The sequence below is a fragment of the Pseudomonas sp. 37 R 15 genome (assembly GCF_900004865.1).
Lineage (GTDB): Bacteria > Pseudomonadota > Gammaproteobacteria > Pseudomonadales > Pseudomonadaceae > Aquipseudomonas > Aquipseudomonas fluorescens_AM.
On sequence record NZ_CVTV01000020.1, the window covers coordinates 228,119 to 343,461 of the forward strand.

A 115,343-nucleotide genomic window follows, 5' to 3' on the forward strand; every position below is an offset into this window, starting at 1 on the left:
CTGAGGAGGCCAGGGCGAAAATGATCGACCTGCTGGCGCGGGCGGTGGGCGCGATCATGTTGTCGCGGGCTTGTCCGGATGATTCGGCGTTGGCGGATGAGATTTTGGAGGCGTGTAGGGCGCGGATGGGTGGGGCATTGTCGATTGAGTTGTAAAGGGCCATGTAGGCCATGCCCACACGCCTCTGGATTAAATCTTTCTGACCTTGCGCGCCATATCGTTAGAACGTGTTTTGAGCTTGCCCATCGGCTGACTAGCCGATCTACCAGGCAGGATGAAATCAAGTTTGCGAATGTTGGTGGCGCTCATCCCGAGTCATCGTCGCTCCAACGCCTTTCATCGGATGATGTCTCCAGGCTAGTATCGAGAAGATCAGCAACCGTATGACAAGGAAGGTCGTAATGGATCTACACAACGAGTTCGAAAAAAGTAAATTTTTTCATAGCGCTCGGATCGACCGTCGCTCCGCAGACGCATTAGTTGGCTTGGCCGCTGGCTTGACGGCTGATGGAGTGGTGACCACTGGCGAAGCTCTATTTTTAAAACAGTGGCTGGACACCAATTTGGTTCATCTTGATGATCCAGTGATAAATCTTCTGTACTCCCGCTTATCCAGCATGCTTCAAGACAACGTCTTGGACCCTGACGAATCCCAAGAGCTGCTTAGTCTTTTGCAAAGCTTCTCTGGCCTGCCTTTACAACTTCCTAAGGGTGTTGAACCGGGTTTTGTCGCGCCTAACGATTTGCCTTTCAATGCACCCGCGCCTGATCTGATCTGGGACGGCAAGATGTTCGTTTTCACCGGGATCATGGCTTACGGGCCCCGCAAGGATTGCCAAGCGTTGATAGAAGAGCGTGGGGCGCTGATTGCTGGAGGGGTGAGTAAGAAAGTGCATTATCTGGTCGTTGGCAGCATCGGTAACGAGCAATGGCGTCACAGCAGTTATGGCACCAAAATCATGAAGGCGGTAGAGCTTCGCGAAGCGGGGGCGCCGATAGCCATTGTTGGTGAGCGTCATTGGCAGCAAATGCTGTTTGGCTGAGGCGCCGTTGCTCCCGGGCGACGCTGGTAGCGAGATTGAACGCGCCTGATTGAATGCCGCAACGACGTTCATGCCCTTGTTGCTCAATTAGTCTTGAGATTGCGATCACGAGCAAGCTCGGCTCTTACAGAGTGAGGTATCGCAGGCGTTCGTTGCTGTATTGGATGACGCCTTTGTAGCCTTCGACAGCTCCTGCAAAAACCATACGCAACATCGAGAAAGGCCCACCTTACGGTGAGCCTTTCTCGATGTTGCGTATGGTGCGGTACCAGGAGTCGAACCGTATAAAAAATAATAATTATATTAATAAGTTGCGCTCATCTTCAGCTCTCATCTGCCCCTGTTTATATCCCTAAGAGCTTGGTGCTCACCTTACGTTTTACGTTTAAGCCCTCGGCGAAGCTGCGTGGCCAGTTATCCTTTGCCTAGAGAGCGAGAGCTCCTATGCGATTGGCCACCGAGTAAACACAACATCCAGCTATTGCTGTCAATTTAAAATAAGCAAGCCAGAGACCTAGGGCTTCAACCGACAAAGATAGAGACAGTTTGCTCAAACACTCAAAATCGTAGCCCGATACCTAGCCAACGAAAGCTTTCAGGGCTATCTTGGGGGAATTGCGCCAAACGCTACGCCAGTTTCACATGTTTAATTATAAAAAATCGGTTAAAGGGAATGAGCATGCGATTCGATGGAAGCTTAGAGGAGCTCAAGAAAAAACTTGAACCACTCGCCTCAGCCGGGGAGTGGCGAGAAATAAATAATAACCAACACCAATTTAAAACAAAAAGCAAAGGGATATTAAATTGGTACCCGTCAACTGGTGGGATTTTATTTCAAGGTAAAGCTCATTTTGCTCGAAAGCTTAGAGCATCCGTAGAGCCGCTATTGAATACTGAAGCTCATAATGAAGCTGATGGCAGAGAAGTGTCGGGGAGTGCTGAAGAAATAGTTGCGGAGCTATCTGTAGAGGATACCTCGGAAAATACATACTTTATAGACGATACATATTCTGATTCCGAACTTGTAATAGGGCTCGTTGGGACAATCGGAACAGATCTCCCCGAAGTGTCAAAATTAATAACTGATCGCTTGAAAATATTCAAATACGAAACTAGAAATATAAAAATATCTGCTGACATAATTGCAAATATCGGGAACCCTTCGCAAAGTGCACATGAGTTTGAGAGAATAAGCTCTTACATGGAAGAGGGTAATAGGCTACGCAAAGAAAGTCGAGATAATTCGATATTGGCTTTAGGGGCTGCGGCACAAATAAATAAGTCCAGGGGGAAACAAGAACCACTTCGGCGGAACGCCTTTATTATAAATTCATTGAAAAGCCCCGCCGAAGTACAAAAACTCAGAAAAATATATTCAGATGGTTTTTTTCTCATTGGCGTACACGCTGATCACACACGAAGGTATGAGTTTTTAACAAAAGACAAATCAATGACAAAAGAGCAAGCCTCTAGACTAATAGAAAGAGACGCAGACGAAAGAGAAGAGTACGGTCAACACACTCGCGATACCTACCATCTTTCAGACTTTTTCATTGATTATAATGGCAATTCGGATTCTCTAAAAAAACAAATATGGAGAATTCTAGATTTGCTTTTTGGCAAGCCATATATAACGCCAACATTTGATGAGTATGCTATGTTTATGGCTTTCTCAGCTTCTTTAAGGTCTGCAGATCTTTCCCGGCAAGTTGGTGCCGTACTTACAAAAAATCGCTGTATAATCTCGACGGGGGCCAATGACGTGCCTAAAGCCCATGGGGGGCTGTATTGGCCAGACAAAGATGAAGCGACTCAAGAAATCACTGATGTCGCCGATGGCCGAGACTACATGAAAGGAGAAGATTCGAATGCGATCCAAAAGCGGTTAATAATTGAGGGCATAATAGAAGCGGTGCCTGAGAAGTATCGAGAGGAGCTGACGCCGCTTATCAAAAATAGTAAAATTAAAGACATTACTGAATATGGACGTGTTGTTCATGCTGAAATGGAGGCGCTACTTTCCAGTGCGAGATCTGGTGTTAGTACTGCAGAAAGCGATTTGTACTGCACAACATTTCCCTGCCATAATTGCGCTAAGCATATAGTTGCGGCAGGAATTAAGCGAGTTGTATATGTCGAGCCTTACCCAAAAAGCAAGGCCTTAGAGTTTCATTCAGACTCAATTTCGCTAGACAAAAGCAGTAAAAATGTCGTTTTCGAACCATTTATTGGCGTTGGACCTAGAAGCTTTTTTAACCTATTCTCCACAAATCTCGGTAGCGGGTATCCAGTCGCCCGCAAAACTGAGCATGGCCAAACGATTGACTGGAAAGAGACTGATGCTAAATTGCGCACCCAGATGTTGCCTTGTTCGTACATGGAACGTGAAACCATAGCTGCAGCTCTGCTATCAAGGTACATAGAGGAAAACTAATATGAGTAGCAAAAAGCAAGATTTTATCAATTACCTCAATGAATCTCGCCGGGTCGTAGAGCAATGGCCAACCTGGAAGCAAGAGTCTTTGAAGGCTGCGCAGGGAAGCCCACGCTCGCCATCTCCTCCTCGAGAACGCGAAAAAAGCTGATTCCAATTAAATTTAGGCCAAATCTGATATCGGTTTGGCATAGCCTTGAGCATAAATTATCAGCGTATATCCCCTAGCGTTACACTGCATGGGATGTACTGATATTAGTATCGGCAAATAGTGCCTGCGCCTCAGCACGTCCTAGCCGTCGCTTGACGTGCTCCTCTCAAGATCGAGGTCAAACATCGACATGCTGCGGCACCGGAGCTGCCTTGGTCTCAGGGCAGTAATGGTAAAGATCAGAAACTGATTAGCCATTACGCTAGGCATTATAATCAACCGGCTATATGGCCATGCTCAGAGCAGTATATGCGCTTAATACTATAAGGTTAATGGTATCCGAGCATCACGTGACTAGACGGAGCACTGGTTTTTTTCCAAGGAGAAAAGGGGACTGATTTATTTTTTTCTCTCTGTCCCGTCCTGAATAAGGTTTACACTTTCTGATCTATTTTTCAGGAGGACGTAATGGAATCAGCTAAAAGGCGGAGTCAGCGCGACTACACGCTAACCTTTAAATTGTCGGTCGTCGATCAGGTCGAAAAAGGCGAGCTGAGTTATAAAGAGGCTCTGTACGAAACCCTGGAATACTCATAGTCGCCCGTGGCAATTGGGCCTTCACTTAAAAATTAGCAGGGACGACATGAGAGAATTATTACATTCACGTAAAAATAAACCTCTATTGGATGTCTATGTATTTTCTTATTTCAAACTGAACAAGGTCATCTTGGGAGTTTACATAGTCAGCGAATTCGCTATTGAATTTAACCTCTCCAAGCTCACTTATTGAAATATTGCCTGTCTGCTTGTCACGCTCCAATTTATTCACTAAAGACCCACTAATGCCCATCTTGACGAATTCGGCATTTGTTTTTTTGTTGGTTCCGTAAATATGTAGATTGTACTCATTCTCAGTAATCAGCCTCAAGTCATGAAGGGCTTTCACGTATTCATTGAGTCTATAAGAGACAAAGTCACTTTCTATCTTGATTTTCACTAGCGCCAAGTTTACCAATTCTTTGTCTGTTTTTTTTGATAGATCTATGTATACATTGCTGCCATGTACGCCGTCTGCCCTGTGTTTGGCTATCTCGCCATAGGAACTTCCAATGAAAAACTCTTTTCCACTATCGATAAGTTTAATGCTGTGGAAATACTTCACTGTGTCTGATAAGTGATCTTTAAGATTTAGGCGATGGAGATTTCTTGTGAATAGTTTGTAGAAATCTCTAGCTTTTGGGTGCTGAAGGCGAAGAAACGTGGCATCTGAAATCTGATTTTCAAGAGCCTTGATAAAATATAAATACACTTTGTCAATTACGTCGGATGTTATCCATTCCTCACTTGAGGAAATTGTACCTAGGCGCCTTTCAAGTAGGCCAAACACTCTCTCAGGATTATAGCACACAGAAGAAATGCCTGACTCCATAAGCGTGTGCTTTACTTTGCTAGACTCGTCCCCATCACTGTGTATCAAAAAGTCCTCTTTGCTCTGGATATATTCAAATTGATTAACTTTCCTCTCTAGAGTCTCTATACCATCTTGATCTATATTTTCGCGTGCTATGTCTAAGTCTTTAATGACTTGGCTCAAGTCGAAATTCAGCAGTAGAGGGTTTTCTATGTTGTCTTTAAATATTCCATTTTTTAGAAGTCTTATTTTATTTTCCATCTTTCCACCCTTCCGATTAAACTGGTCAGAGTTTACGAAATGTATAGGTGGAAGAAGTTTGTCGAGAGATTTTCTGCTGTCATCGAACACATCGTTAAGTCTATTTACCCTGCCAATCAAGTTGGTTAATGATTTTCCATCCAGATCGTAAGTGTTTAGAATAAATAGGTTGTCGATCGGCAGGTTAACCCCCTCTAGAATTACTGAATTCGCAATCAGGTATTTTAGCTCTTTGGTTTGTGAAAACTTGTGCTCCAAATATTCTTTTACTAAATCCGGGAGCTTTCCATGCAAATAAATCATCCCCTTTTTTATATGCTCTACGCAATAGAAGTCACTATGAACGTTGTTTGAAATGGTCTGAGATAAAACGCCGAGCACACTTGAGCCAATATATGGTAGCTCCTTGCTTATAAGCATGGAAAGCTCTTCAACTTTCTTCGGCGCTCGGAGGTATAGGAAGTTCTTCTCTTTCTTGTTTTTTATTATGTAGTCTACGAAACTCGACTCATTCCCTAAGCGATAAAACTCATTCATGAATCTATTGTAGGCGTGCTGTTCTCCATTTGATTTATATTCATAGATTTCTGGTTCTTTAATATTGCTTGCTATGCGCCGTTCAAAAAAATCCTGATTTTCATCAGTTTTAAGATTTTCTGTTTCAGATACCAAGGGTGATAAATAATAGTTTGTCGACTCCGGATTTCTAAGCCTATTCCTACGTATTAACCTTGTTAGCAGAATACTTCTTCCATCCATTTCAAATAAGTTGTGGGCTTCATCAATTATCAGCAGTTCAAAAGATATATCTTTGTTTTTTAATAGCCTGAGAGCACGCTCTTGAGTGAATATGGAAATAAAATTTCCTGCCCCATCATACATTTCATCATGAAATATAATGTGGCGGAGCGGGAAATTAGCTTTGATTAACTTGTAAGTTTGTATAAGGAGTGATTTGGTTGGTACGATGATTGCGGTTCTATTGGGATTCCTTGCTTTTATTATATCTATAATTAATGTGCTTTTTCCAAAAGAGGTTGGCGCGATGTAACAGTTCTCCTTGCTACCGCTGTTAATTATTTGCTCTCGATATTTTTTCTGCTCGTAGGTTTCAGTTATGTGTTTGTTTAGAAATTTTTCCAACTGGTACTCTAAAGTGAAGTTTGTGCTTGTTGAATTCTCGGTTAATTTATTTTTTGATATGTACTGCGCTACCGGGTAGATCCCAAAGTTTGAGCTTGCATCTAGTAGTGGTTGATAATAATTGTTATTAATCGCGCACTTCAAGGTAATATAGTATGCAATCTCAAAGTACGGGGATCTTCTCTTGTCGCCACTGTATTCGTTAAAAAATACAATTGCACAGCTTAGGATGAACTCCAGCTCTCTATTGTCAAGCTGGATGTTTAGAGAGGTCTTCCTCATAACTTCTGAAAATAATTTATTGCTCTTCAGCCAAGTCAGGCTAATTGCCATTTTACTTCTCCAGGTATTCAACAAAGCTATTTAGGCTAGATTTTGTCAAGCACATAGCTTTAATCGTTTTTCCGTCAAAGCTTAATACGAAGCTGTTATCATTTAAGATTTCAGCGCTCGCTGTTGAGTCCCACACGCCATTTAGGAATATCGTTGAACATGTGATTATATTGAATTCGGTTATCTTGTTAAAAGTTCCTTGGTCAAACATATCCTGAAGATTTTTAATTTTCTTTCTGATTGATTTTTCCGTTCCTACATCTATATGGGAAGCATGGTTGTAGGCATTTTTCCATGGGTTGTTTTTACCTTTCTCGCTTTTCCCAGAAACGTACTTTTCTAAATCGGAGTAGGCATGTTTAAGCTTGTCTTTGTGACTGATTATTTTACTGGATATAGAGCCGGATTTACTTTCAAGTAGATAGGTTTCAGAGTCTTTAGAGAAAAAACCATCAAACCCTTTTTTTATTGATCCTTCTTCTAGATTAAAGAATAGGAATTCCTGTTTGTAACCAATCATTCTTAAGTATAAATGAGCAAAAAGCTCCGCGGCTGCTCCCATTCGAGTATTGGTATCTTTATCTTCCAGAAATTTTCTCAGCCTTATTTTAACTAGGTATAGCTCGCTGTCAGAGCTGCCCTCACATATCGATACTAAAAAACCATCAAGATATTTAGTTATTTTGGTATCCAACGATTCTATATTGATGACATGTAGTTCGTGTGTGGGAGATATTAGCTTTATTTCAACTGGAAGCATTTTTATAGCCCAGGTTTTTTCGCTTGGTAATAGGGGGGACGCTGCCATGGCCAGACCTCTCCAACAAATCGGTGGATCTGCTTGGTCCTGCCTAACGTATTTAGAGTGAGATTGTGCATCTGGAAAGAGATGTGCTTGCCCGGCTTCCGGGCGAGCAGTCGCACCGAAAGTTCACCGTGATAGCCTTGGCTTAGCGGCCGCTTGAGCCGAGCGAGAAAAAATGCGCCCGGAAAAATCCAGTTCGGCATGCCCCAGATCTGGGCGATGATAGGGGTGAAGTCCATTTTTCAACCTCTCCAGAAATCCTTATCCATCCGCATCTTACCGAAATTTCGAGCAATGGCACGATAGTATTGCGCGATGCTGAGAAGGTGTGTGGTCGCGTTGAGATTTAGCCCCCGTCTACCGACCAATGCCATTATCAAACTCCTCTCGAAGCGAAACCTTTAAAACCATCCCCACGTCATCCCACCAAGAATGTTGAGTGTTATCAGGGATCAAGGCCCCTGCGACCTGTGAGGGGTGTCCACTAACGCGGGACTGGCGGCTCCTTACGACCGGGAGCTTGGGCATCTCATGATCTGGCCTCCTGAACACTTCCAAAGAAGTGGGCGTGTGGAGCCTGCACTGGCTGACGAGACCGGCGCCGCGAGATCCTGAGTCGGGTGAAGGCAGTGATGCGATGACCGGGGCATACCTGACTGTCAGTCAGGTGCAGTCCATTCCGTGGGCTGCGGCACCATCATCTGCATTGCTGTTGCTAGTGGCTTCGGTGTTTGTCACGCCAATTGTCACGAGGGGGAATGCCGCAAAGCCCTGTACGAGTTGGGCTGCAGCAGCGGTTGGAGCGCCCGTCTCTTTCCAGAAGAAAGAGACGGGCGCAGGTTGGCGCAAGGAAATGGCCAGGCGGATAGGTTGCTGCAGCGCAGCTATGAAAGGGGGAGGAGTTGCCGCAGTGGGCACACATAAAAGTAGGCATCCATCACGTCGTTGTGACCGTGCGAGCCGCCGGACGCTAATCGCACTTTGGGAGAACCACCAGCGTATGGCGTAGCCTTAAAACTACCTGGGTTGCTATCAACGAAAGCGCATTGCCCGATCTTTTCTGCGCCTGTGATCACTCAACCCCGCAGTTTCAGCTCCCTTACCCGTTTGATTACAAACTGTTCGAACAGAGGATGCTCTGTCACCACATCGTAATTTTCATATTTTTTGAATGCTCGGATGACGGCTCCGCAGATTTCTGCCTCGTCGAGCGCTTTGTTTTTGCCGTAAGCGGCAGCAAGAATGCCGTTCATGTTCTGCAAGTATCCTTGCATGTCAGTGTCATTCAGGATTTGGTTGAAAATCTCCCGCCATGGCCTTGTGTCTACTTCCTGTATGTCGCGGCCAATGAAGGTCCAGCTCATGTAAAGCTGGCCGTCTATTTCAAAGCTTTCGAAACGACAGTCTGTCTGAAAGGTTTCACTGCTGACTTCGGCGTTTCGTTCTGGAGGATAGGGTGCCGTCTGGGATCTTCGCGTGCTGAGAACTCTGGATGCGCTATTAACGTGTACGCAAATCACTGGCTGAGCAAGCGGGCGTAATATTTTATTGAATGTTGCTTCTTTGGATGCCCCGGCATGGGTAAGGACTGAGCGGAAATATTGTTCCACACTGGATGCGGCTTTGAATGCTTCACGCAACCAGTCAGATGGCATCAACAGCTCTGCGGCGAAGCGATTGGCTTCGGTCTCCATTTGGCTATAGGCAGCGTCAACTTCCCGGTTCTCCAGATGGGAGACGATTGTACCTGTATGCCATGGGATCACTACATGCCCGATTTCATGGGCCAGCGTGAATTTTCGACGGGTAACAGGAGAGCTTGAATTGATCAGGATGCGAGGCTTGGTAGCAGCACCAATACCAATTGTGATTCCGTCCACGCCGAACGGCAGTTCAAGGTATTCAAGCTCCCCATAGGCAGAGGCTAGCTGTTCTAGATCGTAAGGCGGTGTCAGCTCGCGGATGGCCAGGACGCGACTAGCCATTTTCTCTTCCGGGGTCACTAGATCTTGCCCACGCTGCGTAGCCAAGCTTCCACTTTGGTAGCTTCAGCGACTGATCGCGCGCGCGCAGCAATCGCAAATTTGTCTTGATCGAGTTGGTCCTTGAGAGAGGTGCCGTACTTGTGGGCAGTCAATACAAAAGGTAAGACAGACGGGTTCGTTGACCATAGCTGGTACTCTTCCCACTTCATGCCCAGATACTCATGCAGCTGCATGTCGGCACCTTGACGGCCCTCGTGCCAGTCTTCGACGAATTGGTCGATCTCTTCTTCCAGTACATCGCCTTTAAGGCAAAGCTCTACAAAATTCATATGAACCTCTCAGTTCGGTTTGATCCTTCGTCCGCGGACGGCAGGTTTCAAAGCTAGCCCGGTTTCAGGGCAGACCGAACCCAGGTGAAAGCCACGTCGGTCGAAGACTTCAAACTCGCCGTGTAGCGAATCCCATGAGTAGTATCGTTGCTCTACGGCATCAAAGTAATACTTACGGCCACCCTCTACATACGCGACTCTGAAACCGCTGACAATAGAAGGATCGGGCCTCGGTTTGCCGCCCATCCAACGTTCCTTTAATTCTGAAAACTGGTCTTGGCATCTTCGCCGAGAAGGGACGGGACTATACCGTAACTGGATTGGCATGGGCGGCGGGCTGAAGCGAGGATTCGTTTCAAGAAATCGCAAGCTGTCTGTGAGGGGGACAGGGATCTCCATAACGAAAAAACCCGCCATTAGGCGGGTTTTTCGGGGGTTCCAGAGATTTTGAAAGCCTTCTCTGGAACCTTGTATGGTGCCGGCACCAGGAGTCGAACCCGGGACCTACTGATTACAAGTCAGTTGCTCTACCAACTGAGCTATACCGGCGTGTTAGGGCGACGATTATAGCGACTGAAAAGGTTCTGTAAACCCCTGAATTCTGACTATTTTTGCAAACCCGTGGTTTTTTGCGATCGCCGGGTTTTTTCCACATGTTCACCGCTCGAAAGCCCGTACAGATAACGCATCAAAGAAGGTCATAAAATTGACTATTTACCGTTCATCCAAAATTCGATCGCCAGTAGCACCAAAATAATGACACTTGCCACCCTGTTGTCACAGAATGCCCCATACAAGGGCGCCTAATAATAAGACCTGCGGTAAGTACCCGCGCTTGCCGAGCTTCACGTCTTAAGTTGCGTCGTGAGGAGCAGGCTATGGGTCTTGGCAGGGAAATCCTGGCGTTATTCGGCAAGGACGTCACCCATGATGCCGATGGCATCAATGCGCGAATGCGCTTTTTCGGCAGTATTCCTGAATCATCTCATCAATCTCTCCAGCCTGTGGAGCCCCCTATTTTGCGTCCAAAAATAGTGGCGCTGGTGTCTATCAATGGTGGTGTCGGTCGCAGCACGCTGGTGACGGCGTTGAGCAGCGGTTTGCAGCGCCATGGGGCGTCGGTGGTGGCGCTGGATCTGGACCCGCAGAATGCCTTGCATCACCACTTTGGCGTCAGTTGTACATTGCCGGGTATCGGGCGCACCAGCCTGGAGCATGGACAATGGGGCCCGCTGCAGCAGTCGGGTTTTGCCGGGTGTCGTGTGATTACCTTCGGTGATATCGATGTCCAGCAGCAGGAGAATCTGGAGCGTTGGCTCAAGCAGGAGCCCGATTGGCTGGCGCGACGTCTTGGGTCATTGGGCTTGAGCGAGCGGCAGACGGTGATTATCGATACGCCGGCCGGCAATAACGTGTATTGCCACCAGGCGCTGAACGTTGCCGATGTGGTGTTGGTCGTCGTGCAGCCGGACGCGGCGTGCCTTGGCACGCTGGATCATCTGGACGCGCTGCTCGCGCCGCATCTTGAAGGCCAGTGCCCACCTGCCGTGCACGTGGTGGTTAACCAGGTGGATGAAAGCAATGCGTTCAGCCTGGACATGGTCGAGGCGTTCAAACATCGGCTGGGCAAAGAGCCGCTTGAAGTTCATCGCGACATGGCGATCAACGAGGCGTTGGCCTTTGCGGCAGACCCGTTGGATAACGTGACGAAGCGTCTCGCCAGTGACGATATCAATGCGCTGTGCCTGCTGCTGAAGGGGCCGAAAAAACCGCGTGAAAGCGCGGTGTATACGGTTTGGCTCAGATGCTTATGCACAATCCGTTAGTAACAGGCGTCACATAACAGCCATTGTGTGGAGGCGTTCTCAACACGCTGCAACTGCCTGTTTTGTGTGCGTTTTATTGTGTGAACAAAAAATGACCAGTGCTGCTTTTGGTCTGTAGCGCTGATGGTTACAGCCTCCGTAAAGAATTCATCAACAGAGTTATCCACAGGGCACTGTAGGAATTTTCGCCCCTTAATCGCGCTGGGCCAGCACCATCAAGTTGCGTGGCGTGAGGGTCGGTTCACAGAAGCTGCCCAACTCGATGTTGTAGCCCTGCTCCATCAGGAACAGTGCCCGATCCAACACCAGCCACAATTCCAGCGGGCGACGAAACAGGCCTCTGACCAACTCCAGGTTTCGTACTTCGGCCAGTCGACGCCAGCCATGGGCTTCCAGGGCGAGCCAATCCTGTTCACCTGTGGCTAAGCCCTTGAGGCTTGCCAGCTCCCGGCAATATTCAGCGAAGGATTTATCCAGCCATTTGGCGGGCAGGGAGGGCGTGGGCAGGTAGTCGTCGCATCCGCGCAGTTGCCGTTGCAGGCGGTCGAAGCCCAGGCGCCGAGCCATGGACGTATCGCGTTGCTGGCGTACGCGTTTGCCCGCGGTGACGGTTTCGCTCAGCGGCAGGCCCAGGTCATCGATTGACAGGTGCAGGGGGGAGCCGCGCCCGGTCGCGGACAGCGCTGTGTAGCGGTCGGCGTTGATACGGTTATAGCAGCACGGCGCCAGCGCCAGTTGTTTGCAGCCGGCAGCGCTGGCCACTTGCAGCATGCGCACGTGGAGGTCGCCGCAGGCGTGCAGGGCGACTGGGGTGTGCTCGGAGCTGATTGCTACGTCTGCCATCACGTCCTGCAGGCGATGGGTGACGGGCAAGCCGTGGTGATCGCTCAAGGCTTTGCCTGAGGCAATCAGGGCCGGGTCATATTCCAGGCAGGTCAGCTGTTGGCCGGGTTGCAGCAGACGGCGGCCGAGGTGGCCTTTGCCGGCGCACCAGTCCAGCCAGTGGTGGGGCGTTGCGTCAAAATTCAGGGCGGCGCCGAAGGCTTCGATCTGTTGCCATTTACGGCCCGGAACGTCGACATTCAGGCGATGGCGAGCGGATGCAAGCGCGTGTGTCGGCAACTTACCCACAGTGCCCAGGCGCAGCGCCTGTGCCGCCAGTTGTGGAAAAGGCGCGGGCGCCGGCAGGTCGTGGGGGGCATTGTGACAGGCTTCGGCGTCGTCCAGCGAGCGCTGACGTAGCCACTGCGATAACGCGCAATACTCGGTTTCCCAGGGTAATTGCAGATGGGTAAAGGGCCGTGGTCGCCACAGCCCTTGGTGCTCGATCAGAAACGCATCCAGTGCCTGGAAGCGTGCCTCAACGTCCTTGGCACGCATCGACGCGCAGCCATTTCTCCAGCAGTTTGAAACCGCGCACCAGCACATAGGCCATCAACAGGTAGAACAGCCCGGCCGCGAAGAAGATCTCCACCGGCAGGTAGGTACGGGCGATGATGGTCCGCGCCATGCCGGTCAGTTCCAGCAAGGTCACGGTACTGGCCAGGGCGCTGGCCTTGAGCATCAGGATCACTTCGTTGCTATAGGCCGGCAGGCCGATACGCGAGGCGCGGGGCAGGATGATGTAGAACAGTGTCTTGGGCCTGGACATACCCAGGGCGCGAGCGGCTTCGATCTCGCCCGGGGGAATGGCCTGGATCGCACCGCGCAGGATTTCAGCGATATAGGCGGCGGTGTGCAGGGTCATGGTGGCCGTGGCGCACCAGAACGGATCGCGCAGGTAGGGCCACATGAAGCTGTTGCGCACGGCGTCGAACTGCGCCAGGCCGTAATAGACCAGGAACAACTGCACCAGCAATGGCGTGCCACGGAAGAAGAAAATGTAGCCATAGGGCAGGGCGCTCACGTACCAGCGGCGCGACGAGCGAGCGATACCGAGCGGGATCGCCAGTAACAGACCGGCAATCACGGCGATTGCCACCAACTCCAGGGTCAGGGTTGCGCCCTGGGCCAATTTGGGCAGCCACTTGATGATTACGGCCCAGTTCAGGCCCAGGTCGAAATGCGACAGCCAGCTGTAATCACCGTTCATTGGGCGCTCCTTGCAAAGCCGCGGGCGGCGCGTTTTTCCAGGAAGTGCATGCTGGTCATGGCCAGTACGGTCAGACCCAGGTACATGAATGCGGCGACCATGAAGAAGGTGAACGGCTGCTTGGTCACGGTTACGCCGATCTGCGCGTGGCGCATGATTTCTTCCAGGCCGATCACTGACACCAGCGCCGTGTCCTTCATCAGGATCATGAACAGGTTGCCCAGGCCGGGCAGGGCGATGCGCCACATCTGCGGCATGATCAGTCGCGTGAAAATCCGGAATCTCGACAGCCCCAATGCCACACCGGCTTCGCGGTGGCCCTTGGGAATGGCGAGGATCGCGCCGCGGAACACTTCCGTGGCGTAGGCGCCAAAGCACAGGCCCAGGGCGATGACCCCGGCGGCAAAGGCACTCAGGGAAAGGTCGGGGTTACCAAAGAACTCCCCGAGGGCACGCATCAGGTTGACGGTGCCGAAATAAATCAGCAGCACCCACAGCAATTCGGGAATGCCGCGAACGATGGTCGAATAGGCACCGCCCAGCCACTGCAACGGCTTGTACGGTGAAGTCTTGGCCAGGGCACCGGCCAGACCCAGCACCAGCCCCAGGCACAGGGCCGTGAGCGCCAGTTTGACGGTCATCAGCGCGCCGGCGGCAAGCGCCGGGCCGAATCCGTAGAGATCGAAATTCATGGTGTTTTCATATCGCGGCAGGCATTGCTGAAAGCCGACGCGCTCAGGTGAGCGCGCCGGGCAGGCCGTTCAGATCATTCGATGCTGAACGGGAAGTACTTGTCGTTGATCTTCTTGTAGGTGCCGTCTGCCTTGATCTCTGCCAGGGCTTTGTTCAGGCGCTCGCGCAGCGGGTCGCCCTTGCGGACGGCGATGCCGATCTTGTCGCTCTCTACAACCGGGTCGCCCTTGAACTCATAGGCCGAACCGTCTTTGCTCTTGAGCCACTCGTACTGCACGTACTTGTCGGCCAGGATGCCGTCGAGGCGGCCGGACGTCAGGTCGAGGTAGGCGTTTTCCTGGGTGTCATACAGCTTGGCCTCGGTGTCCGGCAGCTTGTCTTCCAGGTAGGTGCCAGCCAGGGTTGCACGTTGTGCACCGATCACCTTGCCTTTGAGGTAGGCGGCGTCGGGCTTGAAGTCGGCGGTGGCTTTTGGCGCGATGAACTGCAGCTTGTTGGAGTAGTACGGGTCGGTAAAGTCGACAGCCTGCTTGCGTTCATCGGTGATGGACAGCGAGGACACCAGGAAGTCGAACTTCTTGGCGTTCAGGGCCGGGATGATGCCGTCCCAGTCGGACACATACACTTCGCACTTCTCGACTTTCATCTTGGCGCACAGGGCGTCGCCGATGTCCTTGTCGAAACCGACGACATTGCCGCTGGCGTCTTTATTGTTGAAGGGCGGGTAGGCCGCTTCGATCCCCATCTTCAAGGTTTCTGCCATGGCCGTGGCGCTGAACGCCATCGAGACGGCCGCGGCCAGAAGGAATTTTTTATAGGTCTGCATGCATGTTGCTCCGTTAGCGGTTGCTGGACATGAATTGTTTGCAGCGCGCCGAAAGCGGGTTGTCGAACACCTGCTGTGGCGATCCTTGCTCTTCGACCAGGCCCTGGTGCAGGAACACCACTTCGCTGGACACTTGGCGGGCGAAGCCCATTTCGTGGGTGACCAGCAGCATGGTGCGGCCTTCTTCGGCCAGCGCGCGGATCACATTAAGTACTTCCTGGACCATTTCCGGGTCAAGCGCCGACGTCGGCTCATCGAACAGAATGACTTTAGGCTGCATTGCCAGCGTACGCGCAATGGCGGCGCGTTGTTGCTGGCCACCGGACAGTTGCGCCGGGTAGGCGTGGCGCTTGTCAGCGATGCCGACCTTGGCCAGCAGGGCCTCGGCCACTTCTATCGCTTCGGCCTTGCTCTGGCCGAGTACACGGCGGGGCGCCTCGATGATGTTGTCGAGGATGCTCATGTGCGGCCACAGGTTAAAGTTTTGAAACACAAAACCGATTTCGCTGCGCAGGCGGTTGATCTGCTTGCCGTCGGCGGCAAACAATTCACCGTTTTTAGCGGCCTTGAGCTTGAGTTCTTCACCGGCCACCAGGATCTGCCCCTGGTGCGGGTTTTCGAGCAGGTTGATGCAGCGCAGGAAGGTGGACTTGCCGGAGCCGGAGGAACCCAGGATCGAGATCACATCGCCGTCGCGAGCGGTCAGCGAGATACCTTTGAGTACCTCCAGCTCACCATAGCGTTTATGCAAGTTGCGGATTTCAAGCGCGGGCGTGGCCTCGGCCATGTGCGGTCCTCATTGTGTTCGTTGCGATCTTCGCTGTTGGGCCGCCTTCCTGGCGAGGCGCCAAGCTAGCATAGCGTTTGGATGACAGCCAACAGCGCTGCGGACGGTTAACGGGTGGTCTGCGGCAGGGTGTCGCATCGGCGCAGCGGCGTGTCGCGCCATCTACAACCGAACAGACGTTTGAACCCGGAGCATCTACAGGCTTCGCGTAAAAAAGGGCGCGATGGTGCCAGCTTTGGGCAGGTGTTGGAAGGGTTAACCGGGCAAACGGCGCGTATCAGCGCTTTTATGGAGCGTCACGCACTTTTTGTGTGTGATTTTGGTGCACCTGTTCGTTCGCAGGGTGAGTCGCTCGGTAACGCTATAGCGGAATGCCATTGTTCTCAAAGACTTGCGATCACTGCTGAACTTTCCTACAGCCCGCGTCAACTGTGCCTCTGTTACATTTTGGCGCAAATCTTGCGTAAAAAATAAAGAACGCCCTGTTGGTTTCTTTTCACGAGAAACACCGCAGGCCCGGCGAACCGTTTTCGCAATTCCTCGCAAAGGTGTGTCAATGAGTAGTACGCAAAGCTCCAATGACCTCGAACAGGGGCTCAAACCGCGGCATGTCACCATGCTGTCGATTGCCGGCGTGATCGGTGCCGGTTTGTTTGTCGGCTCCGGCCACGCGATTGCCGCCGCCGGCCCGGCAGTACTGCTGGCCTATGCGGCTGCCGGTACGCTGGTGGTACTGGTGATGCGCATGCTGGCCGAGATGGCCGTTGCGTCGCCTGATACGGGTTCGTTCTCGACTTACGCCGACCGAGCAATCGGCCACTGGGCCGGTTTCACCATCGGCTGGTTGTACTGGTGGTTCTGGGTGCTGGTGATTCCGCTGGAAGCCAATGCGGCGGCGACCATCCTGCATGCCTGGTTCCCCGACGTGGCGATCTGGGCCTTTACCTTGATCATTACCTTGCTGCTGACCGCGACCAATCTGTTCAGTGTGAAGAACTACGGTGAGTTCGAGTTCTGGTTTGCACTGATCAAGGTCGTGGCAATCGTAGGCTTTGTCATTCTCGGCCTGGCGGCGATTTTCGGCTTTCTGCCTACCAGCCAGGTCAGCGGCGTATCGCATCTGTTCGACACCCAAGGCTTTATGCCGAACGGCATGGGCGCGGTGCTGGCAGCGATCCTGACCACCATGTTCTCGTTCATGGGCACTGAGATCGTCACCATTGCCGCCGCGGAGTCGAAGAATCCTGGCCAGCAAATCACCAAGGCTACCAACTCGGTGATCTGGCGGATTGGTTTGTTCTATCTCTTGTCGATCTTCATCGTCGTGTCCCTGGTGCCGTGGAATGATCCGACACTGGCTGCAGTGGGTTCCTACCAGACCGTGCTCGAGCGCATGGGCATCCCGAATGCCAAGCTGATCGTCGACCTGGTGGTATTGGTTGCCGTGACCAGCTGCCTTAACTCGGCGCTGTACACCGCCTCGCGCATGCTGTTCTCCCTGGGCCGTCGTGGTGATGCCCCGGCTGTGGCCAAGCGCACCAATAAAAGCGGTACGCCTTACTGGGCGGTGCTGCTGTCCACCGGCGCTGCGTTCCTGGCGGTATTTGCCAACTATGTGGCACCGGCGGCGGTCTTTGAATTCCTGCTGGCCAGTTCCGGCGCGATTGCCTTGCTGGTGTACCTGGTGATCGCAGTGTCACAACTGCGCATGCGTCAGAAGCGTACGGCGGCGGGTGAGAAGATTGTCTTCAAGATGTGGCTGTTTCCGGGCCTGACCTACGCGGTGATGGTGTTTATCGTCGGTACATTGACCATCATGCTGTTCCAGGAAGCCCATCGGGTCGAAATTATCGCAACGGGCATTCTGAGCTTGCTGGTGGTGTTGGCGGGGCTGTTTGTTGCCAGTCGTCGCAAGGCTCAGAGAGGTGGCGCTGCCGTACTGAACTGACGAAATGCAGATCAAAATGTGGGAGGGGGCTCGCCCCCGATAGCGGTGGGTCAGTTAACAAACAAGTGACTGACGCACTGCCATCGGGGGCAAGCCCCCTCCCACATTGTGTATGTGTCAGTCTGTTGGGTTCGTCAGGGCCTGGGACTATGCCACGGAGTCCGCCTGGAACTGCGGCGATTCGATCCACGCCATGTACGGTCCGGGAAGCCCATCGGGTCGAAATCATCGCGACCGGCATTCGAGCATGCTGGTGGCGCTGCCATACTGAACTGACGAAATGCAGATCAAAATGTGGGAGGGGGCTTGCCCCCGATAGCGGTGGGTCAGTTAACAAATAAGTGACTGACGCACTGCCATCGGGGGCAAGCCCCCTCCCACATTGTGTATGTGTCAGTCTGTTGAGTTCGTCAGGGCCTGGGACGCTGCCACGTAGTCCGCCTGGAACTGCGGCGATTCGATCCACGCCAATGCGGCGGCCTCGTCATCGCTGTCAGTGGCCCATTGCCGATATTCAATCAGCGCGGCCAGGATAAAGTCGGTCGCTTCCTCTTCGCCTTCCTGTTCCAGCACCAACGCCAGCAGCGGGTGCGCCAGGAATACCGCACACAGCGCCTGCTGGCTGGTTTCGCCCGCCGTGCGCATCTCCACGAACAGCTCGGTCAAGTCAACTGACTCAAGGTCGATACGGCTGTCGTCGCCGGCGAACGCATCCGGCTTGGTGGCGACGGCACGTTGGGTGCGGTTTTGCTTGGCCTTGGTTTTTGCCCGCTGGGCACGTTTTTGCTGCTTGTTTGGCGAGGCCATGGGCGTAACGTCCTTGGGGTTGGGGCAGGTATTGAAGCGCAGGTTGGGGGAAATCCCAAGCAGGTTTGGTCGCTCATCCAGCTCGACCACCAGGCAATAGATGAATAGGCTTGGCCTTCGCAACCTGCCAGAGCGTCTTCATGACCCGCGACACCCTTGAGCACAACCAGATTCCCCTCTACTTTGTCGCCACCCTGCTGGCCGCGCTCTGTGGTGCATTCGCGCCGTCTTTTGCTCAGGGCCTCAGCGTACTGGTCACGCCCGCCATCGCGGTATTGATGTATGCGATGTTCCTGCAAATCCCTTTTCTCGACCTGCGCCGTGGCTGGGGCAGCCCGCGCTTTATACTGGCGTTGCTGTTGGCCAATTTCATCCTGGTGCCCTTGCTGGTATGGGCGCTGACCCGTGGCCTGCTGGAGTACCCCGCGTTGTTGGTGGGCGCGTTGCTGGTATTGCTGACGCCGTGTATCGATTACGTGGTGGTGTTTACCCACATCGGCAAAGGTGATTCGCGGTTGATGCTGGCGGCCACGCCGTTACTGTTACTGGTGCAATTGGCCCTGCTGCCGGTGTACCTGGGTTCGATGCTGGGAGCGCACTCGGAGGTGGTGATCGCGGTCGCGCCGTTTATCGAAGCGTTCTTGTTGTTGATCGCGCTGCCGATGTTGCTGGCCGCGTTGACGGCCTTTTACGCGCGACGATCAATGCTGATCAACCGGTGGAACAGCGCCTGGGCCTGGTTGCCGGTGCCGGCGATGGCCCTCGTGCTGTTTGTGGTGATCGGATCGCAGATCACATCGGTGATTCGGGACATCCGCCTGCTTCTGCCGGTGCTGCCCATCTACGCAGGCTTCGTGCTGCTGGCGCCGCTGATGGGGATGTTGGCTGCGCGGGTGTTCGCGCTGCCGGCGGCAACGGCGCGTGCGGTAACGTTCAGCGCATCCACCCGCAATTCCCTGGTGGTGTTGCCCCTGGCGCTGGCATTGCCTGAAGGCGTGCGCGGGCTGGCCGCGACGGCGGTCATCCTGCAAACATTGGTCGAACTGGTGGCGCAGTTGATCTACATCCGCCTGATCCCGGCCCTGGTATGGCCCGCCAGTCGCTAATGCATGAATGTGCAGGTTCGTTCAGACGCTGTTCAGGGGGGCAGTCGGCACCATAAGCCCGCGCTTCCCACCTGACAGGTCACCCGATGGATCATCGCAACCGCTTTCGCCTGGAGTCGCTGGGCATCTTTCTGATCGCCTTACTGCTGTTCACTTTGGGTATCTGGGATCAGCAGCCTCAGGGCTTCGACGGGCGCTGGGCATTGTTCCTGCAGGAAATGTTTCGCCACGGCGCGAGTCTTTTCCCTACCACTTACGGCCAGCCATACGCGGATTATCCCGGCACCGCGACGTTCTTCAGTTTTGTCTTCGCCCGGCTGTTTGACGCGCCGAACCACTTGGCGAATGTGCTGCCCACCGCGCTCGCTTCGGCGGGGGGAGTCGCCCTGATCTATCGCCTGCTGGCACCATCCAGCCGGCCTTGGGCATTACTGACGGTGCTGCTGACACTGCTCACCACCCAACTGCTCGAAAAGTCGCGCTCGGTGTGCCTGGACCAGATGGTCGCGCTGCTGTGCGTCGGCAGTTTCTACCTGCTGCACAGTGGTGAACAGCTGGGCTCGCGGTTCAGGCAACTTGCGGTTTTCCCCTTGTTTGTCCTGGCCTTCGCGATTCGTGGGCCGCTGGGGTTGATCGAGGTGTGTGGCGTCACATGTGTGTACTGGGCGTTGGGCCGGCCGGGGGAGCGGGTCAGGCAGGTGTTGGTTCACGGCGTGGTCGGGTTGGTGTTGCTGGCGGCGTGCTGGTGGATGCTGATGAAGCTCGCCCGAATCAGCGGGGGTGATGCTTTTGCCGATGAGGTGTTCAAGATGCAGGTCGGCGGGCGCCTGGATGAGTCCGGCGAGCCGTTTTATTTCTACTTCCAGCTGAGTTTGTACCGGTACTTCCCGGTGGTGCCGTTGGCCCTGGCGACGTTGATCGCGCTACGTCATCGCTGGGCGCAGCGCTGGGTCAATGATGATGTGCAGTTGCTGATACGCCTCGGCGCGTGCGGCTTGATGATTTTGCTCGGCCTGTCAGTACCGCACTTCAAGCGTGCCTATTACATCCTGCCCATGGTGCCGATGTTTGCCGCTGTGGCGGCCTATGGGCTGCTTCAGGCGCAAGGCTGGCTCGTTGGCGTGCGCCGCTGCTACGAAGGGCTCGTCGTGGCGCTGCCGGCGCTGGGCGTGGTGGTGCTGTTTGCGTGTCGGTATGCCTGGCACAAGCACGGCTATTGGCCTGATGTTTCGATGCCGTTATTGATCAGCGTGCTCGTACTGATGCAAGCGGCGGCGCTGGTGGCGTGGCGTCGGGCCGGGCGGTTGGTGTGGCTGAGCATGCTCGCCCTGGCGGCGCAGTGGTTGCTGCTGGTCACCGTAATCGAGCCGGCCAAGGATCTTCAGTTCGATACCCGGCAGTTTGTCAGCCAGGTGGAGGCGTTGCGGGACGCGCAGCCGGGCCCTCTGGTATTTGTCGACCTGGGCCGGGACACCTGGGCGGTGCGCTACATGATGAACCTGGACCACGATGAACAGCCGTTTTTCGTCGGGCGTGACGAACTGGAAAAGCTCGCCACATTGCCCCGGCCATCCTGGGTGATTGTGCCGCGCAAGGACACGGCGCTGTTGAAGGGCTCGCCGGTCGAGCCGTTGGCACCGAGCTTTCAGGGGCGGTTGAATGACAATGCGTTGATGGTGTTTTTGCTCAACTGAGATGGCTCTTTGGAAAGCACTTATTTACAACGAAACCCCTCCGGCATCGTAACCGTGTAATTACGCTGCACCCGATCCTGGAAATTCAGATTGCGCAGCCCCTGTTCCACCAAAAAGGCTTCTACCTTGGCGGCCTGGCAGTCGTCGTTGTAGGACGATACCCGCAGCACGTACACCGCGCGCTTGCTCGCCTCATCCCGGGCGGTGGCCCTGAACGTGGTGAGGGTGGTGTAGCCGGTGCGCTCAGAGGTGCCTACGGGGCCGTAGGTGGTGTTTGGGGTGCTGGTGCAGGTCAGCTGGTCGGTTTTCTTTTTGTTCTTCTTGCACTGCGTGGTGGTGCTGTTTGCCACCTGGCCGTATTCGGTGGCGGTATAGCGGTAGGTGACCTGCTTGCTGTCGACGTCCAGGGTGACGGTCATTTTGATCGGTGCATGGTCTTTGGGCAGGGTGGTGTCGGTGAAGACATTGCGAAAGCCCTGGTCCTTCATGGCGCTGACCATGTCGCGCAGGTAGTAGCGAGCGTTGAGCGCGTTTTCATCGCTGCCGCCGGTGGACGTCACCAGTACGGTGGCCTGACGGTCGAAGTGGTAGTCGGGGTCAGGCGTTGCGTTGAGCGCTACGTCCATTTGCGTGGCGCATCCACTGAGCATTGCGGTCAGTAGCAAGAGCGTGCAGAGCAAGAAGCGGGTCATGGAAAAACCTTACAACTGGGAATTGGGTAAAGGCTGAACGATTGAGTCCAGCGAAAAACAACCCTCAATCGTCCTGCTGCGACATCGGACCGCAAGCACGCCGGCCGCCATTAAATCGCAGGCAATAAAAAACCCCAAGGAACACATTGTTCCTTGGGGTTTCTCGGTATTTTGGTGCCCAGAGACGGAATCGAACCGCCGACACGGGGATTTTCAATCCCCTGCTCTACCGACTGAGCTATCTGGGCAACGGGGCGCATTAAACGGGTTTTTCAGGGGGCCGTCAAGCAAGTTTTCAAAAAATATTTAATTATTACCGTCGCTTACGTGCAGACCCCGGTTTTTGATCAATTATTGAGCAGGTGGTACGTAGCCGTCGGCCTTGGCGTAATCCTCGCCGGAAAAGAACTTGTCCATTTCGCCCTGCAGGTATTTGCGGTCTTCGGCGTTCATCATGTTCAAGCGTTTTTCGTTGATGAGCAGGGTCTGGTGTTTTTGCCAGTCGGCCCACGCCTGGGCGGAGACGTTATCGTAGATGTCCTGGCCTTTGGCGCCCGGAAAAGGGGCGCGTTCGAGGGCGGGCAGTTCTTCGTGGTACTTGCGGCACATGATGGTGCGGGTCATGACGACTCTCCTGCGTTCATTACTTCAGCCGCGCGCTTCAGCAGTTTTTTCACCGGGGCGGCAAGGCCCAGGCGCGGTGGGGTGGCGAGGTTATACCAGAGCCAGTCGGCCTCGGCCACGTGATGGGCGCTTTCCTCGACCTGGACCAGCCAGGGTTCGATGGCCAGCTGGAAGTGGCTGAAGGTGTGGATCAGCCCCGGCAGTTCCTGATGTTTGCCCAGTGCCAGCGCGTGCTGATTGGCCAGATGATCCAGGTCTTGCAGGTCGTCCAGCTCCGGCAGGCTCCATAAACCGCCCCACAGGCCCGTGGAGGGGCGACGGTAAAGCAGGATCGCACCCTCGGCATTGGCCAGCATCGGCATCAGCGTGCGCTTCTGGGGGATGGTCTTGCGCGGCTTGGGGATCGGGTAGCGCGTCTCCAGGCCGAGCATGTGGGCTTCGCAGCCTTTTTCCAGCGGGCACAGCAGGCAGCTGGGTTTGCTGCGGGTGCATAGCGTGGCGCCCATGTCCATCATCGCCTGGGTGTAGGCGTTGACGCGGTCGTGTGGCGTAAAGCGCTCTGCGGTCGCCCACAGCTGCTTGGCGACCTTGGGTTCGCCCGGGTAGCCCTCTTGTGCGGTAAAGCGTGCCAGCACGCGTTTGACGTTGCCGTCGAGGATCGGCGCACGCAGGCCCATGCTCAGGCTGGCGATTGCGCCGGCAGTGGACAGGCCGATGCCGGGCAGTTCGGTAAGCTTTTCGACATCCCTGGGAAACTCGCCGCCGTATTCGGCGACCACGATCTTGGCAGTCTTTTGCAGGTTACGCGCCCGGGTGTAGTAACCCAGGCCGGTCCACAGGTGCAGCACTTCGTCTTCCGGCGCGGCGGCCAGCGCCTGGACTGTCGGCAAGGACGCCATGAACCGGTCGAAGTAATTGAGCACGGTGCTGACCTGGGTCTGTTGCAGCATGATCTCCGACACCCACACCCGATACGGCGTGATGCCCTGTTGCCAGGGCAGGTCGTGGCGACCGTGGCGGTCGTACCAGTCCAGCACCGCCTGTGAAAACTGCTCGTTTCTCATCGGTTGAACAGGCCTTTCAATGCGTCTTTGAGCTTGGGATTGACCTTGTCGAGCTTCTCTTCGAGTTTCTCGTTGAGACGATTGCCCGCTGCTTTGATGGCGACCTGGCCGAGGCCGTCCTTGTCCAGGCGGCAGGCCTTGGCGCCCAGTTCCAGCGGGCCACGGCAACGCAGCGGCACTTCGATACCCTGGAAGTTGGCGCCGACCTGGCAGGCCGGGTCCGGCACGTCGCGCTGGTCGCCTTCGACGATGATGCCCACCCGGTAGTCCATGCCCAGTACGCGCAGGTCGACATCGCCATTGCCGTTGAGGGTCAGCCCCGGAATGCGCACTTTCAGGTCAGGGTTGCTGGCCACGCCGTTGCGCAACGTCAGGTTGCCGCGCAGTTCCTGGAAGGGCGTGTCCTTGCCTTGCGGCGTGGTGCTCAGGGTTTTGCGGTTGAGCAGGGCGATACCGGTGCACAGTTGTTGCTCGATGTTGGCGTTGAGCAGCACACCATTGTTGATGACGATGCCGGCGGTGCCGTTGAGGCTGTCGATCAAGGCCTTCTGGCTGTTGCCACGCCCGGTCAGGTTGCTGTCCAGGGTGACCAGGCCTTTGACTGGTGGGGTTTTCCCCTGGGCCTGCAGGATTTTTTCTACCGGTACCTGCTTGATATGGGTTTGCAGCGCCAGGAGCGGGGTGTCCTGGCGTACATCGAGGGTGCCGTTGGCCTGGAACGTACCGTTGTAGAGGCCACCGCTCAGCGCGTCGAGCCTGAGCTGGCCATCGACGCCCGAGGCTTTCAGTACCGCGTTCTGGATCGGCAGCTGGCTCAAGGTAAGTTGGCCGAACGCAAGGTCCGCGTTGATATCCAGGCTGCGCAGGCGGGTCAGCGGCAGCAGTTTGTCACTGCTCCAGGCGGCTTTGGTCGGCGCTTCCGGCAGTGGGCTGTTACCGCCGGCGGCCATCGCACCGGCCTCGCTGCTTTGCACTTCGGCCTGGCGTGCGGCCGCCGTGCCTTTGGCGGCTTCGGATTTGGCCGGCAGGTAATTGTCGGCGTTGAAGGTGTCGCCCTTGAGCTGCACGCGCAGTGACTGCTTGGCGAAATCATCCACGGCAACGCGACCGGTGAAGGTGCTGCCATCGAGTTTCAGGTTCAGGTCCTCCAGTGCGACATTGGTCGGCGTGCCTGTGAGGCGGCTGACCAGTTCGACTTTGCTCAGGCTGCCCGGTGCCATGGCCGGCAGAGGGTGGCCGACGCTCTCGAGAAACTTGGCCAGGTCAAACTGCGCGACCGACAGCGCGCCGCTGATCTGCGGGGTATTGCTCAGGTCAGTAACCCGCAGTTCGCCCAGTGCGCGCAATTGGTTGGCCGAGAGTTTCAGGTTGGTCCATTCGGCGATGTTGGCGGCAAGATCGACCAGCAATTGACCCTGGGTGGAGAAGGTCAGCGTTTTGCCCTGCAAGGGTTCGCCAGTGGCTTCGCCGCTCAGGCGCATGTCTTCGAACTGGTAGCGCTTGAGGGCGCGCTGGATGCGCAAGTTGCCGTTCAGCTCGGTCTTGAGGCGCATGACCGGCTGGTTGCTGCCCAGGAAAGCGGTGAGTTTCAGCGGAATGTTGGCGCCTTCGTGGATGGCGCCGGCACTCAGTTGGATGCTTTCGGCGCTCAATTGCTTGCCGGTCTGTTCATCGTTGTATTCAACGCGGGCGTTGTTGATGGTCAGGCTGTCGATGTCCAGGCGGATCGGCTGCGGCGGTTTCTCCGGCTTGGCTTCAGCCACCGGTTCGGCCGGCGCGGGGGCGGCAGCATCCGGGGTTTCGTCAGGCAGGTTCTTGCCGATGTCTTCCCAGTTGCCGTGGCCGTTCTTGTCGCGGTTCAGGCGCAGGTTCAGGCCTTCGACCCGCACATCGCTCATCTGCACTTCGCGGCGCAGCAGCGGCAGCACGCGTACCGACAGGCCGAGCATTTGCAGGTCGGCGAACGGTTGGGTCGGATTGGTCAGGGTCGCCACACCGGCTTCGTGCAGCTCCAGGCCCAGCCAGGGGAACAGGCTCCAGCCGATGTCGCCATTGAGCGTCAGCTCGATGTGGGCCTTGTCGCGGGCAATCTGGCGAATTTCTTCTTTGTAGTCGTTGGGATCGAAGAGATGGGTCAGGGCAAAGCCGAGAGCCACAATGATCAGCAACAGCCCGAGAAATACCAGACCCAGGATTTTGCCGAACGCTTTCATGGGCGAGTCCTTGTATGTCGATTTCAAAATTTAGCCGCAGAGTATAACGCCCGAAGGCCTGCATCAGTTCGTGGATCGTTACATTGTATCTACGACCGGCGAAACAGGATTTTGGCGTCAAATAAAACAGATGGGCTGAAAAAAGTGATGTCAATTTGATTTTTCTCGCATCTGCAGGTGCTAATCTCTGCGCGTTCGTCCGCCTTCTGCGACGTATCGTCGCGCCAAAATGGAGCTTCACTCACAAAAAACGGCCACGCGTTGCGTGCAAGGCCGAGGGGGAGAGCGCCTGACGGACGCATACCAATAACTGGGGGAAACACCAATGAGCACTAGCACTGCGGCGGGTATCAACGCCGCACCGCCTGCGTTCCTGTCCAAGGAACGCATTATCGCCAAGCCCGGCTTCAACCGCTGGCTGGTTCCACCGGCCGCGCTGGCCATCCACCTGTGCATCGGCATGGCCTACGGCTTCTCGGTGTTCTGGCTGCCGCTGTCCAAGGCGCTGGGCATCACGGCGCCGGTCGCTTGTGCGCCGGACATGAGCTTTATCGCCCAGGTCTTCTCGTCACAATGCGACTGGCCCATCTCCATGCTGGGCTGGATCTACACCCTGTTCTTCATCTTCCTGGGCTGCTCGGCAGCGATCTGGGGCGGCTGGCTGGAACATGCCGGGCCGCGCAAGGCCGGTGTCGTCTCGGCGTTGTGCTGGTGCGGCGGCCTGCTGATCTCGGCGTTGGGTATCTATACCCACCAGATCTGGCTGATGTGGATCGGCTCCGGGGTCATCGGCGGTATCGGCCTGGGCCTGGGCTATATCTCGCCCGTGTCCACGCTGATCAAGTGGTTCCCGGACAAACGCGGCATGGCGACCGGCATGGCGATCATGGGCTTCGGCGGCGGCGCGATGGTCGGTGCACCGCTGGCGGCAGCACTGATGGGCCACTTCGCCTCGCCGACCAGCGTGGGCGTATGGCAGAGCTTCCTGGTGATGGCTGCGATCTATTTCGTGTTCATGATCGGCGGCGCTTTGTCCTATCGCGTTCCGCCAACCGGCTGGAAGCCTGAGGGCTGGACCGCACCGGCGAAAAAAGCCAGCAACGCGATGATCACGCACCGTCATGTGCATGTGAACGTGGCGTGGAAAACCCCGCAATTTCGTCTGGTATGGCTGGTGCTGTGCCTGAACGTGTCAGCCGGTATCGGCATCCTCGGCATGGCTTCGCCGCTGCTGCAGGAAGTGTTCGGCGGCAAATTGCTGGGGCTGGACGTACCGTTTGGTCAGTTGGACGCCGGGCAACTCGCATCGATTGCCGCGATCGCGGCAGGCTTCACCGGCCTGTTGAGCCTGTTCAACATCGGTGGCCGGTTCTTCTGGGCGTCGTTCTCCGACTACCTGGGGCGCAAAAATACCTACTTCGTGTTCTTCGCCCTTGGCTTCGCCCTGTACGCGCTGATCCCGAACCTGGGGCACCTGGGCAACGTGGCACTGTTCGTGGCGGCGTTCTGCATCATCCTGTCGATGTACGGCGGTGGTTTTGCCACGGTCCCGGCTTACCTGGCCGACCTGTTCGGTACGCAAATGGTCGGCGCCATTCATGGTCGCCTGCTGACCGCCTGGGCCGCTGCCGGCGTATTGGGCCCGGTGCTGGTGAACTACCTGCGTGAATATCAGTTGAGCATCGGCGTTGAACGCGCTGCGGCCTACGACATCACCTTGTACATTCTCGCTGGCCTGCTGGTGCTGGGCTTCATCTGCAACCTGCTGGTGCGTCCGGTGGCCGACAAGTACTTCATGACCGACGCCGAACTCGCCGCCGAGCAGGCGCTGGGCCATGACAAAGGCGCTGACGCCAGCACCGTGCTGGAGTGGAAAGCCTCCCCTGGCAGCAAGCCATTGGCGGTCGCCGCCTGGCTGGTGGTGGGCATTCCGTTGGCATGGGGTGTGTGGGTGACCCTGCAGAAGACCGCAGTACTGTTCCACTAACACGGCAAAACCCGTGTGGGAGGGGGCTTGCCCCCGATGGCGGCGCATCAGTCAATGCATTGTTGACTGACCCACTGCTATCGGGGGCAAGCCCCCTCCCACATTGATTGTTAGTGTTCTGGTGGGCTGGGTCCCACATGTATGCACATGTCTATCCCCGACATTCCCCGCTTCAACTCGTCAGTCTTATCCCCTTCGATGTTTCTGTTTAGCGCCCGCGCCCCTATAATGGCTGCCTTTTTCGCCCAATGATTTGCGGAGCTGGTGATGGTCGAACGTATGGCGTCCGTCGAGCGCGACACTCTGGAAACCCAGATCAAAGCCTCGATCAACCTGGATGGCACCGGAAAGGCCCGATTTGATATCGGTGTGCCTTTTCTTGAGCACATGCTGGACCAGATCGCCCGTCACGGGCTGATCGACCTGGATATCGTCAGCAAGGGCGACCTGCACATCGACGACCACCACACGGTGGAAGACGTGGGCATCACCCTCGGCCAGGCCTTTGCCAAGGCCATCGGCGACAAAAAAGGCATCCGTCGCTACGGCCACGCCTATGTCCCGCTGGACGAAGCGCTGTCGCGCGTAGTCATCGACTTCTCCGGCCGCCCGGGCCTGCAGATGCACGTGCCCTACACCCGCGCCACCGTGGGTGGCTTTGACGTCGACCTGTTCCAGGAATTCTTCCAGGGTTTCGTCAACCACGCACTGGTCAGCCTGCACATCGACAACCTGCGCGGCACCAACACCCACCACCAGATCGAAACCGTGTTCAAGGCTTTCGGCCGCGCGCTGCGCATGGCCGTGGAGCTGGATGAGCGCATGGCCGGGCAAATGCCTTCGACCAAGGGCGTTCTGTAATGCAGACGGTCGCGGTTATCGATTACGGCATGGGCAACCTGCACTCGGTGGCCAAGGCGCTCGAGCACGTGGGTGCCGGCAAGGTGCTGATCACCAGCGATGCCAACGTGATTCGCGAAGCCGACCGCGTGGTGTTTCCAGGCGTTGGCGCGATTCGCGATTGCATGGCCGAGATCCGCCGCCTGGGCTTTGACAGCCTGGTGCGCGAAGTCAGCCAGGACCGTCCGTTCCTCGGCATCTGCGTGGGCATGCAAGCCTTGCTCGACAGCAGTGAAGAGAACGGCGGTGTCGACTGCATTGGTCTGTTTCCCGGCCAGGTGAAGTTCTTCGGCAAAGACCTGCATGAAGACGGCGAACACCTCAAGGTGCCGCACATGGGGTGGAACGAAGTGCGTCGCGCGGTGGATCACCCGCTGTGGCACGAGATTCCGGACATGGCGCGTTTCTACTTTGTGCACAGCTACTACATCGCCGCCGGTAACCCGCGCCAGGTGGTGGGGGGCGGGCACTACGGCGTCGACTTCGCCGCAGCGCTGGCCGACGGCTCGCGCTTTGCCGTGCAGTTCCACCCGGAGAAGAGCCATACCCATGGCCTGCAATTGCTGCAGAACTTCGCCGCGTGGGACGGTCACTGGTAAATGGCCAAGAAACTGAAACCGCCGATCTTGAACCTCACGCCCGAGCAGGAGCGTGCGGCTATCGACAAGATCAAGCGGTTCATGGAGGACCGCTTCGAGCTCAAGCTGGGCTCGTTTGAAGTCGCCGAGATTCTTGAGCTGTTCACCACCGAAGTGGCGCCGCATTATTACAACAGGGCGGTTTTCGACACGCAGACGCTCCTTAAAGAAAGGTTCGAAAGCATCGAAAGCGACTTGTGGTCGCTTGAAAAGAGCAGCTGAAAGCTTCAAGCCATAAGCTGCAAGAATTGATACGCGTGCTTGCTTGCAGCTAATAGCTTGCAGCTTGCAGCTCTTTGACGAAGGAAAAGCATGCTGATTATCCCCGCTATCGATCTCAAGGACGGCGCCTGCGTCCGTCTGCGCCAGGGCCGTATGGAAGATTCCACGGTGTTCTCCGATGACCCGGTGAGCATGGCCGCCAAATGGGTGGAAGGGGGCTGCCGTCGTCTGCATCTGGTGGACTTGAACGGCGCCTTCGAAGGCCAGCCAGTCAATGGCGAGGTGGTCACCGCGATCGCCAGACGCTACCCCAACCTGCCGATCCAGATCGGCGGCGGTATCCGCTCGCTGGAAACCATCGAGCATTACGTCAAAGCCGGCGTGAGCTACGTGATCATCGGCACCAAGGCGGTAAAAGACCCAGCCTTCGTCGCCGAAGCCTGCCGCGCGTTCCCGGGCAAGGTGATCGTCGGCCTGGATGCCAAGGACGGTTTTGTCGCCACCGACGGCTGGGCTGAAATCAGCACGGTGCAGGTGATCGACCTGGCCAAGCAGTTCGAAGCTGATGGTGTGTCCGCCATCGTTTATACCGACATCGCCAAAGACGGCATGATGCAGGGCTGCAACGTGCCGTTCACCGCGGCGCTGGCTGCGGCGACCAGGATTCCAGTGATAGCTTCCGGTGGTATTCACAACCTGGGCGACATCAAGTCGCTGCTGGACGCCAAAGTGCCCGGCATCATTGGCGCCATTACAGGCCGCGCGATTTATGAGGGCACGCTGGATGTGGCCGAAGCACAAGCCTTCTGTGATGGCTACGCGGCCAGCTCCAAGTCGTAAGCTGCAAGCTGCAAGTTAAAGCCGATCTGCTTCTACTTGCAGCTTGTAGCTCAAAGCTTGCAACTCTTATCGGAGATAAGCCTATGGCTTTAGCCAGACGCATCATCCCTTGCCTGGACGTCGACAACGGTCGCGTGGTCAAGGGCGTCAAGTTCGAGAACATCCGTGATGCCGGCGACCCTGTGGAAATCGCCCGTCGCTACGATGAACAGGGTGCCGATGAAATTACCTTTCTCGACATCACCGCCAGCGTCGACGGCCGCGATACCACTTTGCACACCGTCGAGCGCATGGCCAGCCAGGTGTTTATCCCGCTGACCGTGGGCGGCGGCGTGCGCACCGTGCAAGACATCCGCAACCTGCTCAATGCCGGCGCGGACAAGGTCTCGATCAACACCGCTGCGGTGTTCAACCCTGAGTTTGTCGGCGAAGCCGCGCAGCACTTCGGCTCGCAATGCATCGTGGTCGCCATCGACGCCAAGAAAGTGTCCGGCCCCGGCGAAACCCCGCGCTGGGAGATCTTCACCCACGGCGGGCGCAAACCGACCGGGCTGGACGCGGTGGAGTGGGCGATGAAGATGGAAGCCCTCGGCGCCGGTGAAATCCTGCTGACCAGCATGGACCAGGACGGCATGAAAAACGGCTTTGACCTGGGCGTAACCCGCGCCATCAGCGATGCCCTGGGCATCCCGGTGATCGCCTCCGGCGGTGTCGGCAACCTGCAGCACTTGGCCGATGGCGTCATCGAAGGGCATGCCAGCGCGGTGCTGGCGGCGAGTATTTTCCATTTTGGCGAATACACCGTCCCCGAGGCCAAGGCTTACATGGCGGCGCGCGGTATCGTCGTTCGTTAAACGGGTTCGTTAAACGGACGACGTGATAACCGCTTCGCGGGCTTTGGACTCCAGCGCGGACAGGGGCCTGCAATTGATTTGGCATTCTCGTGCTGGCGGGTATTCACTCCAGTACACGCTGTTGCCATCGGTGTAGCTGATGCTGGAAGAGATTTGCGTGTTGTTCTCACGCAACAATCGGTACTCACTTTGTATCAAGTACACCGCAATGGTTTTGTGGGCTGGCACCGTCGCGCTGATCTCAATGGACGTCGAGCTTGTCCACCCCTGCGTGGAGGTTTCGGTGTGAGTGAGACTTTTGTTGAACTTTGCCGAAAATTTGATTGAGGAGGCCAGTGGAGTGATGCTGAACTGCCATTCGCTCCCGATCTCTATGGCCGTGGTACGAGTAAAGGTTTCAAGCTGTGATCCGTTTTGCCCGTTGGTCGCGACCCACTTCAGGGTCTGCGTTGCGGAGCTTTCGTTCCGACCAAATCCGACGCGCAGATACTTATCGGTTCTTTCCAGACGATAAGTCGGCGATGAGCGCAGTTGTTCGACGGGGCTCAGGTGGGGATCTTTGACTGTGAACCACGGGAGCGTGGACATATGAGTGACCTCGGCCTTTTCATGGGGCGAGGGAATGGAGTGGTCAGTCAAGTGTGGGGCTGGCGGGGAAGGGTTGACCTGCAGCGGGATACGCATTCGTAACGAGTAGGCCGCAATATGCTGGTCCGGCCTTGCATAGCTGTCGGCCCCGACAAAGGTACCTGGCGAAAGGTAAATTTCGCCCTGTGCGGCGCCAGGTGGTGTGATGTTCCAGGCACTGAAGCTCATCGCGGCGTTGCTGCCTCTGTCGTTCCAGATAAGGTCGCTGATGTAGGAGGCTATGACCAGGTCAGCTCTGACACAGCGAATGGCGTTGCGCGAGGGCTTCTGGTAACCCCGGGTGGTCACAAAGCCGAGCGCCAAATAACCTTCAGGCGCTACCGGGCGCCACACTGCACCGTCCTCGTAGGCTTTGGAACCTATATCGTTCCAGACCAGCTCGTATTCATCAGGCGGGCTGAGTGCTTTGCCTTTAACCCGGGCTTCTTCGCTGTTCGGATCACCTTCGCCAACTACCGCGACCACTTTCTTTCCGCTGATTTGGTGGTTGCCGTACTGACCGATCACCACATCGCCCAGCGGAAAATAGCCTTTGAGAAACTCGGGATTTGGCACCGGGCGCCAAAATGCACCCGGGCTCGCATTCGTTGAACCATTGCTATCCCAAAGCCATTGGAATTGGGAGGTGAAATTGATTAACAGATTTCCATATTTTATTGACTCCATGGGGATGTCCTTTTCGCAGAAATAGAGTTGGGGAGGGCCGGCCGTCGTGGCGTGATCTGGTCCCTCTGTATCAGACGGTCAGCGCGTTCCGAACGGACAAGCCTCAAGACTCCACTATTGAGCACAGAGCGCCGGGGATGTAGTCGTTATGTAGGCACTGCAAGCGCGCGGGTTCGTCGTTCGGTAAACGCTGCTGGACAGCATGGCGGGGTCGCGGCACTCTCTGCGCTTGCCATGGATTCCGGTAGCCTTCATGTTCAAACACCTGCTGCTCGTCCTCGTCAGTTCCTCCATGCTCATGGCGGCTACGGCGCACGCCGACGAATCGCCTGCCACCTCCCTGGTGCTGCTGACGGAAAATTTCCCGCCTTACAACATGGCGAAAAACGGCAAGAATTTCGCCAGGGACGAGAACATCGAAGGCATCGCCGTGGATATCGTGCGGGAAACCTTCAAGCGCGCCGGCATTGCCTACAACCTCACCCTGCGTTTTCCTTGGGAGCGAATCTACAAACTCGCCCTGGAAAAGCCTGGCTATGGTGTGTTCGTCATGGCCCGTTTGCCGGACCGTGAAGCCTTGTTCAAATGGGTCGGCCCCATCGGCCCGGACGATTGGGTGCTGCTGGCCAAGGCTGACAGCAAGATCCAGTTGGAAGGCCTGGAGCAGGCGCGCCGCTACAGGATTGGCGCCTACAAAGGCGATGCCATTGCCGAGAGCCTGGACAAGCAGGGGCTCAAGCCGGTTGTCGCCTTACGTGACCAGGATAATGCGCAAAAGCTCATGGAGGGCCAGATCGACCTGTGGGCCACCGGCGATCCTGCTGGCCGTTACCTGGCGCGCCAGGTGGGGGTGAACGGGCTCAGGACGGTGTTGCGGTTCAACAGCGCGCAGCTTTACCTGGCGTTGAACAAGGATGTGCCGGACGACGTGGTTGCCAGGCTCCAGGCTGCGCTGGATGAATTACGCAAGAGTGGTCGTGTAGACGAAATCATGGCGCGTTACCTCTGAAGTGGGCAGTTCCGAAGAATAAACGCGGTCAAAAATGTGGGAGGGGGCTTGCCCCCGATGGCAGCAGATCAGCCAATACATGTTCAGCTGACACACCGCTATCGGGGGCAAGCCCCCTCCCACATTGGATTTTCGCCACTTGATTCAGCGGTAAATGCCGTCTTTGCCGTGCCCGGCCATCGCCCGGTTACTGCGCACGCTGATCATCAACTTGATATCGATCCACTCCACACCCTGCGCCTTGAGCTTGGGCAATTCGCGCTCCAGCACCGCCAGGGTCTGTGGGTAAGGGTGTCCGATCATCACCGCCGAGCCCTGTTTATGCGCCAGCTTGATTGCGGTCTGCAGTTGCGTGGTAATTGCTGCCTCGGTGCGCTCGTCATCGAGGAAGACATCCCGCGAAACATGCGCCAGCCCAATCTTCTGCGCCTCGGCGGCGGCAACGGTCTGTGCGCTGGTACGGCTGTCCACAAAGAACTTGTGGCGCCGCTGCAGCTCGCCCATTAACCACGCCATTGCCTGTGGCTGCGCCGTCATGCGGCTGCCCATATGGTTATTGATGCCGGCGGTGTAGGGCACGGCCGCGAATGCAGCGTCCAGGCGCTTGCCCAGCTCTTCGATCGACAGCTCGGGGTGCCAGGCAAACGGACCGGTGGCCGGATCCATGGGCATGTGCAGGATGACGATCTTGCCGGCCTTGTGGGCCTCGCGGGCGAATTCGGCGGCATGAGGGGTGTCAGGCATGATCGCGGTGGTGACCGGCCCAGGCAGGGCCAGCACGCGACGATCCCTGGGCAGGTTTTGCCCGAGGTCGTCGATGATCAGGGTGAGATAGGCTTTGTGCGGCTCGCCGGCCGGCGTCGCTTGCGCGAATCCGGCCAGGCTGCACAGCAAGGCGATGGTCAGGGCAAAGCGCATATCAACGGCTGCGCGTGATGCTCAGGCCCTTGAGCAGGCTCAGCGCCTGGGCCAACTGGTAATCGTCGTCCTGCGGCATCGGTTTGGCTTTGGCGCCACTGCCGGTCGGCTGGTCGGCGCCGCCGTTGCCATTGCCCAGGTGGCCTTGCAGGTCCGCTTCTTTGTAGTACTCGCTGTCGATCTCGTTGGTGATCCTGGCCTTGCGCACTTCGATGTCCGGCACGATGCCCTGGGCCTGGATCGAGCGACCATTAGGCGTGTAGTACAGCGCCGTGGTGATCTTCAACGCACGCTCGTTATTGAGCGGCAATACGGTTTGCACCGAGCCTTTACCGAAGCTGGTGGTGCCCATCAGCACGCCGCGCTTCTGGTCCTGCAGGGCACCGGCAACGATCTCCGAGGCCGAGGCGCTGCCGCCGTTGATCAACACAGCCAGCGGCACATTCTCGCTCAGGTCGTTGCCGGTGGCCGAGAAGCGCAGCTCGGAATTGGCGATGCGGCCCTTGGTGTAGACGATCAGGCCCTTGGTGATGAAGTGGTCGACCACTTCCACCGCCGATTGCAACACGCCACCCGGGTTGTTACGCAGGTCGAGCACGATGCCGTTGAGCTTCTTGCCATTGTCCTTGCGCAGCTTGGCCAGGGCCTTGGCCACTTCGTCGCCGGTCTTGACCTGGAACTGGGTGATGCGGATGTAACCATAGCCCGACTCCAGCAACTGGCTCTTCACGCTCTTGACCGTGATGGTCGCGCGGGCCAGGGTCACGTCAAACGGGTTGCCGCCGTCGCGCACCAGGGTCAGGGTGATTTTCTGGCCGAGCTTGCCGCGCATTTTGTCGACGGCTTCGGTCATGGATTGGCCACGGGTCGGCTGGCCGTTGATCTTGACGATCAGGTCACCGGCCTGGATGCCGGCCTTGGACGCCGGGGTATCGTCGATGGGCGAGACCACTTTGATCTGGCCGTCTTCGGAGCCCACTTCGATACCCAGTCCACCGAATTCACCGCTGGTGCTTTCCTGCAGTTCAGCGAAGTCTTCGGGGCCCAGGTAGGCCGAATGCGGGTCGAGGTTGCTGAGCATGCCCTTGATGGCATTTTCCAGCAGGGTCTTGTCGTCTACGGGTTCGACATAGGCAGCCTTGATCCGGTCCATGACCTCGGCAAAGGTGCGCAGCTCGTCCAGCGGCAACGGCGCCTTGGTGGTCGCGGCCATTGCAGCGGGTGCAGCCTGGTCGGCAAAAGCCAGAGGCGCGCCGATCACCAGGGCGATCGTCAGGGCCAGCGATGTGAGGCGGGACAAATGCAGCATGTCGAACGAACTCCTAATGTAGATGCGACCCTATCCTTGGGATCGGCACCATTGTGCAGGGTCGCTCGGGCGGCCCTGCTGACGAATAGCGAAGTACAGCGCCGGGGTGTCCTGGCCACCACTGTTACCGACAGTGGAGATGGATTCACCGGCTTTTACCACATCACCTGCCGACTTGAGTAACGTCTGATTGTGGCCGTAAAGGCTCAAATAGCCATTACCGTGGTCAAGAATCACCAGCAAGCCGGCCCCGCGTAGCCAATCGGCAAACACCACGCGCCCGCCGTGGACGGCGTGGACCTGGCTGCCCGCAGAGGCGCTGATCATCACGCCATCCCACTTGGCACGGGTGTCATCGCCACGGGTTTCACCGAAGCGTGCCAACAGTCGACCATCAACCGGCCATGGAAGTTTGCCGCGGGCTGAAGCAAAAGGCCCGCCGAATGACTCGCCGCTGCTGGAAACCAGCGGGCCAGGCGCTGCATGCGCCGGTTTGCGCGGGGCCGGCGCATCGCTGGTGGCAGCCAGTTCGGCCTCACGCTGGCGCTTTTTTTCGGCTTCCTGCTGGGCGATCAGCGCTTTTTGCCGCGCTTCTTCGGCCTCGCGTGCCTGGCGCGCCAGGGTTTCTTCGATAGTCTTGAGCACTTTGGCCAGGTCGGCCTGGTCCTGCTCGCGGGCCTGGAGCTTGGCGTCGCGGGCTTTTACGTCATCGTTGAGCTTGGCCAGGGCTTGCTGGCGTTCCTTGCGGACCTTGTCCAGCTCGTTGCGCTGGGTGTCGAGCGCGGTCTTCTGATCGAGCAGTTGGGCCTGCTGATCATTGATCTCCTGCTCGACATTGGCCAACTGGCGCAGCGTTTCGTTAAAGCCCTTCAACTGCGCCAGGCGCGCCTGGCTCAGGTAATCGTAATAGGTGAGGGTGCGGGCAAATTTTTCCGGGTTCTGCTGGTTGAGCAGCAGTTTGAGATATTCCTGGCGGCCGCTCTGGTAGGCGGCGCGGGCCTGGATCGCGATCAGGCGTTGCTGTTCAACGCGTGCGCTCTGGAGTTTTTTTTTCTCAGCGTCGAGTCGCTCCAGTTCCGACTCGCTCTTCTTTAGTTCTTTTTGCAGCTCCTGGACCTGCTTCTCCAGCTTGCCCATTTCGGTTTCCGTGCCGCGCAGGTCTTTCTGCACGCCGGACTTTTCTTCCTGGAGCTTGCCGAGCAGTTTTTTCAGCTCGGTAATGTCCTGACGCGTAGCGTCCAACTGTTGTTGGGTTTGTGCACGCTCATCGGCAAATGCCGGTTGGAGCAGGCAGACAAGAGCGAGGGTAATCAAGGCGCGAAGCATAGAGGCGGGCGACACCAGGGGAAAGGGACGCTCTAGTATGCCCGCCAAGCGCCGCAAAAAAAACGTCCAATTGGGGCGGGCGGGCAAGATAGGTGCCGAGTGGTGGTGGTATGGCAAAAAGATATCTTCCAAACACCGAAGGGCCAATGTGGGAGGGGGCTTGCCCCCGATAGCGGTGGACCAGTCACATAAGTGTTGACTGACACTCCGTCATCGGGGGCAAGCCCCCTCCCACATTGGATCTACCGTGTTGTTTAAATCAGACCAGGATTGAAGTGCCAGTCATTTCCTTCGGCTTTTCCAGCCCCATCAGCATCAGCATGGTCGGCGCCACATCCGCCAATACGCCGCCGTTACGCACTTTGAAATCGCGCTTGCCGACGTAGATGAACGGCACCGGCTCGGTGGTGTGGGCTGTGTGGGCCTGGCCGGTGGACTCGTCGGACATCTGCTCGCAGTTGCCGTGGTCGGCGGTGATCAGCGCTTCGCCACCGACGTTGTCCAGGGCATCGACGATGCGGCCCACGCACAGGTCCAGGCATTCCACGGCCTTAGTGGCAGCCTCCAGGTTGCCGCTGTGGCCGACCATGTCGCCGTTGGCGTAGTTGACCACGATGACGTCGTAACGCTGATGCTCGATGGCATCGACAATTTTGTCGGTGACTTCCGGCGCGCTCATCTCTGGCTGCAGGTCGTAGGTGGCGACCTTTGGCGACGGGATCAGGATGCGTTCTTCACCCGGGAACGGCTCTTCGCGGCCACCGGAGAAGAAGAAGGTCACGTGGGCATATTTTTCGGTTTCGGCAATGCGCAGCTGAGTCTTGCCGTTTTTCGCCAGGTAATCGCCCAGCACGTTTTCCAGGCTGCCCGGCGCGAATGCCGACGGGGCCGGGATATTGGCGGCGTATTGAGTGAGCATGACGAACTCGACTTTCGGCTGGCGCGCGCGGTCGAAATCCTTGAAACCGTCGTCGACAAACACATGGCTCAGTTCACGGGCACGGTCGGCGCGGAAGTTCATGAACACCACGGCGTCGCCGTCTTCGACTTTCACCGGCTCACCGATGGTGGTGGCCTTGACGAATTCATCGCTCTCGCCACGCGCGTAGGCGGCTTCCAGGCCTTGCTGGGCAGTGGCGGCGTTGAATTCGGCCTGACCGTCGACGATCAGGTTGTAGGCTTGGGCCACGCGGTCCCAGCGGTTGTCGCGGTCCATGGCAAAGTAACGGCCTACCAGGCTGGCGATGCGGCCTTTGCCCAGGGCGGCGAACGTGGCGTCCAGCAGTTCGATGGACGACTGCGCGCTTTTGGGCGGGGTGTCGCGACCATCAAGGAAGGCGTGCAGGTAGATCTTGTCGGCACCGCGCTTGAAGGCCAGTTCGGCCATGGCGATCAGGTGGTCCTGATGGCTGTGTACGCCGCCATCCGAGAGCAGGCCCATGAAGTGCACGGCCTTGCCGGCGGCGACGGCTTTATCCACCGCCGCGCAAATGGTCGGGTTCTCGAAGAACTCGCCATCGCGGATCGCTTTGGTCACGCGGGTGAAGTCCTGATAGACCACTCGTCCGGCGCCGAGATTCATGTGGCCGACTTCCGAGTTGCCCATCTGGCCGTCCGGCAGGCCCACGTCCATGCCGGAACCCGAGATCAGGCCGTTGGGCACGGTGGCGGTGAGGCGGTCCAGCACAGGCTTGCGGGCGGCGTACACCGCGTTGTCGTGGTGGCTTTCACTGTGTCCGAAGCCATCGAGAATTATCAGGACCAAAGGTTTAGGCGTGGTAGTCATAGATCCTCTCGCGGCGTTAATAAAGGAAGGCAATGGAAAAGTGAGTGGCAGTTTAAAGCGAAGTTCCAACCGCGTCACCGCTTTACGGGGGTTGGCCGCCCCCGACGGCTGTGTATACTTACCGCCATTTTAACGCCCTGGAACCTCCTTGATGGTTGATCACCTGATTGCATTTGCCACTGCCCACTATCTGCTCGTGGGTGCCTTCGTCATCCTGCTGGCGCTGCTGATCGCTCACGAATTGAGCCGTGGTGGCCGCAGCCTGAGTACATCGGAGCTGACCGCGCTGGTCAACAAGGATGAGGCCGTTGTCGTGGATATTCGCCCAGCCAAGGATTTCGCCGCCGGCCATATCGTCGGCGCCCTGAACATTCCCCAGGACAAGCTGATCGCGCGCTTGGCCGAACTGGAGAAATACAAGGCCAAGACTATTATCCTGGTCGACGCCCAAGGCCAGCACTCCGGCACTCACGCTCGCGAGATGCTCAAGTCCGGCTTCACCGCTGCCAAGCTGTCCGGTGGTATCAGCAGCTGGCGTGGCGATAACCTGCCGTTGGTGAAGTGATATGAGCCAGGTTGTCGTGTATTCCAGCGATTATTGCCCTTTTTGCATCCGAGCCAAGCAGTTGCTCCAGAGCAAGAAGGTGGCCTTCGAAGAAATCAAGGTCGACGGCAAACCTCAAGTGCGCGCTGAAATGGCCCAGAAGGCTGGCCGCACGTCGGTCCCGCAGATCTGGATCGGCAGCCGGCATATCGGTGGTTGCGATGACCTGTTCGCCCTGGAGCGCGCCGGTAAACTCGACGCGCTGCTGTCCGCCTAACCCCTTAAAGACCCCAAGATAAAGAAGGATCTGCGATGACTGACCAACAGAACCCCGAAGCAGCGCAAGACCAAGGCCCACAGTTTTCGCTGCAGCGCATCTACGTGCGTGACCTGTCGTTCGAAGCGCCGAAGAGCCCGGCGATCTTTCGCCAGGAATGGACCCCAAGTGTCGCGCTGGACCTGAACACTCGCCAGAAATCCCTGGAAGGTGACTTCCACGAAGTCGTGCTGACCCTGTCGGTCACCGTCAAGAACGGCGAAGAAGTGGCCTTCATCGCTGAAGTGCAGCAGGCCGGTATCTTCCTGATCCAGGGCCTGGACGAAGCGTCCATGAGCCACACCCTGGGCGCGTTCTGCCCGAACATCCTGTTCCCGTACGCCCGTGAGACCCTGGACAGCCTGGTCACCCGTGGCTCGTTCCCGGCGCTGATGCTGGCGCCGGTGAACTTCGATGCCCTGTACGCCCAAGAGCTGCAGCGCATGCAACAGGAAGGTGCGCCGACGGTTCAGTAAGTCGATGCGGTAAAAAATGTGGGAGGGGGCTTGCCCCCGATGGCGGTGGGTCAGCTACAGGTATGCTGGCTGATACACCGCCATCGGGGGCAAGCCCCCTCCCACATTTGCTATGTGTGTTACTTGAAACCGAGTTGACGCCAGCCTTCGTAGACGGCGACGGCGACGGTGTTGGACAGGTTCAGGCTGCGGCAGCCCTCGCGCATCGGCAAGCGCAGGCGATGGCCATCAGGCAGGGCATCGAGTACCTCGGCCGGCAGGCCCCGGCTCTCCGGGCCGAACAGAAACGCGTCGCCCTCGGCAAAGCTGGCATCATGAAAAGGCCGCGAGCCCTTGGTGGTGAACGCGAACACACGTGGCTGGCCCAGGCTGTCCAGGCAACTGGCCAGGTCGGCGTGGCGCTGGAGGGTGGCGTACTCGTGGTAATCCAGTCCGGCGCGACGCAGGCGTTTATCGTCCATGTCGAAGCCCAGCGGTTCGATCAAATGCAGGTGGCAGCCACTGTTGGCGCACAGCCTGATAACGTTGCCGGTATTCGGCGGAATTTCTGGTTGAAAAAGGATGACGTGAAACATGCACGGCTCCGAAGGCAAAGATGCGCTGCATTCTACCCCCGAAGACGACCCAAGGCCGAAGCTATTGCCCAGGGTATTGGGCTCACTGGCGATCGTCGGCTTGATGGTGGGCTTGATGATCGGGCGCCTGACCACCCCGCAACCGGTCGAGTTGCAACAGGTAGAGCCTGTGGCGGACGGTGTGGTGGTGTGGTTCAACCGCGAGCCGAAGCTGCACGGCGAGCATATCGACGGCACCGTGGCGCTGCTGTTGGACGCGCAAGGCAAGGCTGCCAATGGGCAACTGAAGGTCAATGACAAGGATGTGAACTGGCGCGTGCGCAAGACCGACGGCGGTTTGCTGCTCAACCTGGTGGCGGCCCGGCCATTGCGTGGCGAGTGGAAGGGCCAGGAGGTCGATGACCGCTGGCGGCTGGAGATCCATCTCCATGAGCAATAAAAGAGGGAGTTCCCGGCCTGCCTGTACCAGGGCTCCCAAAACGGGGTGAAGCCAGGGGCTTCGGTGTTAAAGAGGGGATTCTCGGCCTGCCTGTACCAAGGTCCCCGAAACTGGGTAGTACCAGGGTTATTGCAGGGGGCGTGCCAGAGTTTGCAATTAGCCCCATAAAAACTTGCAAGAAAGCGCAAAGCCCCGGAATTCGGGGCTTTGTCGGTTTCAGCTGTCGAGAATTCTTCAGCGATAACGATCTTTCAGGTACCGGGCCCGTGCCCAATGCCGGTTCATGGTGCATTGAAGCAGTGCACAACCCTCAAATCTTGTGAAGATCCAAATGTGGGAGGGGGCTTGCCCCCGATAGCGGTGCATCAGCCAGCCTATCTGTAGCTGACCGACCGCCATCGGGGGCAAGCCCCCTCCCACATTGGATTTTCAGTGGCTCAGAGAGCGATGATCAGGCGTCGTCGCTGTCGTCGTCATCCCCGCCATCCACCTTCATCCCCAGTTCCTTGATCTTGCGCGTGAGGGTGTTACGCCCCCAACCCAGCAGCACGGCGGCATCGCGGCGGCGGCCGGCGGTGTGCTTGAGCGCGGTCTCGATCATGATCCGCTCGAACGCCGGTACAGCGCTGTCGAGCAGGTTCGACTGGCCGCGTGCCAGGGCCTGGTCGGCCCATTGACGCAGCGCCTGTTCCCAGTTGGTCACGGGGGCCGAGTCCTGCGGCAGGCTCAGCAGCTCCGGCGGCAGGTCGCTGATGTGCACTTCGCGCCCGGACGCCATCACCGTGATCCAGCGGCAGGTGTTCTCCAGCTGGCGTACGTTACCGGGCCATGGCAGGTGCTTGAGGTATTCCTCGGTCTCGCTTTTGAGCAGCTTCGGCTCCACGGCCAGTTCCTGGGCGGCGCGGCTGAGGAAGTGGCGGGCGAGGGTGGGGATGTCTTCGCGGCGGTCCGACATGCGCGGGATATGGATGCGGATCACGTTGAGGCGGTGGAACAAGTCCTCACGGAATTTGCCGGCGTGCACCAGGGTTTCCAGGTTCTGGTGCGTGGCTGCGATGATGCGTACATCCACCTTGACCGGCGTGTGGCCGCCCACCCGATAGAACTCGCCGTCCGCCAGCACCCGCAGTAGACGGGTCTGGGTATCGGCCGGCATGTCGCCGATCTCGTCGAGGAACAAGGTGCCGCCGTCGGCCTGTTCAAAGCGCCCACGGCGCAGGTTGGCCGCGCCGGTGAACGCGCCTTTTTCATGGCCGAACAGCTCGGACTCCATCAAGTCCTTCGGGATAGCGGCCATGTTCAGCGCAATGAACGGCGAGGCTGCCCGAGGGCTGTGACGGTGCAGGGCGTGGGCCACCAGTTCTTTACCGGTACCCGATTCGCCGTTGATCAGCACGGTGATGTTGGAATGGCTCAAGCGCCCGATGGCACGAAACACTTCCTGCATCGCCGGCGCTTCGCCGATGATCTCCGGGGTGCGGGTCAGGGCCGGCGGGGCTTCCTGGTTCTGTTGCTCCTGGGCGTGCTGGTTGGCGCGCTTGACCAGCGCCACCGCCTCATCCACATCGAACGGCTTGGGCAGGTACTCAAAGGCGCCGCCCTGGTAGGACGCAACGGCGCTGTCCAGGTCCGAGTGCGCCGTCATGATGATCACTGGCAGGCGCGGGTGCTGTTCGCGAATGCGCGCCAGCAAGTCCAGGCCGCTGGCGCCGGGCATGCGGATATCGGAGATGATCACGTCCGGCTGCTGGCGAGCCAGGCGGCTCATCACGCCGTCGGCGCTGTCGAAGCTCTGGGTGGTCATGCCTTCCTGTTGCAAGGCTTTCTCCAGGACCCAGCGGATAGAACGGTCGTCATCGACGATCCAGACAGTTTCACTACGGCTCATGTCGTGGGGGCTCCTTGTTCCAATGGCAGGAAGATCGAGAACGTGGTGTGGCCGGGATGGCTCTCACATTCGATCAGGCCCTGGTGCTGGCTGATGATGTTCTGGGTAATGGCCAGGCCCAGCCCGGTACCGTCCGGGCGGCCGCTGACCATGGGGAAGAAGATGGTTTCCTGCAGTTCGGCCGGGATGCCCGGGCCGTTGTCGATGATCTCGACCTTGGTCACCAGGCGATGGCGTACGTGGCCAATGGTGAACTGGCGCAGCGCGCGGGTGCGCAGGCTGATACGGCCCAGGCGCAACTCGTTCTGGCTGCTGATGGCCTGCATGGCGTTGCGCACGATGTTGAGCACCGCCTGGATCATTTGCTCGCGGTCGATCAAGACGTCGGGAATGCTCGGGTCGTAGTCGCGCACCAGGGTGATGCAGCCCTGGCTTTCGGCGTCGACCAGTTGGCAGACGCGCTCCAGCACTTCGTGCACGTTGGTCATGGCCAGGGACGGCAGCTTGTTGGAGCCGAGCATGCGGTCCACCAGGTTACGCAGGCGGTCGGCCTCTTCGATGATGACGTTGGTGTAGTCCTTGAGATGCTCCTCCGGCAGCTCGCGGGCCAGCAACTGCGCCGCGCCGCGAATGCCGCCCAGGGGGTTCTTGATCTCATGGGCCAGGCCACGCACCAGCATCTTGCTGGTTTCCTGCTTGGACAGTTGCGCCTCTTCCTTGGTGATGCGCAGCAGGCGGTCGCGAGGGTGCACTTCGAGCAGCAGCAGGGTGGCGCCATTGCTCAGGATCGGCGTCACCGCATAGTCGACGGTCAGCGTCTGCCCGGTCAGGGCGGTGAGCATCGCTTCGCGCTTGGTGAACGGGTGCGCCTGCTCCACGGCCTGGCGCAACGAGCTCAAGGCTTCGGCCGACTCGGTGAACAATTCGCTGATGAACTGCCCATGGCTGCGCTGGCCACTGATCGCCAGGAGCATCTCCGCCGCGGGGTTCATGTACTCAAGGCGCAAGTCGGCATTGAGCAGGATGGTCGCGGTGGTCAGGTTGTCGAGTAACAAACGGTGCAGTGCATCGCTGATGGTCATCGGGACCTCTTTTGGAGCAAGGCGCAGGCTTGAGGCACACGCTGATACAAGGAAAATGCAAAAAACAAACCAAGGCTCCGAAAAGAAGCGTTAAACCCACGAAATAGGGGGTTGAGGCGCGAAACTGTGGCGTTCTGCCAGCCTGCTCGGGAAGAATCGAACCAAAATGGGCTGTGGCTGCAGTAGGGGTGCAACCTGTCGCACCAATATAGTGCGACTTGGAGCAGGCTGTCAGGGATGGATGCGATCCAAATGTGGGAGGGGGCTTGCCCCCGATAGCAGGGTGTCAGTCAGCCTATCCATCAACTGAACCACTGCCATCAGGGGCAAGCCCCCTCCCACACTTTTAATTGGGTTTACAGGGCTAGCCTTTGTATATGCACAGCTCGGCGGTGGCGCGGATCATCGCCAGTTGGCGCAGCGGGTCATTCAGTGGCTCATGCACCGCCTCGGCGAGCCACTGCGGGCATTGCGAGTCGGTACGCTGCGGGGTGAAGTCGGCCAGTTGTTGCAGCAGGCGTTTTTGCAGTTCATCCAGCTGCGGGCGAATCTGTTTGACCAGGTCAGGGCGCGGATCGTCGGGGGCCTTGCCCTGGAACTGCCAGTCGGACAGGTGGGTGTATTGCACCAGTTTGTTTGCCTCGATCTGCGCTGAGAAAAACTGCTCGGCCGCGGCGGGCTCAAGCTTGTAGCTCGGGGCTTGGGCGATGACGCTGGCGATCACTTCCTGCTCGCGCTTTTTGTCTTCCACAGGCTTGTGGCTGTCCCATTTGCTCAGGGCGACCTGGTCGGCAATCTCCAGGCGCTCGGCGATGCTGTTGAGCAAGGGTTCGAGCGTCGGCGGCGCAGCGCTGGCGGTGACGCTGACAAGCATCAAGGCAAATACGAATCGACATTTCAAAGGAGGTCCCCCTGTAGGAGCGAGCTTGCTCGCGAAGGTCGCTAACGATAACGCGTAAATGTTGAAGAAATGCGGTGTCTTGGAGTTTTTCGCGAGCAAGCTCGCTTCTACAGTGGTCTGGGCACCTCGGTGGTCGGCAAAATGCTCGACCGCCACGCCCCGGCCGGCTAACGCCAGGCAAAAAAAAGACCTCCCGCAGGAGGTCTTTTTCATCACGCCACCTTAAGCAGCGCTACCGGATCAGCAGCTGTAGTACAGCTCGTATTCCAGTGGGTGTACGAAGGTGCGAACCTTGATTTCTTCTTCGCTTTTGAGCTCGATGTAGGCATCGATGAAGTCGTCGCTGAATACGCCGCCCTTGGTCAGGAACGCACGGCCCTTGTCCAGCTCTTCCAGGGCTTCTTTCAGGCTGCCGCACACTTGTGGGATCTCTTTGGCCTCTTCAGGCGGCAGGTCATACAAGTTTTTATCGGCGGCGTCGCCAGGGTGGATCTTGTTCTGGATACCGTCCAGGCCAGCCATGACCAGCGCAGCGAAGGCCAGGTACGGGTTGGCTGCCGGGTCCGGGAAGCGGGCTTCGATACGGCGAGCACGCGGGCTGGACACGTAAGGAATACGGATCGAGGCGGAACGGTTACGGGCCGAGTAAGCCAGCATGACCGGCGCTTCGAAACCTGGCACCAGACGCTTGTAGGAGTTGGTCGACGGGTTGGTGAAGCCGTTCAGGGCCTTACCGTGCTTGATGATGCCGCCGATGAAGTACAGGGCGGTGTCGGACAGGCCGGCATAACCTTCGCCAGCGAAGGTGTTCTTGCCTTCTTTAGCGATGGACAGGTGAACGTGCATACCCGAACCGTTATCGCCGTACAGCGGCTTGGGCATGAAGGTAGCAGTACGGCCGTAGGCATCCGCCACGTTGTGTACGCAGTACTTCAGGGTCTGGACTTCGTCAGCCTTGGCGACCAGGGTGTTGAACTTCACACCGATTTCGTTCTGGCCGGCAGTCGCCACTTCGTGGTGGTGAACTTCGATGACCAGGCCCATCTCTTCCATGGCGTTGCACATGGAGGTACGGATTTCGTGGTCGTGGTCGAATGGCGGAACCGGGAAGTAGCCACCCTTGATACCTGGACGGTGGCCTTTGTTGCCGCCTTCGATGTCCTGGTCGGACATCCACGAGCCTTGTTCGGAGAAGATTTTGAACATGGAACCGGAGATGTCGGACTTGAACTTGACCGAATCGAAGATGAAGAATTCAGGCTCCGGGCCCACGAATACGGTGTCGCCGATACCGGTCGACTTCAGGTATTCCTCGGCACGCTTGGCGATCGCACGTGGGTCGCGGTCGTAGCCTTGCATGGTCGAAGGCTCGATCACGTCGCAGACGATGATCAGGGTTGGGTCTTCGGTGAACGGGTCGAGGACGGCAGTGCTGTCGTCCGGCATCAGGATCATGTCGGAGGCTTCGATGCCTTTCCAGCCAGCGATGGAGGAACCGTCGAACATCTTGCCTTCTTCGAAGAAAGCATCATCCAGCGCGTCGCGAGCCGGCATGGTCACGTGGTGCTGAGTACCTTTGGTGTCCGTGAAGCGCAGATCAATCCATTTAACGTCATGATCTTTGATGAGTTGAACCGACTTCGACATGGTGTCCTCCGGGTGGCTTCGGGCTTGGTAGTGGAGTTAGCCCTTAGAATTTGGGTGATGCCGGCGCGGATACTCCGCCAAGGCAACCTGCCTCACAAGAGAGCAAATTGCATGCCAGTGCGCCAACATGGTCTTTTTGCTTCAAAATGGCCCCTATAACGGTGCAAACGGCCAATGGGCGATAAATAGCGCACCGCAATGTAGCGTTATTTGGCGAAAATGACCTGTTTTGGTGCGCAGCACATGCGATGCATATTAACTGGTTAAACCTTGAGCGATTTCCGCTATAATCCGCGCCCCCCTTTTTCAGCAGGCCCGGCGCGCGCTGTTTCCATGAAATTAATCGTTAAAGTCTTCCCCGAGATCACCATCAAGAGCCGACCGGTACGGATGCGTTTCATCCGTCAGTTGGCCAAGAACATCCGTGCCGTGCTCCGCGATCTGGACCCGGCTGTGGTGGTGAACGGCGTGTGGGACAATCTCGAGCTGGAAACCCGCCTGACCGACGCCAAAGCCTTGAAGGACATGACCGAGCGCCTGAGCTGCATGCCGGGTATCGCGCATTTCCTGCAAGTGGACGAGTACCCGCTGGGCGACTTCGACGACATCACCGAGAAGTGCAAGCTGCACTTCGGTGGTGAGCTTGCCGGCAAGATTTTTTCGGTGCGTTGCAAGCGCGCCGGCAAGCATCCGTTCAGCTCCATGGATGTGGAGAAATACGTCGGCAGCAAGCTGCGTCGCGAATGCGGCGCCGCCGGAATTTCCCTCAAAGCGCCGCAAATTGAAGTGCGCATGGAAATTCGCGACCAACGGTTGTTTGTGATCCACAGCCAGCACGACAGCATCGGCGGCTACCCGCTGGGCGCCCTGGAACAGACTCTGGTGTTGATGTCCGGCGGTTTCGATTCCACGGTCGCGGCCTACCAGATCATGCGGCGCGGCCTGATGAGCCACTTCTGCTTCTTCAACCTGGGCGGTCGTGCACACGAATTGGGCGTGATGGAAGTGGCGCACTTTATCTGGAAGAAGTACGGCAGCTCCCAACGCGTGCTATTTGTAAGCGTGCCGTTCGAGGAAGTGCTGGGCGAAATTCTCGGCAAAGTCGATAACAGTCATATGGGCGTGGTATTGAAGCGTATGATGTTGCGCGCTGCGTCCCGGATCGCCGACCAGTTGCAGATCGATGCGCTGGTGACCGGTGAGGCGATCTCCCAGGTGTCCAGCCAGACGTTGCCGAACCTGTCGTTGATCGACTGCGTGACCGAGAAGCTGGTGCTGCGCCCGCTGATCGCCAGCCACAAGCAGGACATCATCGACCTGGCAGAAGAAATCGGCACCGCCGACTTTGCCAAGCATATGCCCGAGTATTGCGGGGTCATTTCGGTGAACCCCAAGACCCACGCCAAGCGCAACCGCGTGGAGTATGAAGAACAACAGTTCGACATGGCGATTCTGGAGCGTGCGCTCGAGAACGCCAAACTGGTCCCGATCGATCGCGTCATCGACGAGCTGGGCCAGGATGTGCAGATCGAAGAAGTCAGCGAAGCCCTGGCCGGCCAGATCATCGTCGACATCCGTCACCCGGATGCCGCCGAAGACGAGCCGCTGGAGATTCCTGGCGTCGACGTACAAACGCTGCCGTTTTATGCATTGAACGCGCGTTTCAAGGAACTGGATGACAGCCGTCAGTACCTGCTGTATTGCGACAAAGGCGTGATGAGTCGCCTGCATGCCCACCATTTGCTCAGTGAGGGACATGCCAATGTGCGCGTTTATCGACCGAGCTAAGAGCCCGGGGCTGTTTGCCTGTGGCCTGCGTCACCGGCCCCCCGACTCTGCCGTCAAGCTGTAACGGCAAGGCCTGACTCTACTGTTAATCGCTGCCACGACCTGTCAGCACACCGAATCCTCTGATCGAGATACACAAGTGATCGAAAATCTACGTAACATCGCCATCATTGCTCACGTTGACCATGGTAAAACCACCCTGGTAGACAAACTCCTGCGTCAATCCGGCACCCTGGAGCGCAACGAGCTCAACGACGAGCGCGTGATGGACTCCAACGACCAGGAAAAAGAGCGCGGTATTACCATCCTGGCGAAAAACACCGCCATCAACTGGAACGGCTACCACATCAACATCGTGGACACCCCGGGCCACGCCGACTTCGGCGGCGAAGTTGAACGCGTAATGTCGATGGTCGACTCCGTTCTGCTGCTGGTTGACGCTCAAGACGGCCCTATGCCGCAAACCCGTTTCGTGACCAAGAAGGCGTTCGAAGCCGGCCTGCGTCCGATCGTGTGCATCAACAAGGTTGACCGTCCAGGCGCGCGTCCGGACTGGGTTCTGGACCAGATCTTCGACCTGTTCGACAACCTCGGCGCTACCGAAGAACAACTGGATTTCCAGGTTATCTACGCCTCGGCCCTGAACGGCATTGCCGGTCTGGAACACACCGCCATGGCTGAAGACATGACCCCGCTGTACCAGGCCATCGTTGACCACGTTCCACCACCGAAGGTTGATCGTGACGGTCCGTTCCAGATGCAAATCTCGGCACTGGACTACAACAGCTTCCTGGGTGTTATCGGCGTTGGTCGTATCGCGCGTGGCAGCGTCAAGCCGAACACCCCGGTTGTTGCCATCGGCGCCGACGGCAAGAAGCGCAACGGTCGTATCCTGAAGCTGATGGGTCACCACGGCCTGCACCGTATCGACGTTGAAGAAGCCTTCGCCGGCGACATCGTGTGCGTCAGCGGTATGGACTCGCTGTTCATCTCCGACACCCTGTGCCAGCCGGACACCGTCGAGGCGATGAAGCCTCTGACCGTCGACGAGCCAACCGTTTCCATGACCTTCCAGGTAAACGACTCGCCGTTCTGCGGTAAGGAAGGCAAGTTCGTGACCTCCCGTAACATCAAGGAGCGTCTGGACAAAGAGCTGCTGTACAACGTTGCCCTGCGCGTTGAAGAAGGCGACTCGGCCGACAAGTTCAAGGTCTCCGGCCGTGGTGAGCTGCACCTCTCGGTACTGATCGAAACCATGCGTCGCGAAGGCTTCGAAATGGGTGTTGGTCGTCCGGAAGTGATCATCCGTCAGGTTGACGGCGTGAAGCAGGAACCGTTCGAAAACGTCACCATCGACACCCCTGAAGAATCCCAGGGCAAGGTCATGGAAGAGATGGGCCTGCGTAAGGGCGACCTGACCAACATGGTGCCGGATGGCAAAGGCCGTGTACGTCTGGAATACAACATCCCTGCGCGTGGTCTGATCGGTTTCCGTAACCAGTTCCTGACCCTGACCAACGGTGCTGGCATCCTGACCTCGATCTTCGATCGCTACGACACCATGAAGTCCGGCGACATGTCCGGTCGTCAGAACGGTGTTCTGGTATCGGTAGAAACCGGCAAGGCGCTGACCTACTCCCTGGAAACTCTCCAGGCGCGTGGCAAGCTGTTCGTTGAACACGGTCAAGAGATCTACAACGGTCAGATCGTTGGTCTGAACAGCCGTGACAACGACATGGGCGTCAACCCAACCAAAGGCAAGAAGCTCGACAACATGCGTGCTTCGGGTAAAGACGAAACCATCGCTCTGGTTCCACCTGTTCGCTTCACCCTGGAACAGGCCCTGGAATTCATCCAGGACGACGAGCTGTGTGAAGTCACGCCTAAGTCGATCCGCCTGCGTAAGAAGATCCTGGACGAAGGCGAGCGTACCCGCGCTGCCAAGAAAGCCAAGAACTGAGTTAACTCAGGCTGAATGAAAAACGCCCCCGGTCGAAAGGCCGGGGGCGTTTTTTTATGCCTGCTGTTTGTGTGGTGGCTGTGCCGGCCCTATCGGGGGCAAGCCCCCTCCCACACTTGAATGTGTTCACAGATCAAAATGTGGGAGGGGGCTTGCCCCCGATGAGGCCCTCAAGAGCGCCGCAAAACCCGGCTCAGAACTTATCGAGAGTCTTGAAATGGGTCTCGCGCACCACTTCCTTGGGCTTGTACGCGCAATACCCCGGCCGTGGCCCGATCTTGGGGTGATTGCGGCAGGTATCCGGGCGCTTGTCATAAATAGTGCAGAAGCGCGTCTTACGATCCAGGTACAGGCAATCATTGTTGCTCATGCGCTGCAGGGTAAAAATCTCGGATTTGTTGTTGTAGCGCTCGACGATGCCTTCCTTCTGCAAACGCTTGGCGATGTTCTTCGGTGGGTCGCCGCGCTCGAACTCATCGACGATGCCGATGCGGATCAGGTCCTTGATCTTCACTTCGACCGGCAGCGTGCAGCAGCTGGACACGCAGCCCCCGCACATGTGGGCGGAATATTTCTGCCAGGTCTCGAGACGGTCGAGTTCCGCGGCGGCGATCAGTTGAGGCTTCATCGGGGTTCCAAAAGGTGGGGCTGTATCCGGGCGCGCGATCATACCGGGATTGGTGGTTTTTTGAACAATCTTTTCAGGGTTTCTGCGCGAACGGCGATCGGGCACGACCTCTGCATCAAATTCACGCAACCGTGAATGAGTTAAAAAACTGACGAACCAGAGCGTCTACCGTCTGTCAGACCGTCTAGGCTCTAGCAACTCCTTCTATCTCGCCCGAGGTCGCAATTGATGTCTCAGGAACCACTTGCACGAGAAGCAGAGGTCGCCGCATTTCGCGATGCCGTCTTGACCAAACTCACCTACGCGGTGGGCAAGGACCCGGACCACGCCTTCGACCATGACTGGTTCGAGGCCATTGCCCTGGCCGCACGCGACCAGATGGTCGATCACTGGATGGACCATACGCGGCGCATCTACCGCAAAGGCCAGAAGCGGGTCTATTACCTCTCACTGGAATTTCTTATCGGCCGCTTGCTCTACGACAGCCTGAGCAACCTTGGCGTGTTGGAGATCGCTCGCGAAGCCCTGTCCGAGCTCGGCGTCGACCTTGAGCGCATCCGCCTGCTCGAACCCGATGCGGCGCTTGGCAACGGTGGCCTGGGCCGCCTGGCGGCGTGCTTCATGGAAAGTATGTCGACCCTGGGCATTGCCGGTCACGGTTATGGCATTCGTTACGAGCACGGCTTGTTCCGCCAGGCGATTGTCGATGGCTGGCAGCAGGAGCAGACCGAACGCTGGCTGGATTTCGGCAACCCGTGGGAGTTCGAACGCGCCGAAGTGATCTACCCGATCGGTTTCGGTGGCAGCGTGGAAACCCTGGCGGACGCGTCCGGCAAGATGATTCAGGTGTGGTCGCCCAGCGAAACCGTACGTGCGGTGGCCTATGACACCCCGGTAGTCGGCTGGCGTGGCGCCAGCGTCAACACGCTGCGCCTGTGGCGTGCCCGCGCGGTGGAAGACCTGCACCTGGAGCGCTTCAACGCCGGTGACCACTTGGGCGCCGTGGCCGAGGTGGCCCGCGCCGAAAGCATCTCCCGCGTGCTTTACCCGGCCGACAGCACCGAAGCGGGGCAGGAACTGCGCCTGCGCCAGGAATACTTCTTCGTTTCCGCCTCGTTGCAAGACTTGCTGCGCCGCCACAAGAACATGCACGGCTCGGTGCTGAGCCTGGGCGAACACGCCGCCATCCAGCTCAACGATACTCACCCGTCCATCGCCGTGGCCGAGTTGATGCGCCAATTAGTTGACCTGCATGACATCCCTTGGGAGGCCGCGTGGGACGTCACCGTCGAAACGCTTTCCTACACGAACCACACCTTGCTGCCCGAGGCGTTGGAAACCTGGCCTGTCGGCTTGATGGAACGCATGCTGCCCCGGCACATGCAGATTATCTACCTGATCAACGCCCAGCACATCGACTCGCTGCGCGCCAAGGGGGTTCATGACTTCGACGTGCTGCGCGCGGTGTCATTGATCGAAGAAGACAACGGCCGTCGCGTGCGCATGGGCAACCTGGCATTCCTCGGTTCCCACAGCGTCAACGGCGTGTCCGGACTGCACACCCAGCTGATGCGCAGCACGGTGTTTTCCGAACTGCATAAGCTCTACCCGGAGCGCATCAACAACAAAACCAACGGCATCACCTTCCGTCGCTGGCTGTACCAGGCCAACCCCCAGCTCACCAATATGTTGGTAGGCGCGCTGGGCCCGGACATTCTCGACACCATGGAAACGCGCCTGGGCGAGCTGGAAACCTTCGCCGAGAAACAGACCTTCCGCAAAGCCTTTGCCGACCAACGTCTGCACAGCAAGCGGGCGCTGGCCGACATCATCCATGAGCGCCTGGGCATTTCGGTGAACCCGGCGGCGATGTTCGACGTGCAGGTCAAAAGGATCCACGAGTACAAGCGCCAGCTGCTCAATCTGCTGCACACCGTGGCGCTGTATCAGGCGATCCGCGCCGAGCCGGAAGTCGATTGGGTGCCGCGGGTGAAAATCTTTGCCGGCAAGGCGGCGGCGAGTTATCACCAGGCCAAGCTGATCATCAAGCTGACCAACGACATCGCCCGCACCGTCAACAACGACCCAACCGTGCGCGGCTTGCTCAAGGTGGTGTTCCTGCCCAACTACAACGTCAGCCTGGCGGAAAGCATCATTCCGGCGGCGGATCTGTCGGAGCAGATTTCCACCGCCGGTTTCGAGGCGTCGGGTACCAGTAACATGAAGTTCGGCCTCAACGGCGCGCTGACCATCGGCACCATGGACGGCGCCAACGTGGAGATGCACGAGCGCGTGGGCGCCGAGCACATGTTTATCTTCGGTCTCAGTGCCCAGCAGGTAGAAGCGCGCAAGCATGCCGGTGAGTTCAATGCCGGGCCGGAAATTGCGGCGTCCCATCGCTTGAATGATGTGCTGCAAGCAATCCGTGGCGGGGTGTTCTCACCAGACGATCCGGGTCGGTATGTGGGCTTGATCGACGGGCTGATCGACTACGACCGCTTCCTGGTGTGTGCCGACTTCGACTCTTACTGGGACGCCCAGGCGCGGGTCGAGGCCCATTGGCACGACTCCAAGGCCTGGTGGCGCTCGGCGGTGTTGAACACGGCGCGGATGGGCTGGTTCAGCTCGGACCGTACCATCCGCGAATACGCCACCGAAATCTGGAAAGCCCTCGACTAACCACCGCAGTACAACATGTGGGAGGGGGCTTGCCCCCGATTGCGCAGTGTCAGTTTACAGAGGTGTCGACTGGCACACCGCTATCGGGGGCAAGCCCCCTCCCACATTGGGTTCTGCGTATATACAGCGTGACACGTCGCGTGATTGGAGATAGCCGTTGCGCCAAGCCTTGAACTCTATTGGCGTTAAATCCTCTGATTAGAGGAAATACGCCCCGACTCGCGTTAAACTGCGCGGGTTTTCAGCCCCCCCCATTCTCCGGAGCCTTCCATGTCCCGCGTTACCTTGAGTCGCTATTTGATCGAGCAGACCCGCAGCAACAACACGCCTGCCGATCTGCGCTTCCTTATCGAAGTGGTGGCGCGTGCCTGTAAGGAAATCAGCCACGCCGTGTCCAAAGGCGCACTGGGTGGTGTCCTGGGCAGCATGGGCACTGAAAACGTGCAGGGCGAAGTGCAGAAGAAGCTCGACGTGATCTCCAACGAAATCCTGCTCGAAGCCAACGAATGGGGCGGTCACCTGGCCGGCATGGCGTCCGAAGAAATGGACAATGCCTATCAGATCCCGGGTAAATACCCGAAAGGCGCGTACCTGCTGGTATTCGACCCACTGGACGGCTCGTCCAACATCGACATCAACGCACCGGTCGGCACCATCTTCTCGGTACTGCGTTGCCCGAACGAATACCTGAGCCAGAACGAAGCCCTGAACGAAAAGGCCTTCCTGCAGCCCGGCACCGAGCAGGTCGCCGCCGGTTACGCGATCTACGGCCCACAGACCATGCTGGTCCTGACCCTGGGCGATGGCGTCAAGGGGTTCACCCTGGACCGCGAAATGGGCAGCTTCGTACTCACCCACGAAGACATCTCCATTCCTGCCTCCACCCAGGAATTCGCGATCAACATGTCCAACCAGCGTCACTGGGAAGAACCGGTGAAACGCTATGTCAACGAATTGATGGAAGGCGAAGAAGGCCCGTTGAAGAAAAACTTCAACATGCGCTGGGTCGCGGCCATGGTGGCCGACGTGCACCGCATCCTGACGCGTGGCGGCCTGTTCATGTACCCACGTGACAGCCGCGAGCCGTCCAAGCCGGGCAAGCTGCGCCTGATGTACGAAGCCAACCCGATGTCGTTCCTGGTTGAGCAAGCGGGCGGTGCGTCCACTGACGGCCACCAGCGCATCCTCGATATCCAGCCCGAAGGCCTGCACCAGCGGGTGGCGGTTTTCCTGGGTTCGAAGGAAGAAGTTGAGCGTGTGACGGCTTATCACAAGTAGGAGCGAGCGTGCTCGCGAAAAGCTGACAGACAACGCGGATATCCAGACAGCCCGCGTCATCATTAACGTTCTTCGCGAGCACGATCACTCCTACCCTGAGCCCCGAAACGTTTCAGCGTTTTCGGGGCTTTTTTGTTTTCGCTCGTCGGGAACCAGACACCTCTTTTCCCTTCTAAGCTTCTGGCAGATACCCCAGCTGCTTTGTCTCTCCAGGAGCTTTTCCATGTCTTTACGCCGTCTCGCCCTGCTGGCTTTTTGCGTGCTGCTAGCCGCTTGCAGCAAGGTCAACCAAGAAAATTACCAGAAGCTGTCGGCTGGCATGGCCAAGGCCGAGGTGGAGTCGTTGCTGGGCAAGCCGACCGATTGTTCCGGCGCACTGGGCATGTCCAGTTGCACCTGGGGCGATAAAAACAGCTTTATCAGCGTGCAGTATGCCGGTGACAAGGTTCTGATGTTTTCCGGGCAAGGCCTGAAGTAAACCGGGGCGCGAGCCTGCGGGAGAAGAAGAATGATGCGTTTTGTTGTGTTCCTTTGCGCCAGCCTGTTTTTGGCGGGCTGTGCCAGCCATTCTGGCGATGATCTGCAACCCAAGACCGCGAGTCACGTCAACCTCAAGCGTTACCAGGGCACCTGGTATGAGCTGGCCCGCTTGCCGATGTACTTCCAGCGCAACTGTGCGCAGTCCGAAGCGCGCTACACCTTGCTGCCCGATGGCGACATGTCGGTGTTCAACCGCTGCCTGACGCCTGAATGGACATGGCAGGAAGCCAAAGGCACGGCCACGCCGCAGGTGCCGGGCAAGACCGACAAGCTCTGGGTGGAATTCGACAACTGGTTTACCTCGTTACTGCCCGGCGTCGCCAAGGGCGATTACTGGGTGCTGTATGTCAGCGATGACTACAAGACCGCCATCGTCGGCAGCCCGAGCCGGCGATATATGTGGATCCTGTCGCGTACGCCGACGGTAAGCGCCGAAACCCGTGAAGACCTCCTGAGCAGGGCGCGGCAGCAGGGGTATGACACTACGCGGTTGATCTGGCGTACGTCGGACAAGCAGATGGCGAAGACGTCGCAGTAACCCGGGATCACACAAATCAAAATGTGGGAGGGGGCTTGCCCCCGATAGCGGTGTGTCAGTATCAGATGAGCTGGCTGACACACAGCAATCGGGGGCAAGCCCCCTCCCACATTTGTTATGTGTCGCTTGTCAGCTCAACAAATCCTTCAAGACCTGGGTGAACGCCCGGCTGCTGTCTTCTTCGCCAGCATGATGCCCATCGCGCACCACCCACTGGCCGTTGACCAGTACATCGCGCACTTGCCGGTCGCCACCGGCAAACAGCCAGCGATTGAGAATCCCGTCCTCACTGGCCGTGGCCAGGTACGGATCGTTACCGTCCAGCACGATCCAGTCCGCACGCTTGCCCACTTCCAGGCGGCCAATCGGCTGCCCCAGCGCTTGTGCACCACCGTCCAGTGCCGCATCGAACAGCGTGCGGCCCACCATCGGCTGGTTGTCGCGATACAGACGGTTGCGCCGCTGATCGCGCAAACGCTGGCCGTATTCCAGCCAACGCAATTCTTCCACCACGCTCAGTGACACATGGCTGTCGGAGCCGATACCCATGCGCCCACCCTGGGCGAGGAAATCCACGGCCGGGAAAATGCCATCGCCCAGGTTGGCTTCGGTGGTCAGGCACAATCCGGCAATCGCCCGACTCCTGGCCATACGCGTCACTTCGTCGGGGTCGGCATGCGTGGCATGCACCAGGCACCAGCGTTCATTCACGTCGACATGGTCATACAGCCACTGCAGCGGGCGTTTGCCGCTCCAGGCCAGGCAGTCGTCGACTTCCTTCTGCTGTTCGGCAATGTGGATGTGCACTGGACAAGCCTTGTCGCTGGCGGCCAGCACTTGCTTGATCTGCTCGGGCGTGACCGCCCGCAGGGAGTGGAAGCACAGGCCCAGGTGCTGCGCTGGTTGTGCAGCGAGTATCGGCTGCAAGCGCGCCTGCAAATCCAGGTAGTGTTCGGTGCTGTTGATAAACCGGCGCTGCCCGTCGTTGGGGGCCTGGCCACCGAACCCCGAATGCGTATAAAGCACCGGCAGCAGCGTCAAGCCGATCCCGCTGCTGGCGGCTGCCTGGCTGATCTGGCGCGACAGCTCTGTGCGGTCGGCATAGGGCTGGCCGCTGACGTCGTGGTGTACATAGTGAAACTCGGCCACCGAGGTGTAGCCGGCCTTGAGCATTTCGATGTACAGCTGGCGGGCGATGACCTGCAACTGGTCCGGGCTGATTTTGCCGACCATGCGGTACATCAGGTCGCGCCAGGTCCAGAAACTGTCGTTCGGATTGCCTGCCACTTCGGCCAGGCCCGCCATGGCGCGCTGGAAGGCGTGGGAATGCAGGTTCGGCATGCCGGCCAGTACCGGGCCCCTCAGCCGCTCGGCGCCGTCTGCCGTGGCATTGGCCTCTACCTTCGTCAGCCGGCCATCGGCGCCGGTTTCAAGACGTACATCATTGGCCCATCCATCAGGCAGCAGCGCGCGTTCGGCAAAAAATGCGGACATGATCAAGTCACCCCGGTCGTGTGTTTATTTGTATATACATATACAGACGTTTGCCTGCTCGGTAAACTCCGGCAATCTATGCATCTTTTCCTCCTGCAAGGATTCCCTGTGCCGACTCCGCCCGCCAACTCCTCGCTGGCTGCCCACATGGACGAAAGTCCGGCGCCCTTGTATGCCCGCGTCAAACAGATGATCAGCCAGCAGATCCTCAGCGGCAACTGGCCGCCCCATTATCGCGTGCCGTCGGAGAGCGAACTGGTCAGCCAACTGGGCTTCAGCCGCATGACCATCAACCGCGCGTTGCGCGAGCTGACGGCCGAAGGGTTGCTGGTGCGCATGCAGGGTGTGGGTACGTTCGTCGCCGAGCCCAAGAGTCAGTCGGCGCTGTTTGAAGTGCACAACATTGCCGATGAGATCGCCTCCAGGGGCCATCGCCATACGTGCCAAGTCATCACCCTGGGCGAGGAAGCGGCAGGTTCCGAACGTGCCGTCGCTCTGGAAATGCGCGAAGGCGGGCGGGTGTTTCACTCGTTGATCGTGCATTTCGAAAATGACATTCCGGTGCAGATCGAAGATCGTTTCGTCAACGCCCTGGTCGCCCCGGAATACTTGCAGCAGGATTTCACCCGGCAAACGCCCTACGCCTACCTCAACCAGGTCGCACCGCTGACCGAAGGCGAGCATGTGGTTGAAGCGATCCTCGCCGATGCTGCCGAGTGCAAGCTGCTGCAGATCGAGCCGAGCGAGCCCTGCCTGTTGATTCGCCGGCGTACCTGGTCCGGCCGCCAGCCGGTCACGGCCGCGCGCTTGATTCACCCCGGTTCCCGCCACAGCCTCGAAGGACGCTTCAGCAAATGAGTTCAGTCAACGTCTGGCGCGCCGCCGACTACGTGCGCATGCCGTGGAAGAACGGCGGCGGCAGTACCGAAGAAATCACCCGCGATGCCGGCACCGGCCTGGATGGTTTCGGCTGGCGCCTGTCGATTGCCGATATTGCCGAGTCAGGCGGTTTCTCCACCTTCGCCGGCTACCAGCGCGTGATTACGGTGATCAAGGGCGCGGGCATGGTCTTGACCGTCGACGGTGAGGAACAGCGTGGTCTGTTACCGCTGCAGCCGTTCGCCTTTGCCGGTGACAGCCAGGTGTCGTGCCGCCTGATCACCGGGCCGATTCGCGATTTCAACCTGATCTACTCGCCTGAGCGTTACCATGCGCGCTTGCAGTGGGTGGATGGCGTGCAGCGCTTTTTCAGCACGGCCCGGACGGTGCTGGTGTTCAGCGTGGCGGATGAAGTGACCGTGCTGGGCGAGAAGCTCGGCCATCACGATTGCCTGCAAGTAGACGGTAACACCGGCTTGCTGGATATCTCGGTCAGTGGTCGCTGCTGCCTGATCGAACTGACACAGCGCGGTTAAAAATGTGGGAGGGGGCTTGCCCCCGATAGCGGTGAATCAGCCAAAGATCTGGTGGCTGACACTCTGCAATCGGGGGCAAGCCCCCTCCCACATTTGTTTCTGCGGCGTTTCCAGGCTATGCACCAAATTGTTACCGAATGCCCCAGCGTGACGCAAAGCCATGCTGTCGTGACACATTTTCCCCGCCGCAAATTCTTCCATAAGAAATTTCATCATGCTTGAAAGCCTTGATTTTCAAGGCTCGCACGCATTGTGCAAAAAAATCCAGACCACGCTTCCGAAAAGTTGGCCGCTCGATTGCATATGCTTGTACATACAAGTAAAGATGTGTGCGTAAGAGTCTCCTTCGCACCATTCAAGTCCGCGCATCGATCGCCGAGGAGTCCTAGCAGTGACCAAGCCTACAAAATACCGTGACGTCGAAATCCGCGCCGCCCGCGGTAACACGCTCACCGCCAAAAGCTGGCTGACCGAAGCGCCGCTGCGCATGTTGATGAACAACCTCGACCCGCAAGTGGCCGAGAACCCCAAGGAACTGGTGGTATACGGCGGTATCGGTCGCGCGGCGCGCAACTGGGAGTGCTACGACCAGATCGTCGAGAGCCTCACCCATCTGAACGATGACGAAACCCTGCTGGTGCAATCCGGTAAGCCGGTCGGCGTGTTCAAGACCCACAGCAACGCGCCGCGCGTGTTGATCGCCAACTCCAACCTGGTGCCGCATTGGGCCAGTTGGGAACACTTCAACGAACTGGATGCCAAGGGCCTGGCCATGTACGGCCAGATGACCGCCGGCAGCTGGATCTATATCGGCAGCCAGGGCATCGTCCAGGGCACCTACGAAACCTTCGTCGAAGCCGGTCGCCAGCATTACGACTCGAATCTCAAGGGCCGTTGGGTGCTCACCGCCGGTCTGGGCGGCATGGGTGGCGCACAACCGCTGGCCGCGACCCTGGCCGGCGCCTGCTCGCTGAACATCGAGTGCCAGCAGGTCAGCATCGATTTCCGCTTGAACAGCCGCTATGTCGACGAGCAAGCCACCGACCTCGACGACGCCCTGGCGCGCATCGCCAAGTACACCCAGGAAGGCAAAGCCATCTCCATCGCCCTGCTGGGCAACGCCGCCGAAATCCTGCCGGAACTGGTCAAGCGTGGCGTGCGCCCGGACATGGTCACCGACCAGACCAGCGCCCACGACCCGCTCAACGGCTACCTGCCGGCCGGCTGGACCTGGGACGAATACCGCGCCCGCGCCAAGACCGAGCCCGCCGCCGTGATCAAGGCCGCCAAGCAGTCGATGGCCGTGCACGTCAAAGCCATGCTTGAGTTCCAGAAGCAGGGCATCCCGACGTTCGACTACGGCAATAACATCCGCCAGATGGCCCAGGAAGAGGGCGTGGAAAACGCCTTCGACTTCCCGGGTTTCGTACCGGCCTACATCCGCCCGCTGTTCTGCCGTGGCATCGGCCCGTTCCGCTGGGCGGCGCTGTCCGGTGACCCGCAGGACATCTACAAGACCGACGCCAAAGTCAAAGAGCTGATCCCCGACGACGCCCACCTGCACAACTGGCTGGACATGGCGCGCGAGCGCATCAGCTTCCAGGGCCTGCCGGCGCGTATCTGCTGGGTGGGCCTGGGCCAGCGCGCCAAGCTGGGCCTGGCCTTCAACGAAATGGTGCGCAGCGGCGAATTGTCGGCACCGGTCGTGATCGGCCGCGACCACCTCGACTCCGGCTCGGTCGCCAGCCCGAACCGCGAAACCGAATCCATGCAGGACGGTTCCGACGCCGTGTCCGACTGGCCGCTGCTCAACGCCTTGCTCAACACCGCCAGTGGCGCGACCTGGGTTTCGTTGCATCACGGCGGCGGCGTCGGCATGGGCTTCTCGCAGCACTCTGGCATGGTGATCGTGTGTGACGGTACCGACGAAGCGGCCGAACGCATTGCGCGCGTGCTGCATAACGACCCGGCGACCGGGGTGATGCGTCACGCGGATGCGGGTTACCAGATCGCTATCGATTGCGCCAAGGAACAGGGCCTGAATCTGCCGATGATCAAGTAACCCATGTGGGAGGGGCGGTGCGACGATTCGACTTGCCCCCGATGGCAATGTATCAGCCAGCAGGTCAGGTGACTGAACCACCGCTATCGGGGGCAAGCCCCCTCCCACATTGGATCGGCGGCAAACCCAAGACAATCCATCAGAGGTTGAACAACATGGCTGCGAACGACACCACCCCGTTGATCGAAAGGCGTTCGATCGACTACATCCCGGAAGCGGAAAGACATGGTCGTCTATTGAGCCAGTTCACCCTGTGGATGGGCGCCAACCTGCAAATCACCGCGATTGTCACCGGGGCCCTGGCCGTGGTGCTGGGCGGTGATGTGTTCTGGTCGTTGATCGGCCTGCTGGTCGGTCAACTGATCGGCGGCGGCGTCATGGCGTTGCATGCGGCGCAAGGCCCCAAGCTTGGTTTGCCGCAGATGATCTCCAGCCGGGTGCAGTTCGGCGTGTATGGCGCGGCCATCCCGATCGTGCTGGTGTGCCTGATGTACCTGGGTTTCACCGCCACCGGCACCGTGCTGTCGGGGCAGGCGCTGGGCCAGTTGTTCGGGGTCAGCGACAGCGTCGGCATCCTGATTTTCGCCAGTGTCATCGTGCTGGTCACGGTGCTCGGTTACCGGGTGATCCATTTCATCGGGCGTGTCGCCAGCGTCATCGGCGTGATTGCCTTTGTCTACCTGTTCAGCCGCCTGATGAGCCAGACCGATGTTGGCGCGCTCCTGCAGATCCGTCACTTCAGCTGGAGCAGTTTTCTGCTGGCCGTGTCGCTCGCGGCTTCCTGGCAGATCGCCTTCGGCCCCTACGTGGCGGACTATTCGCGTTACCTGCCGAGCCAGACGTCATCGGTGAAAACCTTCTTCGCCGCGGGCGCGGGCTCGGTGATGGGTGCACAGGTGGCGATGGTGCTCGGTGTGTTTGCCGCCGCCATGTCCAACGGCCAATTCGCCGGGCATGAAGTGGCCTACATCGTTGGCTTGAGCGGTACGGGGGCCACCGCGGCGTTGCTGTACTTCAGCATCGCGTTCGGCAAGGTCACCATCTCCACGCTCAACTCCTACGGCAGCTTCATGTGCATTGCGACCATCATCAGCGGTTTCCGTGGCCGCCTGGAGGTCACGCGTCTGCAGCGCCTGGTGTTCGTGCTCGTCATCGTCGGTACGGCAACCCTGATCGCATTGCTCGGCCAGCACTCGTTCCTCGGTGCGTTCAAGTCGTTCATCCTGTTCCTGTTGGCGTTCTTCACGCCGTGGAGCGCGATCAACCTGGTGGATTACTACTGCATCACCCGCGAACGCTACGACGTGCCGGCACTGGCCGACCCGAACGGTCGCTACGGTCGCTGGAACCTGTTGGGGATCAGCGTCTATGTCTTCGGCGTGCTGGTGCAGTTGCCGTTCATCTCAACCAAGTTCTACACGGGGCCCCTGGTGGCTGCGCTGGGGGGCGTGGATGTTTCCTGGATCATCGGCCTGGTGCTGCCTGCAGCCGTGTATTACGTGTGTGCGAAAAAATGGCACGGCACGGTGCCCGATCATCTGATCCTGCCGAAAGAGCAGGGCGCTTTACTCACAACAGACGGGCTGGCTGCGCAGGCCTGACGGGACGTGGACAAGGCAGGATGCCTTTTGACTGCCGTAATCCATTTCATGATTGGGAGCGTCACATAATGAAAATGCATAAGACCCTGCTGACCACGTTGCTGTCTGCGGGCTTGCTGGCAAGCGCCGGTGCCCAGGCGGCCGGCTGGTGCGAATCCGGCAAGCCGGTGAAATTCGCCGGGCTGAACTGGGAAAGCGGCATGTTGCTCACCGACATCCTGCAAACCGTGCTGGAGAAGGGCTACGACTGCAAAACCGACAGCCTGCCGGGCAACTCCATCACCATGGAAAACGCCCTGAGCAGTAATGACATCCAGGTGTTTGCCGAGGAGTGGGTGGGCCGCAGCGAAGTCTGGAACAAGGCCGAGAAGGCCGGCAAGGTCGTCGGCGTCGGCGCGCCGGTGGTTGGCGCGGTTGAAGGCTGGTACGTGCCGCGCTATGTGATCGAAGGCGACGCCAAGCGCAAGCTGGAAGCGAAGGCCCCGGACCTGAAGAACATCGCTGACCTGGCCAAATACGCCGCCGTGTTCAAGGACCAGGAAGAACCGTCCAAGGGGCGCTTCTACAACTGCCCGGCCGGCTGGACCTGCGAACTGGACAACAGCGAAATGCTCAAGAGCTACGGCCTGGAAAGCACCTACACCAACTTCCGCCCAGGCACCGGCCCGGCGCTGGATGCGGCGGTACTCTCGAGCTACAAGCGCGGCGAGCCGATCCTGTTCTACTACTGGTCGCCGACGCCGCTGATGGGCCAGGTGGACCTGGTCAAGCTGGAAGAAAAGCCCGGTGTGGATAAAAGCGTGAGCATCAAGGTCGGCCTGTCCAAGACCTTCCACGAGCAAGCGCCGGAACTGGTGGCCGTGCTGGAAAAGGTCAACCTGCCCATCGACCTGCTGAACCAGAACCTGGGCCGCATGGCCAAGGAACGGATCGAGTCGCCGAAGCTGGCGAAAATTTTCCTCAAGGAACATCCTGAAGTCTGGCACGCCTGGGTGAGCGAAGACGCCGCCAGGAAAATCGACGCGGCCTTGTAGGTAAAGCGTGTCCGGCTACCCTGAGAGGCAGCCGGACGCCTGGCCTCAACCCACTGGATCGAGAGCACGCTATGTTTCCCGAGAGTTTTACGTTTTCCATCGCCGACTGGGTCAACGGTTGGGTGGACTCGCTGGTCACCAACTACGGCGATGTGTTCCGGCACATTTCCGATACCCTGCTGTGGGCCATCGTCAATCTGGAAGGGCTGCTGCGCGCGGCGCCCTGGTGGCTGATGCTGGCCATCGTCGGCGTCATCGCCTGGCATGCCACCCGCAAGGTGGTGACCACGGCTGTGATCGTCGGTTTGTTGTTCCTCGTCGGCGCGGTCGGCCTGTGGGACAAACTGATGCAGACCCTGGCGCTGATGATGGTCGCCACGGTGATCTCGGTGCTGATCGGCATTCCCCTGGGCATCCTTTCCGCGCGCAGCAATCGCTTGCGCTCGGTGCTGATGCCGTTGCTCGACATCATGCAAACCATGCCCAGCTTCGTGTACCTGATCCCGGTGCTGATGTTGTTTGGCCTGGGCAAGGTGCCGGCGATTTTCGCCACGGTCATTTACGCTGCGCCGCCGCTGATCCGCCTGACCGACTTGGGCATTCGCCAGGTCGACGGCGAAGTCATGGAAGCCATCAACGCTTTCGGCGCCAACCGCTGGCAGCAACTGTTCGGCGTGCAACTGCCGTTGGCGCTGCCGAGCATCATGGCGGGTATCAACCAGACCACCATGATGGCGTTGTCGATGGTGGTGATCGCCTCGATGATCGGCGCCCGTGGCTTGGGTGAGGACGTACTCGTCGGCATCCAGACCCTCAACGTCGGGCGAGGCCTGGAAGCCGGTCTGGCGATCGTGATTCTTGCAGTGGTCATCGACCGCATTACCCAGGCCTATGGTCGTCCACGGCATGAGGCGAGCAAATGACTAGCGTCAGCAAAATCGAAGTCAAAAACGTCTTCAAGATCTTCGGCAACCGCTCCAGGGAAGCGCTGGCGCTGATCGGCCAGGGCAAGACCAAGGACCAGGTATTGGCCGAGACCGGCTGCGTGGTCGGCGTGAACGATCTGTCCCTGAGCATCGCTACCGGTGAAATCTTCGTGATCATGGGGCTGTCGGGCTCCGGCAAATCCACGCTGGTGCGTCACTTCAACCGCCTGATCGACCCCACCAGCGGCGCGATCCTGGTGGATGGCGAAGACATCCTGCAGCTGGACATGGAAGCCCTGCGTCAATTCCGTCGCCACAAGATCAGCATGGTGTTCCAGAGCTTCGGCCTGTTGCCCCACAAGAGCGTGCTCGACAACGTCGCCTATGGCCTGAAAGTGCGTGGCGAGACCAAGCAGGTCTGCGCCGAACGCGCGCTGCACTGGATCGAAACCGTGGGCCTCAAAGGCTATGAAAACAAATACCCGCACCAGCTCTCCGGCGGCATGCGTCAACGTGTGGGCCTGGCCCGCGCCTTGGCCGCCGACACCGACATCATCCTGATGGACGAAGCCTTCAGCGCCCTCGACCCGCTGATCCGCGCCGAGATGCAGGACCAGTTGCTCGAGCTGCAAAAGACCCTGCACAAGACCATCGTGTTTATTACCCATGACCTCGACGAGGCCGTGCGTATCGGTAACCGCATTGCGATCCTCAAGGACGGCAAGTTGATTCAGGTCGGCACGCCGCGGGAGATTTTGCACTCGCCGGCGGATGAGTATGTGGACCGGTTTGTTCAGCGGCGGGCGGCGGTGGTCTGATCCGGGTCTGGTGCTGAGGCTGCTGGCCTCATCGGGGGCAAGCCCCCTCCCACACTTGAAAGTATTCACAGATCAAAATGTGGGAGGGGGCTTGCCCCCGATAGGGCCGGTAAGGCTGCAAAAGAATTGAAGAAGGTACAAAGATGCCCCAGGCAACAACAATCATCATCGCCGACGCCCCACTGCGCTGGCAGGACGTCGCCGCCGTCGCCCGCCACGGCGCAGTGCTCGAGCTCTCGAGCCACGCCTGGGCGCGCATCGACAATGCCCAGGCCGTCGTGCAGTGCATCGTCGCCAGCGGCGAACGCGCGTATGGCGTGAACACCGGCCTGGGCGCGCTGTGCAACGTGTCGCTTGAGGGCGCGCAACTGAGCCAGTTGTCGCGCAATACCTTGCTCAGCCACGCCTGCGGCGTCGGCCCGGTATTGAGCGACGAGCAGACGCGCGCGATCATCTGCGCCGCCATCATCAACTACAGCCACGGCAAATCCGGCCTGCATCGGCAAGTGGTGCAGGCGCTGCTGGCACTGCTCAATCACGGCATCACGCCACAGGTACCGTCCCAGGGCTCGGTGGGCTATCTGACCCACATGGCCCATGTCGGCGTGGCGCTGCTCGGTGTCGGCAACGTCAGCTATCGCGGCCAGGTTGTGACCGCGCAAGAAGCCTTGGCCGCTGAAGGTTTGCAGCCGGTGGTACTCGGCGCCAAGGATGGCCTGTGCCTGGTCAACGGTACGCCGTGCATGACCGGCCTGAGCTGCCTGGCCCTGGCCGATGCGCACCACTTGCTGCAATGGGCCGACGTGATCGGCGCCATGAGCTTCGAAGCCCAGCGCGGCCAGATCGATGCGTTCGACGCAGAGATCATTGCCCTCAAGCCGCACCCCGGTATGCAGCAAGTGGGCAACAATCTGCGTGCGTTGCTCGACGGCAGCGAGGTGATCGCTGGCAGCAAAGGCATCCGTACCCAGGACGCTCTGAGCATCCGCTCGATCCCGCAGATCCATGGCGCGGCGCGCGACCAGGTGGCGCACGCCACCCGTCAGATCGAGACCGAACTCAACAGCGCCACGGATAACCCGCTGGTGCTCGGCACGCCGGACAACTACCGCGTGGTGTCCCAGGCCAACCCCCACGGCCAGTCCGTAGCGCTGGCGGCCGACATGCTGGCCATCGCCATGGCCGAGATCGGCTCAGTGGCCGAACGCCGCCTGGACCGCCTGATCAACCCGCACGTCAGCGGCCTGCCGGCGTTCCTGGTGAGCAACCCCGGGGTCAACTCCGGAATGATGATCGTGCAGTACGTCGCCGCGTCCTTGTGTGGGCAGAACCGTCAGTTGGCGCAACCGGCGGTGCTCGACAATTTCGTCACGTCGGGCCTGCAGGAAGACCACTTGAGCATGGGCACCAATGCCGCGCTCAAGCTGCATCAGGTGTTGCTCAACGTTACCCAGATTCTCGCCATCGAATACCTGCTGGCGGCCCAGGCGTTCGAGTTCCTCAAGGGCCAGCGCTTCGGCGCCGGCACCGACCGCGCCTGGCGCCTGCTGCGCGAAGTGGTCCCCGCGTATGAGCAGGACCGCTGGCTGGCGCCGGATATTGCTGCGGCTGCCACGCTGCTCAAAGACACTGCACTACCGAATTTGCACTGAGCACTTACTCAAAAGAAGTAGAACAATTCACAAGGAGAACGAATGTGACTGCGCTAAACCTGATTCCAGGCCAACTGAGCCTTGCCCAACTGCGGGCCATCTACCAGCAGCCGGTAACCCTCAGCCTGGATGACAGCGCCACGGCGCAGATCGAAGCCAGTGTTGCCTGCGTGGAGCAGATTCTCGCCGAGAACCGCACCGCGTATGGCATCAACACCGGTTTCGGCCTGCTGGCCTCGACCCGCATCGCCAGTGAAGACCTGGAAAACCTCCAGCGTTCCCTGGTGCTGTCCCACGCTGCCGGCGTGGGTGAGCCCATCAGCGATGCGCTGGTCAGGCTGGTCATGGTGCTCAAGGTCAACAGCCTGAGCCGTGGGTTCTCCGGGATTCGTCGGCAGGTGATCGACGCGCTGATCGCGCTGATCAACGCCGAGGTGTACCCGCACATTCCGCTTAAAGGGTCGGTCGGTGCATCCGGTGACCTGGCGCCGTTGGCCCATATGTCCCTGGTGCTGCTCGGCGAAGGCAAGGCGCGCTACAAGGGCGAATGGCTGGAGGCGAGCGACGCGCTGAAAGTCGCCGGCCTCACGCCGCTGACCCTCGCCGCCAAAGAAGGCCTGGCCCTGCTCAACGGCACCCAGGTGTCCACCGCCTATGCCTTGCGCGGCCTGTTTGAAGGCGAAGACCTGTTCGCCGGCGCCCTCGCGTGCGGTGGCCTTACCGTGGAAGCGGTGCTCGGCTCGCGCTCGCCGTTCGACGCGCGGATTCATGCCGCACGCGGCCAGCGTGGGCAGATCGATGCCGCTGCGGCCTATCGCGATCTGCTCGGAGAAAGCAGCCAGGTGTCCCAGTCGCACCAGAACTGCGACAAGGTGCAAGACCCTTACTCCCTGCGCTGCCAGCCGCAAGTGATGGGCGCCTGCCTGACCCAGTTCCGCCAGGCCGCCGAGGTGCTGGTGGTCGAGGCCAACGCCGTGTCGGACAACCCGCTGGTGTTCGCGGCCGAGGGCGATGTGATTTCCGGCGGTAACTTCCACGCCGAGCCGGTGGCCATGGCGGCCGACAACATGGCGTTGGCGATTGCCGAAATCGGCTCGCTCAGTGAGCGCCGTATCTCGTTGATGATGGACAAGCACATGTCGCAACTGCCGCCGTTCCTGGTGGGTAACGGCGGGGTCAACTCCGGCTTCATGATCGCCCAGGTCACCGCTGCGGCGCTCGCCAGTGAGAACAAGGCACTGGCCCATCCCCATAGCGTCGACAGCCTGCCGACGTCGGCCAACCAGGAAGACCACGTGTCCATGGCCCCGGCTGCGGGCAAGCGCCTGTGGGAAATGGCCGAGAACACTCGTGGCATTCTTGCCGTGGAGTGGCTCGCCGCCTGCCAGGGCCTGGACCTGCGCGACGGCTTGAAAACCTCGCCAGCGCTTGAAAAAGCCCGTGGCCTGCTGCGCGACAAAGTGGCGTTCTACGACAAGGACCGCTTCTTCGCCCCGGACATCATCGCCGCCAGCGAACTGCTCGCCAGCCGCTGCCTGAACGAGCTGGTGCCGGCCAGGTTGCTGCCAAGCCTGTAACCCACCGCCGCCCCACTGTAGGAGCAAGCTTGCTCGCGAAAATCACCAACGATGACGCGAGAAACCTGACACCCCTGGGCGTTCTCAGGTTTTTCGCGAGCAAGCTCGCTCCTACGGGAGAGGTCGTTTTTTCTCGGGATAAAAATAACTAGGGAAGAGAAATGCACCAGCCAGAAAAAGGTTTGAAACGCGGGCTCAACGCCCGACATATTCGCTTCATGGCACTCGGTTCCGCGATCGGTACCGGGTTGTTCTACGGCTCCGCCTCCGCCATCCAGATGGCCGGCCCCGCCGTGCTGCTGGCCTACCTGATCGGCGGCGCCGCAGTCTTCATGGTGATGCGCGCCCTCGGCGAAATGGCCGTGCACAACCCCGTATCCGGCTCCTTCGGCCACTACGCCAGCACCTACCTGGGGCCCATGGCCGGGTTTATCCTCGGCTGGACCTACGCCTTTGAAATGATCATCGTCTGCCTGGCCGACGTCACCGCCTTCGGTATCTACATGGGCTTCTGGTTTCCCGAGGTCGCCCGTTGGGTCTGGGTGCTGGGCATCGTGTTTCTGATCGGTGGCCTGAACCTGTGCAACGTCAAAGTGTTTGGCGAAATGGAGTTCTGGCTGTCGCTGCTTAAAGTCGGCGCCATCGTGGCGATGATCCTCGGCGGCTTCGGCATCATGCTGTTCGGTATTCATTCGGCCGGTGAAACCCAGGCTGCCGGCCTGAGCAATTTGTGGGCGCATGGCGGTTTCATGCCCAACGGCATCGGCGGCTTGATCGCGTCCTTCGCCGTGGTGATGTTTGCCTTCGGCGGTATCGAAATCATCGGCATCACCGCCGGGGAAGCCAAGGACCCGCAGCGCGTGATCCCCAAGGCAATCAACGCCGTACCGCTGCGCATCCTGCTGTTCTACGTGCTGACCCTGTTGGTGCTGATGGCGATCTACCCATGGCCGCAGATTGGCAGCCAGGGCAGCCCGTTTGTGCAGATTTTCAGTAACCTGGGGATCGGCTCGGCGGCGACCATCCTCAATATCGTGGTGATCTCGGCGGCGGTATCGGCCATCAACAGTGACATCTTCGGCGCCGGCCGCATGATGTACGGCCTGGCCCAGCAAGGGCAGGCGCCCAAAGGGTTCGCGCAATTGTCCAGGCATGGCGTGCCGTGGATGACTGTGCTGGTGATGGGGGCTGCGCTGCTTGGCGGCGTGGTGCTCAACTACCTGATCCCGGAAAACGTGTTCCTGCTGATCGCCTCGATTGCCACCTTCGCCACTGTGTGGGTGTGGCTGATGATCCTGTTCACCCAGGTCGCCATGCGCCGCTCGATGAGCAAGGAGCAGGTCGCCGAACTGAAATTCCCGGTGCCGTTCTGGCCCTATGCGCCGGCAGCGGCCATTGTGTTCATGCTGTTTGTGTTTGGCGTGCTCGGTTACTTCCCCGACACCCAGGCGGCCTTGATGGTCGGTGCGGTATGGATCGTGCTGCTGATCGTTGCCTACCTGCTGTGGGTCAAGCCCGCTGCCGGGCAAGCGGCCAAGGTTCATTACGAACCGGCCTTGTCTCATCGATAACTTAGGGAGGCGTTGATGAAAACCCTTTGGCAACACTGTCACGTCGCAACCATGGCCCAGGGCAAATACTCGATCATCGAGGATGCTGCCATGGTGACTGCGGGTTCGCTCATCGAGTGGATCGGCCCGCGCAGCCAAGCGCCGACAGCCGATTACGCCCAGGTGCATGACCTGCAAGGCGCGTGGGTCACGCCTGGACTGATCGACTGCCACACCCACACCGTGTTCGGCGGCAACCGCAGCGGCGAATTCGAGCAGCGCCTTGAAGGCGTCAGCTACGCCGACATCGCGGCCCAGGGCGGTGGTATTGCCAGCACCGTGCGGGCCACGCGTGCCGCGACGGAAGATGAATTGTTTGCCAGTGCCGAAAAGCGCCTGCGCAGTCTTTTGCGCGACGGCGTGACCACGGTAGAGATCAAGTCCGGCTACGGCCTGGACCTGGCCAACGAACGCAAGATGCTGCGCGTGGCGCGGCGCCTGGGTGAAGCGCTGCCGGTGAGTGTGCGCGCCACCTGCCTGGCGGCTCATGCGCTGCCGCCGGAGTACAAGGACCGCGCCGATGACTACATCGAGCACATCTGCAATGAAATGCTGCCGGCCCTGGCGGCGGAAGGGCTGGTGGATGCGGTGGATGCGTTCTGTGAATACCTGGCGTTCTCCACCGAGCAGGTCGAGCGCGTGTTTAAAGTTGCCCGGCAACTGGGCTTGCCGGTGAAGCTGCACGCCGAGCAACTCTCGTCGCTGCACGGTTCCAGCCTGGCCGCGCGTTATCAGGCGTTGTCGGCGGACCACCTGGAGTTCATGACCGAGGAAGATGCCATCGCCATGGCCGCTGCCGGCACCGTTGCCGTGTTGCTGCCAGGCGCTTTCTACTTCCTGCGCGAAACCCAATTGCCGCCGATGGACGCCCTGCGCAAGCACGGTGTGAAGATTGCCATCGCCAGCGACCTCAACCCCGGCACCTCGCCGGCCCTGTCGGTGCGCCTGATGCTGAACATGGCCTGCACCCTGTTCCGCATGACCCCGGAAGAAGCCCTGGCCGGCGCCACGCAACACGCGGCCACCGCGCTGGGCATGGGCGACACCCATGGTTCGCTGGAAGTGGGCAAGGTCGCCGATTTTGTCGCCTGGCAGATCGATCGCCCCGCCGACCTGGCCTATTGGCTGGGCGGCGAGCTGGATAAACGCGTCGTACGCCATGGCGTCGATGTCACTGTTTAACTGCCTTTGTGAATAGGGAGCATTGTTGTGGAGAAGGTTCTGACATTCAAACAAGGCCGCGTACCGCTGCTGATCAGCATGCCCCACGCCGGCCTGCTTCTGACGCCTGCGGTCGAAGCCGGGTTGATCCCCGAGGCGCAAAGCCTGCCCGACACCGATTGGCATATCCCCATGCTGTATGACTTTGCCGAAGCATTGGGCGCCAGCACGTTGTCGGCCGAGTACTCGCGGTTCGTCATCGACCTGAACCGGCCATCCGATAACACGCCGCTCTATGCGGGCGCCACCACCGGCCTGTACCCGGAGACGCTGTTCGATGGCGTGCCGTTGTTCCGCGAAGGGCAGACACCGTCCGAGGCCGAGCGCGCCACTTATCTGCAAAAAATCTGGGGCCCGTATCACCGCACGCTGCAGGAAGAGCTGGCGCGCCTCAAGGCCGAATTCGGCTACGCGTTGCTGTTCGACGCGCATTCGATCCGCTCGGTGATCCCGCACCTGTTCGACGGCAAATTGCCGGACTTCAACCTCGGCACCTTCAATGGCGCTGCATGCGATCCAGAATTGGCCGGCCAGCTGGAAGCCATCTGCGCCCAGCATCCCCAATACAGCCATGTGCTGAACGGGCGCTTCAAGGGCGGCCACATTACCCGGCATTACGGCGATCCGGCGCAGGATATCCATGCGGTGCAGTTGGAGTTGTGCCAGAGCACGTATATGGAGGAGTTCGAGCCGTTTCGCTATCGCGAGGACTTGGCCGCGCCGACGCGGGTGGTGTTGAGGCAGTTGCTGGAAGAGTTCGTGGCTTGGGGGCAGAAGCACTACCCGTAATCTTTGGGGCTTCTGCAATAGCTTTCGCGAGCAAGCCCGCTCGCACATTGTTGACCGCGTTCAGCCTTCCAAATGTGGGAGCGTCTCTACCCCGATGACGCGCTGACAGTCGTCTCAGTGCAATTGCCGGTCGCCACAGGTCGCTTTGATCGCGGGCCGGCTGGGTAAGGTGGTGAGTAGGGCGCACCAGACGCCACTCCCCACAATAAGCTGCCGCGTGAGACCTCTTTCATGAAACGACTTTCGTTGATCCTCTGCGGTGCCGCCTTGCTCAGTGGCTATGTGAGCAGCTATGCCACGGCCGCTGAACCGGCCTCCTGCAAAACCGTGCGCATGGGCGTGGTCAGCTGGACCGACGTGGTCGCCACCTCCGGCATGGCCGACGTGTTGCTCAGCGGCCTGGGCTACGACAGCAAACAGATCAGCGCCGTGCAGCAGATCATCTTTGCCGGTATCCGCGACAAGCGCCTGGATATCTTCCTCGGCTACTGGAAACCGGCGATGGACAACAATATTTCGCCGTTCCTGGCGGCCAAGCAGGTCAAGGTGTTCGGCACGCCGAGCCTGGCCGATGCCCAGGCTACCTTGGCGGTGCCGCAGTATGTGGCCGATGCCGGGTTGACGACGTTTGCCGATATCGCCCGTTTCAAGGACAAGCTGGGTGGCAAGATCTATGGCATCGAGCCCGGCAGCGGCGCCAATACCGATATCCAGAAGATGATCGACACCAATCGCTTTGGCCTGGGCGGCTTCAAGCTGGTGGCCTCTGGCGAGGCGGGCATGCTCGCCGCCGTGCAGCGGGCGGTGAATCGCAAGGAGTTCGTGGTGTTTGTGGGGTGGACGCCTCACCCGATGAACATCAACATGAACATGGCCTACCTCACCGGCAGTGAAGATGTGTTCGGCCCTGATGAAGGTCGCGCCACGGTGTCTACCGTGACCGCTCCGGATTTTGCCGAGCGTTGCCCGAATGCCAACCGGTTGCTCACCAATCTGAGCTTCACCGCCGCTCAGGAAAGCCAGTTGATGGTGCCGATCATGGCGCGTCAGTCGCCGCAGGACGTCGCCAGGAAATGGCTGCGCGACCATCCCGAGGATCTGCAGCGTTGGCTGGCTGGAGTCACGGCGTTCGATGGCCGCGATGGAGTAGCGGCCGTCCAGGCGTACCTGAAACCCTAAGTCAAATGAAAATCAAAATGTGGGAGGGGGCTTGCCCCCGATGACGTCGGGCCAGTCGACACAGGTGCTGGCTGATATACCGTTATTCCGCTATCGGGGAGCAAGCCCCCTCCCACACTTGATCTTCACTGTGAGAGAGGCAGCGCATGTACCCGATTTCTCCGCAGCTGGCGGCCTTCGTCGAGAAAACCGAGTCGTTCACCAGCGACGACTCTTCCTTGGCCAGTCTGCGCCAGGCTTATGAGCGCATGTGCCAGGCCTTCACGCCGCCCCGCCCGCGCGGGCAGCAGCTGTCGGACTTCAATCTTGGTGGGGTGTGGGTGCGCAGCTATCAATCGAGCAACCCCACGCCAACCGGCGGCTGGCCATGTCTGCTTTATATGCACGGTGGCGGTTGGGTCGTCGGTGGCTTGGACTCCCATGACTTCATCTGCTGTGAATTGGCTGAAAAGCTCCACGTGCTGGTGATCGCCATCGACTACCGGCTGGCCCCAGAGCATCCGTTTCCGGCGGCCTACGAGGACTGCCGGGCGGTATGGAAGGCGATCCAGGCCGGCGAGGGGCCGCATGTCATCAATCTGAAAAGGCTGGTGGTGATGGGCGACAGCGCCGGCGGTAACCTGGCGGCGGCGCTGTGCCTGGGGCTACGAGACGACCGACAACCAATGCCCCGCGCCCAAGTGCTGGTTTATCCAGGCCTGGGTGGCCCCGCCGACTTGCCTTCGCGCCGTGACTGCATGGATGCACCCTTGCTCAGCAGTGCCGACACCGATGACTACCTGGCGTTGTACCTGTGTGGCACGGGCAAACCCTCGCCATACGCCATGCCTCTGCTGGCCGAGGTGTTCAGTGGATTACCCAAGGCCCTGATCGCCGTGGCCCAGTTCGACCCGCTGCGCGACGATGGCAGGCTTTACGCCGAGCGTCTGCAAGCGGCGGGCGTGGACACCGTTCTGTACCCCGGCAAGGGGCTGGTCCATGGCTGCCTGCGTGCACGCGGCCAAGTGGAAGAAGTCGACCACCTGTACCGTTATCTGCTGGATTACCTGGATGGCGAGCTGCTGACACAGGTCTAAGCGTTCAAGGACATGCTCATTGCACAATTCGGGTTTATGATGCCTGACGGCAGAATAATAGACGTCCCCCCAGGGATGAACCCGACACCCCACGGAGCGCGCAATGCAGACTTGGTACCCGCAGATCAAACCCTATGCCCGGCACGATCTGGCAGTCGATGATGTTCACACCCTGTACGTCGATGAAAGCGGCTCCCCCGAGGGCCTGCCTGTGGTGTTCATCCATGGCGGCCCCGGCTCCGGTTGCGACGCGCAGAGCCGTTGCTACTTCGATCCGAACCTGTACCGCATCGTCACCTTCGACCAGCGCGGTTGCGGACGCTCCACTCCCCGCGCCAGCCTTGAAAACAACACCACCTGGGACCTGGTCGCCGACCTTGAGCGCATCCGCGAGCACCTGGGTATCGACAAATGGGTGCTGTTCGGTGGCTCCTGGGGGTCGACGCTGTCCCTGGCTTACGCGCAAACCCACCCCGAGCGTGTGCATGGCTTGATCGTGCGCGGCATTTTCCTGGCGCGCCCTCAGGACATCCGCTGGTTCTACCAGGAGGGCGCGAGCCGGCTGTTTCCGGATTACTGGCAGGACTACCTGGCACCGATCCCGGTGGAAGAGCGTCACGACATGATCGCGGCGTATCACAAGCGTCTGACCGGCAACGACCAGATCGCCCAGATGCATGCGGCCAAGGCCTGGTCCGGCTGGGAAGGGCGCATGCTGGGCCTGTGCCCAAGCCCGCAGCATGTCGAGCGCTTCTCCGAGCCGCAGCGTGCCTTGTCCATTGCCCGCATCGAATGCCATTACTTCACCAATAACTCGTTCCTGGAGCCTGACCAGCTGATTCGCGATATGCACAAGATCGCCCATTTGCCCGGGGTCATCATCCACGGCCGCTACGACATGATTTGCCCGTTGGATAACGCCTGGGAGCTGCATCAGGCCTGGCCGAACAGTGAACTGCAGGTGATCCGCGAGGCGGGGCATGCCGCGTCCGAGCCTGGCATTACCGATGCGCTGGTCCGCGCAACCGGCGAAATGGCACGACGCCTGCTTGATTTACCGCCTGAGGAAGCATGAAGGGCTTGTTGCAACGGGTGCGCGGCGCCCGCGTCGAGGTGGCCGGCGAAATAGTCGGGGCAATTGACCAGGGTTTGCTGGTGCTGGTGGCCGTCGAACCTTCAGATACGCCTGAAAGCGCCGACAAACTGCTGCATAAGCTGCTTAACTATCGGGTGTTCAGCGACGATGAGGGCAAGATGAACCTGTCGTTGAAAGACATCGACGGCGGTTTGCTGCTGGTGTCGCAGTTCACCCTGGCGGCGGACACCAAAAGCGGGCTGCGGCCGAGCTTCTCCACGGCGGCCCCGCCGGCACTCGGAGCGACGCTTTTTGATCATGTGTTGTTACAAGCGCAACAATTGCATGGCAAGGTGGCATCAGGGCGTTTTGGCGCAGATATGCAGGTGCATTTGGTCAATGATGGCCCTGTGACCTTTCTGTTACAGACCTGAATGCATGAAAAACGACTTTAATGCCTAAAAACGCAGGGTTTCGCTACAAATACTTCGTTGTCCCTGATGCGTTGTCTCGCGGGCTGCTAGATAATCGCGCGCTACGGGGATCAGCGTTGTTTGGTCCATTTTTGACTTAGGTAGAGACTTGTCCGACAAAGCAGTGGGGAATCATTTTGCCCCTGCGGAGTCGGAACAATGCTCGCCAACCTGGCATATAGATAGCTGGCCGTTGGTTTTTTGATCTGTTTTCGGCGAGGGTTGCTCGTGATTGTTAGTCCCTGTAATGCACCAAAATTGTCTGCCAAACGGTTACGAAACGCACTGGTGACGGGCTCTGCCCTGTTTTGCCTGTTCGGCGCGGGTCAACTGTGGGCATTCAGTCTGGACGATGTATCGGCCAAGGCAAAAGAGCTGGCTGGGCAGAAATACGAAGCTCCGCGCAGCAATCTGCCGAACGAATTCCGCGAAATGAAATTCGCTGATTACCAGAAGATTCGTTTCCGCAATGAAAAAGCCGAGTGGGCCGATCAGAACACCCCGTTCAAGCTGTCCTTCTATCACCAGGGTATGCACTTCGATACCCCGGTGAAAATCAATGAAGTCACCGCCGACAGCGTCCAGGAAATCAAGTACGACCCGAATCGTTTCGATTTTGGTGACGTAAAGTTTGATCCGAAAGCCACCGAACAGCTGGGTTATGCCGGCTTCCGGGTGCTGTTCCCGATCAACAAGGCCGACAAGCAAGACGAAATCATGACCATGCTCGGCGCCAGCTATTTCCGCGTCGTTGGCAAGGACCAGGTGTATGGCCTGTCCGCCCGTGGCATGGCGATCGACACGGCGTTGCCGTCCGGTGAAGAATTTCCGCGTTTCACCGAGTTCTGGATCGAGCGTCCGAAGCCGGGCGACAAGCACCTGGTGATCTTCGCCCTGCTGGATTCGCCGCGTGCGACGGGTGCCTACCGCCTGATCCTGCGTCCGGGCACCGACACCGTGGTCGACGTCAAGTCCCAGATGTACCTGCGCGACAAAGTGAGCAAGCTGGGCGTGGCCCCGCTGACCTCGATGTTCCTGTTCGGCGCCAACCAGCCGTCCAAGGTCCTCAACTACCGTCGTGAGCTGCACGATTCCAGCGGCCTGTCGATCCATGCCGGCAATGGCGAGTGGATCTGGCGCCCGCTGAACAACCCTAAACACCTGTCGGTCAGCAACTTCAGCGTGGAAAACCCGCGTGGGTTCGGCCTGCTGCAACGCGGTCGCAACTTCAGCCACTACGAAGACCTGGACGACAACTACGACAAGCGCCCAAGCGCCTGGATCGAACCTGAGGGCGACTGGGGCAAAGGCAGCGTCGACCTGGTAGAGATTCCGACCGCTGACGAAACCAACGACAACATCGTTGCTTTCTGGAGCCCGGCCGAACTGCCGGAAGTCGGCAAGCCGCTGGACGTGTCCTACCGCCTGCACTGGACGCTGGACGATGCCGCCTTCCATTCGCCGGACAGCGCCTGGGTCAAGCAGACCCTGCGTTCCACCGGTGACGTGAAGCAATCCAACCTGATCCGTCAGCCGGACGGCAGCGTGGCTTATCTGGTGGACTTCGAGGGCCCGGCCCTGAAGAAACTGCTGCCGGACGCACCGGTGCGCAGCCAGGTGAGCGTTGGCGACAACGCCGAACTGGTTGAAAACAGCGTGCGCTACAACGAGCACACCAAAGGCTGGCGCCTGACCCTGCGCATGAAGATCAAGGACGCGAGCAAGCCGACTGAAATGCGTGCGGCGCTGGTGCAGGAAATTGCACAGGCCGAGCCTGAACAGGTCTCGACCCACGTGCTCAAGGCTGACAAGGTCCTGGCCAAGCAACACGAAAAACAGGCCAAGAAAGACGCCAAAGAGGCGAAGGACAAGGACGCCAAGCAGCCAGAAGCTGCACCGGCCCCTGTCACGCCCGAGCCGGCCAAGACCGAGCAAGTCCTGACCGAAACCTGGAGCTACCAGTTGCCTGCCGATGAGTAATTCACAAGTCAAGCCGGAAACTCTGAGCGAGTACCTGGCGCATCTCCCCATGACGGCTGAGCAGCGCGCCGAGCTGGCGGGCTGCAGCTCCTTCAGCGAGCTGCACGAACGCCTGTCGTCCGCCACCTTCGACGCACCCACCGACGCTGCCCAGGCGTCGGTGGGCCGCAGGCTGACCTTGAGCACGGCCGAAGAGCTGCAGGACGCGGAGATGCTGGCGCTCGACGCCAGCGGCCGCGTCTGCCTGAAGGCCACGCCGCCGATCCGTCGGACCAAAGTGGTGCCCGAGCCTTGGCGCACCAACATCCTGGTACGCGGCTGGCGCCGGATGACCGGGCGCACCAACCCGCCGAAGCCGCCGAAGGACGAACGGGTACTGCCCGCCGCGCGCTGGCGTACCGTGGGTTCGATCCGCCGCTATATCCTGTTGGTGCTGATGCTGGGCCAGACCATCGTGGCCGGCTGGTACATGAAAGGCATCATGCCGTACCAGGGCTGGTCGCTGGTCGACTTCGACGAGATCCGCAACCAGACCCTGCTGCAAACCGCTACCCAGGTACTGCCTTACGCACTGCAGACCAGCATCCTGATCATGTTCGGGATTCTGTTCTGCTGGGTGTCGGCCGGTTTCTGGACCGCGCTGATGGGCTTCCTCGAGCTGCTGACCGGTCACGACAAATACCGTATCTCCGGTAAAAGTGCCGGCGATGAGCCGATTCCCAAGGATGCGCGTACCGCGCTGGTGATGCCGATCTGTAACGAAGACGTGCCGCGGGTATTCGCCGGTTTGCGCGCCACGTTCGAATCGGTGGCCGCGACCGGCGACCTGGACCGTTTCGACTTCTTCGTGCTCAGCGACAGTAATGAAGCGGATATCTGCATTGCCGAACAGCAAGCCTGGCTCGACGTGTGCCGCGAAGCCGGTGGTTTCGGCAAGATTTTCTATCGCCGCCGTCGTCGTCGCGTCAAGCGCAAGAGCGGCAACCTCGACGACTTCTGCCGTCGCTGGGGCGGTGACTACAAGTACATGGTGGTGCTCGACGCCGACAGCGTGATGAGCGGCGAATGCCTGACCAGCCTGGTACGCCTGATGGAAGCCACGCCGGATGCCGGGATTATCCAGACCGCGCCGCGTGCGTCGGGCATGGACACCCTGTATGCGCGCATGCAGCAGTTCGCCACCCGCGTCTATGGTCCGCTGTTTACCGCCGGCCTGCACTTCTGGCAGTTGGGTGAGTCCCATTACTGGGGCCACAACGCAATCATCCGCATGAAGCCGTTTATCGAGCACTGCGCCCTGGCGCCGTTGCCGGGTAAAGGCGCGTTTGCCGGTGCGATCCTCTCTCACGACTTCGTTGAAGCAGCGCTGATGCGCCGCGCCGGCTGGGGCGTGTGGATTGCCTACGACCTGCCGGGCAGCTACGAAGAGCTGCCGCCGAACCTGCTGGACGAACTCAAGCGTGACCGTCGCTGGTGCCACGGTAACCTGATGAACTTCCGCCTGTTCCTGGTCAAAGGCATGCACCCGGTGCACCGTGCGGTGTTCCTGACCGGCGTGATGTCCTACCTGTCGGCGCCGTTGTGGTTCTTCTTCCTGGTGCTGTCCACGGCGTTGCTGGCGGTGAACACCCTGATGGAGCCGCAGTACTTCATGGCGCCACGCCAGTTGTACCCGCTGTGGCCGCAATGGCATCCGGACAAGGCGGTGGCACTGTTCTCCACCACGATCGTGCTGCTGTTCCTGCCTAAACTGCTGAGCATCATCCTGATCTGGGCCAAGGGCGCGAAAGAGTTCGGCGGCAAGTTCAAGGTGACCTTGTCGATGTTGCTGGAGATGCTGTTCTCCATGCTGCTGGCGCCGGTGCGCATGATCTTCCACACCCGCTTCGTACTGGCCGCGTTCCTCGGCTGGGCCGCGACCTGGAACTCACCGCAGCGCGACGACGACTCAACGCCGTGGAGCGAAGCGGTCAAGCGTCACGGTCCGCAGACCTTGCTGGGCTTTTTGTGGGCGTTGCTGGTGGTGTGGCTGAACCCGAGCTTCTTGTGGTGGCTGATCCCGATCGTCGGTTCGCTGATGCTGTCGATCCCGGTGTCGGTGATCTCCAGCCGGGTCAAGCTGGGCCTCAAGTCCCGCGATGAGAGCCTGTTCCTGATCCCCGAGGAATACAATCCGCCGCAGGCACTGCTGTCGACCGAGAAGTACACCCATGAAAACCGTTGGCACGCGCTCAATGACGGCTTTGTGCGTTCGGTGGTCGACCCGCAGCAGAACGCCCTGGCCTGTGCCCTGGCGACCTCGCGCCACCGCGAGGCGGAGCCGATCGAGTACCTGCGCGTGGAGCGTGTTCGCCACGCGTTGAAAGTCGGCCCGGCCGGCCTCAACAACAGCGAACGCCTGGCCCTGCTCAGCGACCCGGTGGCACTGGCTCGCTTGCATGAACAGGTGTGGAGCGAAGGCCATGCCGAGTGGCTGGACGCTTGGCGTGCGTCGATCAAGGCTGATCCGCACGCGCCATTGCTACCGCTGCAACCGCTGTCGTCCCAGGCTCAACCGGCCTGATTCAGACGCCCCCGAGGGCCCACCTCGGGGGTGTTTCAAGCGCTGGTCCTACAGCGTTTAGCGCCTCTTCCTTTCCTCGCTAACTCCTTGTTATTTCGAAACAAAAGACCTTCGTGCGAGGCGTATTGCCGTGCCTGTGGCTGGGGTAGCATCGCCCCCCAAATTTGACGCGCCACGGGGGCACACATGTTCAAAAGGTATTGTTCGGCACTGTTGATGGGTGTTGTCGCATTGATTTACACCGGCTTGCTCTCTGCCGGGGCGATTGACGACGCTGTGCGCCGTGGCGTGCTGAAAGTAGGCACCACGCCGACCTACGTACCGTTCGAAATGACGGACAAGCAGGGACGCATCGTCGGCTTCGAGATCGACCTGCTCCAGGCGATGAGCCGCGCGCTGGGGGTTGAACTCGAACTGGTCGCGGTGCCCTACACGGAGTTGCTGTCGGGACTGATGGCGCAGAAGTTCGACCTGATCGGCAGCGGCATGACGGTCACCCAGGAGCGCAACCTGTACCTCAACTTCAGTGACTCTTTTATCGTGGTGGGCCAGTCGGTCCTGCTGCATCCGCGCCTGGCCGGCAAAGCATCGAGTATCGAAGACCTGGACGAGTCAGGCTATCTGATCGCAGTCACCGAAGGCACCACCGGCGAGGCAGCGGCGCAGCGTTTCCTGGGGGCGGCCCGGCTCAAGCGTTTCACCACGCCGGAGGAGGGCGTGCGCCAAGTGGTGGAAGGCAAGGCCGACGCGTTTATTTACGATGCGCCCTACAACCTGATCGCGATGGCCCGGCCCGAGAACAGCGCACTACTGACGCTGGAGCAACCCTTCACCTTTGAGCCCCTGGCGTTCGGCCTGAAGAAGGGTGACTACGACAGCGTCAACTGGATCAATCATTTCCTCAACCAAGTGGCCCAGGACGGCACTTACGATCAACTGCATGACAAGTGGTTCAGGGACACTGCCTGGATCGCGGAAATTGAGTGATCGTCATAACTACTTACACATCAACTCATCAATGAGCCCATACGCTGACATGTCTAGGCCTTTGGTCAGGCGCGGTGCCGAAAGGGTTCTGTTGCAGAGGCCGATAACATTTAGCCGTGAAGCCTTTGTGACGGGCAACGAGTGGGTTAGGATCGCACCCCGAAATGGCGCAGCCCATACTGCGCCGACCTTACAAAAAACGTTCAGGGGTCTTGATGATGAAAAAGTATCTTTCGATGCTGATGCTCGGCGTCACCGCACTGGTGGCGGCGACTGCGGCACAGGCTGGCGCCATCGATGATGCGGTCAAGCGCGGCACGCTGAAAGTCGGCATGGACCCGACCTACATGCCGTTCGAAATGACCGACAAACGCGGTGAAATCATCGGTTTCGAAGTCGACATCCTCAAGGCCATGGCCAAGTCCATGGGCGTCAAGCTGGAGCTGGTGTCCACCGGCTACGACGGTATCATCCCGGCCTTCCTGACCGGCAAGTTCGACATGATCGGCAGCGGCATGACCCTGACCCAGGAGCGCAACCTGCGCCTGAACTTCAGCGAACCCTTCATCGTGGTCGGCCAGACCCTGCTGATTCGCAAGGAGCTGGAAGGCACCATCAAGTCCTACAAAGACCTGAACGATGAAAAATACCGCCTGACCTCCAAGCTGGGCACCACCGGTGAGATGGTCGCCAAGAAGCTGATCGCCAAAGCCAAGTACCACGGCTACGACAACGAGCAGGAAGGCGTGCTGGACGTGGTCAACGGCAAGGCCGACGCCTTTGTCTACGACGCGCCTTACAACGTGGTGGCCGAGAAGAAAGTCGGCAATGGCAAGCTGGTATTCCTGGAAGAACCCTTCACCTTTGAGCCCCTGGCGTTCGGCTTGAAGAAAGGCGACTACGACAGCGTCAACTTCATCAATAACTTCCTGCACCAGATCAGGAACGACGGCACCTACGATCGCATCCATGACAAGTGGTTCAAGAGCTCCGAGTGGCTCAAAGACATGGAATAAGGCTTAAGACCGAGTTGCCTGTATCGGGGGCAAGCCCCCTCCCACATTTGGAATGCGCTTGCCTGTGGGAGGGGGCTTGCCCCCGATGGCGGCCTACCAGGCAACACCTATGCGGACAGTGAAATGAAACAGAAAAAAGCCCAATGGCCCTGGCACCTGCTGACCGTGGTCGTGCTGGTCGGCCTGGCCGGCGCCTTGTACTACGCCACCTCGTTGATGTCCTACGAATGGCGCTGGAACCGCGTGCCGCAGTACTTCGCCTATCAGGCCGAAGAAGCGCAGCGTGCAGCCGATATTTCCACCGTCATTGAGCTGGTACGCAAAGGCGATGTGGCCGAGGTGACGCTGCGCACTGATGCCGGTGCCGAGCAAAAGGTGACGGTCGCCGACAACAGCCTGCAAGTGGCGCGCGGCGATGATGTGGCTGAAGGTGACGTCATCGGTGTCAACCGTCATTGGGCACTGGGCCCGCTGATGTGGGGCCTGTGGACCACGCTGTGGTTGTCGGTGGTGTCCGGCATCCTGGGCCTGGCGATTGGCCTGGCCACCGGCTTGTGCCGGCTGTCCAGCAACCCGACCTTGCGCGACCTGTCGACGATCTACGTCGAGCTGGTGCGCGGTACGCCGCTGCTGGTACAGATCTTCATTTTCTATTTCTTTATCGGCACGGTGCTCAACCTGTCCCGCGAGTTTGCCGGGATCGCGGCACTGTCGCTGTTCACCGGTGCCTACGTGGCGGAAATCGTGCGTGCCGGTGTGCAATCGATCACCCGTGGCCAGAACGAGGCCGCGCGCTCCCTGGGCTTGAGCGCCAGCCAGTCGATGCGGCATGTGGTGCTGCCGCAGGCGTTCAAGCGCGTCCTGCCGCCGCTGGCCGGTCAATTCATCAGCCTGGTGAAAGACACCTCGCTGGTCTCGGTGATCGCGATCACCGAGCTGCTCAAGAGCGGGCGCGAAGTGATCACCACCTCGTTTTCGCCCTTTGAAATTCTCTTCTGTGTGGCAGGCCTGTACCTGCTGATCAACCTGCCGCTGTCGAAGATGGCCAGCCGGCTTGAGCGGAGGCTCGCGCAAAGTGATTGAAGTCCGCGATCTGGTAAAAGTCTTCGATACCCGTGGCCATGTCGTGCGCGCCGTGGACCATGTCACCACCCAGGTCGCCAAGGGCGAAGTGCTGGTGGTGATCGGCCCGTCCGGTTCCGGCAAGTCCACCTTTCTGCGCTGTCTTAATGGGCTGGAGGAATTCGATTCAGGTTCGGTCAGCATCGACGGCCTGCAACTGGCCGACCCGAAGACCGACGTGAATGCCTACCGCCGTGAAGTCGGCATGGTGTTTCAGCATTTCAACCTGTTCCCCCACATGACCGTGCTGGAAAACCTGTGCCTGGCGCAAAAGGTCGTGCGCAAGCGCGGCAAGCGAGAACGTGAGGCCAAGGCGCTGGCGTTGCTGGAAAAGGTCGGTATCGCCCAGAAAGCCAATGAGTTTCCGTCGCGCCTCTCCGGTGGCCAGCAGCAGCGTGTAGCGATTGCCCGCGCCCTGGCAATGGAACCCAAGGTGATGCTGTTTGATGAACCTACCTCGGCGCTGGACCCGGAAATGGTCGGCGAAGTGCTCGACGTCATGAAGACCCTGGCCCTGGAAGGCATGACCATGGTCTGCGTCACCCACGAGATGGGCTTTGCCCGCGAGGTGGCGGATCGGGTGTTGTTTTTCGATCACGGCAAATTGCTCGAGGACGCGGCGCCAGCCGAGTTCTTCGATGCGCCCAAAGACCCGCGGGCCCAGGCTTTCCTGCGCCAGGTCCTATAAATGTGGGAGGGGGCAAGCTCCCTCCCACATTTCAGAGTTTGAATTTGCCGACCAGCGTCTGCAAATCCACGCTCAACCGCGTCAATTGAACACTCGCCGCCGCTGTTTCCTCGCTGGCGGCGGCGGTCTGTTCCGACACATCCCGTACCTTCAATACGCTGCGATTGATTTCCTCGGCCACCGCGCTTTGCTGCTCGGCGGCGGCGGCAATCTGCGGGTTCATTTCCTGGATGACTGACACCGTGCGGGCAATCGCCGCCAGGGCGTCGCCGGCGTCGCGGGTCAGGGTAACGCTGTTGTCGGTCAGGTTGCGGCTGCTGTCCATGATGTCGGCTACCTGCTGGGTGCCGTTATGCAGGCCGAGGATCAGCCCTTCGATTTCTTCAGCCGATTCCTGCGTGCGCTGGGCCAGGCTGCGTACTTCGTCGGCGACCACGGCGAACCCTCGCCCGGCGCTGCCCGCGCGCGCCGCTTCGATCGCGGCGTTCAGGGCCAGCAGGTTGGTCTGCTGGGACACGGACTTGATAACGTCGAGCACGCTGGCGATCTTCTGGCTTTCCTGCTGCAGGGTCAGCATCGCGCGACCGGACAATGCCATTTCACTGGCCAGGTTGCCGATCTGCTCAACGGCCTGAGCGACCACCTGCTCGCCGGCGCCGGCCTGCTGATCTGCTTCGTTGGCGGCAACGGACGCGCGTTCGGCATGGCGCGCAACTTCCTGGGCGGTGGCGAGCATTTCATTCATCGCTGTTGCCACCTGGTCGGTTTCATCTTTCTGGTTATTGAGCCCGTTACGGGTCTGTTCAGTGACGGTGGACAACTGCGTCGCGGCACCGGCGATCTGGCGGGCGCTTTCACCGATGCTGCTGATCAGGCTGCGCAGGCTGCGGGTCATTTGCCCGATGCTGTATTGCAGTTGGCCCAGTTCGTCGCGGCGCTCCACTTGGGTGTCGTGGCTCAAGTCGCCCTGGGCCACACGGTTGGCGGCGATAAGGATGTCACGCAACGGCGAGGCGATCTGCCGGGCAATCCACCACGCGGCCAGCGCTCCCAGTACCAGTGCAGCCACCGTAACGCCGATCAGCAGTGTGCGAGTCTGGTCGGCCTCGTGATTGCGCTTGGTGTTCTGGCTCTGGCTCAACAGGTTGCTCTTCTCGCGCAACTCGTTGAGCTGCTGCTCGAAGCGGTTTTGCACGGTCTCGACGTTGAGCTGGGCTTGCTTGAGCTTGACCAGTTGTGCGCGATAATTGGCCAGGTCGGTTTTGAGCAGCGCTGAGTCCACCGGCAGCGTGGTCACGGCGGCCTGTGCGCCATCCAATGCGTCCAGCGTCTGGCTGGCAGCCTCGGCATAGGCCTGCAACGAGTCGGCCGCCCAGGCGGGGTTCTGGGCGCGATCCTCAGCCTGCTCCATGGCTTGGCGCAATTGCTCGATGGCATCGAGTGCCTTTTCGTCATTCTGGTCGGGCAAGTCGCTGGCGAATTGGGCCAGGGTGTCACTGGCTTGCAGGGCGGATGTCTTCAGCGCCGGGCGTATATTCTCGCGCTGCTCGATCAAGGCGGGTAGCTGCGCCAGCGCCGTCTTGAAGTCGGCTACCAGGCGTACCGCCTCGCTATTGCGTTGCACATCGACCGGGTCTATCAGGCGGTGTGAAAGGTCTGCCAGATGCTGGTCGATTTTTTCGATCTTCTGCGCCATCTGGTCCAGGCTGGCTTTGTCCGCCAGGGTGCGGTACACGATGCGATCGGCGCGCATGGCCTCCGCATAGACGGCCAGCTCGCCCAGGCTCGTCAGGCTATCGGAGCGATAGAGGACGGCGTTCAAGGCCTGCCAGCCCGTTGCAGCAATGATGAAGCTGAGCATCAGCACTTGGCCAAAACTCAGCGCGAGCTTGAGGCGTACGCTGGCGTTCACCAGCATGCGGGTCAGCCGAGAAAACATGGCGCACCTCCGATTTCAGAAAAAGCGTTTCGCGACAGATGAACGCTAATTCGAATTGGAGTGAGGGCGGGCTGATAACTGTGTAGGAAATTTCACAAGATGCGGCAGCCGCAATCGGCCGCCGCGCAGATCGGTCAGATGCGGAAGCGCCCGACCAGGGTTTGCAAATAGATGCCCAGGCGTGCGAGCTCAGCACTGGACGCCGCCGTTTCTTCGCTGGCCGAAGAAGTTTGCTCGGAGACATCGCGCACATTCAACACGCTACGGTTGATCTCTTCGGCGACAGCGCTCTGCTGCTCGGCGGCCGTGGCAATCTGCGAATTCATCGCCTGGATGGTCGAAACGGTGCGCGTGATGCTCTCCAACGCGCTGCCGGCTCGGCGCGTCAGTTCGACACTGCTGTCGGTCAGGCCGCGACTGTTGTCCATGATGGTCGCCACCTGCTGAGTACCGTTTTGCAGGCCCACGATCAGCTCCTCGATCTCTTCGGTGGACTTCTGTGTGCGCTGGGCCAGGCTGCGCACTTCGTCGGCCACCACGGCGAAGCCGCGCCCGGCTTCACCGGCACGCGCCGCTTCAATGGCTGCGTTGAGCGCCAGCAGGTTGGTTTGCTGGGCCACGGACTTGATGACGTCAAGCACGCTGCCGATCTTGTCGCTTTCACGCTTCAGATCGCCCATGGCGATCGTCGAATTGCCGACTTCGGTGGCCAGGCGCTCGATCTGGGCGATGGCTTCACCGACCACCTTGTCGCCTTCGCGGGCCTGCAAATCGGCGGCCACGGCGGCTTCCGACGCTTCTTCGGCATTGCGCGCCACTTCCTGCACGGTGGCGGCCATTTCGTTCATGGCCGTGGCCAGCTGGTCGGTCTCGATCTTCTGGCTGTTGACCCCGGCGCTGGTCTGTTCGGTCACCGCCGACAGTTGCTCGGCGGCGCTGGCGATCTGGGTGACGCCATCGCTGATGCCACCAATCAACTCGCGCAGGCCCACGGTCATGCTTTGCATGGCGCGTTGCAGTTGGCCCAATTCGTCCTGGCGGGCGGACTCCAGGTTGTGGCTCAGGTCGCCCGAGGCCACGCGCTCGGCGACCTTGAGGGTTTGATTGAGCGGAATGATGATCTGGCGGGTGATGGCCCAGGCGGCGACGAGGCCAAACAACAGTGCCAGCAGGGTAGCCAGCAGCAACAGCTGTTTGGCTTGCGCGGCGTCGCTGTCGCGGACCACGGTTTGCGAGGCGGTGAGCTTGTTGCTGCGGTCCAGCAGAATGTCGCCTTGGGTGCTCATGATTTTCAGCGCAGCGGCGCTGGCCACCTGTGAGTCGCGGTACTGACTGACGGCGGCGCGGTAGGCTTGCAGTGAAACACCGGCCTGTTGCAGGTTGGTCGAAAATTGATCAGGTAGCTGGCCGCTGAGCGCGGCGATTTTCTTCAGGGCATTATCGATGGCATCCAGCGCGGGCTGCTCGGCCTCGACTTTACCGCTGTAGGTGTAGCCGCGAACCTGGAAACGCGCCTGCTGGATCAGCTTGCTCAGGTCGACGATGCTGTTGAACTGGCTGACGCTGTCGCCCTGGAGCAGGCTCGTTTCCACTTCACGGACTTTGAGTACCGCGTTGTCAGCTGTATCGCCGAGCTTGCTGCGCGCGTTTTCGCGATTGGCGCCCGCCTGGACCATGGCGTCGAAGGCGCGCTTGTACTGGTCGACGGCGGCGAGCTGGTCATCGATCAACGCGATGTCGGCGGGTTGTTCAATCAGAGCCCGCGCAGTTTTCAGGCCGCTTTCCAGTTGGCCCAGAAAACCATTGACTGCCGCCGGGCCCTGTTCGCCACGGCGCATTTCAAAGTCCAGGCGCGCTATGCGCAAGTCCTTGCTCAAGTCGTTGAGGCTGGCGATGTAGCCCAGTTTGTCGCCACGGCTGATCACGCCCGAAAGCCCGGCCCAGCCGGTGAGTGTGATGATTAAGGTAAGCAGCAACACCAGGCCGAAGCCGACGCCCAGCTTGGTTTTGACGCTGACATTCCCCAGCTTTTCGGCTAACCAACGATACATGCTGCAAACTCCCCTGGAACAAGGCTTGGACTTATTCCGGGTTTATCGGCATGTGTATGAGATTCTGAAGCGACGCAGTACACCTGTGGGAGGGGCTTGCCCCCGATAGCGGTGTATCAGCCACTGAATGTGCCGACTGATACTCTGTCATCGGGGGCAAGCCCCCTCCCACACTGGATCGGTGTCAGAACAAGCGGGCGAGCAGGGCGGTCACGGCGGTCTCTACGCGCAGGATGCGCGCGCCGAGTTGCACCGGCTGCAGGCCGGCCTTGGCCAGCATTTCGACTTCATAGGGAATCCAGCCACCTTCCGGCCCGATCGCCAGGGTCACCGGTTCATCCAGGCCGCGGGGGCAGGGCGGGTAATCGCCGGGGTGGCCGACCAGGCCAAGCGTGCCCGCGACCATGGCCGGCAGACGATCTTCAACGAACGGCTTGAAGCGCTTCTCGATAATGATCTCGGGCAATACCGTGTCCCGCGCCTGTTCCAGGCCGAGGATGAGCTGCTCGCGAATCGCTTCAGGCTCCAGGAATGGGGTTTGCCAGAAGCTTTTTTCCACGCGGTAGCTGTTGATCAGTACGACCTTCGGCACGCCCATGGCGGCCACCGTTTGCAGCACCCGACGCAGCATCTTCGGGCGGGGCAGGGCCAGCAGCAGGGTCAGCGGCAGTTTGCTCGGCGGCGCCTGGTCGAAGCTGACGTGCAGCTCGGCTTCCCCAGCTTCCAGGCGCAGCAGTTGGGCATTACCCATCAGCCCGCCAATGCGGCCCACACGCAGGTTGTCGCCCACCACGGCGCGGTGGACCTCCTGCATATGCACCAGGCGCCGGTCACGCAGCACCACCCGGTCGGCCGCGATAAAGTCGGCGTCTTCCAGCAGCAGCAGGTTCACGGCTGGGTCGCTGGCGGCTGGTCGTCGTCGGCAGTCTGGTCGTCCGGGTGTTCGCCACGCTTGCTGATCAAGCCGCTGAACAGGATGCCGATCTCGAACAGCATCCACATCGGCACAGCCAGCAACGTCTGGGAGAAGATATCCGGCGGGGTAAGGATCATGCCGACCACGAAGCAGCCGATGATCACATAGGGGCGGATCTTCTTCAGGTAAGCCACGTTGACCACACCGATCCACACCAGCAACACCACCGCCACCGGAATTTCGAAGGCTACGCCGAAGGCGAAGAACAGCGTCATCACGAAGTCGAGGTAGCTGGTGATGTCGGTCATCATTTCCACGCCGGCCGGGGTGGCGGCGGCGAAGAATTTGAAGATCAGCGGAAACACCAGGAAGTAGGCGAAGGCCATGCCGGTATAGAAAAGCAGAATGCTCGACACCAGCAACGGCACGGCGATGCGCTTCTCATGCTTGTACAGCCCCGGCGCGATGAAGCCCCAGATCTGATGCAGGATGACCGGGATCGCCAGGAACAGCGAGACCATCATGGTCAGCTTCAACGGCGTCAGGAACGGCGACGACACGTCGGTGGCGATCATCGTCGCGCCGGCCGGCAAGTACTGGCGCAGCGGCGTGGAGACGAAGGTATAGATCTGCTGGGTGAAGGCAAACAGCCCGGCAAAGATGATGAAGATGGCCGCTACGCAACGCAGCAGGCGGGTACGCAGCTCGGTGAGGTGCGAGACCAGCGGCATGTGCTGGTCGTTTTCCGGTTTATCAGCGCTCATGGGGCTCGCGGCGGCAATGTAGGGTCATGGGGCGCGGGCGACGCAACGGGCGTCGGCGCAGGCTCGGTTGGCGCGGTCGGTGCCGGGGGGGCAGCTTCAGGCGCAGGCGCGATACTGTTCTGGGCCACAGGTTCCACCGGTTTGGCGGGCTCCTGCACGGGCGACAGAATCTTGCGCGTTTCCTGCTCCAACGACAGGATGTGTTCGTTGTGCAGTTGCCGGCGGATCTCGTCGGCACCGATTTCCCGCTCAACTTCCTGTTTGATCGCGTTGAAGCTGCGTTTCAGGCGCCCGATCCACAGGCCGGCCGTGCGTGCCGCGCCGGGCAGGCGTTCGGGCCCCAATACCAGCAGGGCCACGAGGCCGACGAGCAGCAGTTCAGAGAAGCTGATACCAAACATTAGTCAGTGCTCACGAGTCTTTGCGGGTCGGCTCTTCGACTTTTTCAGCCTGCACGTCGAAGGTACGACGCTCGGTGATCGGCTGGGCGGCCTGCGGGTGCACAGGCTGGGCCGGTGGAACCGGGGTTGCAGTCGGTTCGGCCGGCTTTTCGTCGTCGTTCATGGCTTTACGAAAGCCCTTGATCGACTCGCCGACATCGGTACCCAGGTTCTTGAGTTTCTTGGTGCCGAACACCAGTACCACGACCACCAGAATGACGATCCAGTGTTTCCAGTCAAAAATACCCATGCTGCAAATCCTCGATAAAAGTTATTCAGGTGGACGGGCGTGCGGCCTTCTCGGCGTGCCCCGACAGACCGAAGCGACGGTCCAGTTCATCCAGCACGGCCTGTGGATGCTGCCCCAGTTGGGCGAGCATGATCAGGCTATGGAACCACAAGTCGGCGGTCTCATAGATGACATCGCTGCAATCGCCGCTGATCTGCGCATCCTTGGCGGCAATGATCGTCTCGATGGATTCTTCGCCGAGTTTTTCCAGGATCTTGTTCAAACCCTTGTGATACAGGCTGGCGACATAGGAGCTGTCGGCATCCGCGCTCTTGCGCTCTTCCAGCACCTGGGCCACGCGGTTGAGGGTATCGCTCATGTTCAGTGTCCTGCCGAATAAATGGCGTGCGGGTCTTTGAGCACCGGTTCCACCACCTTCCATTCGCCGTTCTCGAACACGCGATAGAAGCAACTGTGACGGCCGGTGTGGCAGGCGATGCCGCCGATCTGTTCGACCTTGAGGATCACCACGTCGCCATCGCAATCCAGGCGCAGCTCATGCAACGTCTGCACATGCCCGGACTCTTCGCCCTTGCGCCACAGTTTGCCACGCGAACGTGACCAGTAGATGGCGCGCTGCTCAGCGGCGGTCAGGCTCAGGGCCTCGCGGTTCATCCAGGCCATCATCAGCACGCGCCCGGTCTTGTAGTCCTGGGCAATGGCCGGCACCAGGCCGTCACTGTCCCACTTGATCTCGTCCAGCCAGTCTTTCATGTTCGGCTCCGGCAATTTGCGACAGTGTATAACCGGATGGGTTATCGACGCACGATCAGATAAACGCCCACGGCGACCATGATTCCGGCCGGCCAGTGGCCCAGTTGATTCAAGGGTCCGCCTATCGCCAGCATGACCCCACCCACCAGGTGTGCGGCGCCGAGCAGGCGCAGGAACCAGTCGTCCTTGCGCTTGCGCCATGGCGGCTCGGGGTCCCTGGCATGAGGCTGGGACATGCGCTCGAGCAAGTCGCGGGTCATATTGGCCAGGTGCGGCAGCTGTTCCATCTGGCTGTGCAGGTTGCCCAGCATGGTCTTCGGGCTCATCCGCTCACGCATCCAACGCTCCAGGAACGGTTGCGCGGTGTTCCACAGATCGAGGTCCGGGTACAGCTGGCGGCCCAGGCCTTCGATGTTGAGCAGGGTTTTTTGCAGCAGCACCAACTGCGGCTGCACTTCCATATTGAAGCGCCGCGCGGTCTGGAACAGGCGCATCAGCACCTGACCGAAGGAAATATCTTTTAATGGTTTTTCAAAGATAGGCTCGCACACGGTGCGGATCGCCGCTTCGAATTCATTCAGCTTGGTTTCCGCCGGCACCCAGCCCGAATCAATGTGCAACTGCGCCACGCGGCGATAATCACGCTTGAAAAAGGCGAACAGGTTACGCGCCAGGTAGTCCTGGTCTTCCGGCGTGAGGCTGCCGACGATGCCGCAGTCGATGGCAATGTACTGCGGGCTCCACGGGTTGACGGTGCTGACGAAGATGTTGCCCGGGTGCATGTCGGCGTGGAAGAAACTGTCGCGGAACACCTGGGTGAAGAAAATCTCCACGCCGCGCTCGGCGAGCATCTTCATGTCGGTGCGCTGGTCGGCCAGGGTCGCGAGGTCGGTGACTTGCACGCCGTAGATGCGCTCCATCACCAGCACTTTGGGGCGGCACCAGTCCCAGTACACTTGCGGCACGTACAGCAGCTGCGAGCCTTCGAAGTTGCGGCGCAGCTGGCTGGCGTTGGCGGCTTCGCGCAGCAGATCGAGTTCGTCGTAGATGGTTTTTTCGTAGTCGGCCACCACATCCACCGGATGCAGCAGGCGCGCATCGGCAGAGAAGCGCTCGGCGGCGCGGGCCAGGATGAACAGCCACGCCAGGTCCTGGCCGATGATCGGCTTGAGGCCCGGGCGGATGACTTTCACCACCACTTCTTCACCGCTCTTGAGCTGCGCGGCATGCACCTGCGCGACCGAGGCCGACGCCAGCGGCTCGACATCGAAGCGGCTGAACACCTCGCTGATCTTCCTGCCCAATTGCTCTTCGATCAGCTTCATCGACAACTGCGAATCGAACGGCGGCACGCGGTCCTGCAGCAGCATCAGCTCATCGGCGATGTCTTCGGGCAGCAGGTCGCGGCGCGTCGATAAGATCTGCCCGAACTTGATGAAGATCGGCCCCAGGTCCTGCAACGCCAGGCGCAGGCAGGCACCTCGGCTCAGTTCCAGTTTTCTGCGCGGCAACCAGCGCCACGGCAGCACATAGCGCACCGCGAGCAGGAACCATGGCAGGGGCAGGGCAAACAGCAGGTCATCGAGGCGGTAGCGGATTACGACGCGCTGGATACGAAACAAACGGCGGACGGCGAGCAGCTTCATGCGTTATCGCTTGGATCAAGGGAACGGCTCAAGCGCTCGAAGCGGGCCTCGAGGCGTTCCAGGTCGATTTTGGCCTTGTCGAGCTCACGAAAGCGCGCTTGCGCTTCCCGTTGCCCGACCAGGGTGCGCGATTCTTCGCTCAGGTATTCGGCGAGGTTCTGGTTGAGGCTGGCGAACCCTTGCTGATACCAGCGCGAACGGCTGCGCAGGTGCCCGCTGAGCAGCTGAGTGGCGACGGGGCCGATCCAGCGCGAGAGTTCGTATTCCCAGTCCAGCTCCAGGTCCTGCAGCACGGCGGCCAGGTCCATCAGCACCGCGCTGTCGCCTTCCAGCGCCACTTCGGGGCTGTGCAGGATAGCGGTCTTGTTGCGGCTCAGCGCCAGGTGCAACAGGCTTGCGGCGGGTGCACGCAGGGTGCAGTCGGCCTCGGCGGCCCATTGCGTCGCGAGCAGCAGGCCCTCATCGCTGGGCAGGATAAACAGCTGCAAGGCGGGGTTGCGGCAATCGACGGCGATGACTTTGCCGGTCAGGTGCGCAAGCCGCGCCAGGGCGGTGCTGTCCAGGCGCAAGACACGGTTGAGGCCGTGCTCGACGCTTGCGATAAGGCCTGCGAGCAACATCAGGGCTTGATGCCGCGGTGCAGGGCAACGATGCCCGAGGTCATGTTGTGGTAGGTCACGCGGTCGAAACCGGCTTCCACCATCATGGACTTCAGGGTTTCCTGGTCGGGGTGCATGCGGATCGATTCGGCCAGGTAGCGGTAGCTCTCGGCATCGTTGGTGATCAGCTTGCCCATCAACGGCATGAAGGCGAAAGAATAGGTGTCGTATACCTTGGACATCAGTGCGTTGGTGGGCTTTGAGAATTCCAGCACCAGCAGGCGGCCACCCGGCTTGAGCACGCGCAGCATCGAGCGGATTGCGTCTTCCTTGTGGGTGACATTGCGCAGGCCGAAGGCGATGGTCACGCAATCGAAGTGGTTGTCCGGGAACGGCAGTTTTTCCGCGTCGGCCTGGACGAATTCGATGTTGCCGGCCACGCCCTTGTCGAGCAGGCGGTCGCGACCGACCTTGAGCATCGAGCCGTTGATATCGGCCAGTACCACTTGGCCGGTAGGCCCTACCAACTTGGAAAACTTGGCCGCCAGGTCGCCCGTGCCGCCAGCGATGTCCAGCACGCGATTGCCGGTGCGTACGCCCGACAGTTCGATGGTGAAACGCTTCCACAGGCGGTGCATGCCACCGGAGAGCACGTCGTTCATCAAGTCGTACTTGGCGGCTACGGAGTGGAACACCTCAGCGACTTTTTCCGCTTTCTGGCTTTCCGGGACGTTCTTGAAGCCGAAGTGAGTGGTGGGTTCGGCATCGCTGCCTTTGCGCTGATCAGTCATATCGCTGTCACCAAAAGAGAATGCGGGACATGATAATCCCCGGGGCCTGCTTTGTCTTGGCAAGGCTGAAGGTAAGATAGGTGCTTATCGAGACCTTTTGCCGCATGGAAGGTTTCCAAGCCCTTATAGAAAGGAGTCATTGCAATGGCGCGTATCACCGTTGAGCGTGAGCATTCCCTGGGTAAAGCAGCCGCACGGGCAAAGGCCGAGACGCTGGCGCAGAAACTCAAGGATAAATATGGCGTGGAGTCGTCGTGGTCCGGCGATACCCTGAACCTCAAGCGGTCGGGCGTTAAAGGCACCGTTCAGGTCTTTGATGATGCATTGCGTATCGATGTTGAACTGGGCCTGTTGATGTCGGCCATGAGCGGTACCCTCAAGTCCGAAATCGAAAAAGCCCTGGATAAAGCGCTGGCCTGATTCGACGCTCTTAGGGTGCCGATTCTAATTTTTCCCCCTACGTTGTGCCCAAGCCCCCAAATCCGGCGGGCGGTTCCTCCACCCGGTTCTATGTGAGGTGCACCATGGCCAACGTTATTTTGCAGAAAAAAATCGACAGTCAGACCACTGCCCTGAGTGAGGTCAAACGCTATGCCCGCAGGATCTGGCTGGCGGGTCTTGGTGCCTACGCCAAGGTCGGCAGCGAGGGTGGCGATTACTTCAATGAGCTGGTTAAGAGCGGTCAACATATTGAAAGTAAAAGCAAAAAAGTTGCCATTGAACAACTTGATGCCGCTAACAGTCAGATTGATCAAGTAAAGAGTAACGTCTCGAGTGTCAGCCGCCGGGTTGAAGTTCAACTGGATAAAGTTGAAAAAGCGTTTGACTCGCGTGTTGCAAGTGCCTTGAATCGAATCGGCATTGCGTCTAAACATGACGTGGAGACACTCTCTGCTAAGCTCGAAGAGCTGACGGCATTGCTCGAACGTGTCGCGCGTAAACACTAAGGAGACATCGGGATGGCTGTTAAAAAAACTACTCAGAAAGAAGGCAGCTCGTGGGTCGGGGAAGTTGAAAAATATTCCCGAAAGATCTGGCTTGCTGGTTTAGGCGTGTACTCGAAGGTGAGCAGTGACGGCGGCAAGTACTTCGAGACGCTGGTCAAGGACGGCGAGAAGGCCGAGAAGCTGACCAAGAGCACTGTGGGAAAAAAAGTGGATGCGGCCAAGGCGAGCGCAGGCTCGGCCAAGTCGAGCATTTCCGACACCTGGAACAAGTTGGAAGAAACCTTCGACAAACGCCTCAACAGTGCCATTTCGCGACTGGGCGTGCCGAGCAAGGCGGAACTGAAAACGCTGCACAGCAAGGTCGATACCCTGACCAGGCAAATCGAAAAACTCACAGGCGCCAAAGTGGCGCCGGCCAAGACTGCTGCAGCCAAGCCTGCGGCAAAACCGGCCGCCAAACCTGCGGCTAAAACCGCAGCAGCAAAACCCGCCGCGAAAACGGCGGCCAAGCCTGTGGTTAAAGCGGCCGCCAAACCGGCGGCAAAACCTGCGGCCAAGGCGCCCGCCAAAGCTGCTACAAAATCCGCCGCCAAGCCAGCAGCCAACACCGCTGCCGCCAAACCGGCCACCAAGCCAGTGGCCGCTAAAGCCGCCGCAAAACCTGCGGCTAAACCGGCTGCCAAACCCGCCGCTGCGAAATCAGCAGCCAAGCCTGCGGCTAAACCTGCAGCGGCCAAAAAGCCCGCGGTAGCGAAAAAGCCAGCAGCGCCAAAGCCTGCTGCGTCGGCCAAGCCAGCCACGGCGGCAGCACCGGCCGCTTCGACAGCCAATTCGGTGTCCGCACCGTCGCACACGGCCGCGACCTCGACTGCAACGCCGGTCACTCCGACGCCATCCAGTCAGTCCTGATTTTTACAGGACACAAAAGCGCCCGGCCTGCGAAGGTCGGGCGTTTTTTATGGAAATCCTGAAAACGCTGCATTTCCAGTGTGGGAGCGGGCTTGTCCGCTCCCACACTTCAATCCAGGTCATCCAGATATTTCAGTGCAAACCTCTCGGTTGCCTGCCGTGCCGGCATCAGTAGATGCGGCGCCACCAGCATCATGACCTGGTACACCACCACCCGCACCTCACCCTTGCGATCCAGGATTCGCTGGTAATCCAGGGAAAACAGCAGCGTCATGGTGATCTGCTCCACCAGTTGCCCCAGCGCCTGGGTATCACTGACCAGTTGCCCCGCCGCCTTCAACCGCGCCAACAATGAAGCCAGGGTACGCTTGAGCGCGGTGAGCAGGTTGCGAATCCCCTTGGCCAGCTTCGGCAGACGCCCGGCCAGGTTGGACAGGTCCTGGAACAGAAACCGGTAGTGGGCCATGCGCTCGACGATCAGGTGCAGGAACAGCCAATAATCCTCGGCTTCCAGTTGTGCATCGGCAGGAGGATCGAGCAGCGGTGCCAATTCGCATTGAAAGCGTTCGAACAGCCCCAGCACCAACGGCTCCTTGCCATGAAAGTGATAGTAGAGGTTGCCGGGGCTGATTCCCATTTCATTGGCCACCTCCATGGTCGACACATTCGGCTCGCCCTTGTGGTTGAACAACTGCAGGGCACATTCAAGGATACGGTCGCGGGTCTTCATCCAGCCTTCTTAGTGTGGTTCTTGAGCTCAGCGCACGCGCACGTAGGTGCCTGGCGCCGCTTCCATCGGTGGGTAATTCTGGTTGCCCAGGGCGGTGAGGGTTTCGCGTTGCACGCCCGAGCGTTGCTGGACCCACTCCAGCCACTGCGGCCACCAACTGCCTTCGACGTGGCTGGCGTCGTAGTACCAGGCACGCGGGTCGCCGCTCAGCTTGGGGTTCTCGACGTAATTGGCCTTCGGGTTGCCGGGCGGGTTGAGGATGCTCTGGATATGCCCGCTGTTGGACAGTACGAAGCGCCGCTCGCCGCCCAGCAACTGGGTGGATCGATACACCGCGTCCCACGGCGTGATGTGGTCGTTGATGCCGGCCACGCTGAAGCTGTCGACCGTGACCTTCTGCAAGTCGATGGGGGTGCCGCACACCTCCAGGCCTCCGGGATGGCTCAGCGGGTTGTGCTTGAAGAAATCCAACAGGTCGCCGTGCAGCGCGGCGGGCAGGCGCGTGTTGTCGTTATTCCAGTACAGGATGTCGAAGGCGGGCGGTTCCTTGCCCAGCAGGTAGTTGTTGACCCAGTAGTTCCAGATCAGGTCATTGGGGCGCATCCAGGCGAACACCCTGGCCATGTCGCGACCGTCCAGCACACCTTGTTGGTAAGAGCGGCGCTTGGCGGCTTCAAGGGTCTGTTCATCGGCGAACAACGTGGCCGGGCCGTCGATCTGGCTGTCGAGCAAGCTCACCAGGTAACTGGCGCTGGCGATGCGCCGTAACTGGCGCTTGGCTTGCAGATGGCCTTGCAGCGCGGCGATGGTCAGGCCGCCGGCGCAGGCGCCCATCAGGTTGACCTCGCGCGCGCCAGTGATCGCCCGGCAGGCATTGAGGGCTTCCTCCAGGGCTGCAACGTAAGTGGACAGGCCCCATTCGCGATGTCGCACATCCGGGTTGCGCCAACTGACCATGAAGGTTTGCAGGCCGTTCTTGAGCGCGTATTGCACAAAGCTGTTAGCCGGGCTGAGGTCGAAAATGTAGTACTTGTTGATTTGCGGCGGCACCACCAGCAAGGGCTTGGCGTATTGTTTTTCGCTCATGGGCTTGTATTGGATCAGCTCCAGCAGCTCATTGCGAAACACCACTGAGCCCGCAGTGGTGGCAACGGTCTTGCCCACTTCGAAGGCATGCTTGCTGACCTGGCGCGGCAGGCCATTGTTGTGCAGCAGGTCTTCGAACAAATGGCTCGCGCCGCGCACCACGCTGTTGCCGCCGGAGTTGAGCAACTCCTTGATTGCCAGCGGGTTGAGCAGCGTGTTGGATGGAGATACGGCGTCGTTGAACAGGGCGAACGCGAACTGTGCGCGTGCCCGGTCGTCCGCGCTGAGGGTGCTGTCATCAATCCAGTTGCGCGTCTGTTTTTGCCAGCTCAAGTACGCTTGCAGGCTGCGCCGGTACAGCGGGTTGAGTGTCCAGGTGGGGTCGGTGAAGCGGTTGTCGTTGGGGTTGGGCTCGTGCACCGTGTCCCCCAGCAACACGCGGCCCAATTGGCCGCCCAGGGCCAGGGCGTGGCGTGCGGTGTGCACCGGGTTGCGCAGGCCGTGGGCTGCCACGGTACGCAGGGTCGACAGCAGGTCTCGGCCGCGCAGGCCGGTGATCGCGTTTTGCGCGTTGATGAACGCAGCGGGGGTGGGCGCCGGGTTTGTCACGGGTCTGTCTCGCATGAGCCAACACTCCTTCGTCAAGCCATCAAGAGGCACGCCAATTCAGAACCATAGTCGGTTCCTGGCAAGTTGCGCGGCGGTGTGGTCCTTCACACCGCCGGTCGCGGATGTATCACGGCGCGCAGGCGCTCCTCTTCGAGAAACTTCATGATGATCGGCGCCACGGCTTCGGCCCGGGTGATCAGGAATAAATGGCCATCATCGATGATATGCAGCTGCGCATTGGGGATGCGCCAGGCGAGCATGCGCATGTTGATCAGCGGAATCAGCGGGTCGTCGTCCCCGGCCAGGACCAGGGTCGGCTGGCGGATCTTGTGCAGCCAGTGGATGCTGGTCCAGCCCAGCCCTGCGAACAGCTGCCAGTAATAGCCCAGCTTGCCGGCCGAGCGCACTTTGCTGGCATGTTCGGCGGCCAGCTTGGCGTCGCGGCGGAACGAACCGCCGTAAATCATCGGCGCAATGCGCACCACGTGGGACGGTTGGATATAGCGTCTGGGGCTGGCCATCAGCCACAACACTTTTGGCTTGCCCGGCACCATCACCGCGCCCGCCGCCGTGGCCGCCAGGATCAATTTTTTGCAGCGTTCGGGGTAGTCATAGGCAAACTGCTGCGCCAGCGCGCCGCCCCAGGACACCCCCACCGCATTCACCTGGCCGTAATCCAGGTAATCGAGCATGCGCGCCGTCAGCTTGGCCAGGCCGGGGAAGCGATAGGGCCGGTTGGGCGTGGAGGAGCCGCCCACCCCTGGAACATCGAAGGCGATCACTTCCAGGTCCGGGTCCAGGGCCTGGACGAACGGAAACACCAGCTCCAGGTTGGCGCCGATGCCGTTGAAGATCAGCAGCGGCGTCAAGTGCGGCTTGCCCGGTCGTACCGCCGTGCGGATGGCTTGGCCATCCAGGTCGATGGTGCGGAAGATGAACGGTTGCGGCATGCTCAAGCCCTGTGAAGTACTACAGCCGGAGTGAGGTCAGTGTGGGAGGGGGCTTGCCCCTGATGGCGGTTTATCAGGAGGTACATCTTTGGCTGATCCACTGCTATCGGGGGCAAGCCCCCTCCCACATTGACCGCATTTCAATTTAGCGTTCGTGTACATAGGTGCCCGGTGCCGCTTCGGCCGCAGCGTAGGTTTTATTACCTAATGTTGTCGGGGCTTTTTTCAACTTGCCTGCCCGCTCCGCCTGCCATGCCTGCCAGTGCAGCCACCACGAGTCGGTGTGCTTGGTTGCGTTTTCCTGCCATTGCAGTGCTGTGCCCGCCAGGCCCTCACTGGTCTGGTAACGCGACTTGGGGTTGCCCGGCGGGTTGAGGATGCTCTGGATATGCCCGCTGCTGGACAGCACGAACTCCACCTTGCCGCCAAACAATTGTGCGGACTTGTAACAGGACTGCCAGGGCGTGATGTGGTCGTTGGTGCCGGCCAGTGAATAGATATCGGCCGTGACCTGTTTGAGATCAATGGGCGTGCCGCACACTTCCAGGGCATTGGCGCGCACCAGCGGGTTGTTCTTGAACAGCTCGATCAGGTCGCCATGGAAGGCGGCCGGCAGGCGCGTGGTGTCGTTGTTCCAGAACAGGATATCGAACACCGGCGGCTCGTTGCCCAGCAGGTAGTTGTTGACCCAGTAATTCCAGATCAGGTCGTTGGGCCGCATCCACGCAAACACCTTGGCCATGTCACGGCCTTCCAGTACACCGGCCTGATAGGAATGGCGCTTCGCCGCTTCGAGCGTCTGTTCATCGACGAACAGCGCCACCTGGGTGTCCAGCGTGGTGTCCAGCACGCTCACCAGCAGGGTCAGGGCGTTGACTTTTTTCTCCCCCAGCGCCGCGTAGTGGCCCAGCAGCGCGGTGCAGGTGATGCCGCCGGAGCAGGCGCCCAGCATGTTCACGTCCTTGCTGCCGGTAATGGCCGTGATCACATCGACGGCTTCCTTGAGCGCTTCGATATAGGTCGACAGGCCCCACTCGCGCTGGGCCTTGGTCGGGTTGCGCCAGCTGACGATAAAGGTCTGCTGCCCATTGCGCAGGCAGAAGCGCGCCAGGCTCTTGTCCGGGCTCAGGTCGAATACATAGAATTTATTGATCTGCGGCGGCACCACCAGCAGCGGTCGCTCGTGCACCTGCTCGGTGATGGGCTTGTACTGGATCAGCTCCAGCACATCATTGCGAAATACCACGGCGCCTTCGGTGGTGCCCAGGCTCTTGCCCACTTCAAAGGCGCCCATGTTGACCTGGCTGGGCATGCCGCCGTTGTGCACCATGTCCTTGGCCAGGTGGGAAAGGCCATCGAGCAGGCTTTTGCCGCCGGTTTCAAAGAAGCGTTTGACGGCCGCCGGGTTGGCTGCGCTATTGGTGGGCGCCATGGCTTCAGTCATCAGGTTGATCACGAAGTGGCCGCGACTGATGTCCTGTTCCGAGAGATTGCTGTCGCCGATCCAGTCGTGCAGTTCCTTGCGCCACGCCAGATAAGTCTGCAGATAACGTTTGTAGAGTGGGTTCTGGCTCCAGGCCGGGTCATGGAAGCGACGGTCATCGCTTTCCGGCACCAGCGCCGATTTGCCGAACATGACGTTCTTGAGCTCCACCCCGAAATGGGCCACGTGTTTGACGCTGTGTAACGGTTGCTTGATGGCTTGGGTCAGCACCATCTTCGCCGAGGCCAATAAGTCCTTTTTGCGTAACGCGATGATCGGGTTCAACCCCAGGGTGTTTTCCGAGGCCTGCCGTTTCAAGTCATCGTTATTCTTGTTACTCATCTACGACGCTCCATTGTCCGAAAGACGAGTACCGGCGATTGCTGCGCACCCATTTCGATACACGACACCAGCCTGGTACTGCGCTCGGGTGACCGTTGATACCGCATCGTCAAATGCAGGGAACTTGCCAGCTCCATTGGTTACCCGAGTTTAATTTTTTTCGCAAGCGGGCCAATCGTTGACCACGAGACAAGGCATTCAAGCAGATGGAATTAGAAAATGCCCTCTAAAGAGCAAGAAGCCTGGACTAGAGCATCAGCCGCACGACCGACTGACTCGGATCGCGGGTTTTTCCGGCAGCTTTCAGCTCGGCCAGGTAATCGGCCCACAGCGCGTCCTGACGCACGGCCAGTTGATAAAGGTAATCCCAGGTGAACAATCCGCTGTCATGGCCGTCGTCGAAGGTCAATTTCAGTGCGTACTGGCCGGCCGGTTCCAGCTTGATCAACCTGACGTTGAGCTTGCCGAATTGCAGGATAGGTTTGCCGTGACCCTGGACCTCGGCGGAAGGCGAGTGCACGCGCAGGAATTCGGCGGGCAGTTGGTAGGCTTCGTCCGGGCCGTAGGTGAGGCCCAGGGTGTTGGAGATTTTGTGCAAATTAACAGCGGTGGGGGATTTTGACATGGGGGACACCTTGGGCTGCAAGCTACAAGCTGCAAGTTGAGTGTATTCAGCTTGCGGCTTGTAGCTTACAGCTTGCGGCTTACAGAATGTACCGCGACAAGTCTTCGTTCTGCGCCAATTCGCCCAGGTGGCTGTTGACGTAATTCGCGTCGATCTTGATCGCTTCGCCATTCTGCGCACCGGCCATGTCGCCGGCACTGAAGGACACCTCTTCGAGCAGGCGCTCAAGCAAGGTGTGCAGACGACGCGCACCGATGTTCTCGGTCTTCTCGTTGACCTGCCAGGCAATTTCCGCCAGGCGCTTGATCCCGTCCGGCTGGAACTCGATGCCCAGGCCTTCGGTTTTCAGCAATTCACGGTACTGTTCGGTCAGTGAGGCATGCGGCTCGCTGAGAATGCGCTCGAAATCGCCCGGGGTCAGCGCCTTGAGTTCCACGCGGATCGGCAGGCGGCCTTGCAGCTCAGGTACCAGGTCGCTTGGCTTGCTCAGATGGAAGGCACCGGAAGCGATAAACAGGATATGGTCGGTCTTGACCATGCCCAGCTTGGTGTTGACCGTGCAGCCTTCGATCAGCGGCAGCAGGTCACGCTGGACGCCCTCGCGGGACACATCGACGCCGCCGGAGTTGCCGCGCTTGGCCACTTTGTCGATCTCATCGATAAACACGATGCCGTGCTGCTCGACCGCTTCCAGGGCCTTGGCCTTGAGTTCTTCCTCATTGACCAGGCGTCCGGCTTCTTCGTCGCGCACCAGCTTCAGGGCTTCCTTCACCTTGAGCTTGCGGCTTTTCTTCTTGCCCTTGCCCATGTTGGCGAACAGGTTCTGCAACTGGCTGGTCATTTCTTCCATGCCAGGCGGCGCGGAAATATCCACGCCCGACACTTCGGCCACTTCGATCTCGATTTCCTTGTCGTCCAACTGGCCTTCACGCAGGCGCTTGCGGAACAGCTGGCGGGTGTTGGAATCCGAGGCCGGTGCGGCGTCTTCGTTGAAGCCCATGCGCGCCGGTGGCAACAGCGCATCGAGGATGCGCTCTTCGGCGGCATCTTCGGCGCGGTGGCTGACCTTGGTCACTTCCTGTTCGCGCAGCATCTTCAAGGCGGCGTCAGCCAGGTCGCGGATGATCGACTCGACGTCGCGGCCCACATAGCCGACTTCGGTGAATTTGGTCGCTTCCACCTTGATGAATGGAGCATTGGCCAACTTGGCCAGGCGCCGGGCGATTTCGGTTTTACCGACGCCGGTCGGGCCGATCATCAGGATGTTCTTGGGCGTGACTTCAACGCGCAGTTCTTCGGGCAGTTGCATCCGGCGCCAGCGGTTACGCAGCGCAATGGCGACGGCGCGCTTTGCATCGTCCTGGCCGATGATATGGCGATTGAGTTCATGGACGATTTCGCGGGGGGTCATGGACATAGTGTCTGGCGGCCTCAAGCGGGAATAAGCCTGGGGCTTATTCGGCGAGGTCCTGCTCCTCAATGGTCTGGTTGTGGTTGGTGAACACGCAGATATCGCCGGCGATACCCAGGGCGGTCTCGACGATTTCACGCGCCGACAGGTCGGTTTTCTTCAGCAGCGCACTGGCCGCCGCTTGGGCGTAGCCACCGCCGGAACCCATGGCGATCAGGCCATGTTCGGGCTCAACCACGTCGCCGTTGCCGGTGATGATCAGGGACGCGTCTTTGTTCGCGACGGCGAGCATCGCTTCCAGGCGGCTGAGGGAGCGGTCGGTGCGCCATTCCTTGGCAAGCTCTACGGCGGCGCGTACCAGGTGGCCCTGGTGTTTCTCAAGCTGGCCTTCGAAACGTTCGAAGAGGGTGAAGGCGTCGGCGGTAGCGCCGGCGAACCCGGCAAGCACCTGGCCGTGGTACAGGCGACGCACTTTCTTGGCGTTGCCTTTCATCACGGTATTGCCCAGGGAAACCTGGCCGTCGCCGCCCATGACGACTTTGCCGTGGCGACGTACTGAAACGATGGTGGTCAAGGGGAGAGTCTCCACGCAGCGGGGCGAAAATGCCCTGATGGAAACTGATATGGGGGTGGTGGAGGGGATTTCAACCGTAGGACGGCAGCGCGGACGAGTGGTGTTTATGGCTCCGACACCTATTCAAGAACACCGCAAAACCAAATGTGGGAGGGGGCTTGCCCCCGATAGCGGTGTACCAGTCGCTGAATATATGGACTGGTCTACCGTCATCGGGGGCAAGCCCCCTCCCACATTTTAATTGCGGTTGAGCCGAGATCAGCGGCTCTGGCGCTGTTGTAACAGCAGGTTGCTAAAGCCTGCCCCGGCCAACTGTTTCTGCGCCACGGTCAGCTGTTCGCGGTTGCTGAACGGGCCTACCAGCACGCGATACCAGGTCGCTTCCTTCACGGTGCCGGATTCCACCGTCACCGACTGGCCCAACAGAATGATCTGCGCGCGTACACGGTCCGCGTCCGCCTGTTTGGGGAACGAGCCCGCCTGCAGGAAGAACTTGGTCACCGGCGCTGCTTTGGTCTCTGCCACTGGAGGCGCTGGCGGTGGGGTAATGCCGGCCAATGCTGCCTGGGCGCGCGCGGTGTCGATCTTCGCCGCTTCCGCTGGCGTTACAGGTGTGGTCGGCACTTGCGGCGTCGGCAGGGTTTTCTCCGGCACGGCGTCGGGCGGCACGATCACTTCCGATTCCGGCAGCAGCGTGTAGAAATCGTACTTCGGTTTCACCGGAACCGTCGGGCTCGGCGCAGTCTTGTTGGCCTCGGCGATTTTCGTGGCTTTCTGCTGCTCCTGTTTGACGCGCTTGACGTCATCGCCCTGGCCGGGCTCCAGCTTCATCAGGAATACAACGAATGCGCCGACCGTGAGGCCGATCGCCATCCACAGCCACCCCGGAATCGGCTGCTTGGCCGGGGCCTGGTAGCGGCTGGCGCCGCGCTTGGGTGCAGGTTTTTTCTTGGCTGCCAACTTACATGCGCTCCAGAGTTTCCAGGCCCAACAGCTCCAGGCCTTGCTTTAGGGTCCGTCCAGCCAGTGCGGCAAGGCGCAGGCGACTTTGCTTCTGGGCTTCATCGTCGGCGCTGAGGATCGGGCAGTTCTCGTAGAAGCTGGAGAACAGGCCGGCCACTTCGTACAGGTAGGTGCAGAGGATATGCGGCGTGCCTTTCTCGCCGACGCTGTTGAGCACCTCGCCGAACTGCGCGAGCTTGGCGGCCAGGTCCTGTTCGTGGGGTGCGTCCAGCACGATCCGGCCTTCGACTTCGCTGAAGTCCTTGCCCAGTTTGCGGAACACGCCGGCCACACGGGTGTAGGCGTACAGCAGGTATGGGGCGGTGTTGCCTTCGAAGTTGAGCATCAGGTCGAAGTTGAAGCTGTAGTCGCTGGTGCGATGCTTGGACAGGTCGGCGTATTTCACCGCGCCAATGCCTACCACGCGGGCGATATTGCGCAGGTCGGCCTCAGCCAGTTCCGGGTTCTTTTCCTTGACCAGGCTGTAGGCGCGCTCCTGGGCTTCGGTCAGCAGGTCGACCAGCTTCACCGTGCCGCCATCGCGGGTCTTGAACGGACGGCCATCGGCGCCGTTCATGGTGCCGAAGCCCATGTGCTCCATATGCATCGGATGGGTGACGAAGCCGGCACGGCGCGCCACTTCGAACACTTGCTGGAAGTGCAGGGCCTGGCGCTGGTCGACGAAATACAGCGCGCGATCGGCCTTGAGCACGCCGCTGCGGTAGCGCACGGCGGCCAGGTCGGTGGTGGCGTAGAGGTAACCGCCATCGGCCTTGACGATGATCACCGGCAGCGGCTCGCCATCGGCGGTCTTGAATTCCTCAAGGAACACGCACTGCGCACCGTTGCTCTCGACCAGCAGGCCCGCGGCCTTGAGGTCGTTGACCACATTGATCAGGTCGTCGTTGTAGGCGCTTTCGCCCATCACGTCGGCCATGGTCAGCTTGACGTTGAGCAGCTCGTAGATTTCCTGGCAGTGGGACAGGGAAATATCGCGGAAACGCCCCCACAGCTCCAGGCATTCCTTATCGCCCGCTTGCAGCTTGACCACCAGGCTGCGCGCACGGTCGGCAAATTCTTCGGATTCGTCAAAGCGCTTCTTGGCCGCGCGGTAGAAGTTTTCCAGGTCGGCCAGCTCGTTGCTGGTGATCGGGTTTTCCTGCAGGTAGGCCATCAGCATGCCGAACTGGGTGCCCCAGTCGCCCACGTGGTTCTGACGGATGACGGTGTCGCCGAGAAATTCCAGGACCCGCGCCACGCCGTCGCCGATGATGGTCGAGCGCAGGTGGCCGACGTGCATCTCCTTGGCGAGGTTTGGCGCCGACAGGTCGATGACCACGCGCTGGCTGTCACCAGCCTTGCGTGCACCGATGTGCGCGTCGGCCAGGGCGGCATCCAGGCGCGCGGCCAGGGCCTGGGTGTTCTGGAAGAAGTTGATAAAGCCGGGGCCGGCGATTTCGGCTTTGGTGACACTGGCGTCAGCCGGCAGCGCGGCGATGATTTTTTCCGCCAGGTCGCGTGGCTTCATGCCCGCAGGCTTGGACAGCATCATCGCGATGTTGCTGGCGAAGTCGCCGTGGGTCTTGTCGCGGGTGTTCTCCACCTGGATCGCCGGCGACAGGCCTTCAGGCAACACACCTTCGTTGACGAGTTGGGTGAGGGCTTGTTGGATCAGCTGGCGAATGGTGTCTTTCATGGTGTTCTCTTTCGACCGCAAGCGGCGGCGCGCGATGCGCAGGTGGAAAAACTGGGCATTATCCGTGGCGAGGGCGGGCTTGCCAACCGTTCAAGAGGGTTGGTAGACCTGCGGGCCTCATCGCGGCATGGGTATCTACACAATTTTGGTGCGACACCGCAGCTGTGGCGAGGGCGCTTGCTCTTGTGACGGCCGCACGGCCAACGCTTATCTATCTGATGCTCCGAGGTTCAAATGTGGGAGGGGGCTTGCCCCCGATGGCGGCCTCTGGGCCGACCAGGATGCTGGATTGGAACGAGTACATATCCGTTTCTGCGGTAACGGCCGCCATCGGTTCCGCCCTTACGGCGGCTCACTTTTGAAAGCGCAAAAGTAAGCAAAACGCTCTTGCCCCACCACTCGGCACCTCGCCTAGGCTCGGTGTGCCCTCTCTCCGGCTTGAATCCGTGGGCCGCCGCAATGGGCCATCCATGGCCCAGTGCGGCTAACCCGGCGTCCTGCCGGGTTACCCACGGATTCAAGCCTGCGTTCGGCCAGCGTGGTTTAACGGGGCGCCTGAGATCAAAAGCAGATCAAGATCAAGATCAAGGGCGACTCGCTTCGCATCGTGGTTACCGATTCGTGTTGCATCGTGGTTACGGTTGAGCGCTACAGCGTTTTGTAGATACCTATGCTCATCGCGGGCTCGCCCACTCCCACATTTACGGTGTTTATATTTCAAAATGTGTGAGCTGGCTGGCTATCAATACAAATCGACCGGGTCTACATCCAGTGACCATCGCACCTGCCGGCCGCTGGGCATTTGCTCCAGGGCCAGCAACCAGCTGCTCAATAGCCGATGCAGCGGCGCGCGGGACGTTGCCTGCAAGAGTAGCTGAGCGCGATACCGTCCGGCGCGGCGTTCCATGGGCGCGGGCACCGGGCCGAGCAATTCGATGCCGCTCAGCCCCAGCTCTACCCGTAAACGTTCAGCGGCGCTGCAGGCTTCGTCCAGAAAGCTCTCGGCCTGGCCCGGTTTATGTGCCTCGGCGCGCAGCAACGCCAGGTGCGCAAACGGCGGCAGCCCGGCGGCGCGGCGCTCGCTCAACGCCTGTTCGGCGAAGGCAAAGTAACCTTGCTCGGTCAGTTGAATCAGCAGCGGGTGGTCGGCCAGGTGCGTCTGGATAATCACCCGGCCCGGCTCTTCAGCGCGCCCTGCGCGGCCGGCGACCTGCACGATCAGCTGCGCCATGCGCTCGCTGGCGCGAAAGTCGCCGGAGAATAAACCACCGTCGGCATCCAGGATCGACACCAGGGTCACCCGTGGGAAGTGATGCCCTTTGGCAAGCATCTGCGTGCCGACCAGGATGCACGGCTGGCCTTTCTGGATGGTGGCGAACAATTGGTTCATCGCGTCTTTGCGCGACGTACTGTCGCGGTCCACCCGCAGCACCGGGTAATCCGGGAACAGAATGCCCAGGCGCTCTTCGGCGCGCTCGGTGCCCGCACCGACCGGGCGCAGGTCGACCTTGCCGCATTGTGGGCAGTGGCGGGGCACGGGCTCCACATGGCCGCAGTGGTGGCAGCGCAGTTCGCCGTAGCGCTGATGCACGGTCATGCGCGCATCGCAGCGCTCGCATTCGGACATCCAGCCACAGTCGTGGCACAGCAGCGTCGGCGCAAAACCGCGGCGGTTGAGGAATACCAGGACTTGCTGGCCGGCGGCGAGGGTCTGACCGATGGCTTGCTGCATCGGGCCGGAAATACCGCTGTCCAGCGGTCGGCTTTTTACATCCAGGCGCAGGAAACGCGGTTGCTTGGCGCCACCTGCACGCTCATTCAGGCGTAGCAGGCCATAACGACCGGTGTAGGCGTTATGCAGGCTTTCCAGCGATGGCGTGGCCGAACCGAGCACAATCGGGATGTCTTCCTGGCGCGCGCGCACCAGGGCCAGGTCGCGGGCGTGGTAGCGCAGGCCTTCCTGTTGTTTATACGAGCCGTCGTGCTCTTCGTCGACGATGATCAGGCCCGGATTTTTCATTGGGGTGAACAGCGCCGAGCGCGTGCCGATAATAATGTCGGCTTCGCCATCCCGCGCCGCCAGCCATGACTCCAGGCGCTCACGGTCGTTGACCGCCGAGTGCACCAGGGCGATGCGGGCGTTGAAACGCTGTTCGAAACGCGCCAGGGTTTGCGGGCCGAGGTTGATCTCGGGGATCAGCACCAGCGCCTGTTTGCCGGCTTGCAAGGTTTCGCGGATCAACTGCAAATACACTTCGGTCTTGCCGCTGCCGGTGACGCCGGCCAGCAGGAACGCGTGGAAACTGTCGAACCCGGCGCGGATCGCTTCATAGGCGGCGCGTTGTTCGGGGTTCAGCGGCAGCTCCGGCTGGGCCAGCCAGTGTTCATGGCGCGGGTCGGGGGCGTGCTTGCGGATTTCCACCTGCACCAGGCCTTTGGCGAGCAACAGGTCGAGGCTGTCCTTGCTCAGCATCAGCTTGCTCAACAGCTGATGGGCGACGCCATGGGGGTGCTGCGCCAGGGTGGCCAGGGCTTCACGCTGGCGCGGCGCGCGGGCGATGCGCGGGTCGTCCAGGCGCGCGCCGGGCACCATCGACCAGAAACGTTCCTGGCGCGCTTCGGCCAGTTCGCCCTGGCGCAGCAGCACCGGCAGCGCCCAGCTCAAGGTATCGCCCAGGCTGTGCTGGTAATACTGCGCGGTCCACAGGCACAGCTTGAACAGCGCGGGCGGCAGCGGTGCGGTGGCGTCGAGGAGGGCGATGGCCGGCTTGAGCTTTTCGGCGGGCACTTCGCTGTGGTCGGTGACTTCCACCAGGATGCCGATCATCTCCCTGCGCCCGAACGGCACGCGCACGCGCATGCCGGGCTCCAACTGCGCACGCGGCACACCCGCCGGCGCCCGGTAATCGAACAGGCGGCGCAGGGGCGAGGGCAGGGCGAGGCGCAAAATGGCGTCGGGCACGCGGAGGGTCTCATCTAGGCAGGTGGTGGCGCAGGGGCGGGAGCCTAGCAGACAGGGGAGGGCTTGGGTATGCCGTGGTTTTCTGATGAAAGGCGGTTTTCAGGCGGATGTGCGGCTTGCGTGATTGAAAAGGTCTGTTAGAATTCGCGGCCTAATTACGTGCGGTATTCGACAATAGTGTCGAGTGGCGGCACGCTAGCCCGAGGAAGTGCCATGAAAGCCGATATCCATCCAGCGTACGAAACCATCGAAGTCACCTGCAGCTGCGGCAACAAGTTCGAAACCCGTTCGAACCTGTGCAAGCCACTGGGTACTGACGTATGCAACGAGTGCCACCCGTTCTACACCGGTAAGCAGAAGACTCTGGACACCGGCGGCCGTGTACAGCGCTTCGCAGATCGCTTTGGTGCTTTCGGCAAGAAGCCTGCTGCTGCTACTCCGGCAGAGTAAGGCTCAAAAGCCTTATGGGCTTTTGCCAGCTGTTGAAAAAGGCGTCCCTTGCGGGCGCCTTTTTTGTGCCTGGGATTTGGCTTTCTGCCGCCCAGGCCCAGGTGTTCTGCCCCGCGCCAGCTTCGGTGGCCCCTGTGCACGTGCAGCGCGTAGTGGATGGCGACACTGTGCGCCTCAAGGATGGCCGCAGCGTTCGGATGATCGGTATCAACGCGCCGGAGACCGGTAAGAAGGGTCGCTCCGGCGAGCCGTTTGCGGTTGCCGCCCACCAGCGTTTGCAGGCTTTGGTCAATGCCAGTGACGGGCATCTCGGGCTGGTGCCGGGGCGCGAGGGTAAAGATCGCTACGGGCGAACTCTTGCCCACCTGTATGGCGCTGACGGTAACAACCTTGAGGCACAGTTGCTGGCTGAGGGCCTGGGGTTTCAGGTGGGCGTCGCGCCCAATGTCGAGCTGGTCGCCTGTCAGCAGGCTGCTGAAAACAGTGCGCGTAACGCGCGGTTGGGGCTCTGGCGGCAATCGCCGGTACAAAGCGTGACGCAACTCAAGCGGTCCGGTTTCGCCCTGGTCAGCGGACGGGTCAGCAAGGTCGAACGCAATCGCGGTGGAGTCTGGATTGAGTTGCCGGGCTCACTGGTATTACGCATTGCACCCGATCGGGTCCGTCTATTCGATGCTGCCATGCTCAATGGTCTGCAAGGCAAGACAATCGAGGCGCGTGGCTGGGTGCAGGACCGCTCCAGGCGCGGCGGGTTGAAAAAACCTCAGGCACGTTGGCTGTTGCCGCTCACCGATCCGAGCATGCTCGGATCGACGCCATAATAAAAAATTGTAGACATTTTTTAATGCGATTGTGAACAGTCAAGCCCTTGTATCCCGTGGCTTTAGACTAAAGTACGCCGCCGCAGGGCCTTGACACCTGTGACTGACCAGTCTTGTAGGGGCTTTGCGACACGCGTATCCTCGGCGGTCCGTCGACCAACAGTAAAAGCGGAATGCCGATATGTCTGATTTGAAAACTGCCGCTCTCGAATATCATGCCAATCCTCGTCCAGGAAAGCTGAGTGTAGAGCTCACCAAAGCCACTGCCACCGCCCGTGACCTGTCGCTGGCCTACAGCCCTGGCGTTGCCGAGCCCGTACGTGAAATCGCCCGCGACCCCGAGCTGGCGTACAAGTACACCGGCAAGGGCAACCTGGTTGCAGTGATTTCTGATGGCACCGCGATCCTGGGCCTGGGTAACCTCGGCCCATTGGCGTCCAAGCCGGTCATGGAAGGCAAGGGCGTGCTGTTCAAGCGCTTTGCTGGCATCGACGTTTTCGACATCGAAGTCGACTCCGAAAGCCCGCAGGCTTTCATCGACACCGTCAAACGCATTTCCATCACCTTCGGTGGCATCAACCTGGAAGACATCAAGGCACCCGAGTGCTTCGAGATCGAAAAGGCCCTGATCGAACAGTGTGACATCCCGGTATTCCACGATGACCAGCACGGCACCGCGATTGTTACCGCGGCCGGCATGATCAACGCCCTGGAAATCGCCGGCAAAACCCTGGGCGAGGCGAAGATCGTCTGCCTGGGCGCCGGCGCTGCGGCCATTTCCTGCATGAAGCTGATCATCAGCATGGGCGCCAGGCTGGAAAACATCTACATGGTCGACAGCAAGGGCGTAATCCAGTCCGAGCGTACCGACCTGAACCAGTACAAGGCGATGTTCGCCCACCCGTCCTCCAAGCGCACCCTGGCTGACGCCCTCGACGGTGCTGACGTGTTCGTCGGCCTGTCCGGCCCGAACCTGCTGAGCGCCGAAGGCCTGAAGTCGATGGCGCCGAACCCTATCGTGTTCGCCTGCTCCAACCCGGACCCGGAAATCTCGCCTGAGCTGGCGCACGCCACCCGCAGCGACGTGATCATGGCCACCGGCCGTTCGGACTACCCGAACCAGGTCAACAACGTGCTGGGTTTCCCCTTCATCTTCCGCGGTGCCCTGGACGTTCGCGCCAAGCGCATCAACGAAGAAATGAAAGTAGCGGCCGCCAACGCCCTGCGTGAACTGGCCAAGCTGCCGGTGCCGCAGGATGTCTGCGACGCCTACGGTGGCGCCAAGCTGGAATTCGGTCGTGAGTACATCATCCCGAAACCTATGGACAAGCGCCTGATCACCCTGATCTCCGATGCCGTGGCCAAGGCTGCAATCGAGACCGGCGTGGCAACCCTGCCGTATCCGAAGAACTACCCGCTGCAAAGCGTGGATGATGTGTTCAACGGCTAAGCTGTTGTAGCGCACCCACAAAAAGCCCCGGCTCTCGCGAGTCGGGGCTTTTTGTGGGTGGCAATAATCTCGAGGTTGGCGAAGGCCCAAATGTGGAAGGGGGCTTGCCCGCGATGGCGGTGTATCAGCCACCAGATTCATTGCCTGTCAGCCAGCAATCGGGGGCAAGCCCCCTCCCACATTGAAGCGGTGTTGCGCCCAGGATTGGGTTGGAAGAGATGGATCGGCACGTCTTCATCATCCGAAGAACTATCCGCTCAAAAGTGTTGTGCCTGGCGTTTTAGTTGAGCCTTGTGGACATCTGAATGTGGCAGGGGGCTTGCCCCCGATGGCGGTGTATCAGCCACCAGATTCACTGGCTGAAAGTCCACAATCGGGGGCAAGCCCCCTCCCACATTGGAACTGTGTTGTGCCCAAGAACGGGTCAGAACAAATCGATCGGCGCGCCTTCGTCCGCCGGCAGCGGGCTGCCCGGTACAGCTCCGTTGCCCAGCTCGTTGACCGACGGCGGCGTGTCTTCGCTCTTGAACAGTTCGAAGTAGGCGTTCGGCGTGCTTGGCGAGGCCGCGCGGCCACTGACCGGGTCGATGCGCAGACTGAGGATGCCTTCCGGTTCCGGCTGGGTGTGCAGCGGCTTGTCCTTCAATGCCGCGCCCATGTAACTCATCCAGATCGGCAGCGCCACGGTCCCGCCGAATTCGCGACGACCCAGGCTTTCCGGCTGGTCGTAACCAGTCCATACCGTGGTCACGTAGTCACCGTTGTAGCCGGAGAACCAGGCATCCTTGGATTCGTTGGTGGTACCGGTCTTGCCCGCGATGTCCGCACGGCCCAGGGCCAATGCACGCCGACCGGTACCCTTCTTGATCACGTCTTGCAGGATGCTGTTGAGGATATAGGTGGTGCGGCCATCCACGATGCGTTCAGCCACCGCCGGTGCCTGTGGCTCGCCCGGAGCTTGAGCGTTTGCGGCAGGCGTCGTACCGGGCGTCGGCTCAATGGTGATGCCGCCGTTGCTCGGCGCGGCGAGACCATCGGTTGCCGCCACGCCATTGACCACATCGCCGGGTACCCGTGGCGGGTTGGCGGTGAACAGTGTGTCGCCATTGCGGCTTTCGATCTTGTCGATCAGGTACGGCGAGATCTTGTAGCCGCCGTTGGCAAAGGTGCTCCAGCCGGTGGCAATTTCCATCGGCGTGAGGGTTGCGGTGCCCAGGGCCAGGGACAGGTTCGGCGGCAGGTCAGACTTGGCGAAGCCAAACCGGGTCATGTAGTCGATGGTCTTGCCCACGCCCATCGCCTGCAGCAGGCGGATCGACACCAGGTTGCGCGACTTGTACAGCGCCTCGCGAATGCGGATCGGGCCGAGGAAGGTGTTGGTGTCGTTCTTCGGACGCCAGACCTTGTCCAGGTACTCATCGACGAACACGATCGGTGCATCGTTGACCAGGCTGGCCGCGGTATAGCCGTTATCCAGTGCAGCACTGTAGACGAACGGCTTGAAGCTCGAGCCCGGCTGGCGCTTGGCCTGGGTGGCGCGGTTGTAGTTGCTCTGCTCGAAGGCGAAGCCGCCAACCAGGGCGCGGATCGCACCATTTTGCGGGTCGAGGGACACCAGGGCGCCCTGGGCGACCGGTACCTGGCTGAATTTCAGGCTGTCATCCGCCTGGCGTTGCACGCGGATCAAATCACCCACCTGTGCCACATCGGACGGCTGCTTGGGCATCGGGCCCATGCTGTTGGTATTGAGGAATGGACGGGCCCATTTCATGCTGTCCCACGCCACATGCGCTTCGCCGGTGCGGGTCAGTACTTGCACGCCATCTTTCTTGACCTGGGTGACGATGGCCGGCTCAAGGCCGCTGATCGAGCGTTGTTTGCCCAGCTCGGTGGTCCAGGCGCTCAGGGTCTTGCCCGGCAGGCGCGATTCAGGGCCGCGATAACCGTGGCGCTGGTCATAGGTGATCAGGCCATCGTGCAGCGAATGATTGGCAATTTCCTGCAAGTTGCTTGGAACGGTGGTAGTCACGCGGAAACCTTCGGTGTAGGCCTCGCTGCCATACCGGCCAACCATTTCCGCACGGGCCATTTCGGCGATATAGGGCGCATTCACTTCCGGCGTCGGCACGTGATAGCTGGC

General features: G+C 59.6%; 102 protein-coding genes, 2 tRNA genes and 2 pseudogenes (2 of these 106 running past the window's edge). 53 read left to right on the forward strand and 53 right to left on the reverse strand.

The window, feature by feature from the left end; genetic code table 11:
* The 3 genes from BFQ04_RS06260 to BFQ04_RS06270 all read left to right on the forward strand — a co-directional run.
* Window positions 1–155, forward strand: the end of a protein-coding gene (locus tag BFQ04_RS06260) for a TetR/AcrR family transcriptional regulator (protein WP_065950182.1). Its footprint begins 421 nt before the window's first position; only the last 155 of its 576 coding nucleotides appear in the window; its start codon lies off the left edge, out of view; its stop codon occupies window positions 153–155.
* Between the two features lie 246 nt (window positions 156–401).
* A complete protein-coding gene (locus tag BFQ04_RS06265; RefSeq protein ID WP_065950057.1) occupies window positions 402–1,043 on the forward strand; it encodes a BRCT domain-containing protein in 642 nt (213 codons plus the stop codon).
* A 679-nt stretch (window positions 1,044–1,722) separates the two neighbouring features.
* Window positions 1,723–3,477, forward strand: coding sequence for an anti-phage dCTP deaminase (locus tag BFQ04_RS06270; protein WP_175413253.1), 1,755 nt, complete (start codon window positions 1,723–1,725; stop codon window positions 3,475–3,477).
* Between the two features lie 830 nt (window positions 3,478–4,307).
* Here BFQ04_RS06270 and BFQ04_RS06275 read toward each other — a convergent pair.
* The 7 genes from BFQ04_RS06275 to BFQ04_RS06300 form a co-directional block, all read right to left on the reverse strand.
* On the reverse strand, window positions 4,308–6,776 hold the full coding sequence (locus BFQ04_RS06275; protein ID WP_065950058.1) for a DEAD/DEAH box helicase: 2,469 nt from the start codon (window positions 6,774–6,776) through the stop codon (window positions 4,308–4,310).
* Between the two features lies 1 nt (window position 6,777).
* Window positions 6,778–7,584 (reverse strand): hypothetical protein, encoded by an 807-nt coding sequence (locus BFQ04_RS06280; protein WP_256544558.1) that lies wholly within the window; start codon window positions 7,582–7,584, stop codon window positions 6,778–6,780.
* Window positions 7,539–7,820, reverse strand: a complete 282-nt coding sequence (locus BFQ04_RS06285; RefSeq protein WP_065950060.1) for a hypothetical protein — start codon at window positions 7,818–7,820, stop codon at window positions 7,539–7,541. The genes BFQ04_RS06280 and BFQ04_RS06285 overlap by 46 nt, the downstream gene beginning before the upstream one ends.
* An 837-nt stretch (window positions 7,821–8,657) precedes the next feature.
* Window positions 8,658–9,566, reverse strand: coding sequence for an ImmA/IrrE family metallo-endopeptidase (locus BFQ04_RS06290; protein WP_065950061.1), 909 nt, complete (start codon window positions 9,564–9,566; stop codon window positions 8,658–8,660).
* 17 nt (window positions 9,567–9,583) lie between these two features.
* Entirely contained in the window at window positions 9,584–9,895 is a 312-nt protein-coding gene (locus tag BFQ04_RS06295; RefSeq protein WP_065950062.1) for a hypothetical protein, read from the reverse strand.
* Window positions 9,896–9,904: 9 nt separating this feature from the next.
* Entirely contained in the window at window positions 9,905–10,312 is a 408-nt protein-coding gene (locus BFQ04_RS30305; RefSeq protein ID WP_371914487.1) for a colicin E3/pyocin S6 family cytotoxin, read from the reverse strand.
* A gap of 56 nt (window positions 10,313–10,368) precedes the next feature.
* Window positions 10,369–10,444 (reverse strand) — tRNA-Thr (locus tag BFQ04_RS06300).
* 329 nt (window positions 10,445–10,773) lie between these two features.
* On the opposite strand from BFQ04_RS06300, the gene bcsQ reads away from it, so the two are divergent.
* Window positions 10,774–11,721: a cellulose biosynthesis protein BcsQ gene (gene bcsQ, locus BFQ04_RS06305; RefSeq protein ID WP_065950063.1), complete on the forward strand. Its 948-nt coding sequence runs from the start codon at window positions 10,774–10,776 to the stop codon at window positions 11,719–11,721.
* Between the two features lie 192 nt (window positions 11,722–11,913).
* Here the strand turns inward: bcsQ and BFQ04_RS06310 are convergent, their stop codons facing one another.
* The 5 genes from BFQ04_RS06310 to BFQ04_RS06330 form a co-directional block, all read right to left on the reverse strand.
* A complete protein-coding gene (locus tag BFQ04_RS06310; RefSeq protein ID WP_065950064.1) occupies window positions 11,914–13,101 on the reverse strand; it encodes a methyltransferase in 1,188 nt (395 codons plus the stop codon).
* Window positions 13,082–13,771, reverse strand: a complete 690-nt coding sequence (locus tag BFQ04_RS06315) for an ABC transporter permease (RefSeq protein WP_065950184.1) — start codon at window positions 13,769–13,771, stop codon at window positions 13,082–13,084. The genes BFQ04_RS06310 and BFQ04_RS06315 overlap by 20 nt, the downstream gene beginning before the upstream one ends.
* Window positions 13,772–13,809: 38 nt before the next feature.
* Window positions 13,810–14,505 (reverse strand): ABC transporter permease, encoded by a 696-nt coding sequence (locus BFQ04_RS06320; protein WP_065950065.1) that lies wholly within the window; start codon window positions 14,503–14,505, stop codon window positions 13,810–13,812.
* A gap of 74 nt (window positions 14,506–14,579) precedes the next feature.
* Complete coding sequence (locus BFQ04_RS06325; RefSeq protein ID WP_057725474.1) at window positions 14,580–15,332, reverse strand: ABC transporter substrate-binding protein; 753 nt, start codon at window positions 15,330–15,332, stop codon at window positions 14,580–14,582.
* 13 nt (window positions 15,333–15,345) lie between these two features.
* On the reverse strand, window positions 15,346–16,119 hold the full coding sequence (locus tag BFQ04_RS06330; RefSeq protein ID WP_065932620.1) for an ABC transporter ATP-binding protein: 774 nt from the start codon (window positions 16,117–16,119) through the stop codon (window positions 15,346–15,348).
* A 180-nt stretch (window positions 16,120–16,299) separates the two neighbouring features.
* Here BFQ04_RS06330 and BFQ04_RS29195 point away from each other — a divergent pair, with 180 nt between their 5' ends.
* Both BFQ04_RS29195 and gabP read left to right on the forward strand, forming a co-directional pair.
* Window positions 16,300–16,593, forward strand: a complete 294-nt coding sequence (locus tag BFQ04_RS29195) for a hypothetical protein (protein ID WP_139111903.1) — start codon at window positions 16,300–16,302, stop codon at window positions 16,591–16,593.
* A gap of 82 nt (window positions 16,594–16,675) precedes the next feature.
* Window positions 16,676–18,067, forward strand: coding sequence for a GABA permease (gene gabP, locus BFQ04_RS06335; protein WP_065950066.1), 1,392 nt, complete (start codon window positions 16,676–16,678; stop codon window positions 18,065–18,067).
* Between the two features lie 393 nt (window positions 18,068–18,460).
* Here gabP and BFQ04_RS06340 read toward each other — a convergent pair whose 3' ends face one another.
* Entirely contained in the window at window positions 18,461–18,874 is a 414-nt protein-coding gene (locus tag BFQ04_RS06340) for a hypothetical protein (RefSeq protein ID WP_065950067.1), read from the reverse strand.
* A 140-nt stretch (window positions 18,875–19,014) separates the two neighbouring features.
* On the opposite strand from BFQ04_RS06340, the gene BFQ04_RS06345 reads away from it, so the two are divergent.
* Window positions 19,015–19,980 carry an arsenic resistance protein gene (locus BFQ04_RS06345; protein WP_065950068.1) on the forward strand — a complete coding sequence of 322 codons (966 nt, stop codon included), beginning with the start codon at window positions 19,015–19,017 and terminating at the stop codon, window positions 19,978–19,980.
* Between the two features lie 86 nt (window positions 19,981–20,066).
* Window positions 20,067–21,674, forward strand: coding sequence for an ArnT family glycosyltransferase (locus tag BFQ04_RS06350; RefSeq protein WP_065950069.1), 1,608 nt, complete (start codon window positions 20,067–20,069; stop codon window positions 21,672–21,674).
* 20 nt (window positions 21,675–21,694) lie between these two features.
* Here BFQ04_RS06350 and BFQ04_RS06355 read toward each other — a convergent pair whose 3' ends face one another.
* The 5 genes from BFQ04_RS06355 to BFQ04_RS06375 all read right to left on the reverse strand — a co-directional run bounded on the left by BFQ04_RS06355 (window position 21,695) and on the right by BFQ04_RS06375 (window position 26,267).
* Window positions 21,695–22,366, reverse strand: a complete 672-nt coding sequence (locus BFQ04_RS06355) for a hypothetical protein (RefSeq protein ID WP_065950070.1) — start codon at window positions 22,364–22,366, stop codon at window positions 21,695–21,697.
* Between the two features lie 172 nt (window positions 22,367–22,538).
* A tRNA-Phe gene (locus tag BFQ04_RS06360) sits at window positions 22,539–22,614 on the reverse strand.
* Between the two features lie 103 nt (window positions 22,615–22,717).
* The gene (locus tag BFQ04_RS06365; protein WP_057724507.1) at window positions 22,718–22,990 is read right to left on the reverse strand and encodes an oxidative damage protection protein; all 273 of its coding nucleotides are present in this window, start codon (window positions 22,988–22,990) and stop codon (window positions 22,718–22,720) included.
* Entirely contained in the window at window positions 22,987–24,054 is a 1,068-nt protein-coding gene (gene mutY, locus BFQ04_RS06370; RefSeq protein WP_065950071.1) for an A/G-specific adenine glycosylase, read from the reverse strand. Before mutY ends, BFQ04_RS06365 begins: the two co-directional genes overlap by 4 nt.
* A complete protein-coding gene (locus BFQ04_RS06375; RefSeq protein WP_065950072.1) occupies window positions 24,051–26,267 on the reverse strand; it encodes an AsmA family protein in 2,217 nt (738 codons plus the stop codon). The genes mutY and BFQ04_RS06375 overlap by 4 nt, the downstream gene beginning before the upstream one ends.
* Window positions 26,268–26,592: 325 nt before the next feature.
* On the opposite strand from BFQ04_RS06375, the gene BFQ04_RS06380 reads away from it, so the two are divergent.
* The 6 genes from BFQ04_RS06380 (at window position 26,593) to hisF (ending at window position 31,708) form a co-directional block, all read left to right on the forward strand.
* Window positions 26,593–28,254, forward strand: a complete 1,662-nt coding sequence (locus BFQ04_RS06380; RefSeq protein ID WP_065950073.1) for an OFA family MFS transporter — start codon at window positions 26,593–26,595, stop codon at window positions 28,252–28,254.
* 267 nt (window positions 28,255–28,521) lie between these two features.
* Entirely contained in the window at window positions 28,522–29,115 is a 594-nt protein-coding gene (gene hisB, locus BFQ04_RS06385; protein ID WP_065885762.1) for an imidazoleglycerol-phosphate dehydratase HisB, read from the forward strand.
* Window positions 29,115–29,753, forward strand: coding sequence for an imidazole glycerol phosphate synthase subunit HisH (gene hisH, locus BFQ04_RS06390; protein ID WP_065950074.1), 639 nt, complete (start codon window positions 29,115–29,117; stop codon window positions 29,751–29,753). The genes hisB and hisH overlap by 1 nt, the downstream gene beginning before the upstream one ends.
* Window positions 29,754–30,014 carry a DUF2164 domain-containing protein gene (locus BFQ04_RS06395; RefSeq protein ID WP_065950075.1) on the forward strand — a complete coding sequence of 87 codons (261 nt, stop codon included), beginning with the start codon at window positions 29,754–29,756 and terminating at the stop codon, window positions 30,012–30,014.
* Between the two features lie 90 nt (window positions 30,015–30,104).
* Complete coding sequence (hisA, locus tag BFQ04_RS06400; protein ID WP_065950076.1) at window positions 30,105–30,854, forward strand: 1-(5-phosphoribosyl)-5-[(5-phosphoribosylamino)methylideneamino]imidazole-4-carboxamide isomerase; 750 nt, start codon at window positions 30,105–30,107, stop codon at window positions 30,852–30,854.
* A gap of 83 nt (window positions 30,855–30,937) precedes the next feature.
* Window positions 30,938–31,708, forward strand: a complete 771-nt coding sequence (gene hisF, locus BFQ04_RS06405; protein ID WP_065950077.1) for an imidazole glycerol phosphate synthase subunit HisF — start codon at window positions 30,938–30,940, stop codon at window positions 31,706–31,708.
* Between the two features lie 9 nt (window positions 31,709–31,717).
* Here the strand turns inward: hisF and BFQ04_RS06410 are convergent, their stop codons facing one another.
* On the reverse strand, window positions 31,718–33,022 hold the full coding sequence (locus tag BFQ04_RS06410; protein WP_065950078.1) for a Vps62-related protein: 1,305 nt from the start codon (window positions 33,020–33,022) through the stop codon (window positions 31,718–31,720).
* Window positions 33,023–33,275: 253 nt separating this feature from the next.
* On the opposite strand from BFQ04_RS06410, the gene BFQ04_RS06415 reads away from it, so the two are divergent.
* On the forward strand, window positions 33,276–34,031 hold the full coding sequence (locus tag BFQ04_RS06415) for a substrate-binding periplasmic protein (RefSeq protein ID WP_065950079.1): 756 nt from the start codon (window positions 33,276–33,278) through the stop codon (window positions 34,029–34,031).
* Between the two features lie 144 nt (window positions 34,032–34,175).
* Here BFQ04_RS06415 and BFQ04_RS06420 read toward each other — a convergent pair whose 3' ends face one another.
* From BFQ04_RS06420 to gpmI, 4 genes are all read right to left on the reverse strand, one after another.
* Entirely contained in the window at window positions 34,176–34,949 is a 774-nt protein-coding gene (locus BFQ04_RS06420; RefSeq protein WP_065950080.1) for a divergent polysaccharide deacetylase family protein, read from the reverse strand.
* Window position 34,950: 1 nt separating this feature from the next.
* Entirely contained in the window at window positions 34,951–36,258 is a 1,308-nt protein-coding gene (locus tag BFQ04_RS06425) for a S41 family peptidase (RefSeq protein ID WP_065950081.1), read from the reverse strand.
* 30 nt (window positions 36,259–36,288) lie between these two features.
* A complete protein-coding gene (locus BFQ04_RS06430; protein ID WP_065950082.1) occupies window positions 36,289–37,584 on the reverse strand; it encodes a murein hydrolase activator EnvC family protein in 1,296 nt (431 codons plus the stop codon).
* Between the two features lie 259 nt (window positions 37,585–37,843).
* On the reverse strand, window positions 37,844–39,370 hold the full coding sequence (gene gpmI / locus BFQ04_RS06435) for a 2,3-bisphosphoglycerate-independent phosphoglycerate mutase (RefSeq protein ID WP_065950083.1): 1,527 nt from the start codon (window positions 39,368–39,370) through the stop codon (window positions 37,844–37,846).
* Between the two features lie 151 nt (window positions 39,371–39,521).
* On the opposite strand from gpmI, the gene BFQ04_RS06440 reads away from it, so the two are divergent.
* From BFQ04_RS06440 to secB, 3 genes are read left to right on the forward strand one after another with little or no spacing between them, the layout of a single operon-like run.
* The gene (locus BFQ04_RS06440) at window positions 39,522–39,935 is read left to right on the forward strand and encodes a rhodanese-like domain-containing protein (RefSeq protein WP_057025458.1); all 414 of its coding nucleotides are present in this window, start codon (window positions 39,522–39,524) and stop codon (window positions 39,933–39,935) included.
* Window position 39,936: 1 nt separating this feature from the next.
* Entirely contained in the window at window positions 39,937–40,191 is a 255-nt protein-coding gene (gene grxC / locus BFQ04_RS06445; RefSeq protein ID WP_065950084.1) for a glutaredoxin 3, read from the forward strand.
* Window positions 40,192–40,226: 35 nt separating this feature from the next.
* Window positions 40,227–40,706 carry a protein-export chaperone SecB gene (gene secB, locus BFQ04_RS06450; RefSeq protein WP_065950085.1) on the forward strand — a complete coding sequence of 160 codons (480 nt, stop codon included), beginning with the start codon at window positions 40,227–40,229 and terminating at the stop codon, window positions 40,704–40,706.
* Between the two features lie 119 nt (window positions 40,707–40,825).
* Here the strand turns inward: secB and BFQ04_RS06455 are convergent, their stop codons facing one another.
* Complete coding sequence (locus BFQ04_RS06455; protein WP_065950086.1) at window positions 40,826–41,281, reverse strand: tRNA (cytidine(34)-2'-O)-methyltransferase; 456 nt, start codon at window positions 41,279–41,281, stop codon at window positions 40,826–40,828.
* On the opposite strand from BFQ04_RS06455, the gene BFQ04_RS06460 reads away from it, so the two are divergent.
* A complete protein-coding gene (locus BFQ04_RS06460) occupies window positions 41,280–41,720 on the forward strand; it encodes a hypothetical protein (protein ID WP_065950087.1) in 441 nt (146 codons plus the stop codon). The two genes, BFQ04_RS06455 and BFQ04_RS06460, sit on opposite strands and share 2 nt — an antisense overlap.
* Window positions 41,721–42,171: 451 nt before the next feature.
* On the opposite strand, the gene ntrC is transcribed toward BFQ04_RS06460, so the two are convergent.
* The 4 genes from ntrC to glnA all read right to left on the reverse strand — a co-directional run bounded on the left by ntrC (window position 42,172) and on the right by glnA (window position 47,238).
* Window positions 42,172–43,608, reverse strand: coding sequence for a nitrogen regulation protein NR(I) (gene ntrC, locus BFQ04_RS06465; RefSeq protein WP_065950088.1), 1,437 nt, complete (start codon window positions 43,606–43,608; stop codon window positions 42,172–42,174).
* A complete protein-coding gene (gene glnL / locus BFQ04_RS06470) occupies window positions 43,605–44,690 on the reverse strand; it encodes a nitrogen regulation protein NR(II) (RefSeq protein WP_057724492.1) in 1,086 nt (361 codons plus the stop codon). The genes ntrC and glnL overlap by 4 nt, the downstream gene beginning before the upstream one ends.
* Before the next feature lie 364 nt (window positions 44,691–45,054).
* Window positions 45,055–45,591: a chorismate mutase gene (locus tag BFQ04_RS06475; protein WP_065950089.1), complete on the reverse strand. Its 537-nt coding sequence runs from the start codon at window positions 45,589–45,591 to the stop codon at window positions 45,055–45,057.
* Between the two features lie 240 nt (window positions 45,592–45,831).
* On the reverse strand, window positions 45,832–47,238 hold the full coding sequence (gene glnA, locus BFQ04_RS06480; protein ID WP_034117297.1) for a glutamate--ammonia ligase: 1,407 nt from the start codon (window positions 47,236–47,238) through the stop codon (window positions 45,832–45,834).
* A 333-nt stretch (window positions 47,239–47,571) separates the two neighbouring features.
* On the opposite strand from glnA, the gene thiI reads away from it, so the two are divergent.
* Entirely contained in the window at window positions 47,572–49,026 is a 1,455-nt protein-coding gene (thiI, locus tag BFQ04_RS06485) for a tRNA uracil 4-sulfurtransferase ThiI (RefSeq protein WP_065950090.1), read from the forward strand.
* Window positions 49,027–49,165: 139 nt separating this feature from the next.
* Window positions 49,166–50,986 carry a translational GTPase TypA gene (typA, locus tag BFQ04_RS06490; protein ID WP_034117299.1) on the forward strand — a complete coding sequence of 607 codons (1,821 nt, stop codon included), beginning with the start codon at window positions 49,166–49,168 and terminating at the stop codon, window positions 50,984–50,986.
* A 193-nt stretch (window positions 50,987–51,179) separates the two neighbouring features.
* Here the strand turns inward: typA and BFQ04_RS06495 are convergent, their stop codons facing one another.
* Window positions 51,180–51,614, reverse strand: coding sequence for a YkgJ family cysteine cluster protein (locus BFQ04_RS06495; RefSeq protein ID WP_065950091.1), 435 nt, complete (start codon window positions 51,612–51,614; stop codon window positions 51,180–51,182).
* A 228-nt stretch (window positions 51,615–51,842) separates the two neighbouring features.
* On the opposite strand from BFQ04_RS06495, the gene BFQ04_RS06500 reads away from it, so the two are divergent.
* The 4 genes from BFQ04_RS06500 (at window position 51,843) to BFQ04_RS06515 (ending at window position 56,649) form a co-directional block, all read left to right on the forward strand.
* A complete protein-coding gene (locus tag BFQ04_RS06500) occupies window positions 51,843–54,293 on the forward strand; it encodes a glycogen/starch/alpha-glucan phosphorylase (RefSeq protein ID WP_065950092.1) in 2,451 nt (816 codons plus the stop codon).
* A 270-nt stretch (window positions 54,294–54,563) separates the two neighbouring features.
* Window positions 54,564–55,571 carry a class 1 fructose-bisphosphatase gene (locus BFQ04_RS06505; RefSeq protein ID WP_065885744.1) on the forward strand — a complete coding sequence of 336 codons (1,008 nt, stop codon included), beginning with the start codon at window positions 54,564–54,566 and terminating at the stop codon, window positions 55,569–55,571.
* A 223-nt stretch (window positions 55,572–55,794) separates the two neighbouring features.
* Window positions 55,795–56,049 (forward strand): lipoprotein, encoded by a 255-nt coding sequence (locus tag BFQ04_RS06510; protein WP_033897714.1) that lies wholly within the window; start codon window positions 55,795–55,797, stop codon window positions 56,047–56,049.
* 30 nt (window positions 56,050–56,079) lie between these two features.
* Complete coding sequence (locus BFQ04_RS06515; protein ID WP_065950093.1) at window positions 56,080–56,649, forward strand: lipocalin family protein; 570 nt, start codon at window positions 56,080–56,082, stop codon at window positions 56,647–56,649.
* A 129-nt stretch (window positions 56,650–56,778) separates the two neighbouring features.
* Here BFQ04_RS06515 and BFQ04_RS06520 read toward each other — a convergent pair whose 3' ends face one another.
* Entirely contained in the window at window positions 56,779–58,143 is a 1,365-nt protein-coding gene (locus tag BFQ04_RS06520; RefSeq protein WP_065950094.1) for a formimidoylglutamate deiminase, read from the reverse strand.
* Between the two features lie 147 nt (window positions 58,144–58,290).
* Here BFQ04_RS06520 and hutC point away from each other — a divergent pair, with 147 nt between their 5' ends.
* The 22 genes and pseudogenes from hutC (at window position 58,291) to BFQ04_RS06635 (ending at window position 85,007) form a co-directional block, all read left to right on the forward strand.
* Entirely contained in the window at window positions 58,291–59,001 is a 711-nt protein-coding gene (hutC, locus tag BFQ04_RS06525; protein WP_244658066.1) for a histidine utilization repressor, read from the forward strand.
* Window positions 58,998–59,558, forward strand: a complete 561-nt coding sequence (locus tag BFQ04_RS06530; RefSeq protein WP_065950096.1) for a HutD/Ves family protein — start codon at window positions 58,998–59,000, stop codon at window positions 59,556–59,558. The genes hutC and BFQ04_RS06530 overlap by 4 nt, the downstream gene beginning before the upstream one ends.
* A gap of 391 nt (window positions 59,559–59,949) precedes the next feature.
* Window positions 59,950–61,620: a urocanate hydratase gene (gene hutU, locus BFQ04_RS06540; protein ID WP_065950098.1), complete on the forward strand. Its 1,671-nt coding sequence runs from the start codon at window positions 59,950–59,952 to the stop codon at window positions 61,618–61,620.
* 155 nt (window positions 61,621–61,775) lie between these two features.
* On the forward strand, window positions 61,776–63,221 hold the full coding sequence (locus tag BFQ04_RS06545) for a purine-cytosine permease family protein (protein WP_065950099.1): 1,446 nt from the start codon (window positions 61,776–61,778) through the stop codon (window positions 63,219–63,221).
* 68 nt (window positions 63,222–63,289) lie between these two features.
* Window positions 63,290–64,255 (forward strand): ABC transporter substrate-binding protein, encoded by a 966-nt coding sequence (locus BFQ04_RS06550; RefSeq protein ID WP_065885737.1) that lies wholly within the window; start codon window positions 63,290–63,292, stop codon window positions 64,253–64,255.
* Window positions 64,256–64,326: 71 nt separating this feature from the next.
* Window positions 64,327–65,178, forward strand: a complete 852-nt coding sequence (locus BFQ04_RS06555) for an ABC transporter permease (RefSeq protein ID WP_065885736.1) — start codon at window positions 64,327–64,329, stop codon at window positions 65,176–65,178.
* Window positions 65,175–65,999 (forward strand): quaternary amine ABC transporter ATP-binding protein, encoded by an 825-nt coding sequence (locus BFQ04_RS06560; RefSeq protein WP_057724461.1) that lies wholly within the window; start codon window positions 65,175–65,177, stop codon window positions 65,997–65,999. The genes BFQ04_RS06555 and BFQ04_RS06560 overlap by 4 nt, the downstream gene beginning before the upstream one ends.
* A 143-nt stretch (window positions 66,000–66,142) precedes the next feature.
* Complete coding sequence (gene hutH / locus BFQ04_RS06565; protein ID WP_065950100.1) at window positions 66,143–67,651, forward strand: histidine ammonia-lyase; 1,509 nt, start codon at window positions 66,143–66,145, stop codon at window positions 67,649–67,651.
* A 44-nt stretch (window positions 67,652–67,695) separates the two neighbouring features.
* On the forward strand, window positions 67,696–69,228 hold the full coding sequence (gene hutH, locus BFQ04_RS06570; protein WP_065950101.1) for a histidine ammonia-lyase: 1,533 nt from the start codon (window positions 67,696–67,698) through the stop codon (window positions 69,226–69,228).
* A gap of 161 nt (window positions 69,229–69,389) precedes the next feature.
* Window positions 69,390–70,799, forward strand: a complete 1,410-nt coding sequence (locus BFQ04_RS06575) for an amino acid permease (protein ID WP_065950102.1) — start codon at window positions 69,390–69,392, stop codon at window positions 70,797–70,799.
* A gap of 15 nt (window positions 70,800–70,814) precedes the next feature.
* A complete protein-coding gene (hutI, locus tag BFQ04_RS06580; RefSeq protein ID WP_065950103.1) occupies window positions 70,815–72,020 on the forward strand; it encodes an imidazolonepropionase in 1,206 nt (401 codons plus the stop codon).
* A gap of 27 nt (window positions 72,021–72,047) precedes the next feature.
* A complete protein-coding gene (gene hutG, locus BFQ04_RS06585) occupies window positions 72,048–72,848 on the forward strand; it encodes an N-formylglutamate deformylase (RefSeq protein WP_065950104.1) in 801 nt (266 codons plus the stop codon).
* A gap of 231 nt (window positions 72,849–73,079) precedes the next feature.
* On the forward strand, window positions 73,080–74,027 hold the full coding sequence (locus BFQ04_RS06590; RefSeq protein ID WP_065950105.1) for a choline ABC transporter substrate-binding protein: 948 nt from the start codon (window positions 73,080–73,082) through the stop codon (window positions 74,025–74,027).
* Window positions 74,028–74,173: 146 nt separating this feature from the next.
* Window positions 74,174–75,103, forward strand: coding sequence for an alpha/beta hydrolase (locus BFQ04_RS06595; protein ID WP_065950106.1), 930 nt, complete (start codon window positions 74,174–74,176; stop codon window positions 75,101–75,103).
* A 103-nt stretch (window positions 75,104–75,206) separates the two neighbouring features.
* Complete coding sequence (gene pip, locus BFQ04_RS06600; RefSeq protein WP_065950107.1) at window positions 75,207–76,178, forward strand: prolyl aminopeptidase; 972 nt, start codon at window positions 75,207–75,209, stop codon at window positions 76,176–76,178.
* Complete coding sequence (dtd, locus tag BFQ04_RS06605) at window positions 76,175–76,612, forward strand: D-aminoacyl-tRNA deacylase (protein ID WP_065950108.1); 438 nt, start codon at window positions 76,175–76,177, stop codon at window positions 76,610–76,612. Before pip ends, dtd begins: the two co-directional genes overlap by 4 nt.
* Before the next feature lie 267 nt (window positions 76,613–76,879).
* Window positions 76,880–78,631: a glucan biosynthesis protein G gene (locus tag BFQ04_RS06610; RefSeq protein WP_065950185.1), complete on the forward strand. Its 1,752-nt coding sequence runs from the start codon at window positions 76,880–76,882 to the stop codon at window positions 78,629–78,631.
* A pseudogene (mdoH, locus tag BFQ04_RS06615) lies at window positions 78,624–81,196 on the forward strand (glucans biosynthesis glucosyltransferase MdoH); the annotation flags it as partial. The gene BFQ04_RS06610 and the pseudogene mdoH, both read left to right, overlap by 8 nt.
* A 184-nt stretch (window positions 81,197–81,380) precedes the next feature.
* Window positions 81,381–82,181, forward strand: a complete 801-nt coding sequence (locus BFQ04_RS06620) for a transporter substrate-binding domain-containing protein (RefSeq protein ID WP_065950110.1) — start codon at window positions 81,381–81,383, stop codon at window positions 82,179–82,181.
* 218 nt (window positions 82,182–82,399) lie between these two features.
* Window positions 82,400–83,197, forward strand: a complete 798-nt coding sequence (locus BFQ04_RS06625) for a transporter substrate-binding domain-containing protein (protein WP_065885769.1) — start codon at window positions 82,400–82,402, stop codon at window positions 83,195–83,197.
* A gap of 123 nt (window positions 83,198–83,320) precedes the next feature.
* Window positions 83,321–84,280, forward strand: a complete 960-nt coding sequence (locus tag BFQ04_RS06630) for an amino acid ABC transporter permease (RefSeq protein WP_065950111.1) — start codon at window positions 83,321–83,323, stop codon at window positions 84,278–84,280.
* Window positions 84,273–85,007 carry an amino acid ABC transporter ATP-binding protein gene (locus BFQ04_RS06635; RefSeq protein WP_065950112.1) on the forward strand — a complete coding sequence of 245 codons (735 nt, stop codon included), beginning with the start codon at window positions 84,273–84,275 and terminating at the stop codon, window positions 85,005–85,007. Before BFQ04_RS06630 ends, BFQ04_RS06635 begins: the two co-directional genes overlap by 8 nt.
* Before the next feature lie 31 nt (window positions 85,008–85,038).
* Here BFQ04_RS06635 and BFQ04_RS06640 read toward each other — a convergent pair whose 3' ends face one another.
* From BFQ04_RS06640 to ubiE, 12 genes and pseudogenes are all read right to left on the reverse strand, one after another.
* On the reverse strand, window positions 85,039–86,946 hold the full coding sequence (locus tag BFQ04_RS06640; protein ID WP_065950113.1) for a methyl-accepting chemotaxis protein: 1,908 nt from the start codon (window positions 86,944–86,946) through the stop codon (window positions 85,039–85,041).
* Between the two features lie 134 nt (window positions 86,947–87,080).
* Window positions 87,081–87,953 (reverse strand): methyl-accepting chemotaxis protein, encoded by an 873-nt coding sequence (locus BFQ04_RS30310; protein WP_371914488.1) that lies wholly within the window; start codon window positions 87,951–87,953, stop codon window positions 87,081–87,083.
* Window positions 87,939–88,997, reverse strand: a pseudogene (locus tag BFQ04_RS30315) (methyl-accepting chemotaxis protein); the annotation flags it as partial. The pseudogene BFQ04_RS30315 and the gene BFQ04_RS30310, both read right to left, overlap by 15 nt.
* A gap of 184 nt (window positions 88,998–89,181) precedes the next feature.
* Window positions 89,182–89,889, reverse strand: coding sequence for a 16S rRNA (uracil(1498)-N(3))-methyltransferase (locus BFQ04_RS06650; RefSeq protein ID WP_065950115.1), 708 nt, complete (start codon window positions 89,887–89,889; stop codon window positions 89,182–89,184).
* Entirely contained in the window at window positions 89,886–90,677 is a 792-nt protein-coding gene (gene tatC, locus BFQ04_RS06655; protein ID WP_065885722.1) for a twin-arginine translocase subunit TatC, read from the reverse strand. The genes BFQ04_RS06650 and tatC overlap by 4 nt, the downstream gene beginning before the upstream one ends.
* Window positions 90,674–91,078: a Sec-independent protein translocase protein TatB gene (tatB, locus tag BFQ04_RS06660; protein WP_065950116.1), complete on the reverse strand. Its 405-nt coding sequence runs from the start codon at window positions 91,076–91,078 to the stop codon at window positions 90,674–90,676. Before tatB ends, tatC begins: the two co-directional genes overlap by 4 nt.
* Before the next feature lie 10 nt (window positions 91,079–91,088).
* The gene (locus BFQ04_RS06665; RefSeq protein WP_065950117.1) at window positions 91,089–91,367 is read right to left on the reverse strand and encodes a twin-arginine translocase TatA/TatE family subunit; all 279 of its coding nucleotides are present in this window, start codon (window positions 91,365–91,367) and stop codon (window positions 91,089–91,091) included.
* A gap of 25 nt (window positions 91,368–91,392) precedes the next feature.
* The gene (locus BFQ04_RS06670) at window positions 91,393–91,725 is read right to left on the reverse strand and encodes a phosphoribosyl-ATP diphosphatase (protein WP_065950118.1); all 333 of its coding nucleotides are present in this window, start codon (window positions 91,723–91,725) and stop codon (window positions 91,393–91,395) included.
* Between the two features lie 2 nt (window positions 91,726–91,727).
* Window positions 91,728–92,120, reverse strand: coding sequence for a phosphoribosyl-AMP cyclohydrolase (hisI, locus tag BFQ04_RS06675; protein ID WP_057008528.1), 393 nt, complete (start codon window positions 92,118–92,120; stop codon window positions 91,728–91,730).
* A gap of 41 nt (window positions 92,121–92,161) precedes the next feature.
* Window positions 92,162–93,766 carry a ubiquinone biosynthesis regulatory protein kinase UbiB gene (gene ubiB / locus BFQ04_RS06680; RefSeq protein ID WP_065950119.1) on the reverse strand — a complete coding sequence of 535 codons (1,605 nt, stop codon included), beginning with the start codon at window positions 93,764–93,766 and terminating at the stop codon, window positions 92,162–92,164.
* Window positions 93,763–94,386: a ubiquinone biosynthesis accessory factor UbiJ gene (locus tag BFQ04_RS06685; protein WP_065950120.1), complete on the reverse strand. Its 624-nt coding sequence runs from the start codon at window positions 94,384–94,386 to the stop codon at window positions 93,763–93,765. Before BFQ04_RS06685 ends, ubiB begins: the two co-directional genes overlap by 4 nt.
* Window positions 94,386–95,156 carry a bifunctional demethylmenaquinone methyltransferase/2-methoxy-6-polyprenyl-1,4-benzoquinol methylase UbiE gene (gene ubiE, locus BFQ04_RS06690; protein WP_003171186.1) on the reverse strand — a complete coding sequence of 257 codons (771 nt, stop codon included), beginning with the start codon at window positions 95,154–95,156 and terminating at the stop codon, window positions 94,386–94,388. The genes BFQ04_RS06685 and ubiE overlap by 1 nt, the downstream gene beginning before the upstream one ends.
* 144 nt (window positions 95,157–95,300) lie before the next feature.
* On the opposite strand from ubiE, the gene BFQ04_RS06695 reads away from it, so the two are divergent.
* From BFQ04_RS06695 to BFQ04_RS06705, 3 genes are all read left to right on the forward strand, one after another.
* Window positions 95,301–95,576 carry a polyhydroxyalkanoic acid system family protein gene (locus tag BFQ04_RS06695; protein WP_065950121.1) on the forward strand — a complete coding sequence of 92 codons (276 nt, stop codon included), beginning with the start codon at window positions 95,301–95,303 and terminating at the stop codon, window positions 95,574–95,576.
* Between the two features lie 104 nt (window positions 95,577–95,680).
* Complete coding sequence (locus tag BFQ04_RS06700; protein ID WP_065950122.1) at window positions 95,681–96,103, forward strand: phasin family protein; 423 nt, start codon at window positions 95,681–95,683, stop codon at window positions 96,101–96,103.
* Window positions 96,104–96,115: 12 nt separating this feature from the next.
* Window positions 96,116–97,012, forward strand: a complete 897-nt coding sequence (locus BFQ04_RS06705) for a phasin family protein (RefSeq protein WP_065950123.1) — start codon at window positions 96,116–96,118, stop codon at window positions 97,010–97,012.
* Window positions 97,013–97,121: 109 nt separating this feature from the next.
* Here the strand turns inward: BFQ04_RS06705 and BFQ04_RS06710 are convergent, their stop codons facing one another.
* The 10 genes from BFQ04_RS06710 to BFQ04_RS06755 all read right to left on the reverse strand — a co-directional run bounded on the left by BFQ04_RS06710 (window position 97,122) and on the right by BFQ04_RS06755 (window position 110,482).
* Window positions 97,122–97,742: a TetR/AcrR family transcriptional regulator gene (locus BFQ04_RS06710; protein ID WP_065950124.1), complete on the reverse strand. Its 621-nt coding sequence runs from the start codon at window positions 97,740–97,742 to the stop codon at window positions 97,122–97,124.
* Window positions 97,743–97,769: 27 nt separating this feature from the next.
* A complete protein-coding gene (phaC, locus tag BFQ04_RS06715) occupies window positions 97,770–99,452 on the reverse strand; it encodes a class II poly(R)-hydroxyalkanoic acid synthase (RefSeq protein ID WP_065950125.1) in 1,683 nt (560 codons plus the stop codon).
* Between the two features lie 89 nt (window positions 99,453–99,541).
* Window positions 99,542–100,387, reverse strand: a complete 846-nt coding sequence (gene phaZ / locus BFQ04_RS06720) for a poly(3-hydroxyalkanoate) depolymerase (RefSeq protein ID WP_065950126.1) — start codon at window positions 100,385–100,387, stop codon at window positions 99,542–99,544.
* A gap of 145 nt (window positions 100,388–100,532) precedes the next feature.
* On the reverse strand, window positions 100,533–102,212 hold the full coding sequence (gene phaC / locus BFQ04_RS06725; RefSeq protein ID WP_065950127.1) for a class II poly(R)-hydroxyalkanoic acid synthase: 1,680 nt from the start codon (window positions 102,210–102,212) through the stop codon (window positions 100,533–100,535).
* Between the two features lie 247 nt (window positions 102,213–102,459).
* Entirely contained in the window at window positions 102,460–102,837 is a 378-nt protein-coding gene (locus BFQ04_RS06730) for a gamma-butyrobetaine hydroxylase-like domain-containing protein (protein ID WP_065950128.1), read from the reverse strand.
* A 79-nt stretch (window positions 102,838–102,916) separates the two neighbouring features.
* Entirely contained in the window at window positions 102,917–104,254 is a 1,338-nt protein-coding gene (gene hslU, locus BFQ04_RS06735; RefSeq protein ID WP_065950129.1) for an ATP-dependent protease ATPase subunit HslU, read from the reverse strand.
* A 37-nt stretch (window positions 104,255–104,291) separates the two neighbouring features.
* On the reverse strand, window positions 104,292–104,822 hold the full coding sequence (hslV, locus tag BFQ04_RS06740) for an ATP-dependent protease subunit HslV (RefSeq protein ID WP_003171209.1): 531 nt from the start codon (window positions 104,820–104,822) through the stop codon (window positions 104,292–104,294).
* A 258-nt stretch (window positions 104,823–105,080) separates the two neighbouring features.
* Complete coding sequence (locus BFQ04_RS06745) at window positions 105,081–105,782, reverse strand: SPOR domain-containing protein (protein ID WP_065885706.1); 702 nt, start codon at window positions 105,780–105,782, stop codon at window positions 105,081–105,083.
* A 1-nt stretch (window position 105,783) separates the two neighbouring features.
* Window positions 105,784–107,520 carry an arginine--tRNA ligase gene (gene argS / locus BFQ04_RS06750; protein WP_065950130.1) on the reverse strand — a complete coding sequence of 579 codons (1,737 nt, stop codon included), beginning with the start codon at window positions 107,518–107,520 and terminating at the stop codon, window positions 105,784–105,786.
* Window positions 107,521–108,262: 742 nt separating this feature from the next.
* Entirely contained in the window at window positions 108,263–110,482 is a 2,220-nt protein-coding gene (locus BFQ04_RS06755) for a primosomal protein N' (protein WP_065950131.1), read from the reverse strand.
* A 213-nt stretch (window positions 110,483–110,695) separates the two neighbouring features.
* Here BFQ04_RS06755 and rpmE point away from each other — a divergent pair, with 213 nt between their 5' ends.
* From rpmE to BFQ04_RS06770, 3 genes are all read left to right on the forward strand, one after another.
* Window positions 110,696–110,932: a 50S ribosomal protein L31 gene (gene rpmE, locus BFQ04_RS06760; RefSeq protein WP_003237330.1), complete on the forward strand. Its 237-nt coding sequence runs from the start codon at window positions 110,696–110,698 to the stop codon at window positions 110,930–110,932.
* A 14-nt stretch (window positions 110,933–110,946) separates the two neighbouring features.
* Window positions 110,947–111,753, forward strand: coding sequence for a thermonuclease family protein (locus BFQ04_RS06765; protein WP_065950132.1), 807 nt, complete (start codon window positions 110,947–110,949; stop codon window positions 111,751–111,753).
* A gap of 181 nt (window positions 111,754–111,934) precedes the next feature.
* On the forward strand, window positions 111,935–113,203 hold the full coding sequence (locus tag BFQ04_RS06770; RefSeq protein ID WP_065950133.1) for a malic enzyme-like NAD(P)-binding protein: 1,269 nt from the start codon (window positions 111,935–111,937) through the stop codon (window positions 113,201–113,203).
* Window positions 113,204–113,627: 424 nt separating this feature from the next.
* On the opposite strand, the gene BFQ04_RS06775 is transcribed toward BFQ04_RS06770, so the two are convergent.
* Window positions 113,628–115,343: the 3' portion of a penicillin-binding protein 1A gene (locus BFQ04_RS06775; RefSeq protein WP_371914489.1), read on the reverse strand. Its footprint extends 747 nt past the window's final position; 1,716 of the gene's 2,463 nt are visible here — the last part of the coding sequence; its start codon lies beyond the right edge, outside the window; its stop codon occupies window positions 113,628–113,630.

Coding starts and splice junctions, on each gene's coding strand:
- BFQ04_RS06410 (WP_065950078.1), bottom strand. CDS start 33,022: ATGGAGTCAATAAAATATGGAAATCTGTTAATCAATTTCACCTCCCAA.
- thiI (WP_065950090.1), top strand. CDS start 47,572: ATGAAATTAATCGTTAAAGTCTTCCCCGAGATCACCATCAAGAGCCGA.
- BFQ04_RS06575 (WP_065950102.1), top strand. CDS start 69,390: ATGCACCAGCCAGAAAAAGGTTTGAAACGCGGGCTCAACGCCCGACAT.
- BFQ04_RS06420 (WP_065950080.1), bottom strand. CDS start 34,949: ATGCGCTTTGCCCTGACCATCGCCTTGCTGTGCAGCCTGGCCGGATTC.
- BFQ04_RS06425 (WP_065950081.1), bottom strand. CDS start 36,258: ATGCTGCATTTGTCCCGCCTCACATCGCTGGCCCTGACGATCGCCCTG.
- mutY (WP_065950071.1), bottom strand. CDS start 24,054: ATGAGAAACGAGCAGTTTTCACAGGCGGTGCTGGACTGGTACGACCGC.
- BFQ04_RS06765 (WP_065950132.1), top strand. CDS start 110,947: ATGGGCTTTTGCCAGCTGTTGAAAAAGGCGTCCCTTGCGGGCGCCTTT.
- tatC (WP_065885722.1), bottom strand. CDS start 90,677: ATGAGCGCTGATAAACCGGAAAACGACCAGCACATGCCGCTGGTCTCG.
- BFQ04_RS06375 (WP_065950072.1), bottom strand. CDS start 26,267: ATGAAAGCGTTCGGCAAAATCCTGGGTCTGGTATTTCTCGGGCTGTTG.
- BFQ04_RS06685 (WP_065950120.1), bottom strand. CDS start 94,386: ATGTTGCTCGCAGGCCTTATCGCAAGCGTCGAGCACGGCCTCAACCGT.
- BFQ04_RS06460 (WP_065950087.1), top strand. CDS start 41,280: ATGCACGGCTCCGAAGGCAAAGATGCGCTGCATTCTACCCCCGAAGAC.
- BFQ04_RS30305 (WP_371914487.1), bottom strand. CDS start 10,312: ATGGCGGGTTTTTTCGTTATGGAGATCCCTGTCCCCCTCACAGACAGC.
- hutH (WP_065950100.1), top strand. CDS start 66,143: ATGCCCCAGGCAACAACAATCATCATCGCCGACGCCCCACTGCGCTGG.
- BFQ04_RS06320 (WP_065950065.1), bottom strand. CDS start 14,505: ATGAATTTCGATCTCTACGGATTCGGCCCGGCGCTTGCCGCCGGCGCG.
- ntrC (WP_065950088.1), bottom strand. CDS start 43,608: ATGAGCCGTAGTGAAACTGTCTGGATCGTCGATGACGACCGTTCTATC.
- BFQ04_RS06330 (WP_065932620.1), bottom strand. CDS start 16,119: ATGGCCGAGGCCACGCCCGCGCTTGAAATCCGCAACTTGCATAAACGC.
- gabP (WP_065950066.1), top strand. CDS start 16,676: ATGAGTAGTACGCAAAGCTCCAATGACCTCGAACAGGGGCTCAAACCG.
- BFQ04_RS06380 (WP_065950073.1), top strand. CDS start 26,593: ATGAGCACTAGCACTGCGGCGGGTATCAACGCCGCACCGCCTGCGTTC.
- BFQ04_RS06595 (WP_065950106.1), top strand. CDS start 74,174: ATGTACCCGATTTCTCCGCAGCTGGCGGCCTTCGTCGAGAAAACCGAG.
- BFQ04_RS06350 (WP_065950069.1), top strand. CDS start 20,067: ATGGATCATCGCAACCGCTTTCGCCTGGAGTCGCTGGGCATCTTTCTG.
- BFQ04_RS30310 (WP_371914488.1), bottom strand. CDS start 87,953: ATGCAAAGCATGACCGTGGGCCTGCGCGAGTTGATTGGTGGCATCAGC.
- BFQ04_RS06695 (WP_065950121.1), top strand. CDS start 95,301: ATGGCGCGTATCACCGTTGAGCGTGAGCATTCCCTGGGTAAAGCAGCC.
- BFQ04_RS06710 (WP_065950124.1), bottom strand. CDS start 97,742: ATGAAGACCCGCGACCGTATCCTTGAATGTGCCCTGCAGTTGTTCAAC.
- BFQ04_RS06430 (WP_065950082.1), bottom strand. CDS start 37,584: ATGCTTCGCGCCTTGATTACCCTCGCTCTTGTCTGCCTGCTCCAACCG.
- hutI (WP_065950103.1), top strand. CDS start 70,815: ATGAAAACCCTTTGGCAACACTGTCACGTCGCAACCATGGCCCAGGGC.
- BFQ04_RS06275 (WP_065950058.1), bottom strand. CDS start 6,776: ATGGCAATTAGCCTGACTTGGCTGAAGAGCAATAAATTATTTTCAGAA.
- hisH (WP_065950074.1), top strand. CDS start 29,115: ATGCAGACGGTCGCGGTTATCGATTACGGCATGGGCAACCTGCACTCG.
- BFQ04_RS06700 (WP_065950122.1), top strand. CDS start 95,681: ATGGCCAACGTTATTTTGCAGAAAAAAATCGACAGTCAGACCACTGCC.
- BFQ04_RS06665 (WP_065950117.1), bottom strand. CDS start 91,367: ATGGGTATTTTTGACTGGAAACACTGGATCGTCATTCTGGTGGTCGTG.
- BFQ04_RS06515 (WP_065950093.1), top strand. CDS start 56,080: ATGATGCGTTTTGTTGTGTTCCTTTGCGCCAGCCTGTTTTTGGCGGGC.
- BFQ04_RS06365 (WP_057724507.1), bottom strand. CDS start 22,990: ATGACCCGCACCATCATGTGCCGCAAGTACCACGAAGAACTGCCCGCC.
- BFQ04_RS06640 (WP_065950113.1), bottom strand. CDS start 86,946: ATGTTTTCTCGGCTGACCCGCATGCTGGTGAACGCCAGCGTACGCCTC.
- BFQ04_RS06705 (WP_065950123.1), top strand. CDS start 96,116: ATGGCTGTTAAAAAAACTACTCAGAAAGAAGGCAGCTCGTGGGTCGGG.
- hisA (WP_065950076.1), top strand. CDS start 30,105: ATGCTGATTATCCCCGCTATCGATCTCAAGGACGGCGCCTGCGTCCGT.
- BFQ04_RS06555 (WP_065885736.1), top strand. CDS start 64,327: ATGTTTCCCGAGAGTTTTACGTTTTCCATCGCCGACTGGGTCAACGGT.
- BFQ04_RS06495 (WP_065950091.1), bottom strand. CDS start 51,614: ATGAAGCCTCAACTGATCGCCGCCGCGGAACTCGACCGTCTCGAGACC.
- pip (WP_065950107.1), top strand. CDS start 75,207: ATGCAGACTTGGTACCCGCAGATCAAACCCTATGCCCGGCACGATCTG.
- phaC (WP_065950125.1), bottom strand. CDS start 99,452: ATGCGAGACAGACCCGTGACAAACCCGGCGCCCACCCCCGCTGCGTTC.
- phaZ (WP_065950126.1), bottom strand. CDS start 100,387: ATGCCGCAACCGTTCATCTTCCGCACCATCGACCTGGATGGCCAAGCC.
- BFQ04_RS06290 (WP_065950061.1), bottom strand. CDS start 9,566: ATGGCTAGTCGCGTCCTGGCCATCCGCGAGCTGACACCGCCTTACGAT.
- hisI (WP_057008528.1), bottom strand. CDS start 92,120: ATGAAAGACTGGCTGGACGAGATCAAGTGGGACAGTGACGGCCTGGTG.
- phaC (WP_065950127.1), bottom strand. CDS start 102,212: ATGAGTAACAAGAATAACGATGACTTGAAACGGCAGGCCTCGGAAAAC.
- BFQ04_RS06270 (WP_175413253.1), top strand. CDS start 1,723: ATGCGATTCGATGGAAGCTTAGAGGAGCTCAAGAAAAAACTTGAACCA.
- grxC (WP_065950084.1), top strand. CDS start 39,937: ATGAGCCAGGTTGTCGTGTATTCCAGCGATTATTGCCCTTTTTGCATC.
- hisF (WP_065950077.1), top strand. CDS start 30,938: ATGGCTTTAGCCAGACGCATCATCCCTTGCCTGGACGTCGACAACGGT.
- BFQ04_RS06325 (WP_057725474.1), bottom strand. CDS start 15,332: ATGCAGACCTATAAAAAATTCCTTCTGGCCGCGGCCGTCTCGATGGCG.
- BFQ04_RS06590 (WP_065950105.1), top strand. CDS start 73,080: ATGAAACGACTTTCGTTGATCCTCTGCGGTGCCGCCTTGCTCAGTGGC.
- BFQ04_RS06630 (WP_065950111.1), top strand. CDS start 83,321: ATGAAACAGAAAAAAGCCCAATGGCCCTGGCACCTGCTGACCGTGGTC.
- ubiE (WP_003171186.1), bottom strand. CDS start 95,156: ATGACTGATCAGCGCAAAGGCAGCGATGCCGAACCCACCACTCACTTC.
- hslU (WP_065950129.1), bottom strand. CDS start 104,254: ATGTCCATGACCCCCCGCGAAATCGTCCATGAACTCAATCGCCATATC.
- hisB (WP_065885762.1), top strand. CDS start 28,522: ATGGTCGAACGTATGGCGTCCGTCGAGCGCGACACTCTGGAAACCCAG.
- BFQ04_RS06455 (WP_065950086.1), bottom strand. CDS start 41,281: ATGTTTCACGTCATCCTTTTTCAACCAGAAATTCCGCCGAATACCGGC.
- BFQ04_RS06265 (WP_065950057.1), top strand. CDS start 402: ATGGATCTACACAACGAGTTCGAAAAAAGTAAATTTTTTCATAGCGCT.
- BFQ04_RS06520 (WP_065950094.1), bottom strand. CDS start 58,143: ATGTCCGCATTTTTTGCCGAACGCGCGCTGCTGCCTGATGGATGGGCC.
- glnA (WP_034117297.1), bottom strand. CDS start 47,238: ATGTCGAAGTCGGTTCAACTCATCAAAGATCATGACGTTAAATGGATT.
- BFQ04_RS06395 (WP_065950075.1), top strand. CDS start 29,754: ATGGCCAAGAAACTGAAACCGCCGATCTTGAACCTCACGCCCGAGCAG.
- BFQ04_RS06440 (WP_057025458.1), top strand. CDS start 39,522: ATGGTTGATCACCTGATTGCATTTGCCACTGCCCACTATCTGCTCGTG.
- BFQ04_RS06560 (WP_057724461.1), top strand. CDS start 65,175: ATGACTAGCGTCAGCAAAATCGAAGTCAAAAACGTCTTCAAGATCTTC.
- BFQ04_RS06625 (WP_065885769.1), top strand. CDS start 82,400: ATGAAAAAGTATCTTTCGATGCTGATGCTCGGCGTCACCGCACTGGTG.
- BFQ04_RS06505 (WP_065885744.1), top strand. CDS start 54,564: ATGTCCCGCGTTACCTTGAGTCGCTATTTGATCGAGCAGACCCGCAGC.
- hutC (WP_244658066.1), top strand. CDS start 58,291: ATGGACGAAAGTCCGGCGCCCTTGTATGCCCGCGTCAAACAGATGATC.
- tatB (WP_065950116.1), bottom strand. CDS start 91,078: ATGTTTGGTATCAGCTTCTCTGAACTGCTGCTCGTCGGCCTCGTGGCC.
- BFQ04_RS06280 (WP_256544558.1), bottom strand. CDS start 7,584: ATGGCAGCGTCCCCCCTATTACCAAGCGAAAAAACCTGGGCTATAAAA.
- BFQ04_RS06550 (WP_065885737.1), top strand. CDS start 63,290: ATGAAAATGCATAAGACCCTGCTGACCACGTTGCTGTCTGCGGGCTTG.
- BFQ04_RS06310 (WP_065950064.1), bottom strand. CDS start 13,101: ATGCGTGCCAAGGACGTTGAGGCACGCTTCCAGGCACTGGATGCGTTT.
- BFQ04_RS06620 (WP_065950110.1), top strand. CDS start 81,381: ATGTTCAAAAGGTATTGTTCGGCACTGTTGATGGGTGTTGTCGCATTG.
- BFQ04_RS06345 (WP_065950068.1), top strand. CDS start 19,015: ATGACCCGCGACACCCTTGAGCACAACCAGATTCCCCTCTACTTTGTC.
- BFQ04_RS06670 (WP_065950118.1), bottom strand. CDS start 91,725: ATGAGCGATACCCTCAACCGCGTGGCCCAGGTGCTGGAAGAGCGCAAG.
- BFQ04_RS06355 (WP_065950070.1), bottom strand. CDS start 22,366: ATGACCCGCTTCTTGCTCTGCACGCTCTTGCTACTGACCGCAATGCTC.
- BFQ04_RS06730 (WP_065950128.1), bottom strand. CDS start 102,837: ATGTCAAAATCCCCCACCGCTGTTAATTTGCACAAAATCTCCAACACC.
- BFQ04_RS06530 (WP_065950096.1), top strand. CDS start 58,998: ATGAGTTCAGTCAACGTCTGGCGCGCCGCCGACTACGTGCGCATGCCG.
- dtd (WP_065950108.1), top strand. CDS start 76,175: ATGAAGGGCTTGTTGCAACGGGTGCGCGGCGCCCGCGTCGAGGTGGCC.
- bcsQ (WP_065950063.1), top strand. CDS start 10,774: ATGGGTCTTGGCAGGGAAATCCTGGCGTTATTCGGCAAGGACGTCACC.
- BFQ04_RS06500 (WP_065950092.1), top strand. CDS start 51,843: ATGTCTCAGGAACCACTTGCACGAGAAGCAGAGGTCGCCGCATTTCGC.
- BFQ04_RS06770 (WP_065950133.1), top strand. CDS start 111,935: ATGTCTGATTTGAAAACTGCCGCTCTCGAATATCATGCCAATCCTCGT.
- ubiB (WP_065950119.1), bottom strand. CDS start 93,766: ATGAAGCTGCTCGCCGTCCGCCGTTTGTTTCGTATCCAGCGCGTCGTA.
- BFQ04_RS06340 (WP_065950067.1), bottom strand. CDS start 18,874: ATGGCCTCGCCAAACAAGCAGCAAAAACGTGCCCAGCGGGCAAAAACC.
- gpmI (WP_065950083.1), bottom strand. CDS start 39,370: ATGACTACCACGCCTAAACCTTTGGTCCTGATAATTCTCGATGGCTTC.
- BFQ04_RS06415 (WP_065950079.1), top strand. CDS start 33,276: ATGTTCAAACACCTGCTGCTCGTCCTCGTCAGTTCCTCCATGCTCATG.
- argS (WP_065950130.1), bottom strand. CDS start 107,520: ATGAAAGACACCATTCGCCAGCTGATCCAACAAGCCCTCACCCAACTC.
- rpmE (WP_003237330.1), top strand. CDS start 110,696: ATGAAAGCCGATATCCATCCAGCGTACGAAACCATCGAAGTCACCTGC.
- secB (WP_065950085.1), top strand. CDS start 40,227: ATGACTGACCAACAGAACCCCGAAGCAGCGCAAGACCAAGGCCCACAG.
- BFQ04_RS06510 (WP_033897714.1), top strand. CDS start 55,795: ATGTCTTTACGCCGTCTCGCCCTGCTGGCTTTTTGCGTGCTGCTAGCC.
- BFQ04_RS06545 (WP_065950099.1), top strand. CDS start 61,776: ATGGCTGCGAACGACACCACCCCGTTGATCGAAAGGCGTTCGATCGAC.
- glnL (WP_057724492.1), bottom strand. CDS start 44,690: ATGACCATCAGCGATGCACTGCACCGTTTGTTACTCGACAACCTGACC.
- BFQ04_RS06285 (WP_065950060.1), bottom strand. CDS start 7,820: ATGGACTTCACCCCTATCATCGCCCAGATCTGGGGCATGCCGAACTGG.
- BFQ04_RS06295 (WP_065950062.1), bottom strand. CDS start 9,895: ATGAATTTTGTAGAGCTTTGCCTTAAAGGCGATGTACTGGAAGAAGAG.